The organism is Streptomyces sp. NRRL F-6676 (assembly GCF_000725625.1).
Taxonomy (GTDB): domain Bacteria; phylum Actinomycetota; class Actinomycetes; order Streptomycetales; family Streptomycetaceae; genus Streptomyces.
Genome location: NZ_JOHS01000023.1, coordinates 57,672 through 153,151 on the forward strand (window position 1 = coordinate 57,672; position 95,480 = coordinate 153,151).

Sequence of the window (95,480 nt, forward strand, 5' to 3'; positions counted from 1 at the left end):
GACACCGCCGACCCCGGTGTGAGCGACGCCCTCGCCGGCGCACTCGACCTGCGCGTCGAACGCCCCCTCGTACCGGACCCGTCCGACCCCGGGGGCCGCCGGGGCCTCGGCCGGATCTGCGCGCTCGACCACCCGCTCACCCTCCGCGAGTTCGCCGCGCACGCCGCCGCACGGCTGCCCGCGACCGCGCAGGGCATCCGCGTGGCCGGCGACCCGGAGGCGACGATCCGCACGGTCGCCGTCAGCGGCGGCGCGGGCGACAGCCTGTTCGACGACGTCCGGGCGGCCGGCGTCGACGCGTTCCTCACCGCGGACCTGCGCCACCACCCGGCGAGCGAGGCCCGCGCCCACAGTCCTCTCGCGCTGCTCGACGCGGCGCACTGGGCCACCGAGTGGCCCTGGTGCGAGCTGGCCGCCGGCCAGCTCGACGAGATCTCCGACCGGCACGGCTGGGACCTCCGCGTCCACGTCTCCAAGACGGTCACCGACCCCTGGACCGCCCACGCGGCATCCACCCCGCCCACCTCTACCACCGCAGGAGCCCCCAACTGAACGCCGCGCCCGCCGACCAGATCCGTCTCCTCGACGTCCAGGCCCTGGACGTCCGCCTCCAGCAGCTGGCGCACAAGCGGAGGTCGCTGCCCGAACACGCCGAGATCGAGACGCTGACGAAGGACCTCGCCCAGCTGCGCGACCTGCTCGTCGCCGCGCAGACCGAGGAGAGCGACTGCGCCCGCGAGCAGACCAAGGCCGAGCAGGACGTGGACCAGGTGCGCAGCCGCGCCGCCCGCGACCAGCAGCGCCTGGACTCCGGCGCCGTCACCTCGCCCAAGGACCTGGAGAACCTCCAGCGCGAGATCGCCTCGCTCGCCAAGCGCCAGGGCGATCTGGAGGACGTCGTCCTGGAGGTCATGGAGCGCCGCGAGTCCGCGCAGGAGCGGGTCGGCGAGCTGACGGAGCGGGTCTCCTCCGTCCAGTCGAAGATCGACGACGCGACCGGGCGCCGGGACGCCGCGTTCGAGGAGCTCGACGGCGAGGCGGCCTCGGTGACGAAGGAGCGCGAGGTCGTCGCGGGCGCGGTCCCGGCGGACCTGCTCAAGCTGTACGACAAGCTGCGCGAGCAGCAGGGCGGCATCGGCGCGGCCAAGCTGTACCAGCGCTCCTGCCAGGGCTGCCGGCAGGAGCTGGCGATCACCGAGCTGAGCGAGATCCGCTCGGCGGCGCCCGACACGGTCGTACGCTGCGAGAACTGCCGCCGCATCCTGGTGCGGACGGCCGAGTCGGGACTGTAGGGGACGGCGGGGGCGTGGGGGAGGCGCTCAAGGCGGCCACCGGCGGAGCGGACGGTGGCCCACGGGGCAGTGGCCGTGACGCCGACGGTGGTCCGCGGGGCAGTGGCCGTGACGCCGACGCCGCCACCACGCCGCCCCCCGACCTCGGCACCCCCTGCGCCCTCCTCCTGCTCCGCCACGGCGAGACGCCGCTCACCCCGCTCAAACGGTTCTCCGGCAGCGGTGGCGACGACCCCGCGCTCTCCGCGACCGGCCGTCGGCAGGCCGGACTCGCCGCCGTCGCGCTCGCCGTCGCGCCCCGCACGGTGGACGCCGTGGTCTCCTCCCCGCTGGCCCGCTGCCGCGAGACCGCCGGCGCCGTGGCCGCCCGGCTCGGGCTCGACGTCACCGTCGAACCCGGCCTGCGCGAGACCGACTTCGGCGCCTGGGAGGGGCTCACGTTCGGCGAGGTGCGCGCGCGGCACCCCGAGGACATGGACGCCTGGCTGACCGACCCCGGGGCCCGGCCCTCCGGCGGCGGCGAGAGCTTCGCGCAGGTCGCCCGCCGGGTGGACGCGGCCCGGCAGCGGCTGGTCACGGCGTACGCGGGCCGCACGGTAGTGCTGGTCTCCCACGTGACGCCGATCAAGACCCTCGTACGGCTCGCCCTGGGCGCCCCGCCCGAGGCGCTGTTCCGCATGGAGCTGTCGGTGGCGTCGCTGTCGGAGGTGGCGTACTACGCGGACGGCAACGCGAGCGTCCGCGTCCTGAACGACACCTCACACCTGCGCTGATCCGAACGACGGGCCCCGGATCACCGCCGCAGCGCCGCCGCCTCCCGCGCCAGCCGTTCGACGCGGGCCCAGTCACCCGCGGCCACCGCGTCCGCTGGCACCATCCAACTGCCGCCGACACAACCGACGTTGGGCAGGGCGAGGTAGGCGGGCGCGGTGCCCGGGCCGATGCCGCCGGTGGGGCAGAAGCGGGCCGCGGCGAGCGGTCCGGCGAGCGACTTGAGGTAGGCGGTGCCGCCCGCGGCCTCGGCGGGGAAGAACTTCATCTCCGTCACCCCCCGCTCCAGCAGCGCCACGACCTCCGAGGCGGTCGACACCCCCGGCAGGAACGGCACCCCGGCGGCGGTCATGGCCGCCAGCAGGGTCTCCGTCCACCCCGGACTGACCAGGAACCGCGCCCCGGCCTCGACGCACCGCGTCACGTGCGCGGGAGTCAGTACGGTGCCGGCGCCGACCACCGCGTCCGGCACCGCGTCGGCCACCGCGCGGATCGCGTCGAGCGCGGCGGGGGTCCGCAGCGTCACCTCGATCGCGGGCAGCCCCCCGGCGACCAGCGCCCGCGCGAGCGGTACGGCGTCGGCGGCGTCGTCGACGACGACCACGGGCAGCACGGGCGCGAGGTCGAGGACGGAGGCGGGCAGGGCGGTGGGCGGCGGGGGCAGGGCGGAGGACATGCCCTCATCCTGCCGAGCGGACGCACCCTGCGCAAAGGTCATTGCACAGCATGCAACGCACCGGATCCGTCGAGCGTCCTCTCAGTGCACCTGCTCCACCAGCACGTCCAGTGACCAGCCCCGCCCCTTCTTCTCCGGAGCCGTCGCCTCGACGACGTACCCCAGGTCCCGCAGCGCCGTCACCAGCCCGGCGGGGTCCTTCGGCGCGGCCCCGTCGGTCAGCAGGCTCCGTACGATCCGGCCCTTGGTCGCCTTGTTGAAGTGGCTGACCACCTTCCGGGTGGGCGCGTGCAGCACCCGCACGGACGCCGTCCGCTCCGCCACCTCGCCCTTGGGCTTCCAGGCCGCCGCGTACGCGGCCGACCGCAGGTCGAGCACGAGCCCGTCCCCGGCGGCCTCCGGCAACGCCGACGCCATCGGCGCACGCCAGTGCGTGCCCAGCGCGCCGATCCCCGGCAGCCGTACGCCCATCGAACAGCGGTACGGCGGAATCCGGTCGGTCACCCGCACGGCACCCCACAGTCCCGAGAAGACCAGCAGCGACCGCGCCGCACGCCGCTTGGCGGCCGCGTCGAGGGAGGCGAGGCCGAGGGCGTCGTACAGCACGCCGGTGTAGATCTCCCCGGCGGGCCGCGCCCCCGCCGTGCGCAGTCCGGCGTTCTTGGCGACCTCGCCCCGCAGCCCCTCGCTCAGCCCGAGCACCTCGCGCGCCTTCTCTCCGTCCTCGGCGGCCCCGGCGCACAGGTCGACCAACGCGTCGAGCACGAGCGCCCGCGCCTCGGCGAGCCCCGGCAACGACAGCGACTCCGGCTTCAAGGGGGCACCGCGCCCCGCATCGGCCTTGCCCTCGGAGGGCGGCAACAGGACGAGCACGGCTTCTTTCTCCTTCACACCTGAGCACTTGAGCTCCGTGCCAGCGTACGGGGGCGGTACCGCTGCGCCACGATCGAGGGAACGGTTCCCGACCCCTTCGGCCCCGACCCGGACACCGCCGGCTTCCTCCGACCGTCCCGCGCCCCCACCCCGGGATGAACAGCGGCCCGCCCCGCGTTGCATCCTGGTGGACGACGAGGGGGCACGGGGCCGATGGGCGCACGGGAACAGGCACGGTGGACGCGGGCGCGGCTCGGGCGGGGCGGGCCCGCGCTCGATCTGCTGACCGCGCGGTTCGACCGGCACGTGTACGCGCCGCACGCGCACGCCGAGTTCACCATCGGCGTCAGCATCGGTGGCTCGGAGAGCATCGACTACCGGGGTGGCCGGCTCCGCACCGGTCCCGGTTCCGTCATCGTCCTCGGGCCCGGCGAGATGCACACCGGCGGCCCGTCCGCCCCGACCGGCGGCTACGCCTACCGCGCCCTGTACGCCGCGCCGGACCTGCTCTCCGACGGCACCGTCGGCGCCGGTCCGCCGCACTTCCGCGAGGGGCTGGTCGACGATCACGAGCTGGCCGACGCGCTGCGCGCCGCGCACGCCGAGCTGAGCGCCTGCCCCGACCCGCTGGAGGTCGAGTCGCGGCTGCCCTGGCTGCTGACCGCGCTGGCCCGCCGCCACTCCACGGCCCGCCCGGTCGACGGCACCGTCCCCGGCGCCGAGCGCATCGCCCGTGCCGTACGGGACCGGCTCGCCGACGAGCTCACCGCCCCGCCCTCCCTCGCCGGACTCGCCGCCGAGCTGGACCTCTCCCGCTACCAGCTCCTGCGCGCCTTCCGCACCGCCACCGGCATCCCGCCGTACGCCTGGCTCGCCCAGTACCGGGTGAGCAGGGCGCGCGGCCTGCTGGAGTCCGGGCTGCGCCCCGCCGACGTGGCCCCGCTGGTGGGCTTCGCCGACCAGGCGCATCTCACCCGCTGGTTCCGCCGGGTGCTCGGGGTGACCCCGGCGGCGTACCGCAACAGCGTTCAAGACGACGGGCGGCGGGCCGGGCCACAGTAGGCCGCATGACTGCACGCGGCTGGTTCCTGTTCTCCCTGATGGGAGTGGTCTGGGGCATCCCCTATCTGATGATCAAAGTGGCGGTGGACGTGCTGTCCCCGTCCGTCGTCGTGTTCACGCGCTGTGCGCTCGGCGCGGCGCTCCTGCTCCCCTTCGCGCTGCGCCAGGGCGGTCTGCCCCGGACCGTCCGCGCCCACTGGCGTCCGATGCTGGCCTTCGCGTGCATCGAGATCATCGGCCCCTGGTGGACCCTGACCGACGCCGAACGCCACCTCTCCAGTTCCACGGCCGGGCTGCTGATCGCGGGCGTGCCGATCGTCGGCGTCGTCCTGGCCAGGTTCTTCGGCAGCGCGGAGCACCTGGGCCCGCGACGGCTCACGGGACTGCTGCTGGGGCTGGCGGGCGTCACCGTCCTCACGCTCCCGCATCTGACCGGCGGCGACACCCGCTCGCTGGCGGAGGTGCTGCTGACGGTCCTCGGCTACGCGACGGCGCCGCTGATCGTCGCCCGCCACCTCAAGGACGTGCCGACGCTTCAGCTCACGGCCCCGTGCCTGGCGCTGGCCGCACTGGTGTACGCCCCGGCGGCGGCGGTGGGCATGCCCGAGACGATGCCGTCCGCGCAGGTCCTGACCGCCCTCGCCGGGCTCGGCGCGATCTGCACGGCGCTGGCGTTCGTCGCCTTCCTCGAACTGATCAAGGAGGCGGGCCCCACCCGCGCCACGGTCTTCACCTACGTCAACCCGGCGATCGCGGTCGCCGCGGGCGCCCTCTTCCTGGACGAACACCTCACGGCCGGCGTCCTGGCCGCGTTCGCCCTCATCCTCGCGGGCTCGGTCCTGGCGACGACGGGCCCCCGCGTCGTACCGCCGGCACCGGCACCGGAGCCGCTGCCCGTCGTTCCGCCCGGTACCATGGTCGACACGGCAGACGAGCCGGGCGGGCGGCCGCGTGAAGACCCTTCGGGGGCTTCCCGAGGAACGTCCGGGCTCCACAGGGCAGGGTGATGGCCAACAGCCACCCGGGGTGACCCGCGGGACAGTGCCACAGAAAACAGACCGCCCGGCGCTTCGGCGCCGGGTAAGGGTGAAACGGTGGTGTAAGAGACCACCAGTGCCCAGGGTGACCTGGGCAGCTAGGTAAACCCCACCCGGAGCAAGGTCAAAAGGAGCGCCGTGAAAAGCGCTCTGCGCGGACGTTCGAGGGCTGCCCGCCCGAGTCCGCGGGTGGACCGCACGAGGCCGGCGGCAACGCCGGCCCTAGATGGATGGCCGTCGCCCCGGGGTCCGCGAGGACCCCGGGGAACAGAACCCGGCGTACAGCCCGACTCGTCTGCCGCTTCGCGTTCTCGCGATTCGGGGCCGCCTCTGGTCCGTCGAACGCCGTCGGCTCAGACGGCCGTGATCGTGCCCGAGGCACGGTTGCGGCCGCGGCGGCGGTACAGGGCGAACGCCGTGGTCGTCCCGGCGGCCGTGAGGAGGCCGGCGCCCATGACGATCGGCAGGGACGGGCCGGCGTCGCTGCTGGCAGCGACGTTCTGGGCCCTGAGCTCCTGGACGTACGGCGGGTACGCGGCGGAGGAGGCCGTCGTGGCCGTCCGGCCGTAGTGCGGGAGCCGCTTCACCGAGCCGACCGAGCCGTCCGAGTTGAGCAGCACCTGCTTGTTGTTGGGGTGCCGGAAGTCGAACATGCCGGTGAGGCTGCCGGCCCGCTGGTCGAAGGAGGCGTCACCGATGCGGCCGGTCGACCAGTTGTCCTCGATGAACTTGGTGATCGAGGCCTGCTCGGTGGCGGCGTGGTCGACCTTGTTGACCTTGCTGTACGGGGAGATGACCAGCAGCGGCTGCCGGGTGCCGGGGCCGCAGCGGTCCGCGTAGCCGCCCTTGGCGGCCGGGCCGGACTGGCAGGCGGGGCTGTCGAGGGACTTGCCGTTGGACCCGACGGTGGAGTCCTTCGAGCCGTTCAGCACCTTCGAGGTGACGTGGTCGTACCAGCCGTCGGAGTCGTCGTAGGCGACCACGACCGCCGTGGACTTCCACTCCGGCGACTTCTGAAGCGCGTTGATCTCCTTGACGAGGAAGTGCTGCTCGTCGATCGGGTCGGAGTAGGCGGCGTGGCCGTCCTGGTACTCGGCGGCCTTGAGGAAGCTGACCGCGGGGAGATTGTTCGCCTTCAGCGCGGCGTCGAAGTCGGTCAGGTCGTAGTTGTGGTTGGCGCGGCCCGAGTGCCCGATCTCGGCGATGCTCTTCGGGGCCAGGTGGTGGGGGTTGGACGTCGACTTGTAGTACTGGAACGGCGAGTGGTGCGGGCTGTAGTCGACGACCGCGGCGCCGCCGACGTTGGTGTGGGTGGTGCCGCCGCACTTGGCGTAGTCGCCCTGCTTGCCGTCCCAGACGGTGCTGGGCCGGAAGCCGCCCTGGAACCAGCCCCAGCTCACGCCCTTGGCGTTGAGCAGGTCACCGATGTTCTTGCCCCGCATCGCGGCGAGCGCGTTGGTGCTGGTGTGGTCCTTGTCGGAGCAGTCGTCGTAGGCCGGGTCGGGGTCGTTGATGACCGTTCCCACACCCTTGGCGTCGGGGGAGAGGACCGTGTACGAGTCGGGCGTGGCCGTCTGCTTCGGGTTCTCCGTGCCGGAGGCCGGGTCGACCGAGACGACACCGTGCGTCTGGCCCGAGATCAGGTTGAGCGCGCCGGGCGTGGAGGGGCCGTAGACCGAGCTGAACGAGTTGTCGCTCATCGCGTACTGCTGGGCGTAGTTCCACAGGCCGGTGACGGTGTTGCCGTCGTAGTAGTCCATGGCCAGGCCGGGCTCGCCGAACAGCCCGGTGCACTTGCTGACCTCGGTGTTCTCGACGTATTTGTCGGCCTTGCCATTGTCGGCCGCGTACTGCTCGGGCCCGTAGGAGTGGTTCTGGTCGCAGGTCATGGCCTGCGACGGCGTGAGCCGCTTGGGCGTGTAGAGGTTCGGGTTGGTCTTCAGCAGACCGGCGTTGAGCAGGTTGTCGGCCTTGGGGGTGTGCCTGTCCGCCTTGAAGGCCGTGCCGTCGGTGTTCGCGGCCTTGGGGTAGGTCGCGAAGTAGTGGTCGAACGAGACGTTCTCCTGGTAGATCACCACCACGTGCTTGATCGGTGTGGCGGTGCGCGTGCCGGAGTGGCCGTGGCCGTGGCCGCCGTGCCCGGAGCTCGCCGCCGCGGGGACGGCCCCGCCCGCCGCTGCCAGGGCGGCGGCGCCGAGGAGGGCGCCCACGCGCGCCAACCGGCGCCGCGCGCCAGGGGTTCTGCCTGTGCCGATCATGCTGTCTCGCCTTCCGGGAGCGCTGAGTTCCGCTGCCACGTCATCCGTGGCCTGAATGTCTATGGCCGGATCCTGGTCCATGCCGGCGGCGGAGCGGGGGAGCGGCAATGACCGGCGAGCGAACGTACGGTCAGGAAGTTCTCATGGACTTTTAGTCATATCTTGACCCGCGTGGGTCGGCTCCCGTCCCACGTGGGTCGGTTCTTGACCCATGTGAGTCGGCTCCGGGTCGGTTCTCGGCCCGTCTGGGTCGGCCGTATCAGGCCAACAGGGTGCGCCCCAGCCAGTCCGAGTCGTCCCGGGCGCCCGGCAGGGCGAAGAAGTAGCCGCCGCCGAACGGGGAGATGTAGTCGACCAACGGCTCCCCGGCCAGCCGCTTCTGCACGGTCGCGAACTGCCGGGCCAGGTCCTGCTGGTAGCAGCAGAACAGCAGGCCCATGTCGAGGTTGCCGTTGTCGTCCACACCCCGGTCGTAGTTGTAGGCGCGACGCAGGATGCGCTGGTCCGCGGTGGCGGCGGTACGGGGATTGGCCAGGCGGATGTGGCTGTCCAGCGGGATGATGTCGCCCTTGGGATCCTGGGCGTACCGGGGTGTGTCCGTCTCGTGCCGGCCGTCCAGGGGAGCGCCGGTGTCCCGGGCGCGGCCGAACATCCGCTCCTGCTCGGTGAGCGAGACCCGGTCCCAGAACTCCACCAGCATCCGGATGAGCCGCACGACCTGGTAGCTTCCGCCGGTCGCCCAGTCCGGCTCCCCGCCGCCCGCGCCCACCCACACCAACTGGTCCATCTCCCGGGAGCTGGTGACGTCCGGATTGGCGGTGCCGTCCTTGAAGCCCAGGTGGTTGCGCGGGGTACCGGAGGGACGGGGCGGGCTGACGAAGCCGTCCATGCGCCAGCGCACCTGCATGCCGCCGCGGGTGTGCCGGGTGACGTCGCGCAGGGCGTGCAGCACGGTGTCCGTGTTGTCGGCGCTGAACTGCACGCTCAGATCGCCGTGGCACCAGGCGGCGTTCAGGTCGTCGTCGGGGAAGGACGGCATGGCGGTGAGCCGGCGGGGCCTGCGGTCCGTGAGGCCGTACCGCTCGTCGAAGAGCGAGGCGCCCACGCCGACCGTGACCGTCAGCGCATCGGCCGGGAGAGTGGGGCCGAGGGTGCCGGAGTCGGCCGGCGGGGCGGTGATCCCCGACTCCCGAGGGTTGCCGCCGGCGGTGAGGAAACGGGCCCGGTCGGTCAACGTCCGCAGCAGTTCCGTCAGTTCGGCGCGGTTCTCGGCGGTGGCGTCGAAGGACACGAACGCCGTGGCGCGCCGGGGCGGGGTGAGGATGCCGGCCTGGTGCCGACCGTGAAAGGCCACGCTCGCGCCCGTGACGGACGGCGCGGCGGACGGCGACGTGGACGGCGCGGCGGACGCGGCACCGTGGTCGGCGGCCACGAGCCCGGCACCGGCGACGGCCGCGGCGCTCGCCAGGAAACCCCGGCGCCCGACCTCGTCTCTCCGCTTCACGCGGTCCTCCGTACGTCCGTGAGGGCGGCCACGTCGGCCAGCCGCTCGGCCAGTTCACCCATGTCCGCGTCGACCTTCTCCCGTTGTCTGCGGGTGAGTCGGTCCAGCGGCGTCCAGCGTCCGTCGTGGCCGAAGGCGTCCAGTGTGTGCCGGGCCCGGTCCATCGAGGCGTCGAGGCCGGCCAGCCGGGAGTCGCGGCCCTTGAGCAGCGGACGCAGACGGGTGAGCAGTTCCCGGCTGCCGTCGAGGTTGGCGCGGGCGGTGGCCAGGTTGGTGCCGCTGCCGTAGTCGGTGCGGCCGGTCAGCTCGAACTGCACGGTGTTCTCCACGATCTCGTGCGCGCGCAGCCCGACGTCGGCCGGGTCGATCCGCTGGTCGGGCCAGCCGTCGCGCAAGGCGTGCACGGCCTTGGCGAGCCGGTCGGCCGGGCCGCGCAGACTGCTCACCGGTTCCCCGTGCCACAACCCGTACTCGACCCGGTGGAACCCGGCGAAGTCCGCGTCGTGGACCCCGCCGGACAGCCCCGCCGTGGTGCCGTTGATCTCGCCGTCGGCGTCGCCGAAGGTGCCGTAGGCGGCGCCCATCCGCTCGTACACCAGATGCGCCGGCAGCCAGGCGGCGCGGGCGGCCGAGAGGTCCCCGCGGTCGATCGCGTCGCGCAGTGCGTCGGTCTTCGTCGCCAGCTCGACCGTACGGGTCCGGATCCACTTCTGGTAGCCGAGGGTGGGCGGGATGAGGTCCTGCTGGGACACGGGAACGGCGGCGGGGCCGCTCTTCACCGTGCCGCCTCCGGTGATCCGCACGGTCGGGCCGGTCACGGCGTCCGCGTCGTCGGGCAGGCACTTGAAGGCATACGAGCCGCTGCCGAGCGTCACCCGCAGCGGGCGGACGGTCCCCGGGGCGAGCCCCTCGACCTCGCCGTAGACGGCGCCCGTCCTCGGGTCGGTCAGATACACCTCGGCCGCCGTGCCGGAGGTGTTGTTCAGCTCGAAGACCTGTTGGCCGGGTGCCGGGTGGGTCCAGCCGCGTCCGCATCCGGCGGGTGTCACCTCGACGACGGTGTGCCGCAGACCGTCGGACGCGCGTGCCTGACGGTCGCCCCCGCCGGAACTGCCGGCCGCCAGCAGCCCGGCCCCGACGGCTGCCCCTGCCACCAGGGTGCCGGCCACGACCAGTACCAGCACTGTCCGTCGACGGGCAGCCCGGCCGGGCGGCGCCGGTAGGGGACCGGGCGCGGCGTCGGCGCCGGCGTCGGTATCGGCATCCGCGTCGGCGTCGGCGTCGGCGTCGGTGGGGATTTCGGGCACGCCGGTCCTCCAGGGGAAGTCGTACGAACGAGGCGGCACCGATGATCCTAGGCAGGCCACAGGGACGAAACGGCCTCCTCCGTCACCTTCTGACCAGAGGAAAAGCCAGAATTCGTCCGCAGTTCACCCACGTGTCGCGCCGCACCGCGCCGTACCGCGCCGCGACGGACTCGCGGGTCTTGGAGGACCGGCCGTCGCGGCTGCTACGCGGACCGTGTCACCGCGGCGTGGAGTGCGCGCACGCCGCTGGTACGGGGCGAGCGGGGAAGGTCTGGTCGCCGTCGCGCAGCGCGACGAGTTCGTTCCCCTCGGTGGCGGCGACGCCGATCAGCCGCTCCGGGTCGCCGTCGGGGCTTTCGACGGCCGGTCGGTGTCGGCCGACATGCGACCAGAGGTTGCCTGGCGGTGGGCCCCGTCCTGTACGAAGCTGGAGACGACGGGGACGGGCCGGTGGCAGCGGTGCCGTTCCGCCGATCACGAGAGAGGGTGACGACCATGCGAGCTCAGGTCGGCGACCAGCTCGTCGTCGAAAGTACCAAGTCGGGCGCGACCCGCCGGGACGGGGAGATCGTGGGGCTCCACCACGGGGACGGCACCCCGCCGTACGACGTGCGCTGGTCGGGCACGGACGAGGTGTCGGTCGTGTTCCCCGGGCCCGACGCGCACGTCCACCATGCCCGTCACATGGAGCACGAGGCGTACGGAATCCCGCGCGGGGACGGCGGGATCTAGACCCCCTCACGTCTGTGGCCCGCTCCCCGGCTCCGGACGACGTAGTCGCCCTGTTCCGCCACCTCGCCCCGCACTCACCGCGCACGCCGTTCGCCGCGTGGGGCCGGTGGGGCGGACGCGGGCCGGTCCGGGCCGACAGGCTTCGGTCTCGGCCCTCGGGCGGGCACACAGCGTAAGGTCCTGCGGTTAGACTTCGACGAACCGAACAAGCCCTGTCCTACGTGTAGTTGGGGAGGCGGGCGCACGCTTCGGCGGGCGGTGGGGGTGGAAGGGGACCTCCCGGCACGGTGAACCCGCCCACGCCCGACAGACGAGGGAGAGTCGCCCCATGCAGGACCAGGACGCGGTGTCTCCGGACCTCGCCCCCGAGCGGGTGGTGGCCGGCCGTTACCGTCTGCTGTCCCCGCTCGGCGAGGGCGGCATGGGGACCGTGTGGCGCGCCCGCGACGAGATGCTGCGCCGCGAGGTCGCGATCAAGGAGGTGCGCGCGCCCGCCGGGATGCCCGCCGCCAAGGTCGAGCGCATGTACACGCGGCTGGAGCGGGAGGCGTGGGCCGCCGCCCGCATCGCCGCGCGCAACGTGATCACCGTGCACGACGTGGTCACCGAAGCCGGCCGTCCATGGGTCGTGATGGAACTGGTCCGCGGCCGGTCGCTCGGCGAACTCATCGCCGCACAGGGTGCGTTGGCGCCTCGGGAGGCCGCCCGTATCGGCGCGGAGGTGCTCGCCGCGCTGCGCGCCGCGCACGACGCGGGGGTGCTGCACCGCGACGTCAAGCCCGCCAACGTCCTCCTCAGCGACGACGACCGGGTGATCCTCACCGACTTCGGCATCGCCATGGTCCAGGGCGACACCGCGCTGACGCTCACCGGGGAGGTCGTCGGCTCGCCCGAATACCTCGCACCGGAACAGGCGTTGGGCCGTACGCCGGGGCCCGCGACCGACCTGTGGTCCCTCGGCGTGCTGCTGCACACCGCCGTACAGGGGCGCTCGCCCTTCCGGCGCGAGAACACGCTGAGCACGCTGCGGGCCGTCGTCGACGAGGAGCCGCCCGCTCCGCACCGGGCCGGGCCGCTCGGCCCCGTCATCGAGGGCCTGCTGCGCAAGGACCCCGAGCAGCGCACCTCCGCCGAACGGACCGCCGAGCAACTGCGGCTCGTGGCGGCCGGGGGGACGGCGGACGGGGACCTGGGATCGACGGCGGAGGGGGCGGTCGGGGGACCGGTCGAGAGGGCGGTGGACACGGCGGCCCCGACCGATGCCGTGACGATGGATGCGGCGACGACGGACGCGGTGACGGCGGATGCGGTGACGGCGGACGCGGTGACGACGGACGCCGCGACGACGGATGCGGTGACGGCGGACGCGGCGACGGTGGATGCCGAGCCGACCGCCGTCGCGACGGATGCCGGGACGGCCGCCACGGTGACGGACCCCGAGCCGGCCGTCACCGCGACGCATGCCGGTTCGACCGCCGCCGCCGTCGACCCCCGCACCGCCCTCGCCCGCGTCGTCACCACCCACGCCGCCGAAGCGACCCCCGGGCCGCGCCAGACCCCGGCGCCCGCCGTCGAAGCGACCCCCGGGCCGCCCCAGAACCCGTCGCCCGCCACCGGAGCGACCCCCGCGCCGCCGTCGGACCCGTCACCGTCCGCTGCCGCGACCGTCACCGCCGGCTCGCTGCCCGCGCCCCACCTCGCGCCCCCGCAGGACCCCCCGACACCCCCCGCCACCGTCATCGGCAACCCCGCGCCGCAGCCCGCCGAGCGGCGGCGCGGGGTGTACGTGTGGGGCGCGGCCGCGGCCGCGTTCGCCGTGCTCGCGGGCGGGCTCGGGTACGCCCTGGCGAACAGCGGCGGCGACGACGGCGACAAGGGCGGCACGGACGCCAAGTCCGCCACCGCCACCGCCTCCGGTCAGGCACAGGACGGGGCGACCGTCGAGAACGACGGCGCGGCGGCCGCGGGGCCGCCGGTCACCGTCTCCGTCACCGGCACCCACACCACGTACGCGGGCACCTGCCCGCCCCCGCAGGGCGAGGCGCCCACCTTCACGGCCACCTTCGCGGTGAGCGAGCTGCCGACGACGTTCACCTACCGCTGGGTGTCCTCGGGCGGCTCGGTGGTCGACCGGACCTGGCGGAAGCTGTCCTTCGCCGCGGACGGCCCCCGCACCCACGAGGAGTCGGTGAGCGTGACGACGTGGGCCGAGTCGGGGTCGCTGTCCAGCGCGATGGGCGTGGAGATCAAGTCGTCGCAGCAGACGGTGTCCGACACGGTGCCGTTCACGCTGACGTGTCAGTAGGCACCCCCAGCGCCCTCACGCTTGCCCCCACGCCCCACGCCCCCCAAGCCCCCACGTTCCCCACAACCCCCTGCCTTCATAGGAGAATCGCGTGTCGTCGGTCATCGTGGGACAGAGCGGTCCCTTCAGTGGTCAGAGTGTGCTGCTCGGCACCGCTCCGCTGCGGTTCGGGCGCAAGAGCGACAACGACGTGATCATCGTCAGCACCAGCGCCTCCCGGCTGCACGCCGAGATCGTCGAGGAGAACGGCGCGTACGTCCTGCACGACCGGGACAGCAGGAACGGCACCCACGTCAACGGCCGGCGCGTCACCCGGCACGTACTGGAGTCCGGCGACGTCATCCGGATCGGCGACGAGACCTTCCTGTACGAGACGCAGGAGGCGATGGAGACGGTCATGGACCTCTCCCAGGCCGACCTCCCGCCCGCCGTCGCCCACCCCGGTGAGCTGCGGGTCACGGTCGTCGGCGGCGGCCCGGTCGGGCTCGCCTTCGCGCTGCTGCTGGAGGACGCGCTGCCGGGGAACGTCGCCGTCACCGTCTACGACGGGCGGTGGACGCGCGCCGGGTCCGACGTGGTGTGGAAGGACGAGACGCAGGGCAACGTCCGCCGCCAGCAGGTGGTGACGGTCCAGAGCCGGCAGTACCTCGCGCTGACCGAGGAGATGCGCCAGGCGCTGTTCGGCGCGGGCGAGTTCTCCGAGATGTGGCCCGTCGGACCGGACTCCGTGGCAGGCCGGCCGCCCCGCAACATCCGTATCGCCTACATCGAGGACCGGCTCCTCGAACTGGCCGCGCGCAAACCGGCGATCCGGCTCGTGCCCCGGCGGTTCGACGTGGCCGAGCACGAGCACCGGCTCGCCCAGGAGCACGTCCTGGTGATCAGCGACGGCGGCCGCTCCCGCACCCGCGAGCACTACGCCGACCGCTTCGGCCGGGCCGACGCCTCCGTCTACTCGCTCGACGGCGAACACCTGCACGACCTGGTGCTCGGGCTGCGGGTCAAGTCGCCGCTGCCGGACCCGATGAGCGTCCTGCTGACCGTGTCGCAGAACAGGTTCCTGCTCAACTCGCTGCGCGGCGAGGGCTTCCTGAACATGCGGCTCACCCGCGAGGAGGCCAAGGCGGTCGTCGGCATCGACCCCGTCCGTCAGGTCTTCGAGGACTGCGTCGCCGCCCGCCCCTGCGTGATGAGCCGCCAGGACGGCAACGAGTTCGTCTGCCCCACGCACGGCACCCTCTTCCTGCCCGCCCTGCTGCGCGGCTCCGCCCTGTGGAAGCGGATCCTGGAGGGGCTGAAGCTGTTCGGGGTGCCGGAGGAGGACCTGAGCGCCGTCACCTCGTTCCGCCTCGACATGGTGCAGCGTCCCCGGTTCACCGCGCAGCTCAGCCGCGCCACCGCGAACGGCCCGGGGACGTACGGCTTCCTGCTGGGCGACGCGGCCAACGCGATCCACTTCTGGCCGGGGCGGGGCCTCAACAGCGGGCTGGCCTCCGCCACTTCGCTGGCCCGTTCGCTCGGCCGGGTCTGGCGGGGCCGGCCGCTGCGGGACGCCGACTTCATCCGGCACGAGGCGGCGATGTCGATGCTGCAATACCGGCACAAGAGCCGGGCGTGGAACGCGATGGTCGCCACCGACGACAGGGGGGTCACCCGCGCCATCAAGGACATCATCGCCCGCAGCACCGAGCCGCTCCCGGACACCGGCGCGTCCGCCGGGGACGCGGACCTGGACGCGCTCCTGGAACGCGTCCGCGCCATCCGCGAACGCCTCGCCCCCCGGCTGCCCGGCATGCCCGGCGACGAGGAACTGCGCGCCCACCTCGCCGCGCTCACCCCCGGGACACTGCGCACGCTGCGGGAGAGCGGCGCGTGGGACACGCTGATCGTCGGCGGCGAGGAGGTCGACATCGACCTCTTCTACCAGTCCGACGCCCCCGTCTACGTCGCCCGCCCCACACCCCCGCGGGACCCCCGCACCCCCCTCGACCCCGACCCCGGCCCCCCGGAACCGGTCGCGGGCCCCCACGCCTGACGGCCTGTGGAGGGGGCGCGCGGTCGGTGCGGCACCCGTCCGCACGCGGTATCGGCGTGCGCGACGGGGGGACCGTTCGCTCCCCTCTCCGCGCGCCGACCTTCCTCGGCCACCAGCGTTCGGCAACGCGCACCGCGGCGGGCGCCCGCGGCGCGGTACTGCGGGAACACCGCGAAGAAGGGCCCGAGTTCGGCCAGCAACGTCTCGGGCGGTGGGGTGGGTGACTCCCGCATACGGGCTCTCCCCAGGCCGCTTCCGCGATAACACACAAGCCTCCGGACATCCACAAGACGACGCCCCTTCCACACGCGTGTTGCGATTCGTCTATACCGTTCTGCTGGGACGTCGGCCGTGGGCTGATGCTGGGTGACGATTCAGGGGGAATGATGATCGACTACCGCAAGGCAACTGTTCCGGTTTGGACGCTGGCGACCGGCGACGTCCAGGTACCGGCGGGGATCGGGGACGGGCCGATGACGGCCGAGCGCCTGGCCGAACTGCGCGGTGTGCTGGCCGCGTTGGCCGACCGGCCGATTGCCACGCTCGAGAGGTATCCGCTGCCGGACAAGTCCGACCGCAGCCGGGGCATTCCGCTCGATGCAGCCAGCCCGTTGGCGCAGCACCTCTCACAGCTGATTACGCAGTCGGCGCGCGGCTCCGCGGCGGCGGCCCAGACGACGGCCGCCGGAGAGGGCCTGTACCGCATGGTGATCCCGGCGAAGGTCGCTGCCGAGTTCGGGAAGGGCCTGGTTCGCCCGATGGTGCCGAAGGGCGCGACCGGCGAGATCTTCGGTGATCTCGTGCGGTCGAGTGGCCAGATCGCTGCCAAGGCGAAGTTTGTGCCGGTCGGAGGAGCCGCAGCGGCGGGCACCGTAGGTGGAGCCGGTGCGACCGCCGGCGCTGCGGCTGCCGGAGGGACGCTGCTCACCGTGGCCGCGCCGCTCGTGCTCATGGCGGTGGCGGTGGGCGTGAGCGCGCACGCCGACCGCAAGCGGCAGCAGGCCATCGCCCACATCACGGAACTGCTGGAGCAGCTTCAGGCGGACAAGCTCGACGACGAGCAGAGCGCGCTCAACGGCTGCCGTCCCGCCATCGACAAGGCTACGGCCGTCCTGCTCGACCAGGGCAAGCTCGGTGTTTCGCTGGGACTCGACTCGGCGGTGCACGCCATCGACACGGCGCTGAGCAAGGCCGACATCCGGTTGGCCCGGTGGCAGAGCGCGCTCGACAAGCTTCCGGGCGACGAGCCCGTCGAGATCGCCACACTGAACGAGTCGTTTCCCGGTGTGGACGACGAGGGCGGCGGCACTTTCCGTACCCATCTGGAACTGGCCTCCCTCGCCCTCGCGTTGAAGCGGCGGGTCAACGTCCTCCAGGCGGTCGAGGCGGCCCAGAGCGACCCCGGCAACCTCTTCGAGAACTTCACCCGTACGCTCCGGGACGACGAGCAGCGCCTCGACGAGCTGGAGTCGGGCCTCGCCAGTGTCCTGGTGCGCCTGTCGACGCTGGAGCTGGCACGTCCGAACGGCAAGCGCCCCGTTTTCACGGCCGGTGAGGTCGACCGGCTGATGCGCGCGGCCCACCGCATCCGCCACCTCGGCGACGGCATCGCGGCCGACGGCCGCCCGGCGGACGTGGCGATCGATATCGCCCGCGACACGGACGGCTCGGTGGTGGTGTACCCCGCGCTGTCCGTGGTGGCGTAGGCGCCCGCCTCTGCCCTGCCCGGCCGACGCCCTCATATGAGGAGGGGGTGCCCTCGGTGTCAGCGGGCCGAGGCTTCGGGGTCCCTCGGTCCTTGGCCGGGGGCTGCGGTGTGCTCTGGGCTCCGGGCGGGGGTGGGGACGCGGTCCGCGGTGGTGGGGTCGACGAAGATCTCGTCCAGTGCGGTGGCGTCGATGGCGCGGTCGAACCAGAGGTCCAGTAGCGGCATGTCCGCGCAGGTGGTGACGCGCTGCCGGATCTCGTCCGTCACCGAGAAGCCGCGACGCTCCATCAGGCGCAGCAGTTGCTCGGTCTTCGCGGCTACGCGCCCTTCCTTGAGTCCTTCTTGCTGTCCTGCGAGGCGGGCGTCGCCCACGATGGTGCCTCGCCTGGGGGTGAAGAGGGTTTCCATCAGGTTTCTCCAGATCTTCCGGGCGTGCTCGCTGCTCAAGCCGTCCTCGATCAGTCCCGCCAGATCGTCCCGGGCTTCGCGGTCAGTGTCTTGGGCCAGTGCCTCGCCCACCACCGTCAGTATGCCCTCGATGTCCGGGTCATTGCTGTGGATCCACAGGCAGAACGCGGCGAAGTCCAGGTCGGCCGAGGCGTCCTGGACGCGGCTCATACGGGGCACGTTGGACGGGCCCAGCACGTGCGGAACCGTCACCTGGGTGGGGCGTCCCAGACCGGTACGCAGAGGTCTGGCCGCCCATGCCGCCGTCGCCGTGTCCACGCACAGGACAAGCAGGACGACCTCGAGTTTGTACCGGTCACGCAAGTAGGCGATGTAGTACGGCCACGAGGTCTCCTTCTTCGTCTCGATGCCGGTCTGCGCCTCGACCAACAGGATGAACGGGTCATGCCCGTCGGGGCGAGCCACCCGCAGCACGGAGTCCATCTGCCGGGTGAACATCTTCGGGGCGCTGGACGCGTCCGTCGGGAGTGTCTCGGTGGTGACACCGGGCGGGATCCCGAGATCCAGGAGTTCCAGCGCACGGTTCAGCGCCTTCGGACGCCCCGGCAGGAAGCCGTGCAAGGTGTCGTGACTGACGTTGGGCATGACGTGAAACTACGAGCGACGCAAGAACTTTCGTGGGTTTATGGGGCGTGATCACCCGTTCGAAGGGGCTCCCTGAACTGGCTGACGCCGGAGCAGGCAGTGCCGCCGGCAGTACAAAGCGCGCTGCGCGCCGTCCGGCGTTGCCATGGTCACGATGGAGGCGGTGGGCCCAGGGAGCGTCGGGTCACCTTTGTCACATGGGACTCGAACGTTTCGCGGGCGTCCGGGGTCAGGGTGCGCAGGGCGATCAGGGCCGTGAGGGCGACGTCGCAGAGTTCCGCGTGGACGTCCTCCCAGGTGTGGGTGGTGCCCTTGCGGGGGTTCTGGCCGAGGGCGCCGATCACTGCCTCGGCGACCTCGCCGACCTCCTCCGAGAGTTTCAGCATCCGCAGCAGCAGGCCCTCGCGGCCGCCGACCGGGCTCTCGGCCTCCAGCCACGTCCACAGGTCGTCGACGGACCGCCACAGGCGGTCCGCCGCGGCCTCGTCGCTCACCGCTTGATGCCGACCCCGGTCCACAGGCTGACCTGGGCGTCCGTGGGGGGCTCGGAGTCCGGTTCGGTGTCCGCGCCGGTGTCGGGGCCGGCGTCGGGGCGCCAGTGGTGGCCGACGGTGATGCCCGGGTCGAGCAGGTCGAGCCCGTCGAAGAAGCGGGCGACGTCCTTCTGCGCCCGGAACTGCACCGGCGTCCCGGCGTTGGTGTAGATCGCGGTGACCTTCTCCCACGTCTCCGGGTCGAAGTCGGGCGTGCAGTGGCTCAGGGCCAGTGCGCTGCCCGCCGGCAGTATCGCGAGCAGTCCCTCCACGATGCCGTACGGGTCCTGCGCGTCGGTGACGAAGTGCATCAGCGCGTTGAGGGAGAGCGCCACCGGCTGGTTCAGGTCGAGGACCGCGGCCAGCTCGGGGGAGTTGATCAGCGTCTCGGGGCTGTTGACGTCCGCCTCGATGTACGTCGTGCGGCCCTGCGGGCTGCTGCGCATCAACCGCTCGGCGTACTTCAGCACCAGGGGGTCGTTGTCGGCGTAGACGACCCGGGCCTCCGGCACCACCGACTGCGCCACCTGGTGCAGGTTCGGCTCGGTGGGGATGCCGGTGCCGATGTCCAGCCACTGGCGGATGCCGTGTTCCCGGGCGAGTACGCGGGTCGCGCGGTGCATGAAGGCACGGTTCTCACGGGCGCACACGAAGATGCCGGGGTAGGCCTCCGCGACGGCCTCGGCGGCCTGCTTGTCGACCTCGAAGTGGTCCTTGCCGCCGAGGTAGTAGTCGTACATCCGGGCGGAGTGGGGCCGGCTGGTGTCTATCTCCCGGGCCGTGTGCGAGGTGTTCATCCTGTCCCTTCCCTCTGTCCCTTTCGGTGTCGGTGGTGGTCGGTCCGGCGGTCAGCCGGCCGCCAGATGGTCGGCGAGCCCCCGCTTGACGCCCGCGACGAACGCGGCCATCTCCTGCGGGGTGTAGATCAGGGCGGGCCCGGCCGGGTCGGTCGACTGCCGCACCGCGACCCTGCCGTCGGAGAGCTGCTTGGTCTGCACGCACTGACCGCCGTTGGGGCCGCTCCACGGAGACTCCCAGCCCTGCTCGCCGAGGTCGAGGGCGGGCATGCCGTTGTAGACGCGGCCGTGGGCGCCGGGGGTGCCATGGGTGCCGTGGGTCGTGTGTGTGCTGCGGGCACTGCTCTTGCTGGTGCTCATGAGTATTCCTTGCGCATCTTGTTCAGGAGCGCTCTGCTCTCCGCGGACGAGGTCAGAAGGGACATCCGGTTGTGCGCCTCGAGGTGTGTCACCACGTCGGAGCGCTGGTCCAGGTACACGCCGGCGGACAGGATCTCGCTGTAGACGATGTCGGGGAGTTCGGGTTCCTGGAAGCGGAAGTAGGTGAAGGGCGCGCACGCGCCCGTGTGGGCGCCCGCCGCGAACGGCACGACGTCGATGCTGACGTGCTCCAGCTCCGACACCTCGAGGAGCCGCTCGATCTGCTCCCGCATCACCTCCGGACCGCCCACCGCCCGGTGCAGCACGGCCTCCTCCAGGACCACCCACAGCGTGGGCGCGTCCGGCCGCTCGAGCAGGCTCTGCCGGCGCAGCCGCAGATGTATGCGCCGGTCCAGGTCCTCCTCGCTGTCGTTGGGGAAGCCGCCGCGCAGGATGGCCTTGGCGTACGCGTGGGTCTGGAGCAGCCCCGTGACGTACTGCGGCTCGTAGGTGCGCAGGGTCCGCGCCCCGGTCTCCAGGCTGACGTAGGCGCTGAACCAGTTCGGCAGCACATCGCGGTACGGGTGCCACCAGCCCGGTTCGTTGGCCTTGTCGGCCATGCCGACGAACTCGTCGATCTCCTGCCGGTCGGCCCCGTACGTCTCGAGCAGCTTCTCCACGTAGAGCGGTTTGAGCGCGACCTCCGCCTTCTCCAGCCGGCGGATCGTCAGGGACGTCACACGCAGCGCCTTGGCCGCCGCCTCCAGCGAGACGTTCGCGTCCTGTCGTCGCTCCTGCAACCGTCGGCCGAGGATCATCCGGAGAACGGTGGGCGCACTCGTGCCCGAACCGCTCGCACCCGAACGGGAATCACTCACGACCAACCTCCTGAACAACCGTCACCGGTACGAGCATGACAGTGACTTGGCTGATTGCGCCAGACCGAAAACAACTGTCCGACATCTACCGGGTGAAATTATCAGCGAGTCGGTTGCAGGGTGAACTGCCCCGCGAGCATAGTTACTTGAGTGACGCCGCCCGACGGACACCGCCTGTCCGGCGTGCTCCGTCGCGCACCCGCTCATGCCCCGACGCTTGTCCCGCGCATCCGGACCACCGGCTCCGACCGCGTCCGCCGGCCCGACGGAAGGCGACCACCGTGTCCCCCCACGCGATTACCTCCCCCATGACCACGTCCTTCGAGCTGTTAGACGTCGTCAACCCGGACCGCACCCACTGGCTGGAGCTTCCGGCGTACCGCTCCAGCGTCAGAGTCGCCCGCCGCACCATGGGCACGCGGCTGGCCGGGTGGCGGCTGCCGGAGGAACTCTGCGACGACGCCGTGCTGCTCGTCTCCGAGCTGGCCACCAACGCCGTACGGCACACGCTGAGCGCGCGGATCCTGTGCGGGGTCGGGCTCGTCGGGGACGGCCGCGTCCGGCTCGAGGTGCACGACCACGACTACGGGGGCGGCAGCGGCGACATGACGGGGTCCCGGCCGGGCGGCGACGCCGAGAGCGGCCGGGGGCTGTTCCTCGTCGAGCAGCTCGCCGACACGTGGGGGGTCTGCCGGTCACGGCTGACCGGCGGCAACGCGGTGTGGGCGAACCTCAGCGTGTGAGGACGGGGCGCGGACGACCCCGCGCAGCTCCGTCGGAAGGGCCCTGGGTTCCCCTCACTCCTCGAACAACGGCGCCTGATCCCCCAGACGTTCCGCCCGCTCCCGCTCGCGCACGCGCCTGGTGCGGGCGCCGACCACCGCCGCGGTGACCGCCGCCGTCGCGCCGAGCGCGGCCGGAACCATCCAGTTCCGGTTCACCGCGTGGCGCAGCACATGGTCCAGGGAGAGCCGGCCCGGGCCCGCCACCGCGAGCCCCGCCGCCGTCAGCCCGAGGGAGGCCGCGTACTCGTAGCCGCCGCCCTGGGCGAAGAAGCCGTTGGGCGCGTGCACGGCCGCCGCGCCCGCCATGGCCCCGGCCGCCGCGGCACCCGCCGCCGGGGTCGCCAGGCCCAGCGCCAGCAGCGCGCCGCCGCCCGTCTCGGCCACCCCCGCCGCCGTCGCGCTGGCCCGGCCGGGCGCGTAGCCGACGGACTCCATGAACTGTCCGGTGCCCTCGAGCCCGTGGCCGCCGAACCAGCCGAACAGCTTCTGCGCCCCGTGTGCCGCGAGCACCCCTCCGGTGCCCAGGCGGAGCAGCAGCAGTCCCACATCACGTCGGTCGCACAGCGTCACGATCACTCCCGGAACGGCAACGGTCCCTCTTGTGCCTCCACCGTTCCACGCCCCCGCCCCCCGGGGCCCGCCCCGCGCGGCCGTACGGGTGAACAGCGGGACGGCGCGGCCGCTTGCCCTCGCGCGCACTTCAACTCCTAGCGTCCCGGAACATGCGAGACACGCGAGACATGCGAGACACGCGAAACGCGCGAACCGACGCGCACGGCAACGCCACCACCGCACCCCTGGAGAGCCGCACCCTCGGCCGCAGCGGCATCGAGGTCAGCGCCCTCGGCTTCGGCTGCTGGGCCATCGGCGGCGAGTGGTCCGCCGCCGACGGACAGCCGCTCGGCTGGGGCCGGGTCGACGACGAGGAGTCCGTACGGGCCGTCCGCCGCGCCCTCGACCTCGGCGTCACCTTCTTCGACACCGCCGACAACTACGGGACCGGACACAGCGAACGCGTGCTCGGCCGCGCCCTCGCCGGCCACCGGGACGAGGTCGTCGTCGCCACCAAGTGGGGCAACCTCTTCGACGAGCGCGCCCGCACCGCCGACGGCCAGGACGACTCCCCGGCCTACGTCCGCCGCGCCCTGACCGCCTCCCTCACCCGCCTCGGCACCGACCACGTCGACCTCTACCAGCTGCACCTGAACGACGCCGCCCCCGAGCGCGCCGCCGCACTGCGGGAGGCGTGCGAGGAGCTGGTGGCGGAAGGGCTGATCCGGGCGTACGGCTGGTCCACCGACGACCCGGCCCGCGCCGCCGTCTTCGCCGAGGGGCCGCACTGCGCCGCCGCGCAGTTCCAGCTCAATGTCCTCCAGGACGCCCCGGAGATGGTCGCCCTGTGCGAACGGCTGGGCCTCGCCGGCATCGCCCGGGGCCCGCTCGCAATGGGGCTGCTGACCGGCCGGCACGGCGCCGGGCGCGTCCTGGAGCCCGGCGACATCCGCAGCCGCCCGCCCGTCTGGCTCCAGGGCTTCGGCGACGGCACCGGCGCCGACCCCGCGTGGCTCGCCCGCGTCGACGCGCTCCGCGAGATCGTCACCAGTGACGGCCGGACGCCCGCCCAGGGCGCCCTCGCCTGGCTGTGGGCGCGCAGCCCGCACACCGTTCCGATCCCCGGCTTCCGCTCCGTCGCACAGGCGGAGGAGAACGCGGCGGCCATGGCGAAGGGGCCGCTCACCCCCGCCCAACTGGCCGAGATCGACGAGTTGCTGGGGAGGTGAACGGCCCCGTGGGGCGGCGTCGGCTCAGTGGGCCGACTGCGGTTCGGCGTGCCGGGTGGGGTTGCCGTCGCGCTGGTCCTTCAGCGTGATCCGGCCCGAGCGGATCGTGGCGAGGCGGGGGGCGCGGCGGGCGATGGAGGAGTCGTGGGTGACCATGACGAACGTCAGCCCGTACTCGTGCCACAGCCCTTCGAGCAGGGCCATGATGTCGTCCCGGGTGCCCTCGTCGAGGTTGCCGGTCGGCTCGTCGGCGAGCAGCACCTTCGGCCGCTTCACCAGCGCGCGGGCGATCGCCACACGCTGCTGCTGACCGCCGGACAGCTCCGAGGGCACATGGCCGAGCCGTTCGCCGAGGCCGACCGAGCGCAGTGCTTCGGCCGCCCGCTCGCGCCGCTCGGCGGCCCTGACGCCGAGCGGTACGAGCGCGGTCTCGACGTTCTCCTGCGCGGTCAGCGTCGGGATGAGGTTGAACGACTGGAAGATGATGCCGATCTTCTCCGCGCGCAGCCGGGTCAGCTTCGCCTCGCCGATCGTGCCGAGGTCGACGCCGTCCAGCTCGACGCTGCCGGACGTGGGGCGGTCCAGGCCGCCGATCATTTGCAGCAGCGTCGATTTGCCGCCGCCGGTGGGGCCCTGGATGACGAGCTGGTCGCCGTCCTCGATGGTGAGGTCGATGCCGCGCAGCGCCTCCACCGTCTCCTTGCCGCGCGTGTAGCGCTTGGTGACGCCGGTGAGTCTGTACATCGGGTGCTCCGTGGGGTTCGGACGGGAGAGTGGGAAGGGGGCGCCGCCTCCCGGGGGAGTGGAGGCGGCGCCCCTGTTCAGGGGGACGGGGCGGCTACGAGACGCTGCGCAGCGCGTCCGCCGGGCGCATCCGGGAGGCGCGCCAGCCGCCCATCGCACCGGCGATCAGACCGCCGGCCACGGCCAGGCCCACCGCCAGCGCGATGGTGGTCGCCGACACCGGCGCCGACAGCGCGATCTCCAGCGTGTTCTGCGCGCTCTGCCCGCCGGGGCCGCCGCCCGGGCCGCCGCCCGTCCCGCCCCCGCCGCCGGCCCCGCCGCCGAGCTGCGCGGTCAGGGTCGGGCTGATCGCCGTCACCGCGTACGCCGCCGCCAGGCCGAGCGCGATGCCGAGGACGCCGCCGAGCAGACCGTTGACGACCGACTCGCCGACCACCTGCCGGGTCACCCGGCGGCTGGGCCAGCCCAGTGCCTTCAGCGTGCCGAACTCACGCACCCGGCGGGAGACGGCGGAGGAGGTCAGCAGCGCGGCCACCAGGAACGCGGCCACCAGCACCACCAGGGAGAGCCACTTGCCGACACCGGCCGCCAGATCGGAGGCGGTGGACAGCGAACCGGAGACCGTGTCGGCGAGGTCGGCGGAGGTGGTGACCGTGGTGCCCGAGATGTTCTTCTGGATGGTCGACTTGACGGCGTCGATCCGCTGGGAGTCCGTCGCCTTGACGTAGATCGTGGTGACCTTGTTCTTGGCGTCGCCCAGCGTCTGCGCCTGCTTCAGCGGCAGATAGACGTCGGTGGTGGAGTCGCTGCTGTCGGGGGTGGCGATGCCGATGATCTCGTACTTGGTGCCGGAGATCTTCAGCGTCGAGCCGACCTTGTACGTGTTCTCCTTGGCGTACGACTTGCTGACGACCGCGACCTTCGCGTCGGTCTGCGCGGCGGTGAACGTCCTGCCGGAAGTGATCTTCGACGCGGCGAGCGGGCCGAGGTCCTGGTCGGTGACGTCGACACCCGCGACCGCGTACGAGTTCACGTCGAACGAGGCCCCGCCGCCCTGCACCTGCGGCTGGCCCTGCCCCTGCTGCTGGCTCTGGCCGCCGGGCCCGCCCTGCTGCGAGCCGGACGACCCTGAGGTGGAGCTCTGCGCCTCGCCCTGGGTGAACGAGCCGTCGACCTTGGTGACGTTCAGGGACAGCGCGCCCACCGCGCTCGCCACGCCCTGCTGCGCGGCGACCTTCGCCACCAGCGAGGACTTCAGGGCCTGGCCGCCCTGCGTCATCACCCGGTCGGAACTCTGCGTGTCGCTGTCGTCCGACTTGGCGTCGAACTCGAACTTCGGTCTCTCCGTACTGTTCCCGGAGGGGGCGGTCCTGGCCTTGGTGACCGTCATGTCCGTGCCGAGGCCGTAGAGGGACTCCAGGACCTTGTCCTGAGCCCGCTGCATTCCGGCCGACACCGAGTTGACGGTGATCACCAGCGCGATACCGAGCGCCAGACCCATCGCGATGACCAGGGCCGCCTTCTTGCGGCGGCTCAGTTCGCGCCTGAGATAGATGCCAAACATCTCGTTCCTCGTAGGTTCATGGCGCCCTGGTCCTGGTGGGGTGGGCGCGGCCACAACGTAGGGAGGAACCTTTGACAGGAGCTGGGTGCGAGGTGTGCGTGAGCTGAGAAGTATGGGGAGTTGGGGGGAAATCGGTGCTTTGCGGGGCGGGGCGACGGGTGGACTTTGCCAGGGCTTGGGGACCCCGATGTGGGCGTGGTGTGCGGGACTTTGTACGGTCCCGGGATGCGTGACTCTTCTCCGCTCTCCCGTCGTGCGCTGCTCGGCCTCACCGCCGCCGCGCCCCTGGCCGCCGCCGTTCCCGCGGCCACCGCCACCTCCGCGTACGCCGCGACCGCCATCGGCGGTGAGCTGCTGGGCCGTTCCGGGTTGCAGGTGCGGGGCGGGGTCGACGTGCCCGCCAAGCTCACCGCCCGCGCCTGGCTGGTCGCCGACCACGAGAGCGGCGAGGTCCTGGCGGCCTTCAACGCGCACCGGCGCCTGGCCCCCGCGTCCACCCTGAAGATGCTGTTCGCGGACACCGTGCTGGGCAAGTTCGACCGCACCGAGCGGCACAAGGTCGCCCCGGAGGAGATCGCGGACGTCCCGGCGGGCTCCAGCCTCGTCGGCGTCAAGGAGAACTACACCTACACCGTCGAGCAGCTGTGGCTCGGCGTCTTCCTGCGCTCGGGCAACGACGCGGTGCACGTGCTGTCCCACATGAACGGCGGCATCGACAAGACGGTGGCCGAGATGCAGGCCAAGGCGGTCGACCTCCAGGCGCTGGACACGCAGGTGCGCAGCCCCGACGGGTTCGACCACAAGGGGCAGGTCTCCTCGGCGTACGACCTGACGCTGTTCGCCCGGCACGGCCTGAAGAACGACGACTTCCGCGCCTACTGCGGGACGAGGACCGCCGACTTCCCGGCCGGCGGCAAGAAGACCTTCCAGATCCAGAACACCGACCGCCTGCTGACCGGGGCGTGGGGGATGGAGACGTACGACGGCCTCATCGGCGTCAAGAACGGCTACACCAGCCACGCGGGCAACACGTTCACGGGCGCGGCCACGCGGAACGGCCGCACCCTGCTGGTGAGCGTGCTGCACCCCCAGTCCGGCGGCAACGGCGTCTACAAGGAGACCGCCAAGCTGCTCGACTGGGGCTTCGCCAACGCGGACAAGGTGAAGCCGGTGGGCGTGCTCGTCGACCCGCTGAGCGAGGGTGGAGCGAAGCGGACGCCCGCGGACAAGGCGGCCGGCGCCAAGGGCGCCGCCGGCTCACAGGCGGCCTCGGCCTCCGGCGACGGCGGCCCGTCCTGGGGCCTGATCGGCGGCGCCGGCGCGGCAGTGGCCCTCCTGGCGGGCGGCACACTGGCCCTACGGGGAAGGCGCAGGCGGGCGGTCGCCGGGGGGACGACGGAGTCCGACGCCCCCGAAAGCGGCCGATCCGGGCGCTGACGGGCAGGGCGCAGACCTGTCTCGTGCGCCAGTCGCGGTGGGTTTCGCTGTCGGTCGGGCAGCGGATCGCCAACCGCCTGTCCGAGGCGACTCCCCAGGCCAAGGAATCCACGCCACGACTTCCTGCTCTGCTTCAGCTACCCATATATGGTGAACGCGACCAAGATCGGGAACATCGCGAGAACAGTGCAGCTCAAAGGGAATACGATGCTCTTCCTGCCCGCTCTTTCCGCATCCCAGGCCAACGCCAAAGCTGCCGACAATCCCAATATAAGGCCGTAGAGGAAGGAGTTCACAGATGCCTCGATGTATTGAAGTTGAAGCGGCGCCGACGACAGGGGCCCCCGAACGCCGACGCCATGACGGGCGAGCAGCTGCTGGACGCCACTCATGCCAGCCGTAATATGCCGTAATATCCTTCGATCGTTCTCAGCTTATTAGGGACTTGACGTGCCGCTGTCCTCGACCTGACGGTTGCGACTACATTCGCAATAAATCCGGCGATTGTCGTCTTGTGGTTCTTTTCCGATCCCAGGCGCGATCCGAACGGCAGGCCCTCGTGTCACGTCGCGAGGTCCGCACCCGTGGTGGCCGGTGTCGGGCGGTCGGTGGCGGTGACGACCGGAACTCATCCGTCCGCCATGTGGCTGTTGTGTACGTGACAGGTGGGAGTCGATCCGGGTCGTTCGAATGGCGGGGTCCGCAACCGCCAGGGGAGGCCCCGGATGACACCCGCGTCCCATCAGCCGTCGCAGCACGCTCCCGAACTCCGCGCCGCCGCCCGCCACTTGGGGCGCCGTCGCTTCCTCACCGTGACGGGCGCGGCCGCCGCGCTCGCCTTCGCGGTCAATCTGCCCGCCGCCGGTGCCGCGAGCGCCGCCGAGCTCGACGCCCGGAAGATCACCGCCGACCCGTTCACCCTCGGCATCGCCTCCGGCGACCCGCAGCCCACCTCCGTCCTGCTGTGGACCCGGCTCGCCCCGCGGCCGTACGAGGCCGACGGCGGACTGCCCGCCTCCCGCGTCACCGTGCACTGGGAGCTCGCCCACGACGCCCGCTTCCGCCGCATCGCCAGACGCGGCACCGCCACCGCGCACCCCGAGTTCCGGCACAGCGTGCACGTCGAGGTGCCCCACCTCGCCCCGGGCCGTGAGTACTACTACCGCTTCCGCACCGGCACCTGGACCAGCGACACCGGCCGCACCCGCACCGCCCCCGCCACCGGCGCGCACACCTCCCGGCTCAAGCTCGCCGCCGTCTCCTGCCAGGCGTACCACGACGGCTACTACACCGCGTACGGCCACCTCGCCGAGGACGACGTCGACGTGGTCTTCCACCTCGGGGACTACCTCTACGAGTACGCCGTCACCTCCGTCGGCGGCGCCCGCCAGTACACCGACCGCGTGCTGCCCGACCTCTTCAACCACGAGACGGTCACCCTGGAGGACTACCGGCTGCGCTACGCCCTCTACAAGACCGACCCCGACCTGCGCGCCGCCCACGCCGCGCACCCCTTCGTCGTCACCTGGGACGACCACGAGACCGAGAACAACTACGCCGACGACGTCTCCGAGAACGAGGACCCGCCGGAGGAGTTCCTGCTGCGCCGGGCCGCCGCCTACCGCGCGTACTGGGAGCACCAGCCGCTGCGCCGGACCCAGCTCCCGCACGGCCCCGACGCCCAGCTCTACCGCCGTCTGTACTGGGGCCGGCTCGCCCAGTTCGACGTGCTGGACACCCGCCAGTACCGCTCCAACCAGGCGTACGGCGACGGCGCGCACGTACCCGGTCCGGAGTCGGACGACCCGGCGCGCACGATCACCGGCGCCACCCAGGAACGCTGGCTGATCGACGGCTGGCGCACCTCCCGGGCGCTGTGGAACGTCGTCCCGCAGCAGGTCACGTTCTCCCAGCGCAAGCTGGACCTCAACCCCGCCGCCAAGCTGTCCATGGACGCGTGGGACGGCTACCGGGCGTCCCGGCAGCGGGTGCTCGCCGGGGCCAAGTCCGCCGGCGTCGACAACCTCATGGTGCTCACCGGCGACGTCCACGTGGGGTACGCCTTCGACATCAAGGACGACTTCGACGACCCGTCGTCCAGGACACTCGGCACGGAGATCGTCGCGACCTCCATCACCAGCGGCAAGGACGGCTCCGAGAAGCCGTCCAACTGGGCGACGTACACCAAGGCCAACCCGCACCTGAAGTTCTACAACGGGCAGCGGGGCTATGTGACGGTGGAGCTCGGGCGGTCGCAGGCGCGGGCCGACTTCAAGACGGTCGCCGCGGTGACCACCCCCGGAGCGGCGATCAGGACCGCCGGCTCCTTCGTCACGGAGGTGGGGGAGCAGGGGCTGCGGGAGGTGTGACCCTCAGCTCTCTTCCCCCGGGTACCGCACGCCGATCTGCGCCCTGATCGTGTCCAGCGTGCGCATGATCGCCAGGGTGCCCTCCAGGGGGACCAGCGGGGACTCCTTCTCTCCCGCGCGCAGGGCACGCATGACCTCCCGCGCCTCGTGGCGGAAGCTGGTGCGGGGGCCGTCCGCCGGGTCGGCCGTGAACTCCTCGGGGTCGCGGCCGTCCCGGTGCAGCACGAAACGCTCGGGGTGGAAGAAGCCGCTCGGGATGTCGATGCGGCCCTTCGAACCGGTCACCGACGCCACCACCGCCGTACCGCCGTTGATCGAGCAGTGCAGCGAGGCCAGCGCGCCGCTGTCCCAGGTGAACAGGGAGCCCGTCTGGAGGTCGACGCCCTCCTCGGAGAGCACCGCACGCGAGGTGATCCCCGTCGGCTCGCCGAGCAGCAGCTGCGCGAACGACACCGGGTACACCCCGAGGTCGAGCAGCGCGCCGCCGCCCTGCGCGGGGTCCCGCAGCCGGTGCGCGGGCGGGAAGGGGCCCGCCAGCCCGAAGTCGGCCTGTACCGTGCGGACTTCGCCGATCGCGCCGTCGTCGACCAGCGCCTTCAGCCGCCGTACCAGCGGGTTGCAGTACATCCACATGGCCTCCATCAGGAAGCCGCCGTGCTCCTTGGCCAGCGCGACCAGTTCCTCGGCCTCGCGCAGGTTCAGCGTGAACGCCTTCTCGCACAGCACGTTCCGCCCGGCCTCCAGACAGAGCCCGGCCGCCGCCCGGTGCGCCGCGTGCGGGGTGGCGACGTAGACCACGTCCACGTCCTCGTCCCGCGCCAGGGACTCCCAGTCGCCGTACGCCCGCCCGATGCCGAACCGGTCCGCGAACGCCTTCGCCGACTCCGTGCTGCGCGAGGCCACCGCGACCACCTCGGCATCGGGCAGATCCACCAGATCCGCCGTGAACGCCGCGGCGATCCCGCCGGTCGCCAGAATGCCCCACCGCACGCGTCCGTCCGCCATGTCCGTCCCTCGTTCCGTCCAGCCAGTGGATTGCCCACTCGGCGTGCCGACCACCCAATGGTCCAACCAATGGGCAGCATCCTCGATCAGTCGTTCGAGCTGAGAGCATAGGCGGGGGGACGGAAGAACCGCAGAACAGGGAGGGGACCCATGTCGGAGCGTGGCGGCACCACGCAGGTACCGGACGGCCTGGAGGAGCACGGGGGGAGCGGCGGTGTCACCAGGACACCCCCGGCACCCGCCCCCGCCGCCCGCGCCGGACTGTTCGTCACCTTCCTGCTCGGCGGGCTCACCGCGACCGCCCCGCTGGCGATGGACATGTACCTCCCGTCGCTGCCCGAGGTCACCCGGTCCCTGCACGCCCCCGCCGCCACCGTCCAGCTCACGCTCACCGCCTGCCTGGTCGGCATGGCCGTCGGCCAGCTCGTGGTCGGCCCGATGAGCGACCGGTGGGGCCGGCGCCGGCCGCTGCTCGCCGGGCTCGTCGTCAACGTCGTGGCCACCGCGCTGTGCGCGCTCGCGCCCACCGTCGGAACGCTCGTCGCCTTCCGGCTGGTGCAGGGGCTCGCGGGCGCGGCGGGCATCGTGATCGCGCGGGCCGTCGTGCGCGACATGTACGAGGGCGTGGCCATGGCCCGCTTCTTCTCCACGCTCATGCTGATCTCCGGGGTCGCCCCCGTCGTCGCCCCGGTGATCGGCGGCCAACTGCTGCGGTTCACCGGCTGGCGCGGGGTGTTCGTCCTGCTCACGGTGGTCGGACTGGTGCTCGGGGCGCTGGTGTGGGCGCGGCTGCCCGAGACGCTGCCGCCCGCCCGCCGGCACGAGGGCGGCATCGGCGACACCCTGCGGGCCATGCGCGGGCTGCTCGCCGACCGGGTCTTCGTCGGCCACACCCTCACCGGCGGCTTCGCCTTCGCCGCGCTGTTCGCGTACATCTCCGCCTCCCCGTTCGTCGTGCAGGACATCTACGGCGCCTCCCCGGGGACCTTCAGCCTGCTGTTCGCGCTGAACTCCGTCGGACTGATCACCGTCGGCCAGATCAACGGCAAGCTGCTGGTGGGCCGGGTCCGGCTGGAGAAGGTGCTGGCGGTCGGCCTCGCCCTCGTCACCGCCGCCGCGCTCGCGCTCCTGCTGCTCACCACCGGCGTCTTCGGCGAGGTGGGGCTCGCCCCGGTCGCCGCCGGGCTGTTCGTCCTGATGTCCGCGCTCGGTCTGACCATGCCCAACGCCCAGGCGCTCGCCCTGATGCGGACGAAGAGGGCCGCCGGGGCCGCCTCCGCGCTGCTCGGCACCTCCTCCTTCCTCATCGGCGCCCTCGCCTCGCCGCTCGTCGGACTGGCCGGCGAGCACACCGCCGTCCCCATGGCCGTCGTACAGGTGGGCGCGGCGCTGGTGTCGGTGGTCTGCTTCATGGCACTGTGCCGTCCCTGGAACGGACCGGCCGGCACGGAGGGAACAGAGCACTGAGCGCGCCGAGACTGCGTGTCGACAGCCCCGAACGGGCCGGACTCGACCCCGGCGAACTGCGCCTGCTGGTGCGCGACGTGCGCGCGGCGGTGGAGCGGGGCTGGGCCGCCGGGGCGGTGGTCGTCGCGGGGCGCGGGCCCGTCGTCGCGGTCGAGGAGGCCGTGGGATGGGCGGTCCGTTATGCCCGCTACGACGAGAAGACGGACACCGGCGTCGAACTCCCGCCGGAGATACGGGTCCCGATGACCGTCGACACGCCCTTCGACCTCGCCTCCCTCACCAAGCTGTTCACGGCCGTCGTCGCCGTGCAGCAGTTGGAGCGCGGCACGCTCGGCATCGACGCGCGCGTCGGGGCGTATCTGCCGGACTTCACCGGCGCCGCCGCGCACGGGCTGACCGTACGGCAGCTGCTCACCCACACCTCCGGCCTGCGCCCCGAACTCCCGCTGTACGACGCCTCCGACGGGGCCTCGCGGCTGGCGCTGCTGCGGGCGGAGGAGCCGGTCGGCGCGCCCGGCACGTACCGCTACTCCGACCTCAACATGCTGTTGTTGCAGCACGTGCTCCAACGCCTGACCGGGCGGCCGCTGGATGTCCTGATCCGGGACGGCGTCACCCGGCCGCTGGGCATGAACGCCACCGGCTTCGGACCGTGCCCGGGGGCGGCGGCGACGGAGGACCAGCGGCGGCCGTGGGCCAAGGCGGAGCGGGGGATGCTGCGGGGGACCGTCCACGACGAGAACGCGTGGGCGCTCGGGGGCGTGGCCGGGCACGCGGGGCTGTTCTCGACGGGGCGGGACCTCGCGGTGTTCTGCCGGGCGCTGCTGAGCGGGGGGTCGTACGGGCCGGCCCGCGTCCTCGGGCCGGACTTCGTGGAGCTGATGCTGACGGCACCGGGGCTGGGGTTCGCGGTGGACCAGCCGTGGTTCATGGGGGAGCTGGCCGGGCGGGGGGCGGCGGGGCACACGGGGTTCACGGGCACGTCGCTGGTACTGGACCCGGCGACGGGTTCGTTCCTGGTGCTGCTCTCCAACGCGGTGCATCCGCGGCGACGGCCCGCGGACAACACGGTGCGGGCGACGGCCGGTACCCGTCTGTACCGGGCGGTACGACCCCTTTGACCGGGGGGCGGGTTCACGCCCCCCGGCAGACGGGAATTGAGAGACGGGCCCTAACCCCGTGCGACCTCGGCGGTGTGCGCGGGGGTGTAGCGCTCGCCCCTCACCTGGTCGCTCAGCGGGTCCAGCGCGGCCAGTGCCTCGGCGTCCAGGGTGAGTTCCAGCGCGGCCGCGTTCTGCTCCAGCCGGGCCGGGCTGCGGGTGCCCGGGATGGCCGCCACCGTCACCCCGAGCCGCTCGGCCTGGGCGTACACCCAGGCCAGCGCCACCTGGGCCGGAGTGGCGCCCAGCCGGCCGGCCACCTCGCGCACGGTTGCCGCGATCTTCTCGTTGGCCTCGCCCGCCTCGCCGGCGAAGCGGGGGTTGGTGCGCCGGAAGTCCTTCTCGCCCAGCGTGGAGCGGTCCAGGGCGCCGGTCAGGAACCCCCGCCCCAGCGGCGAGTACGGCACCAGCCCGACCCCCAGCTCGGCCATCACCGGGGTGAGCGCCTCGACGTCGCGGGTCCACAGCGAGTACTCGCTCTGCACCGCGGTGATCGGGTGCACCGCGTGCGCCCGGCGCAGCAGTTCGCCGTCGACCTCGGACAGGCCCAGATGGCGGACCTTGCCCGCCTCGACCAGCTCGGCCATCGCCCCGACGGTCTCCTCGATCTCCACGTCCTGGGGCGGACGGTGGGCGTAGTACAGGTCGATCACCTCGACGCCCAGCCGCAGCAGCGAGGCGTCGCAGGAGCGCAGCACGAAGTCCCGGGCGCCGCGGATGCGGCGTGCCCGGTCGCCGGCGCTGCGGTCGATGCCGAACTTGGTGGCCAGCCGCACCTGGTCCCGGCGGCCGTGGACGGCCCGGCCGACCAGGACCTCGTTGTGCCCGGCGCCGTAGGCGTCGGCGGTGTCCAGGAACGTGACGCCCAGCTCCAGGGCCCGGCCGATGGTGGCCAGGCCGCCGTCCCAGTCGGCGGCGCCGTAGCTCTCGCTCATTCCCATGCACCCCAGGCCCATCGCGCTGACGGTGAGACCGGACGAGCCGAGCGGGGTTCGGGTGATCATGCGCGGACACTCCTCCTGCCCGGTGGACCGGGCGGTACGGTGAGCACTGACGAACGCCTTCGACGCTAGGACTTCGCGCGCGCTCGAAGTCAAGTGGAGCCGCCGCCCGTTCAGGGCAGGAGTCCCCGGGGGCGGGGAGGGCGGGGGCGGCTCCCTACAATTCCGCAGGTGAACCCCGCCGCCCCCGCCGCCGCCGAGGACACCCTCCGCGCCACCCTCGCCCGTCTCCTCGACGGTCTCCCGCCCCGCCAGGCCGCCACCGCCGTCGACCGGCTCATCGCCAGCTACCGGGGCCGTACCCCCACCCACACCCCCGTCCTGCGCGACCGCGCGGACGTCGTCGCGTACGCCGCCTATCGCATGCCCGCCACCTTCGAGGCCGTCCGCTCCGCCCTCGGCGCCCTCGCCGCGGCCGCGCCGGACTGGGCCCCCGACAGCCACACCGACATCGGCGGCGGCACCGGCGCCGCCACCTGGGCCACCGCCGTCACCTGGCCGCGGGAACGCCCGGTCACCGTCCTGGACTGGGCCGAGCCCGCCCTCGCGCTCGGCCGGGAGATCGCCGCCGCGCACCCCGCGCTCAAGGCCGCCGAGTGGCGGCGCACCCGCATCGGGCAGACGCTCGCCGTCGACCCCACCGACCTCGTCACCGTCTCGTACGTCCTCGGCGAGCTGACCGACGCCGACCGCGCCCACGTCGTCGACGCCGCGGCGGCCGCCGGGCGGACCGTGGTGATCGTCGAGCCCGGCACCCCGGACGGCTACGCCCGGATCATCGAGGCCCGCGACCGGCTGATCGCCGCCGGGCTGCGCGTCGCCGCGCCCTGCCCGCACAGCGCCCGCTGCCCGATCGTCCCCGGCGAGGACTGGTGCCACTTCGCCGCCCGGGTCAGCCGCTCCTCGCTGCACCGCCAGGTCAAGGGCGGCTCACTGCCGTACGAGGACGAGAAGTTCAGCTACGTCGCCGCCACGCGCGAGCCGGCGGCTCCGGCACCCCACCGCATCGTCCGCCGCCCGCAGATCCGCAAGGGCCAGGTGCTCCTCGACCTGTGCGCCCCGGACGAGGCGCTGCGCCGCGAGACGGTCACCAAGCGGCACGGCCCCCTGTACCGGGCGGCCCGCGACGCGGACTGGGGCGACGCCTGGCCGCCCCCGCACTCGGACGAGTGAAGCGCGCCCGGCGGACCCCCGCAAAGCCCACCGGATACGGACTCCGGCCACCGAAGGCGGAGGATGGTGGGACCATGGAGCATGTCTGAGCATGCCGAGGCATTCCGCACCGAGGTGAGGAGATCGATGAGCGCAGGGTTCGGCCGCCGCACGGGCGGGCAGGGCAGGTTCGCCCGGATCTCCCGGTGGCTGCGCGGGCGCCGCACCGAGGAAACCGCCGTCGGCGACGGCGGCCGGGAGGACCTGCTGCTCGCCACGGCCGCCGCCGGACTCCCGCTGGCCCCCGCCGCACACCCCGTCGGCTACCGCTGTTCCTGCGACCGCGTCGGCTGTCCCACCCCCGCCCGGCACCCCGTCTCCTGGGCCTGGCAGACCCAGTCGACCACCGACCGGGCCCAGGTCGAGCGCTGGGCCCGGCACCAGCCGGACGCCAACTTCATCACCGCCACCGGCATGACGCACGACGTGCTCGACGTGCCGCGCGAGGCCGGCCAGGAGGCCCTGGACCGGCTGCTGGCGGGCGGCGTCGAGGTCGGCCCGGTCGCGGTCACCGGCGGCGGCGCCGGGACGGGGGAGGGGCGGATGATGTTCTTCACCCTCACCCGCGGCACCCCGGAGGACGAGGACGAGTGGTGGCCGTGCGCCCTGGACTGCCACCCCGAGACGATGGACGAGCACCCCGGACTGCGCTGGCACTGCCGGGGCTCCTACGTCCTCGTACCGCCGGCCGCGCTGCCGGGCGAGGAGCGCGTCGCGTGGGTACGCGGCCCCGAACACCCGCTGCCGGACCCGCTGAGCCTGCTGGAGGCGCTCACCGACGCCTGCGCCCGCCACCACCTCGGAGCCGAGGACGCCGACGCGTTGCCGGCCCGGAACCACCACGGCTGACCGCCGCCGGGACCGGTCAGCCGCCCTTCGCCGCCGTCAGCCCCGCCACCCGTCCCAGGAACCGGACCTTCCCCTTGTCGCCCGCGCCCTTCGCCGGGTCGAGGACCGCCTGGTTCGAGACGTACCCCAGCGTCAGCGACTGCTTCGGCTCGCCCTTCATCAGTGCCTTGATGCTGGGGTCGGTCACCGTGAGGCTGACCCCTTTCGCGGCCGTCTGCTTCTCGTAGTGCCGGGTGGCGAAGAACACCAGCGCCCCCCCGTCCTTCGTCCGTAGCCCCAGCGGGGTGTACGCGCCGCCGGTCAGCGCCTCGTCCTGGTACTGGCGGGCGAGCCCGGGCCGGGCGGCGTTCTTCTTGCGGGCGTCCCGCAGCGCGCTCGTGAAGGGGCCGGGGGCGAACGTGTCGCCGCCGTCCCGCAGTTGGTCCGCGTACCGCGCCGGGAGCTTCCCCGGCGCCACCGCGAGCGCCGGGTCACCGGCCGGTACGGGCTCCGCGAAACCGTCGGCGTCCTTCTTGAAGACGGGTACGTCGTCGGCGGCGGCGACCGTCAGATACGTCACCCGCCAGGCGTCGTCCGCGCCGGTGCGGGTGAAGACGAGCAGCCAGCGGCTGCTGCCGCGGTTGGAGGCCGAGTCGGCGACGAACCAGCGCGGCCAGCCCGCCTTCTTGGGGATCGTGTACGTCGTGTCGGTCAGCTCCAGCGCCTTGTACGAGGAGTTGCCGTCCGGGGCCGTCGTGTGCCCGGCCTTCAGCTTGGCGTCGTCGATGTCGGCGAGCGCGCCGGAGACATGACCGGCGTCCAGGGCACGGTCGTTGGCCCGCTGGGCCTTGTTGTAGGAGGTCAGGAAGGCCTTCAGCGCCTTCGCCGCCTCGCCCTTCGTGGCGGCCGGGAGCAACTCGCGCTCCCCGTGCACCACCACGCACCCGCTCGCCGTCAACGACAGCACGGTCACCGACGCCGCGAGCAGCGCGCTCCGGTCAAGCCTGCGAAGCCTTCGAGGTCCGCGATCCCTGGTCATCAGGCGCCTTCACCTTCCCCTTCCCGGAGGCGAACCCTACCGGGGCCAGGAACAGCGCGAGCGCCGGGACCAGGTACAGCACCCACACCACCGACTGGAGCACCGTCGGGTCGGGCTGGAAGTTGAACACGCCCTTGAGCAGGGTGCCGTACCAGCTGTCCGGCGGGATCGTGCCGCTGATGTCGAAGGCGAGGCTGGTCAGCCCGGGGATGATGTCGGCCTCCTGGAGGTCGTGGACGCCGTACGCGAGCACGCCCGCGGCGACCACGACGAGCATGCCGCCGGTCCAGGTGAAGAACTTGGCGAGGTTGATCCGCACCGCGCCCCGGTAGAACAGCCAGCCCAGCAGCACCGCGCTGGCGAGGCCCAGGGCGACGCCGATCAGCGGGCGCGGGGTGCCGTCACCGGCCGCGTGCACCGACGCCCACACGAACAGCGCGGTCTCCAGGCCCTCCCGGCCCACCGCGAGGAACGCGGTGGCGACCAGCGCGCCGGTGCCCATCGCCAGGGCGGCGTCCAGCTTGCCGTGCAGTTCGGACTTGAGGTGACGGGCGGTACGCCGCATCCAGAAGACCATCCACGTCACCAGGCCCACCGCGACGATCGACAGCGAACCGCCGAGCGCCTCCTGCGCCTGGAACGTCAGTTCCTGGGAGCCGAACTCCAGCACGCAGCCGAAGCCGAGCGCGAGGGCGATCGCGATGGCGATGCCGGTCCAGATGGGCCGCAGGGCGTCCCGGCGGCCGGTCTTGACCAGGTAGGCGATCAGGATGCAGACGACGAGGCTGGCCTCCAGCCCTTCGCGCAGACCGATCAGATAGTTGGAGAACACGGTGCTACGCCTCCTCGGAGAACAGCGCCCGGCCCCACCAGTCGTCCGCGTCGCGGACGCCGGGCGGGATCGCGAAGACCGCCGAACCCACGTGCTGGATGTACTCGTTGAGCGCGTCGGACGCGGACAGCTTGCGCTGGAGCGGGATGAAACCCTTGCGGGGGTCGCGCTGGTAGGCCAGGAAGAACAGCCCGGCGTCGAGCCGGCCGAGGCCGTCGGTGCCGTCGGTGAAGGAGTAGCCCCGGCGCAGGATGGTGATGCCGTCGTTGGCGTCGGGGTGCGCGAGCCGCACGTGCGCGTCGGGCTTCATCGCCTTCAGGAACGGCGGATCGTGCTCCTTGGCCTTGCCGACCGGGGCGCCCTCGCCCTTGTCGCGGCCGAAGACGTCCTCCTGCTCCTGGAGCGAGGTGCGGTCCCACACCTCGATGTTCATCCGGATGCGCCGGGCGACGAGGTACGAGCCGCCCTCCATCCAGGCGTCCTTCTCACCGCCGTCGCCGTCCCCGACCCATACGTACTTCTTCAGCCGGCCGGTCTCGTCCCCCGCGATGTTGCGGGTGCCGTCCTTGAAGCCGAAGAGGTTGCGGGGGGTCTGGGCGCCCGGGGTGGTGGAGGAGGTCTTGCCGAAGCCGAGCTGGGACCAGCGGATGGCGACCTTGCCGAAGCCGATGCGGGCGAGGTTGCGGATCGCGTGCACGGCGACCTGGGGGTCGTCCGCGCAGGCCTGGACGCACAGGTCGCCGCCGGTGCGGGACTTCTCCAGGTTGTCGCCGGGGAACTTCGGCAGGTCGACGAGGGCCTCCGGCCGCCGGCCGGCGAGGTCGAACTTCTCGAAGAGGGAGGGGCCGAAGCCGATGGTCAGCGTCAGCCGGGAGGGCTGGAGGCCGAGCGCCTCGCCGGTGTCGTCCGGCGGGGCCTCGGCGAGCCCGCCGTAGGCGCCGTCGCCGACGGTCCTGCCGGCGGTCATCCGCCGCGCGGCGGCCGTCCAGTCCTTCAGGAGCTGGACGAACGCGGCCCGGTCCTCGGTCTTCACGTCGAACGCGGCGAAGTGCAGCCGGTCCTGGACGGCGGTGGCGATGCCCGCCTGGTGCGTGCCGTGGAAGGCGACGGCGCCGCCGGTGTCGGCACCGGCCGGGTCCATGTCGTCCCCCGCCTCGGCCAACGCCACGGCACCCCCGGCCACGGCGGCCCCGAGCGCGAGCCCGGCCCCGCCCCAGCCGAGCAGGGCCCGCCGAGAGGGTGCGGAAGCGGCGGGGCCGGACCCCGCACCGCTGTCCGTGTCCGGTCCCGGCTCCCCGGAGATCTCCGCCATCCCGCTCTCTCCCACTTCTGTGTCGCTGCTTCTTCGTGCCCTACTTGACGACGGCGGCGGCGAGCTTGGAGAGCGGCTCCGCGAGCGCGTTGACCGCGTCCGACAGCTCCTTGCGGTCGCTCTTGCCGACCTTGTCGTAGGAGGTGAAGTCGTAGGAGTCCGTGTTCGGGCGGTACTTGTCGAGCAGCTTGTTCAGCGCGGCGAACTGCTTGTCCAGTTCGGCGGTGAGCGCGGAGTCGTTCTTCTCGGCGACCGGCTTGAGCAGCTCGTACGACTTCTGCGCGCCCTCGACGTTGGCCTTGAAGTCGACGAGGTCGGTGTGCGAGTACCGCTCCTCCTCACCGGTGACCTTGCCGGTGGCGACCTCGTCGAGGAGTTCCTTGGCGCCGTTGGCCATCGAGGTGGGGGTGATCTCGGCCTTGCCGACCCGCTTCTGCCAGTCGGTGAGGTCGGTGACGAGCTGATCGGCGAGGCTCTTCTCGGTCGCGCCGATCTTCTTGTCCTGCCAGAGGGCCTTCTCCAGCCGGTGCCAGCCGGTCCACTTCTGGCCCTCTTCGAGGCCGTCGGCGCGGACGTCGACCTTGGGGTCGATGTCGCCGAAGGACTCGGCCACGGGCTCGGTGCGCTCCCAGCCGATGCGGGAGGGCGCGTACGCCTTCCTGGCCGCCGCGAGGTCGCCGTCCTTGACCGCCTTCACGAAGGTCTCGACCTTGGGCAGGGTGGCGTCGGCCTGCTCCTGCGCGTACTCGCGGTAGGCGGCGACGGCCTTGTCCAGCTTCGGGTCGCGGGTGGCGGTCCTGCCGCCGCCGGTGACGGTGAGCTTCTGCCGGACGCCGTGGCCCTTCATGCCGGGCCGGCAGGCGATCTCGTACGAGCCCGCCTTGACCTCGGCGGTCAGCGTGTACTTCGTCCCGGGCCCGATGTTCTCCTTCTCGGACACGATCCGGTCGTCCGGGAAGAGGATCTCGACCTCGGTCGCCTTGGACCCCTTGTTCTCGATCCGCAGCGTGACCTGCCCGGCGGGCACGGACGTGGCGGAGGTGTCGCAGGTGGAGTCGGCGGCCGTCACCTGGATCGCGTCACCGTCCTTGGCGTCGCTCTTCTCGGTGCAACCCGTGACGGCGGTCAGGGCCGCCGTGGTGGCGACGGCGGTGACGACGGAGAGACGGACGGCTCGCATCAGGGCTCCAGGCTCCAGGACAACGGATCGGCGACACGACAAGTGAGGCTGACCTAACTTAACTGAGGATTACCTCAGTCATACCCGCAGGAGTCGTGATTCACCTCTCACGGAAGGATCACAGCCACGGCTTGATCTCACTGGCGAAAAGTCGCCCCCAAGCCCAGGTCAAGCAGAGGTCAAGTCCCCTGGTGGCGCGTCATCTCGGGTGACACACATCACAGAGGGCGCGTGCACCCCCGTAAGGGGCGCGGAACTGTGTTGTCCGCGCGGCTCCGCCGCGGGGGCGAACCTCCCTCACCCGGACCCGCGATGGTTGAATCCCCCCGTGACCGACTACGACGTCCTCCGCGTCTTCTGCGGACCGACCGGCGGCTACGGCAACGAACTCGCCGTCGTCCGCGACGGCTCGCTGCTCCCCGGCCGCGAGGACCGCCAGGCCCTCGCCGCGAAACTCGGCTTCAGCGAGACCGTGTTCGTCGACGACCCCGAGCGCGGCGTCCTCGACATCTACACCCCCACCCTGCGCCTCCCCTTCGCCGGCCACCCCTGCGTCGGCACGGCCTGGCTCCTGGACGTCCCCGAACTGGTCACCCCCGCGGGAACGGTCGGCACCCGCCTGGACGGCGAGTTCACGTGGATCGAGGCCCGCCCGGAATGGGCCCCGCCCCGCACACTGCGCCAGTACGCGACGGCGGCGGAGATCGACGCCCTGCCCGTCCCGCCCTCCGGGGAGTGGATCTACGCCTGGGCCTGGCAGGACGAGCCGGCCGGCCGCGTCCGCGCCCGCGCGTTCCCCGGCCGCGACGACGGGATCGAGGAGGACGAGGCGACGGGCGCCGCCGCCCTCCTCCTCACCGCCCGACTGGGCCGAGCCCTCAACATCACCCAGGGCAAGGGCTCCCAACTCCTCACGGCCCCCCAGCCGGAGGGGTGGGTCGAGGTGGGCGGCCGGGTGGTCCTGGAACGCTGACCCGGCGTCAGCCGATGCCACCGCCGACGAAGGCGTTCCGGGCGTCCCGCCCGAACGGCAGCGCGTCACCGGCGCGCGGCGGCGCGGCCGTCACGGCAGCGTCAGGATGTCCGCGCCCGTCTCCGTGACCACCAGCGTGTGCTCGAACTGGGCCGTCCGCTTGCGGTCCGCCGTGACGACCGTCCAGCCGTCGTCCCACATCTCGTACTCGTGCGTGCCCAGCGTCAGCATCGGCTCGATCGTGAACGTCATCCCCGGCCGCATCACCGTCGTCGCCTGCGGGCTGTCGTAGTGCGGGACGATCAGGCCGGAGTGGAACGAGGTGTTGATGCCGTGGCCCGTGAAGTCCCGTACGACTCCGTAGCCGAAGCGCTTGGCGTACGACTCGATGACCCGCCCGATGATGTTGAGCTGCCGGCCCGGCCGGACCGCCTTGATCGCGCGGTTCAGGCACTCCCGGGTGCGCTCCACCAGCAGCCGCGACTGCTCGTCGACGTCCCCGACGAGATACGTGGCGTTGTTGTCGCCGTGCACCCCGCCGATGTACGCCGTCACGTCCAGGTTGACGATGTCGCCGTCCCGCAGCACCGTCGAGTCGGGGATGCCGTGGCAGATGACCTCGTTGACGGACGTGCACAGCGACTTGGGGAAACCGCGGTAGCCGAGGGTGGACGGGTACGCCCCGTGGTCGCACATGTACGCGTGCGCCACCTCGTCGAGCCGGTCCGTGGTCACCCCGGGGGCGATGTGCTTGGCCGCCTCCTCCATCGCGCGCGCCGCGATGCGGCCGGCGAGACGCATCGCCTCGACGGTCTCCGGGGTCTGCACCTCCGGGCCCGTGTACGGCGTCGGCGCGGGCTTGCCGACGTACTCGGGGCGGCGGATGTTGCCGGGGACGGAGCGGGCGGGGGAGAGCTCTCCGGGGGCGAGCAGCGACTGACCAGACATGTCGGCGAGTGTATCCAGCGGGGTTGGGGGGACGATGGCGGTGGTGAAGTGGTGAAAGGAGCTGTGACCATGGCCCTGTTCAAGAAGCGGACCGCCGGGAAGCCCGGAGAGTGGTTCTACTGCTTGCAGCACAAGAAGGTGGAGGAGGGGCCGGAGTGTCCGGCGAAGGACCGCTTCGGGCCGTACGCGTCGCCCGAGGAGGCGCGGCACGCGATGGAGACGGCGCGGGAGCGGGATCTGGAGTGGGAGACCGATCCTCGGTGGCATGACGGAGGCGAGGGAACCGACGGGGGTGCTTCGGGGCGGGGGTGAGTGAGGGTCGGCACGGCCCCGCACTCCTTAATCAGGGCGAGCCTGCCGCCCGGCGGCTCAGCGCGTGTTCGTTTGTGCGGGCGTCGTAGTGCATCAGGGCCGGGAGGAACACGGCCAGCGCCCCCACCGCCGCCACGCATGCCGCGCCGCCCGTCCAGACCGAGGCGCGGACGCCCAGCAGTGCCGCCGCGCCGCCCGCCCGTACCTGGCCCAGCTGCGGGCCCGCCGAGTACGACAGGAGTTCGATGCCGGCGAGGCGGCCGCGCAGGGCGTCGGGAATCGTCTGGTTCCAGATGGCGCCGCGGAAGATGCCGCTGACCATGTCGCAGCCCCCGGCCACGGTGAGGAACAGCAGCACCAGCCACACCTCGCGCACCGTGCCCGCCGCCACCACCGCGAGGCCCCAGCCGGCCGCCGCGACAACCACCATCCGGCCGTGCCGGTGCACCCGCGAGGTCCAGCCGCTGGTCAGCGACACCAGCAGCGAACCGGCCGGCAGGCTCGCGTACATCAGGCCCAGCGACCACGCGGCGTCCAGCTCGTCCGCGAGGAACGGCAGCACCGCCAGCGGCATCGCGAAGAACATGGCCGCGAGGTCGACGGCGTACGTGCCCAGCAGCTCCTTGCGGCCCCACGCGTACCGCGCGCCCTCCGCGATCGTCCGCAGCGACGGCCGGGCCGCCTCCCGCGCGGCGGGCGCGGCGGCCAGCCGCCACCCCAGCGCCACGGACACCGCGAACGTCAGCGCGTCGGCGGCGTACGCCCAGCCCAGCCCCGCGTACGCCACGACGATCCCGGCCACCGCCGGGCCGGCCACCCCGCCGACCGTCCACCGCAGACTGTTCAGCGAGACCGCCGCCGTGAGGTGCTCGTGCGCCACGACCCGAGGCAGCAGCGCGTCCAGCGCCGGCCGCTGCACCGCGGCGAGCGCGGAGGACAGCGCGGCGACGGCGTACAGCGGCCACACCAGCGGCCGGGGCAGCACCGCGTTCACCAGCAGGACGGCGCTCAGCAGGCCCAGGCCCGCCTCGGTGCCGAGGATCAGCCGCCGCTTGTCCAGCGCGTCCGCGAGCGCGCCGCCGTAGAGTCCGCACACGATCAGCGGAACGAGTTCGACGGCGCCGATCGCGCCGACGGCCGCCGCGGAGCCGGTGAGCTCCTTGAGCTGCACGGGGAGTGCGACAAGGGTCAGGAAGCTGCCGAAGTTGGTGACAAGCCCGGCCAGCCACATCCGGCGGAAGTCCGCGGAGGCGCGCCAGGGCGCCAGGTCCGGCAGCAGCGCCCGCCGGCGCGATCCGGGGCGCGTCGGCGGCGTGACGGGAGACGCCGGTGGGTCCTCGGCCCCGGCCGGGACCGGCGGCGCGGTGGCGGGCGCGGGGGTGGCGGTGTCGTCGGTCACGACGGGCCATGTTCGGGCCCCGGCGGGCGGGGGACAACCGAATTACCGCCTGCCCCGGACCCGTGGGGCCGAGCACGTAGAGTCGGCGCATGACCTCCAGCGACAGCGCACCCCCCGCTTCCGACGCGTCCGGGAAGGCCCCCGAGCAGACCCCCGCCAAAGCCCCCGCCAAGGACCCCTGGGACCTGCCCGACGTCTCCGGGCTGGTCGTCGGCGTCCTGGGCGGCACCGGGCCCCAGGGCCGCGGCCTGGCCTACCGGCTCGCCCGGGCCGGCCAGCAGGTGATCGTCGGCTCCCGCGCCGCCGACCGGGCCCGGGCCGCCGCCGCGGAACTCGGCCACGGCGTCGAGGGCGCCGACAACGCCGAGTGCGCGCGGCGCAGCGACATCGTCATCGTCGCCGTGCCGTGGGAGGGCCACGGCGACACCCTCGCCTCGCTGCGGGAGGAACTCACCGGCAAGCTCGTCGTCGACTGCGTCAACCCGCTCGGCTTCGACAAGAAGGGCGCCTACGCGCTGAAGCCGGAGGAGGGCAGCGCCGCCGAGCAGGCCGCCGCGCTGCTGCCGGACGCGCGCGTCACCGCCGCCTTCCACCATCTCTCGGCCGTCCTGCTCCAGGACCCGGACGTCGAGGAGATCGACACCGACGTGATGGTGCTCGGCGAGGTGCGCGCGGACGTGGAGCTCGTCCAGGCGCTGGCCTGCCGCATCCCCGGCATGCGGGGCATCTTCGCCGGGCGGCTGCGCAACGCGCACCAGGTCGAGTCCCTGGTCGCCAACCTGATCTCGGTCAACCGCCGGTACAAGGCGCATGCGGGGGTCCGGCTGACGGACGTGTGAGGGGGGCGGGGGACACCCGGGGGCATGGGGGACACTGGAGACCGCAGCAGCAATACCCGCGGTCCCCGCCTTTTCGGTACCGCAGTGTCGTCACGTCCCCGACAGGAGACCCCGTGCCCCCCTTGCTCCCACCCGACCCGTCCCGGCGACTGGCCCTCTACGCCCTCGTCGTCTGCGTCCTCTCCGTGGCCGCCGCCGTCGTCTCGTTCGTCCGGGGCAGCTGGCTGGGGATCGTATGGGTGCTGCTCGCGGGCCTGTCGTCGAACATGACGTGGTACTACGTCCGCCGCGACCGGGCCGCCGCGCGCGAGCAGCGGTCCGTCACCGGCTGAGTCCGCCACCGGGCGGCCGCCAGCCACGGCCGCCTCACTGACCGACCGCGCAGTACGGGTCGCTGTCGCGCCAGAAGCGGAACAGGTCGTAGCCGCAGTACGTCGAGAAGTCGTCGATGCCGAGGCCGCGCAGCAACGCGTTGATCCCGTCGAAGAACGTGTCGTTCACGGACGGGATCCACAGCACCACGAACACGAACAGCAGTCCGAACGGGGCGAACGGCTCCATCTGGCGCCGGGCGTTGTGCGACAGCCACGGCTCGATCACGCCGTAGCCGTCGAGCCCCGGCACCGGCAGCAGGTTCAGGATCGCCGCGGTGACCTGGAGCAGCGCGAGGAACGCCAGCGCGTAGCGGAAGGCGCGCGGCACGCCGTCCAGCGCGTCCAGCCAGAACGGGACCGTGCACAGGACGGCGAACAGGACGTTGGCCAGCGGGCCCGCCGCCGAGATCGCGCTGTGCTTCCAGCGGCCGCGTATGTGCCCGCGCTCGACGAAGACGGCACCGCCCGGCAGGCCGATGCCGCCCATGATCATGAAGAGCACCGGCAGCACGATGCTGAGCAGGGCGTGCGTGTACTTCAGCGGGTTGAGCGTGAGGTAGCCCTTGGCGCCGATGGTGAAGTCGCCGCTGTGCAGGGCGGTGCGGGCGTGCGCGTACTCGTGCAGACAGAGGGAGACGATCCAGGCGGCCGTCACGAACAGGAAGACGGCCACGCCCGGCTGCTCGGCGAACCCGGTCCAGGTGGCCCACCCGGTGACCGCGGTGACGGCCAGGATGCCCAGGAAGACGGGGCTGATCCTCCGGTCGCTGCGGCGGGCGGCGGCGGTGCTCATGGGGAAGGGGCTCCTGGGGTGCGTCGTCGGGACGTCCGTGGGTGCGGAACGTGCGTGGGCGGAACGACCGTACAGGTGATGCGGCGATGTGGGGAGAACGATCCGGGAGGCGGTGGGGGTTCCCCGCGGTGGCCGCGGCCCGGCGGGGCGGACCCTTGGTGAAACCCGGGGGCGGAGGGAACGCGTCCCCAGGGACAATGGACCCCGTGCGCTACCGCATCCTCGGCACCACCCAGGCACTCCGCCCCGACGGCACGCCCGTCCCGGTCGGCGGGGCGCGGCTGCGTGCCCTGCTGACCGTGCTCGCCCTGCGGCCCGGGCGGGCCGTGCCGGCCGGGCTCCTCGTCGAGGAGGTGTGGACCGGCGCCCCGCCCGCCGACGCGCCGGGCGCGCTCCAGGCGCTGGTGGGGCGGCTGCGGCGGGCGCTGGGCGCGGGCGCGGTGGAGTCGGCGGACGGGGGCTACCGGCTCGCGGCGGTCGCCGACGACGTCGACCTGCACCGCTTCGAACGGCTCACCGGGGAGGGGCTGCGGGCGCTGGCCGACGGCGACGCCACGAAGGCCGCCGCCGTCCTGGACGACGCGCTCGCCCTGTGGCAGGGGCCGCCGCTGGCCGACCTGCCGGACCGCACGGGGGAGTCGGCCCGCTGGGAGACCCGCCGGCTCGACGCCCGCCGCGCGCGGCTGACGGCCGCGGTGGCGCTGGGCGAGGCGGAGCAGCACCTGCCGGAACTGACCGCGCTGTGCGATCTGCACCCGCTGGACGAACCGTTGCAGGCCCTGCGCCTGCGCGCGCTGCGGGCGGTCGGCCGCCCGGCGCAGGCCCTGGCCGCGTACGAGGCCGTACGCCGTCTGCTCGCCGACCGCCTGGGCTCGGACCCGGGCCCGGAACTCCGCACCCTGCACGCCGAACTGCTGGCCGTCGCCGACGACGGCGCTCCGGCCCGTGCCCCGGGCGCCGTCCACCCCGATGACGCCGGATCCGGGACAGCGGAAACCGCCGCGGGCACCGCTCCCGGGTCCGCGAGCGCTGCCCCCGCCGAGAGCCCCCGTACGCCCCCGCCGGGCAACCTCCGGGCCCGGCTCACCTCCTTCGTGGGGCGGGACGGGGACATCGCCGCGTTGCGGCGGGATCTCGGGGCGGCGCGGCTCGTGACGCTGCTCGGGCCCGGCGGGGCCGGGAAGACGCGGCTGTCGCAGGAGGCGGGGGAGGCCGTCGCCGGAGAGCTGCCCGGCGGGGTGTGGCTCGCCGAACTCGCCCCCGTGCGCGACCCCGACGCCGTGCCCGAGGCCGTGCTCACCGCGCTCGGCGCACGCGAGACCGTGCTGCGCGGGGCCGGCGCCGAGGAGATGCGCGCCGCCACCGACGCCCACCGCGACGACCCCGTCACCCGGCTCGTCGAGCACTGCGCCCGCCGCCGCATGCTGCTCATCCTCGACAACTGCGAGCACGTCGTGGACGCCGCCGCCCGCCTCGCCGAGGAACTCCTCGCCCGCTGCCCCGGCCTGACCGTCCTCGCCACCAGCCGCGAACCCCTCGGCATCGCGGGGGAGTCGCTGCGCCCCGTGGAGCCCCTGCCGCAGCCGTACGCCCTCGAACTGCTCGCCGACCGCGGCGCCGCCGCCCGCCCCGGCTTCCGGCCCGAGGACGACCCGGAGGCCGCCGCCGAGATCTGCCGGCGCCTCGACGGACTGCCGCTCGCCATCGAACTGGCCGCCGCCCGGCTGCGCATGCTGACGCTCCGTCAGATCGCCGACCGGCTCGACGACCGCTTCCGGCTGCTCACCTCCGGCAGCCGCACCGTACTGCCCCGCCAGCAGACCCTGCGTGCCGTCGTCGACTGGTCCTGGGAACTGCTCGACGACGAGGAGCGCGGCGTCCTGCGCCGGCTGTCGGTGTTCGCCGGCGGCTGCGACCTCGCCGCCGCCGAGGCCGTCTGCGGCCCCGCCGCCCTGGACGCGCTCGGCTCCCTCGTCGACAAGTCCCTCGTCGTCGCCGCCCCCGCCGAGACAGGCGACGGCGCCGAGATGCGCTACCGGCTCCTGGAGACCGTCGCCGAGTACGCGGGCGCACGGCTCGACGAGTCCGGGGAGCGCCCGGACACCGAGCGCGCCCACCTCGTCCACTACCGCGAACTCGCCCGCACCACCGACCCGTTGCTGCGCGGCGCCGGCCAGCACACCGCGATGGGACGGCTCCAGCAGGAGTACGAGAACATCCGCACCGCACTGCGCCGCGCGGTCGCCGCCCGCGCCGAGCAGGACGCCCTCTGCCTGGTGCTGTCCCTGATCTGGTACTGGCAGATACGCGACCTGCGGATCGAGGGGCGGACCTGGACCTCCGCCGTGATGGAGCTCTTCCCCGACCCCTTCGCGGGGCCCGTGCGGCCCGTCCCCGACGTCCTGGAGAGCCCCGTCGGCGCCCGCCCGCCGTTCGCCCCCGGCCTCCTCGACGAGGCCCGGCGCGGCGTCCACCTGGCCCATCTCGCCTACATGGACATCGAGCTGGGCTCCTGGCAGACCGAAGAGGCCCAGCGCAAGCTGCGGACCATCGCCGGCACCTACCGGCCGGGCCAGCCGCAGGTCTGCCGCATGCCCGGCAGTCTGTGGTTCTTCGCCGTGCTGCTCACTGGCGAGCTGGACGACATCCGCGGGGTCGTCGACGCGACCGTGGACACCTGCCGCGCGCTGGGCGACGACTGGGACCTGGCCCAGGCGCTGGAGACCCGGGCCAACATCCTCGCCAACCGCTCCGACTGGGCGGGCGACGCGACCCGTGACGCGGAGGAGGCGCTGGAGATCTTCACCCGCATCGGGGACGCCTGGGGCGCCGCCGAGGCGCTCTCCGCCCGCGGCGAGTCCCTGGAGCACACGGGCGCCTATCTGCGCGCCGCCGCCGACTACGAGACGGCGATCGAGCACGCCGACCGGCTCGGTGCCCACGCCCAGGTCGGCGTCCTGCGGTCCCGGCTCGGCGCCGCGCTGATCGAGGCCGGCCAGGGCGAGCGGGGCGAGCGGCTGCTGCGGCAGGTGATCGAGGAGAACGCGGGGTCGGTGTCCGAGGGCATGCCCACCGCCCGGCTGTTCCTGGCGCTGTGGCTCGGGCACACCGGCCGGACCGGCGAGGCCCGCGCACAACTGGCCCTGCTCCGCGTGGAGTTCAAGGCGGCGGGCTTCCCGGTGTTCGACGGGCTCGTGCTCACCCTCGAAGCCTGGCTGGACGCCCTGGACGAGCGGTACGACGACGCACTGGAACGCGTGTGCGAGGCGCTCGACCGCGCCGGCGACCGGCTCACCCATCTGATGGCGCCCCAGCTGGGCTCGACGGGCCTGATCATCGCCGCCCTCGTCCTGACCGGCCTCGACGGCCGTGACCGCGCGGACGCCGTCCGCTGCCTGGGCGCCGCCGACGCCCTGCTCCCGCCCCGCCAGCTGCTCAACATCGCGGAACGCGCGAACCGGGAGACCGCCGAGCGGCAGCTCCGCGAGCTGCTCGACGCACCCGCGTACGAGACCGCGTACGCCGAGGGCGGCGGCCTCACCCTGGAGGAGGCCACCGCCCTCGTACGACGCGGACCGCGGGCCCCCGGCGAGGGGCCCTGACGACGGGCGGACCCGCCGCCTCACGCCTTGGTGGAGAACTTGCGGACCGCGATCGGCATCATGACCGCCGTCAGCACCGCCGACCAGGCGACGGTGATCAGGATGTCGTGGGCCACGGGACCGCCGTTCATCAGCCCCCGCGCGGCGTCCGCCAGCGAGGACAGCGGGTTGTAGTCGGTGAACGCCTGGAGCCAGCCCGGCATGGTGCTGGTCGGGGCGAAGATGGACGAGCCGAACTGGAGCGGCATCAGCACGAGGAACCCCATCGCTTGGACGGCCTGGGCGCTCTTCATCACCACACCCAGGGTCAGGAAGATCCACATCACCCCGAAGCCGAACACCATCGACAGACCGATGGCCGCGAACAGGCCGGGGACGTCGGACACGGACAGACCGAGCAGGAAGCCGACCACCAGCAGGATCGCGGTGGCCACGAGCATCCGGCCGATCTCCACCACGATCTTGGCGATCAGCACCGAGGCCCGGCCGATCGGCAACGACCTGAAGCGGTCCATCACCCCGGTCTGGAAGTCCTGGTTGAAACCGGTGCCCACGCCCTGCGCGATGTTCATGCCCATCATCGCCATCAGGCCCGGCACCAGGTAGTTGACGTACTCCTGCCGGTTGTCGGCCCCGCTGATCGCGCCGCCGAAGACGAACACGAACAGCAGACAGAAGACGATCGGGAAGAGCACCGCGTCGAACATCGACTCGGGGTCCTGCCGGATCCACAGCAGATTGCGGCGGATCAGCGCGCCGGTGTGGCGCAGATGGCCGCGCAGCCCGATCCGGCCGTCGCCGGAGAGCGGGGCGGGCGCGGTGGGGCGCGGGGCGGCGGTGGCGGCGCTCATACGGCGACCTCCTCACGGGTGGGGACGCCGTCCTGCGCGGCGGCACTGGCCTTGTGGCCGGTGAGCGACAGGAACACCTCGTCCAGGCTGGGCAGTTCGGTGGTGATGGAGGACAGCGTGATGCCGCGCGCGGTGAGCGCGCCGACGACCGCGGTCAGCTGCTCGTCGCTGAGGATCGGCACCAGGACGCTGCCGGTCTCGGCGTCGACGGTGGCGCTCCCGGCGCCGGTGAGCCCGAACTCGTCGAGCGCGGTGGCCGTCGGGCGCAGCTCCAGCGGGTCCGCCGGGCGGATCCGCAGCGTACGGCCGCCGACGCGTGCCTTCAGCTCGTCGATCCGGCCGCCCGCCACGACCTTGCCGCGGTCCACGACCGTCAGCTCGGAGGCCAGGTACTCGGCCTCCTCCATGTACTGGGTGGTGAGCAGCACGGTGGCGCCCTCGGTGACCATCCGGCGCACCTCGGTCCACACCTCGTTGCGGGTGCGCGGGTCCAGACCGGTGGTCGGCTCGTCGAGGAACAGCACCGCCGGGCGGCCGATCATGGAGGCGGCCAGGTCGAGCCGGCGCCGCATACCGCCGGAGTAGGTGCCCGCCGGGCGCCGGGCGGCCTCGGTGAGCGAGAACCGCTCCAGCAGACCGTCGGCGCGGGCCCGGGCCTCCTTGCGGGGCAGATCGAGCAGCCGGCCGATCAGATAGAGGTTCTCGAAGCCGGACAGCTTCTCGTCCACGGAGGCGTACTGGCCGGTCAGCCCGATCACGCGGCGGGTCTGCCGGGGCTGGCGCAGCACGTCGTACCCGGCGACGGTGGCGCGGCCGGCGTCCGGCACGATCAGGGTGGACAGGCAGCGGACCAGGGTCGTCTTGCCGGCCCCGTTGGGGCCGAGCACACCGAGGACGGTGCCCTCGCGCACGTCGAGGTCGACGCCGTCGAGCGCCTTCGTCCGGCCGTAGTGCTTCACCAGCCCCCGCACGGTGACGGCCGCGTCCCGGGCGGCGTCGGGGTTCTTGTCGATTCGCGTCATGCCGATGACGGTGCCAGCCCCCACCGACAGACCGCCTACAGATCACCGACAGGAGAACCGACGGGAGAACCGACAGGGCACCGACACGGCGCCGATCCGACGTCGGTCCGGCGCCGGTACGACGTCGGTACGACACCGATCCGACGCCGGTCCGGCGGAGCCGCGCACGGGCACGGCCCCGCGTCCCTTCCGGGCGCGGGGCCGTACACCCGCACTCAGTGAACCGAGTGCTCCTCCGTCGGGAACGTGCCGCCCACGACCTCCTCCGCGAAGGACTTCGCCGCCTCGCCCATGGTGCGGCGTAGTTCGGCGTACTGCTTGACGAACTTGGGGACCCGGCCGGAGGTCAGGCCCATCATGTCCGTCCAGACCAGGACCTGGGCGTCGGTCTCGGGGCCGGCGCCGATACCGACGGTCGGGATGTGCAGCACCCGGGTCACCTCGGCCGCGAGCTGTGCCGGGACCAGTTCGAGGACGACCGCGAACGCGCCCGCGTCCTGCACCGCCTTCGCGTCCCGGAGCAGCTGCGCCGCGGCCTCCTCGCCGCGGCCCTGCACGCGGTAGCCCATCGCGTTGACGGACTGCGGGGTCAGGCCGATGTGCGCCATGACCGGGATGCCGGACTCCACCAGCAGTTCGATCTGGCGGTGCGAGCGTTCGCCGCCCTCCAGCTTCACCGCGCCGGCCCCGGCCTCCTTCACCAGCCGGGTCGCCGAGCGCAGCGCCTGCACCGGGCCCTCCTGGTACGAGCCGAACGGCAGGTCGGCCACGATCAGCGCACGCCGGGTGCCGCGCACGACGGCGGCGGAGAGCATGGTCATCTCGTCGAGGGTGACGGGGACGGTGGTGTCGTACCCCAGGTGGCAGTTGCCCGCCGAGTCGCCGACGAGCATCACCGGGATGCCGGCCTCGTCGAACACGGACGCGGTCATCGCGTCGTACGCGGTGAGCATCGGCCACTTCTCGCCGCGCTCCTTGGCGGCGGTGATGTCGCGGACGGTGATCCGCCGGGTGCCTTTGCCCCCGTACAGCGCCCTGCTGTCGCCGGACGGCTTCAGCGCGCCCGGCGCGGACTGCTCCTGGGCAGCCGAGAACTGCGTCATCGCAACGGCTCCTTCTGTCATCTCGAGGCGCCCTGACGGCGTCCCCGGACCGTTTTCCATGGTGGCACCTCGGGGTGCGGCTCACCAGAGTGGGGCGGGCGATCCTCGTCTCACGCGACGCGGCCCGGGCCGCTCGGAGCACGCGCCCGTACGCGGGGCCGCCCCGTCCGGCTCCGTAACGCCTCCGTAAAGAGTTCCGATACGAGACGGTGCCGTATCGAAATTCGTCCTACGCTCGTTCCATGACAACTCCCGCTGCCCCGGCCGAACGCCGGGTGCCGGAGGCGGTGCACCGGCGACGGTGGGCCATCCTCGGCGCCCTCATGCTGAGCCTGTTGATCGTGGTGCTCGACAACTCGATCCTCAACGTGGCCATCAAGACCATCTCCACCCCGGCCCCCACCGGCCTCGGCGCCACCCAGAGCGAGCTGGAGTGGGCGATCAACGCCTACACCCTCGTCTTCGCCGGGCTGCTCTTCACCGCCGGACTGCTCGGCGACCGGCTGGGCCGCAAGAAGACGCTGCTGGCCGGTCTCGCCGTCTTCGGCATCGGCTCCGCGCTCGCCGCCGAGTCCGGCTCACCCGTCCAGCTCATCGTCTTCCGGGCGATCATGGGCCTGGGTGCCGCGTTCGTCATGCCGGCCACCCTCGCCATCCTCATGAACGTCTTCGAGCGCGACGAGCAGCCCAAGGCCATCGGCATCTGGGCCGGCGGCGTCGGCCTCGCCATCGCGATAGGCCCGATCACCGGCGGCCTCCTGCTTGACCACTTCTGGTGGGGCTCGGTCTTCCTGGTCAACGTGCCCATCGTCGTCCTGGCGCTCGGCCTGATGATCTGGCTGGTCCCGGACTCCCGCGACCCGCGCCCCGGCCGCGTCGACCCGCTCGGCGTCGTCCTGTCCGTCATCGGCCTGGTCCTGCTCGTCTACGGCATCATCAAGGGCGGCCAGCTGGCCGACTTCACCGACCCCAAGGTGCTGGCCAGCAGCCTCGGCGGGCTCGCCGTGCTGGTCCTCTTCGTCCTCCACGAGAAGCGCAGCGACCACCCGTCCATCGACATCACCTACTTCAAGAACAAGGTCTTCTCCGCCGCCATCGTCGCGATCACCCTGGTCTTCTTCGCGCTGATGGGCGTGACCTTCTTCTCCGTCTTCTACACCCAGAGCGTGCGGGGCTTCTCGCCGCTGGAGACCGGTCTGCTGATGCTGCCGCTGGCCGCCGCACAGATGATCTTCGCCCCGCGGGCCCGGCTCCTCGTCGACCGGTTCGGCAACAGGGCGACGACCACCGTCGGACTGCTGCTGCTCGCCGCGATGCTCGCCGCGTTCGCCGCGCTCGACGCCGACACCCCCATCTGGATCCTCGAGGTGATCTTCTTCCTCATGGGCACCGGCATGGCGCACATCATGACCCCGACCAGCGTGGTCATCATGCAGGCCCTGCCGCGCGAGAAGGCCGGCTCCGCCTCCGCGCTCAGCAACACCTTCCGCCAGGTCGGCGGCGCGCTCGGCATCGCCGTCCTCGGCTCGGTGCTCTCCACGGCCTACCGCAACGGCATCGAGGGCAGCCTGACCCGCGTCCCGGCCGGCCTGCGGCACACCGCAGGCGAGTCCATCGAGGCCACCCTGGGCGTGGCGCACAAGCTCGGCCCGCGCGGCGACGCCCTGGTCGGCCCCGCCAACGACGCCTTCCTGCACGCCATGCACGTCACCGCCCTGTGGGGTGCGGGCGTCGCGGTGCTCGGCGCGGTCGTGGCGGGCGTCTTCCTGCCCGGGAAGGCACCCAAGGAACCCGAGGGCGAGACGGAACCGGAGCTCGTCACCAGCCGGGACTGACCGGCCCCGAGCGCGGGGGGCGGCGCGGATACACACGGGGGCAGTGGGGGATCCTGGCAGCACAGGAGACGAACGGAGCACCACGTGACCCTTGCCGACAGCACCGCCGGACAGCGGGGCACGCCCGCGCGCGGGCGGCCCCGCAGCGAGGCGCTGGAGCACGCCATCATCGAGGGGGTCCTCACCCTCCTGGAGGACGGCGTGCCGCTCGCCGAGCTCTCCATGGAGCGGATCGCCCGCACGGCCGGCGTCGGCAAGGCCACGATCTACCGGCGCTGGAGCGGCAAGGAGGAACTCTTCGTCGACGTCGTGCGCGCCGCCGAGCCCGCCGAGCCCGTCCTGCCCGGCACCTCGCTCCGCGACGACCTGGTGGTCATGCTGGAGTGGATGCGCCGGCGCGGGCTGGCCGGCCGGTCCTCGGCGGTGCTGCGCAACGTCCACGCGCAGATGAAGTCCAGCCCCCGGATCTGGACGGCCTACGAGACGTCCGTCGTCAGACCCCGCCGCAACGCCCTCGTCGAGGTGCTGCGGCAGGCGCAACTGCGCGGCGAGATCCGCGCCGACGTCGACGTGCGGCTCGCCTACGACCTCCTCACCGGTCCCATGCTCCTGCGGTCCGTCCTGCGGCCGGACGGCGACCTCCCCGAGGACCTCGCCGAGCGCATCGTCGACACGGTCATGGAAGGACTGTGCCCGCCCGCCGGAGAACCGCCCCGCTGACGGCCCGTCCGGGGCCGGCCGGCGGCCCGGCCGGTGCGTGGCGGGTGGCCCGGCCGACGGTCCCGTCCGGCCTTCCGGTTGTCCGGTGGCCGAGCCTCCCACATGCCGTCAGAAGGCAGTTCCCGACTGGGCCGTGTGCGCATTTCGTCACAAGAATCGCCCGTTCCGCTTCCGTTCGGAACGCGGGACGCCGACTTCGTCGTCCTTGTGCGGGTACGGCCGCCCCGGCGACTGCCGTACGGAAGCGATCATCCCCTAGGGTTTTCCTCCACGGGGACGACGACGTGCACGGGCAAGGTGTGAGGCGACGGTATGGCGCAGGCGCAAATGACGGAGACCGGCAACGACGACGGGAACGGGGACGGCCGTCGGGGAGCCCGGTTCCGGCGGCTGTGGCACCGCCTGCGCACCGACCGCGGCATCTGGCGCCGGGGCATCGTCCTCGCCGTCCTCGCGGTGCTCCTCGGACTGCTGATGGCCCTGCACGAGAGCGTGCCCAACCGGATCGGCAACTTCGGCAGCCTCCTGGAGACCTTCCTGCCCTGGCTGGGCGTCCTCGTGCCGGTGCTGCTGGTACTCGCGCTGGTGCGCCGTTCGGCGACCGCGCTGATCGCCCTGCTGGTGCCCGTCCTGGTCTGGACGGACCTCTTCGGCGGACTGCTCTCCGACAAGACCGCCGAGGGCGGCGGCGACCTGACCGTCGCCACGCACAACGTCAACGCGAACAACGCCGACCCCTCCGGCACCGCCCGCTCGATCGCCGCCGCGGGCGCCGACGTGCTCGCGTTGCAGGAACTCAAGGCCTCCGCGGTGCCCACGTACGAGAACCTGCTGGCGCCGACGTACAAGTACCACGCGGTGGTCGGCACGGTCGGGCTGTGGAGCAAGTACCCGATGAGCGGCGTCAAGGCGGTCGACATCAAGCTCGGCTGGAAGCGCGCGATGCGGGCGACGATCGCCACGCCCGAGGGGCGGCTCGCCGTCTACGTCGCCCACCTGCCCTCCGTACGGGTGAAGCTGCGGGCCGGGTTCACCGCCCGCGAGCGCGACCGCAGCGCGGACGCGCTGGGCGACGCCATCGCGCACGAGAAGCAGTCCCGGATCGTCCTGCTCGCCGACGCCAACGGCACGATGAACGACCGCGCGCTCACCGCGGTCACCTCGCAGCTGCGCTCCACGCAGGGTGCGGTGGGCAGCGGCTTCGGCTTCAGCTGGCCGGCGTCGTTCCCGATGGCCCGGATCGACCAGATCATGGTCAAGGGCGTGAAGCCGGTGTCGTCGTGGTCGCTGCCGGCAACCGGCAGCGACCACCTCCCCATCGCGGCGAGCCTTGAGCTCGCCGGGGACGGGGAGTAGGGCGCGACCTAACCTCGTTCGCGCCACGCGTTGGTGATGGGCAGGCGCCGGTCCTTGCCGAAGCCCTTCGCGGAGATCTTCGTGCCCGGCGGGTACTGGCGTCGCTTGTACTCCGCCGTGTCCACCATCCGCAGCGTTTTGACGACCAGTTCCCGCTCGAACCCGGCCGCGACGATCTCGTCGGCCCCCTGGTCGCGATCCACGTACCGGTCGAGGATCGCGTCCAGGACGGGGTAGTCCGGCAGCGAGTCCGTGTCGACCTGCCCCGGCCGCAGCTCCGCGCTCGGCGGCTTGGAGAGGGAGTTCTCCGGGATCGGCGGCGTCTCGCCCCGCTCCTGTGCCGCCCGGTTCCGCCACCGGGCCAGCGTGAAGACCGACGTCTTGTACACGTCCTTGATCGGCCCGTACGCGCCCACCGAGTCCCCGTACAGCGTCGAGTACCCCACCGCCAGCTCGGACTTGTTGCCCGGGGCCAGCACGATGTGGCCCTCCTGGTTGGAGATCGCCATGAGCAGTGTGCCGCGCAGCCGTGACTGGAGGTTCTCCTCGGCGAGCCCGGTCAGCTCCGTGGCCGACATATACGCGTCGAACATCGGCGCGATCGACACCGTACGGAAGTTGAGCCCCGTACGCCGGGCCAGCTCCGCCGCGTCGTCGCGGGAGTGCTCGGACGAGTACTTCGACGGCATGGAGACGCCGTACACGTTCTCCGGGCCCACCGCGTCGCACGCGAGCGCGGCCACCAGCGCGGAGTCGATGCCGCCGGACAGACCGATCAGCACCGAGCGGAAACCGTTCTTCCTCACATACGCGCGCAGGCCGACGACGAGCGCGGAGTAGACCTCCTCGTCGTCCTCCAGCCGGTCCGCGTAGCCGCCGGTCAGCTCGGGCTCGTAGGCCGGGAGGGGCTCCTCGGAGACGACCAGGCGTTCGATGCGCAGCCCGTCGTCGACGACGTCCCCGTCGGCCGGCGCGTCCGCGGAGACGCCGGGCAGGTCGAGGTCGAGCATCACCGCGCACTCCTGGAACTGCGGCGCCCGCGAGACGACCTCCCCCTCGCGGTCGACGACGATGGTGTCGCCGTCGAAGACCAGCTCGTCCTGCCCGCCCATCATGGCCAGGTAGGCGGTGGTGCAGCCGGCCTCCTGGGCGCGCTTGCGCACCAGCTCCAGGCGGGTGTCGTCCTTGTCGCGCTCGTACGGGGAGGCGTTGACGGAGAGCAGCAGCCCGGCCCCGGCCGAGCGGGCGGCGGGCACCCGGCCGCCGTCCTGCCACAGGTCCTCGCAGATGGCGAGGGCGATGTCGACGCCGTGCAGCCGCAGGACGGGCATGGTGTCGCCGGGCACGAAGTAGCGGAACTCGTCGAAGACGCCGTAGTTCGGCAGATGGTGCTTGGCGAAGCGGAGCGCGATCCTGCCGCGGTACAGCACGGCGGCGGCGTTGCGGGGGGTACCGGCCGGCTGGCCGTACTTCGGCTGCGCGGACTCCGAGCGGTCGAGGTAGCCGACGAGGACGGGCAGCTCGCCCAGGCCCTCGTCGGCCAGCCGCGCCGCGAGCTCGCGCACGGCGGCCCGGCTGGCCTCGACGAAGGAGGACCGCAGGGCGAGGTCCTCCACGGGATACCCGGTGAGCACCATCTCCGGGAACGCCACGAGATGCGCTCCCTGCCGGGCACACTCCCGGGCCCGCCGAAGCACGGCCTCCACGTTCCCGGAGAGGTCACCGACGGTCGAGTCGATCTGATTCAGGGCGAGACGTAGTTGAGGCACGCCCACCAGTGTAATCGTCACACCGACACGATGGGCTCCGCCGGTCCGCGGGGCGCCTGGTGGCTCGTGGCTCCCGTGGTTCGGCGGCTGCGGAGGCGTCGTGGCCGATCGCGCAGTTCCCCGCGCCCTGTCAGGGGCGCGGCCCCCGGGGACGGGAAGGGCAGGGGCGGCGGGGGCGAAGACACCCCCGCAGGCACCCCCCTCAGTACCGCAGCAACGTCATCATCCCCGCCTCCTGGTGGTACGCGTTGTGGCAGTGCAGCATCCACACCCCGGGGTTCGCCGCGTCGAAGTCCACCGCCACCGTCCTCCCCGGCAGCACGGCGACCGTGTCCTTCCGCGCCCCCGGCCCGTCCTGCGTCCCGGTGAGCGCGAACGCGTGCCCGTGCAGATGCACCGGATGCCACATCTTCGTCGCGTTCGTCAGCAGCACCCGCACCCGTTCCCCCGCCCGCACCTCGTGCGCCTTCTCCGGGTCGTAGCGCTCCCCGCCGAACGCCCAGTCGTACTTCTTCATGGTCCCGGTCAGCCGCAACCGCAGCGTCCGGTCCGGCCGCCGGTCGTCCATCGCCACCGCGTCGTCCGCCAGCAATTCGTCCGCCGACACCAGCCGCCCGTCCAGTTCCTTCGGCCGCACCGACGCCTTCGGCGCCGCCCCGCTCGCCGTGCGCAGCAGCGCCCGCGCCGCGCCGCCCTTGCCCTCGGCGAGCGCGGTCAGCGGGAAGACGCCGTCTCCTGCGGTGACCAGGACGTCGTACCGCTCGCCCATGCCGAGCAGCAGCGCGTCCGTGTCGGTGGGCCGCACCGGGTGGCCGTCGGTGTGCGTCACGGTCATCCGGTGGCCGCCGAGCGCGACCCGGAACGCGGTGTCGCCGCTCGCGTTGACCAGCCGGATCCGGACCCGCTGCCCGGGCCGCGCCGCGAAGACCCGGGGGGCGTTCGCCGTACGCCCATTGACCAGGTAGTACGGGTACTTGACGTCGCCGCCGACCCCGCCGAGCAGCGCACTCCTCCCACGCTGCGGCCGCCGGCCGGCCCGGTCGGAACCGTGCGGGGCGGAACCGTGCGCGTCGCCCTCCGCGCCGTCCCCGTCCTTGCCGCTGTCCCCGTCCCCGTCCTTGCCGTCGTCGTCGGCCATGCTCATGCCGCCGCCCCGGCCGCCGAGGAGCTTCTTCAGCTCCGCGTCGGGGGTGCGGCCGCCCACCCCGTCCAGCCAGTCGTCGAGCACGACGACCCACTCCGTGTCGTAGCCGAGCGGCTCGTGCGGGTCCTCGACGATCAGCGGCCCGTACAGGCCGCGGTCCGCCTGGACGCCGGCGTGCGAGTGGTACCAGTACGTGCCGGGGGAGTCGAGCGGGAACCGGTAGACGAAGTCGGCGCCCGGCCGGACCGCGCGCTGGGTGATGCCGGGGACGCCGTCCATCGCGTTGGGCACCCCGAGGCCGTGCCAGTGCAGGGTGGTCGACTGCGGCAGATGGTTGGCGAGCGTGACGGCGAGGGTCTCGCCCGCGGTGACCCGGATCTGCCGCCCGGGCAGCTCGTCGCCGTAGCTCCACGTTCTGACGGTGCGTCCGCCGAGGTCGGCCGTGCCGGAGACGGCGGTGAGCCGGACGGTGCGCACGGCACGGGCGCCGGACGCGGCCCCGCCGGACCTCGTGTCGTCGGCCGGCGCGGGAAGCGTGGAGGCCGCGGCGCCGCCGGGGGCGCCGGCCGGGGCGGAGCAGGACGGGTCGGGCAGCGGGCGGGCGGCGGCGAGGGCACCGGCCCCGGCGACCGCGAGGGCGCTGGTGCGGAGCAGAGCGCGGCGGGTCTGGACAGAAGTACGCATGCCCGAATTGCACTACTTGGGATGGTGTGCATGCGTGCACGAAACGCGTGTTGCTCCGGCCGGGTGAGCGGGCGGCCTCCCGCCCGCCCCCGCCGGCCGGACAGCGCGAACGGCCCCCGTGCACCCCGCCGGTGGGCAGGGGGCACGGGGGCCGTGCGGGTGGGACTCAGCGCCGCCGGTACGACGACACGTAGCCGTCCGCAGGCGAGCCGACGCCCGTCACCGGGTCGTAGCCGCGCACGGCCGTCAGCGAGCTGTCCTTGCCGAGGCTGCGCACCGAGGTGATCAGACCCTCGGAGGCGTCGTAGGAGTTGGCGAAGTCCACGCGGGCCACCGCGAGGTCCTTGCCGGTCGGCTTGTCCACCACGTCGTGGTAGACCTTCGAGCCGTAGCGGTCGTAGATCGCCGGGTTGGCGAAGCCGATCGCCCGGCCGCCGCGCTCCTGCTGCGCGAGCGCCTGGACGCCCGCGATCACCGGCGCGGCCAGCGAGGTGCCGCCGATCCGGTACTCGGAGTAGCGGTAGGAGCCGTCCGGGAAGGTCTGCGTCTGGCCGACCTTGAAGCCGGTGTTGGGGTCGGCGATCGCCGAGATGTCCGGAACCGTGCGCATCGGCGCGGCCGTTCCGTTCGCCTCGGCGAGCGAGGACGGGACCACCCCGCGCTGGTAGTACGGCTGCGCCACGGTACGGCTGGTGCCGCCGCCCGCGCCCGAGGTGAACTCACCGGGGAAGTCGGCCCAGCCGCGGCCGTCGTCCGACAGGGCGGCCCGCTCGGTGCCCCAGCCGGTCTCCCAGAGGTACTTGTCGTGCTTGCCGACGGCGAGCGAGGTGCCGCCGACCGCCGTCACCCAGGCGGAGTTGGCCGGGGTGTCGACCTGCTTCGTCCCGGTGTTGGCGACTTCGTCGCCGTTGTCGCCGGAGGAGAAGTAGAAGCCGATGCCCTCGATCGCGCCGAGCTGGAAGACCTGGTCGTAGGCGGCGGCCAGGTCCGGCGTCTGGTTGGCCTCGATGTCGCCCCAGGAGTTGGAGACGATGTCGGCCAGGTGCCCGTCGACTATCTTGCTCAGCGAGTCGAGCAGGTCGTTGTCGTAGCAGGAGGCGGCGCCGACGTAGACGATGTCCGCCTTCGGCGCGACCGCGTGCACGGCCTCGACGTCGAGGGTCTCCTCGCCGTACCAGCCGGCCGCCCCGCACTCCTCGGTCCGCGTGTAGTCGCTCGGCAGCACCTGGCTCAACTGGCCGCGCCGGTAGGAGGCGTCGCCGTGCTTGCCGGCGTAGGTGGCGGCGTCCGAGGCGATGGTCGGGGAGGCGTAGGCGTCGGTGATGGCGACGGTCACGCCCTGGCCGGTCGCGCCGCCGGCGCCGTAGGCCGCGCGCAGCTGCTTGCCGGTGTAGCCCTTGACCGCGTACGGGATCTTCTGGCCGTACGCCTTCGGCAGCGAGGAGGCCGTGTTGGAGCCGTAGTAGGAGGAGAACGGCCCGGAGTTGCGGAACACCGCGTCCGGCGGGGGCAGGGTGTCGCTGTGGCTCGCCTTGTGCGGGGCGTTGTCCAGGCCGGTGACGGTGAGGACGGCGCCGTCCAGCGCGGCGGGCACGGAGGCGTTCTTCGCCGGGGCGCGGTAGGTCTTCTTGCCCTTGGCGTAGTTGTGGAGCTGGGTGCCGAAGGCCTTCTCGGCGGCGGCCACGTCACCGGTGACGGAGACGTAGTGCCGGGTGGTGCCGGTGACCTCGAGACCGGCCGACTTCAGCCAGTCGGTGACGGCGTCGACCTGGGCCTTCGTGGCGCCGTAGCGGGCGTCGGCCTGTTTGGCCGACAGGTACTCGCCGTACGAGGCGGAGTCCGGGTCGGAGACGGCCTTCGCGTACGCCGCCAGGCCCGCGGCGTCGCGGCCGGCGAGGTAGACGCGGACGGAGACCTTGGTGCTGTCGCTGGTGGCGCCCTTGTCGGTCGAGCTCTTGGCCCAGACCGGTTTGGTGCCGGCGAGCGAGTCCCGGCCGTGGCCGTCCGCTGCGTGGGCCGCGGGCGTGCCGAGTGCCAGGGCCCCGGCGAGCAGCGGCAGTGTCGCTGCCAGGCTCAACCCGGCGCGCGCGGTGGCGCGAGTGGATCTCATAAAACCCCCTGCGATGCGGTTCTTCGCATGTTTCGTCGCATGTCGATCGCACGATCCCGGCCACTCTGTCGATGATCGGTTCATGTCAGGGTGATGGAATGGCCAAGAAGAGCCCAAGTGCCGGGGATTGGTGGGGGTTTGGGAGAGATGAGGAGGAGGACCGGCCAAAAAGTTGAATGCCCGATGCGCATTATCTACGCTGGTGGTATGCGGCTTCTGCGCTCCACCGACCTGGCGCTGCGCGTCCTGATGAGGCTCGCCGTCGCGGGCGAGTCCAGCCCCACGACCCGGGAGGTCGCGGCGGACATGGACGTGCCGTACACGCATGCCGCGAAGGTCGTCGCCGAACTCCAGCACCGGGGGCTGCTCGCGGCACGGCGGGGGAGGGGCGGGGGGCTGTCGGTCACGGAGGCGGGGCGGACGGCGTCGGTCGGGGCGATCGTGCGGGCCTTCGAGGGCGGAGGAGAGGGCGATGGCGCGGCCGACGTGGTCGACTGCGACGGCGCCGGGCCCGGGACCCCGCCGTGTCCGCTCCGCTCGGACTGCCGCCTGCGGGGCGCGCTGCGCCGTGCCCAGGAGGCGTTCTACGCGACGCTGGACCCTCTGACGGTGGAAGACATGATCGCCTCCCCCACGGGCCCCCTCCTCCTGGGCCTCCCGGGCGTCGGCGCACCGGCGTAGGGGGCGCCCCCGGGGTTTTCGCCCCCGCCGCCCCTACCCTCCCCCAAGCTCTCAACTTCGTTCGAGCAGGGGGGACCCCCATCGTCCCTTCAAGGGGCTCCGCCCCTTGGAGCATGGTGACACAGCCCCGCGCCCCTGTCGGGGGCGCGGGGGCTCGCCCCCGGGGACGGGAAGGGCAGGGGCGGCGGGGGCGGGGAGAACCGTCAGGCCGCGGCCGCCGCGTCCTTCGCCAGCCACAGGTCCGGCCCGAACACCTCGTAGTGGATGTCCGCCGCCGCGACCCCCGCCCGGAGCAACTGCTCCCGCACCACCCGCATGAACGGAAGCGGCCCGCACAGATAGGCGACCGTCCCCGGCGCCACATCGACCTCGCCGAGGTCGACGAGGCCCGGCCGCCCCGCCCCCTCCGCGTCCTCCTCGTAGAAGAACACCGCCTCCCCGTCCGCCAGCTTCGCCGCGTACGCCGCGTGGTCACCCCGCAGCGCGTGCGCCGCGGGCGACCGGTCCGCGTGCACCACGGTCACCCGCCCCGCGTGCTCCCCCTGCGAGAGCTGCTCCAGCATCGCGATCATCGGGGTCACCCCGATCCCCGCGGACGCGAGCAGCAACGGCGCGTCGGTGTCCTCGAGCACGAGGTCGCCGTACGGCGCCGACAGCTCCAGCACGTCACCCTCGCGCACCTGCGCGTGCAGGTGGTTGGAGACCTCGCCCTCCGGTGTCACGGCGTCCCCCGGCACCCGCTTGACCGCGAACTGCCGCACCGGCGAACCCGGCGCCGCCGTCAGGCTGTACTGCCGGATCTGCCGCGCCCCGTCCGCGAGCCGCACGCCGACCGAGACGTACTGCCCGGCCCGGTACGCCGGCACGGGTCCGTCGTCGGCGGGGCGCAGCCGGAAGGTGGCGACGTCGGCGGTCTCGTCGATCCGCTCGACGACCTTCCACTGCCGCAGCCCGCTCTCCTCGCTTGCGGCGTAGAGCGTCTTCTCGATGGCGATGAGGGCGTTGGCCATCAGCCAGTAGACCTCGGTCCAGGCCGCGGCGACCTCCTCGGTGACCGCGTCGCCGAGCACCTCGGCGATGGCGGCGAACAGGTGCTCGTGGACGACCGGGTACTGCTCCGGCCGGATGCCGAGCGAGGCGTGCTTGTGGGCGATCCGACGCAGCATCAGGTCGGGCCGCCGGTCGGGGTTGTTCACCAGGTGGGCGGCGAAGGCGGCGATCGACCCGGCCAGCGCCTGCTTCTGGGTGCCGGCCGCCTGGTTGCCGCGGTTGAACAGGTCGCGCAGCAGCTCCGGGTGGGCGGCGAAGAGCCGGCTGTAGAAGCGCTCGGTGATGTCGCCGATCGCCGCGCCGACGGCGGGAAGCGTGGCGCGGACGGTGGCTGCGGACTGCTCGGAGAGCATCGGGACTCCTCTGAGGAACGGAGTGACGGTCCTTCGGCCCCGGTGAGGACCGGCGGACCCGTGGGAGGGGCCGTACGGCCCGGGGGAGAGCCGTACGGCCCGGCCAGGGCCTTTCGGCCCTGGTGGGCGCCGGCGGAGGGAGTGGATCGTGGTGGCTCCGCCGGATTCCGTGGGCACCGTAATAAAACTTGCATCAGAGATGCAAATTAAGAACGGGGCGGAGGGCGAGGATCGGCCATTCACGAAAGCGCAGTTCAGCGGGCAAGATGGCCTCGGAGTGGGGCACCCGGGTGGACACCTGCCGTACGTGTGACGTTCGGAACAGGACCGCCGGGCCGCCGGGGGTCCGCAACGCGGATGAAATGCTGGTGTGGTGGGATGCTCAGGTGCCCGACCGCCCGCTCCACCATCACCGGGAACGGCGGCCTGACCAGCGAGGATGGGGAACGGAAGATGGACAAGCAGCAGGAGTTCGTGCTCCGGACCTTGGAGGAGCGCGACATCCGGTTCGTACGCCTGTGGTTCACGGACGTACTGGGCTTCCTCAAGTCCGTCGCCGTGGCCCCGGCCGAGCTCGAACAGGCATTCGATGAGGGGATCGGCTTCGACGGTTCCGCGATCGAGGGCTTCGCGCGGGTCTACGAGTCCGACATGATCGCCAAGCCGGACCCGTCCACGTTCCAGATCCTCCCCTGGCGCGCGGAGGCCCCCGGCACGGCCCGGATGTTCTGCGACATCCTGATGCCCGACGGCTCGCCGTCCTTCGCCGACCCCCGCTTCGTCCTCAAGCGCGCCCTGAACCGCGCCTCCGACCTGGGCTTCACCTTCTACACCCACCCGGAGATCGAGTTCTACCTGCTCAAGCACAAGCCGGTGGACGGCACCCGGCCCACCCCCGCCGACAACTCCGGCTACTTCGACCACACCCCGCAGGCCATCGGCATGGACTTCCGCCGCCAGGCGATCACCATGCTGGAGTCGATGGGCATCTCGGTGGAGTTCTCCCACCACGAGGGCGCCCCCGGCCAGCAGGAGATCGACCTGCGCTACGCCGACGCGCTCTCCACGGCCGACAACATCATGACGTTCCGCCTGGTCATGAAGCAGGTCGCGCTGGAGCAGGGGCTCCAGGCCACGTTCATGCCGAAGCCGTTCTCGGAGTACCCCGGCTCCGGGATGCACTCCCACCTCTCCCTCTTCGAGGGCGACCGGAACGCGTTCTACGAGTCCGGCGCGGAGTACCAGCTCTCCAAGGTGGGCCGCTCCTTCATCGCGGGCCTGCTGCGGCACGCGGCGGAGATCTCGGCCGTCTCCAACCAGTGGGTCAACAGCTACAAGCGCATCTGGGGCGGCGCCGCCCGCACGGCCGGCGCGGGCGGCGAGGCGCCCTCGTACATCTGCTGGGGCCACAACAACCGCTCGGCCCTGGTCCGCGTCCCCATGTACAAGCCCGGCAAGACCGGCTCGGCCCGCGTCGAGATCCGCTCGCTGGACTCCGGCGCGAACCCGTACCTCTCCTACGCCGTCCTCCTCGCCGCCGGCCTCAAGGGCATCGAGGAGGGCTACGAACTCCCGGCCGGCGCCGAGGACGACGTCTGGGCCCTCACCGACGGCGAACGCCGCGCCCTGGGCATCGAACCGCTCCCGCAGAACCTCGGCGAGGCGCTGGACCTGATGGAACGCAGCGACCTGGTCGCCGAGACCCTCGGCGAACACGTCTTCGACTTCTTCCTGCGCAACAAGAAGCAGGAGTGGGAGGAGTACCGCAGCGAGGTCACGGCGTTCGAGCTGAGGAAGAGTCTGCCGGTGCTGTAAGCGCTGGTCAGAGCAGGTTTCCCGCTGATCAGGTGTGTGGGGCCGACGGATGCGAGCCGTCGGCCCCACCTCGTGTCAGTGCCCGTGGGCCGTCTGTGGGCCGTCCGGCGCCGGATCGGTGGCCGTGTACAGGCCGTCTACGGCGCTCCGGGCCCGTGCGTCGCTACTCGGCATGAGGTGCGTGTACACCCGCAGCGTGAACCCCGGATCGTTGTGCCCAAGGTAGTGGCTCAGCGCTTTGATGTTCTCCCCGGCGTTCAACAGGACCGACGCGTAAAAGTGCCTCAGGGCGTGCATGCCGTGCTCACGAGCTGCCTGGTGACGCTCACCCGGCTCCGGCTCGGGGAGCACCCCCGCCTTGACGAGAGCGGGCTTCCAAGTGCGGTCGTTGAAGTCGGTCCGCCGGACCGCGCCCGCGCCATCGAGGCGGGTGAACAGCAGGTTGCGCGTCACCATGCGGCCGTCCTTCCGCAGCCACGGCAAGGTGATCGGGACCGGCGGGAACTCCTTCATGTGGCGCTTGAGGACGTCCGCGATGCGATCGGGCAGAGGAACGTCACGGAGCTTGTCCCGCTTCGGGGGGCCGAAGACGAGACCTCCGGTTGTCACCTTCACCTGGTTCACGATGTGCAGCCAGCCGGACTCGAAGTCGATTTCGTCGACGGGGAGTCCGAAGATCTCCCCTTGCCGTAGACCGCATCCCGCTCCGAGGTCGACCGCCGCGCGGAAGCGCTCCGGCAGCGCCTCCCGGACGCCGAAGACGCGCTCAGCCGTCCACGGCACTACGCGGCCGGTCCCTGGCGCGGGAGGGCGTACGGATTGCGCGCGGCACGGGTTCTTCGGCAGGTGGCCGTCGTCAACGGCCGCGTTGAGGATGGTCGACACGTTGTTGTAGATCACGCGTCGGTACGACGTCGCGGGTACGGCCCGCTCCAACTCGCTCAGCCAGTCGCGGATGTGCTCCGGCTTGAAGGAACCGAGGGGGCGCGACCCAAGGTAGGGGATCGCGTGACCGCGAACGGTAGAGGTAACCGTCTCTCGGGTCGTCAGGTCGGTGGTCTGAGTCTTCAGCCACTTTTCGGCGTACTGCCGGAACGTCGTTCGGCCGGCGGCCGGGTCGACGTAGTTGCCGCTGTCCATGTCGGCCTCAATCTTCGAGAGCCATTTCTCAGCGAGGCGCTTCTGTCCGTCGGGGTAGCTCTTGGACTTCTCGGTGCCGTCGGGGCCGATGTAGCGGGCCCGGTAGCGGAGGCCAGTGCCGTAGCGGTCGGAGCGGACGCGCACGGTCTTGCCGTTGGCGTCGGTCTCGGTCTTGTACCAGCGGTCTTGGATGTGGCCAGCCATGAGGGGCTGACTCCCTTCCGGTAGCAGGCGCCGGTGGGGCCCGGGTGGGTCCTGTCCGGCCGGTTTCGGGCAGTGCTGAACCGAGCCCGCTACTCGCTACGGGCCTGGTCATCGGGGGTTTGGGGTGCTAGTGGGGGTGCTACCGGTAGCGGGTGAGGGTGCTACCGGTAGCACCCGGTTGGAGCCCGTTTCATGGGCCGCCGGGGCGGTGCCTCTATCGGCTAACGGCCTGGTCAGTGCGGGTTGGGGCCGCTAGCGGGAGCTCTAGCGCTAGAGGGTTGAGCCTCTAGCGCTAGAGGCGCCGTGGCCGGTCTCAGGGAGGCTGCGACAGGGGGTGCCGGTGGCTTCGAGAGGGGGTTTTCGGGGGTGCCGGGGGTGTGCCTCCCTGCCTCCCTGTGAGGCCGTTTGCGCTGATCAGGTGGAGGGAGGTGGGCCAGGGAGGCGGTGAGGGAGTTCTCCCTGTCTCCCTGGGCCGGCGGGCGGTTTCTCCCTGCCGTTCGTGGGTGGGTGGGGGCGAGCCGTCCGGGCGCCATTCGCGCTCGGGTGGCGGGCCGGGGTGAGGGGCCGCTAGGTGCTAGGTGGCAGGTCGGTGGTGGTTTTGGTCGCTAGCGGGGTCGCTAGACCTAGCGGGGGAGGCCGCTAGGTCTAGCGGTCGTTCAGGCCGCGTCGTTGAGGGCGGTCCGCTCGGCCTCCCACGCTCGTACGGCGGCGGGGTTGAAGCGGAGGTAGCGGCCGACGCGGAAGCCGGGCGGTCCGATGCGCTTGCGGCGCCACTGGTAGACGGTTTCGACGCTGGGGAGGCTGAACATGGTGACCAGGTCTTCGGGGGTCAGGTAGCGGTCCGGGAGGCCGCCGCGCAGGGTGGCGCGCGGGTCGGCCGGCTCTTCGGTGGCCATGGCGGTGATGACTCCTCGTGTCCGTCGGGCGGTGCGTGGGAGTGGTGCCGGTAGCCGTCTTGGAGAGTTGCTGTATTCCAGCGTCCGCAGCGTCCCAGCGTCCGCGCGGCTGCATTGCCGCAGGCCGGTTGGGGTGAGGGGCGCGGACGCTGGGGCGGACGCTGCGGACGCCGGACGGCTGTAGCGTCCGCAGCCTTGGACGTGTCCGGGCCGCTGGTGTGCGGCCCGGCCCGGTGGGTGTTCCGGCTACGTCAGGGCTGGTCGGGCGGGGTCCGTCCCTGCCCGATGGGTGCCGTCTCCGGCCAGAGAGAGGCTTGGTCGGGTGCGGACGCTGCGTCCTCGTTGGCGGGGGCGCGGGAGAGGATCAGGAGCTTGTGCCGGTGCCGGTCGGGGCTACGCTGCGTGTCGTCCACCGTGATCCCGATGGACCGCAGGAGCGGGGCGAGCCGTTTGACCCTGCCACCGGCGCGGGTGGCGTCCTTGGGCCAGCCCTGCGGCCGGATGCCGCCCGGCACGGGCAGGACTTCGAGCAGTTGGGCGGCCGTGCCCTGCCAGGTGCCGCTCTGGTCTACCAGGGCCGCGAGGGCGGCGCCGAACGGGTCGCCCTCCAAGGCGTCCGTGGCGACGTTCGTCGAGGTGGCCAGGTAGTCATCCAGGGTGTGCCAGTCCATGACCTGGTCGACGGCCGCGAGCACGCGGGCGAAGTCGGCCATGCGCGGCATGGTGTCCAGGCGTACCGACGGCAGTACGGCGAGCACGCACGCCAGCAGGTCGAAGAGAGCTCCCAGGATGGCGGGGCGGACCGCTTCGAACGCGGCGTTGAGTTCTTCCTCGGTGCGGCGCCGGTCTGCCTCGATCAACTGGAGATCGAGCATGAGGAGCCGTTCGGCAAGGTCCCCGGCGAGAGCTCCGGCATCGATCGTGGTCATGGCCAGCACCCGGCGGAAGCTCAGCACGACCACGTCGTCATCGGTGTACAGGGCCCGGTCAACGATCCCGTCCCCGGTCACGGCCTTGCACAGTGTGTCGGAGAGCCACGGCGGGATGGTGGAGATGTTGTCCAGGCACAGGGCCCAGGAGTTGAACGCCTGCGCGGCCCACGCCTTGACGTCCCGCGGCTGGCTCCGCTTCGTGGCCGGAGACGGATCGATCAGGTTCACCACCATCTCGGCCGTCTTCGACTTGCCCGTGCCCTGCTCGCCCTTGAAGGTGAGCACCGGGTGCGGGATGTGCGGAATCCACGCCGCGACCAACCACGCTGCGAGCTGACGGAAGGTGGGTTCGTCCATGTTCAGCAGCGCGTGCAGCTTGGCCAGGCCGTCGCCGTCCAGGACCGGCGTGGGCATCGGTCCCATGGCGCCGGAGCGGCGGAAGAGCACCGGGGAGCGTTCCACCACGTTCCAGCCGGTCGGCGAGACGGTGACCGCGCGGCCGTCGGCGGTGCCGAGGTCGACCACGATCACGCCGGCCGCCTCGCTGCCCACCCGCAGGCTCACCGGGGCGGGGTCCCCGCCGTCCGCGATGCCTTCCAGCACGGTCATGGCGTCGGCGAGCGCGGACTGTGAGGCCACCTCCCCCTCGTAGGTGTCGGCGTACAGCCGGGCGAGCCGCTGACGTAGACCGGCCTTGCCGCGCAAGGGCAGCGCCAGGTTCGGGCCGTCCACAGCGACCGCGTAGGGGCGGCCGTCGGTGGACATCACGAACCGGTACCCCTGGCGGGCGAGCGCCACGAGTCGGGAGGCGGCCGACGGCTTCTTACCGCTTCCGTCGTCGCCGTGGTCGGGTCGGCGGCCGGTCGACCGGGTCGGGTCGACTGCCGCCCGACTCTTGCCGGGGCGGGTGTGGCCGTTGACGGGCCGGTCGGATCGGGTCGCGGTCACGCGGACACCGCCTCTCCAGTCGAGCCCGCGCACGGCCGCACCGGTCGGGGCGCGCGGAGACAGTCGGGCCGCACGGCCGTCTGCCGGTCGGGCCCGTGCGGGGGCGATTCGGGCAGGCTGCGGGTAGACCGTGAGCCGATCGAATCGGCCGACCCGGCGGCCGTCGGCCGGGGCGTGACGCCGGGCGTGACGCGGGCCGTCACGCTGGTCAGCGCCGCGCGGTGGGCGTGCGCGAGTCGGGCCAACAGCGGCCAGTCGACCGGCCGGACGATCGGCCGACCCGGGTCGGCCCACCCCAGCAACACCAGGGCGAGCGAGAGCGGGAAGCGGTCGGCCTTGGCCTGGTTGCAGTCCCAACACGCCAGCACGAGCGAGGTGACCGACCACGACCGCCACAGCGACTGAGGGGCGACGTGGTCCAAGGTGGCCTCCCGCAGACCGGCGAACGGCTGGCGGCAGTAGGCGCAGCGCTTCCCGTCGCGGCGGGCAAGCTGCTGTTTCCGCAGCCGACGCCGCCGCGAGTTCAGCGGGTGTCCCTGCCTCATGCCGCCTGCTCCAGCGCGCCCACGGTGGCCGGAAGGTCCATGACCACCACCGCGTTGGCCCGCATGCTCGCCAACGCCTTGGTCATGACGCGGCGGGCCGTGGTCTTGCTCAGCCCCATACGCTTCTCGACCTCGACCATGGGCAGGCCGTCCAGGAACCGCAGCACGATCAGCTCACGCTCGCGCTCGCTCAATCCGTTCACCAGGTCCAGAGCGCTCAGGTAGCCGGTCACGGTCTCCTCAGGGCGCGACAGCTCATCACTGGCTGCCCAATCCGGCAGACGCCCCTTGTCGTCCTCCTTCATGAGCAATTCGCTCTTGGAGTAGTTCACACGCTTGATCCGGTAGTAGTCGGACAGCACCCAACGGGCCTGCCGTCCGAGCCATCGGTACGCGTTGTCGATCTCGATGCTTTCGTCCACCGCCTCAGCGGCCTTGATGAACGTCTCGCTCGTCAGGTCTTCCGAAAGGTGCCAGTCCCCCGTACGCCTGTAGTGCCAGTTCCACACGAAGCTCCGATAGCGGGCGAAGAGCTCGGCCAGCACCTTGGAGTTCATGGAGAGCTGCGGCTTCAGCTCCGGCAGACCCAGCGCCGTCGGGGACGTGCCGTAGACCGCCGTCAGCAGCCGCACGTACACCTCACGCGGGGCGCGCCGCCCCAGCTCCCACGCGATGATCAGTGCCCGGACCGACGACGGATGCGTACCGATCCGCACTTCCTGACGGTTCGCTTCGGCCCAGAGCCGCTCAACCAGGTCCTTCAGGCTCCAACCCCGCTCCAAGCGCGCCGCACGCAGCGCCGTCACCTGCTTGTCCGTCCGTTCCGCGACAGTTCCAGGCATGATGGATGTGCCCCTTCGAGGGTCAGGGAGCGGCTATCTGCTTGGCGGTAGGGAGCCGCTCCTTGCTGTTGCCTGGCGTTCACCAGGACTTTCACGGTTCTGCGCACGCCGGACTGGTGGTCTCCGAGCGGCCGTCCGACCGGCGGGCACATCCCTAAGGTTCCCTAGGGCACCCTAGGGTGTCAAGCGGTACGCTAGGGAACGCAACCGCTGAGACGAGGGAGCTAACGAGATGTCGGATCAGGCCGACAATCGAGCGCCGTACGCGCAGATTGCCGCCCACTACACGGAGCGGATCACGTCCGGCGAACTACAGCCGGGCTCACTCCTGCCGAGTATCAAGAGCATTTCGCAGGAGTGGCAGGTCAGTACCGCGACTGCTGAGAAGGCGTTGCGGAAGCTCCGCAGCGAGGGACTGGTGAGGGGGATCCACGGGATTGGCACGGAGGTTCTGGACCGCCCCTCTCCCATGTCCTCGGGGTCCCAGCGTCAAGACCGAGGGCGTCGGAGCGGGTCAAGTTGGGGATCCGGCGAACGGTCCGACTCCCATGAGGCGGCAGTGGTGCCGGCGCCTACGGACGTGGCTCAGGCACTGGACATTGCGCCCGGCGCAGACGTGATCAGGCGCTGTCGCGTGTACCGCGACCGACACGGGATCGTCGCGCACTCCACATCATGGATCCCCGCCCGGTACGGGAAGCTGATCCCCCAGTTGGCGAAGAGCGAGCGTCTGACCGGCGGCACGTCGCTACAGCTCATCGCTCAGGCCACCGGTCGGCCGATCACGCATCGGATCGATACCGCGTCGGCCCGCTTGCTGACGCCGGCGCAAGCAGAGCTCTTGGAGCTGGACTCCGCCCAGCCGCCGACGGAACCGGTGGTCGTGATGACAGCCCAGTTCGTCGACAGCGAGAGCAACGTCGTGGAGTACGGCGTAGATCTCGGGAGCCCGGGCCGTACGTGGCGAACAGAGTCGGAAGTCACCGCATGACGGCCACTGGCGACGCCTCCCGGCCGTTCTGCGTCCTGATGGCCGGGCTCCCCGGTTCAGGCAAAACGACGCTATCCCGCGCGCTTACGGCCCGGGGGTTCGTCAGGCTGTGCCCGGACGAAGAGATGTACCGCAGACACGGCGTGTACGGCGTCGACTTCCCCCGGGGGGTCTTCCCCACCCTCGAACGCCCCGTTCTTGATGAGATCTCCGCAGAGCTCCGTGACCAACTTCGAGCCGGGCATGACGTGGTGGTGGACCACGGCTTTTGGACGCCGGAGGACCGTGCACGGTGGCGCTCGATCGCGACCGGCGCCGGCGCAACCACGGCACTCATCTACCTCGAAGCGAGCCACGAAAAACTCTGGGCCCGCGTGAGCAAGCGGAACGCGCGTCATGAGGCCGATCCGAACTCGATCTACTTCGCAGAAAGCGACCTGCTTCGCTATCGCACCCGGTTCGTACCCCCAGGGCCGGACGAACCTCACATCGTGTACAACAGCGATCCCGACTCGGTACTGAAGGCACTGGACGAAGCCAGCCATCAGAGCAGGGACTAGAAGGGGCGTCCTTCGGCCGCACGACCCTTGGCAGCTCGCTGCGCTCGCGCGCGACGGCCGCCGTACGTCGCTCGGAACCGTCGCGCACTTCCGGCCGGTCTGCCGGACAGACGCTGTAACACCCTGGGTGTTGCAGCCCCTCGTGCCCCGTCGGCGGCGTTGAAGAGACCACCCCGTCCGCGCGGGGTGGTCTCTTCGTCTTCCCCGGCGTCCGCCAGCGTCCGCACTTCGCTCCCTGCTAAGAGCTGCTCTGAGCTGCGGGAAGAGCGCTCTTAGCGGCGGAGTAGGTGTGGACGCTGCGGACACTAGCGGACGCTAATCACTGCGTTCAGCGTCCGGCAGAAAGAGTGCAGGTCGGATTGGGCGAGCGAAGCTCAGCGGACGCTGCGGACGCTGTTTTCCCTCAACTCTCTAGGGCGGCGGGGGACGGCTCTTCAGAGGGGGGCAGCGGGCACGAACGCCCCCTCTGAAGAGCCGTGGTGATCCGCCTAGACCGGGAGAGGCCGGGTGGCGCGCGCCGCGTCCTGCCGTCCGCCCCCTGGAAGGCTGCTGAGGTGGCCTTCCAAGAGGAGCACCCGGGCGGACGCGGGTGCTCCTCTTGGAAGCTGTCAGGGACCACTGGCAGAGGGTGTCAGGCAGCCGTCAGACCAGCGGCGGCCGACGCGAGCGCAGCGAGCCCAAAGACGCGCGGCCGTAGGCCGCCCCTTCTTGCTCTTCCCGCCGACGGGCCCCAACAGCCGGACGCGTTCCGGTCGGGCCGTATAGCAGCCCGCCGGCGCCCCTCCCGAGAGCGCGGAACTGGACGAATCCGGGGACCGCCGACACGGGCCGCTATCCACTAACGTGCTGGTCACCTACGGTTCGAGCCGCTAGCACAGCCGCTATCGTTAGCGACCTCTGCCGCTAGCGATAGCGGCTCAGCCGGGCCCAGGCCCGGGCCGTCTGTGGGCCGTCCGAGGGTGACCAACGACGACAGACGACGACAGTCAACGACTGCTCCCATGCTGGTCAGCGCGAGGTTCGCGTTAGCGGCCCTGGTGGATCTGTCGGTGCGTCACTTCCTGCGCAACAAGAAGCAGGAGTGGGAGGAGTACCGCAGCGAGGTCACGGCCTTCGAGCTGCGGAAGAGCCTGCCGGTGCTGTAACCGGACGGTGAGGGCCCGGGAACCGGACGGCGAGAGGCCGGGAAGGTGAGGGCCCGGGAACCGGACGGTGAGGGCCCGGGAACCGGACGGGTGAGGGCCGGGGGCGGTGGCGCACGGCCGCCGTCCCGGGCCCTCCGCTGTGTCTACTCCGCTTCAGCGTCGGCCCTCGGCGAAGCGGGCGAGGTCTTCCGCCGTCGGCCTCTCCAGCAGGGACTCCGCCGCGCCGTCGAGCATGCGGGCGATCTCCGTGGAACGGGGGAGCATCGTCTTCTCGTAGGCGTGTACGGCGTCGTCGACCGTGGCGGAGCGGGTGAGCGCGAGGGCGAGTTCGCAGGCGTCGAGCATGGCGAGGTTGACGCCGACGCCGAGCGGCGGCATGAGGTGGGCGGCGTCCCCGAGGAGCGCCACGGTGGGGGAGTGCTCCCAGGTGTGCGGGACGGGGAGGGCGAAGAGCGGGCGGTCGACGTAGGGGCCGTCGTTGTCGGTGAGCATCCGCAGCAGCTCCGGTGACCAGCCGGCGTACTCCCGCAGCAGGTGGGCGCGGACGGACTCGGTGTCTTCCGGGCGCAGCCCTTCCCGGGTGAGCCAGTCCACGGGGGTCTTCCGTATGACGTAGACGCGCATGTGGCCGCCGCTGTTGCGCTGCGCGAAGAGGCCGCGCTCGCCGTCGGCGATGTGCGCGTTGCCCTTGCCGACCAGGGCGGACAGTTCGGGGTGCGCGGTCTCCATGTCGTCGAACCACGCTTCGAGGAAGCCGACGCCGGTGTAGCCCGGTTTCGCGGACGAGACGGCCTCGCGGACGCGGGAGAACGCGCCGTCCGCGCCGATCACGAGGTCCGTCTCGACGGTCGTGCCGTCGGTGAACGTCAGCGTGCGCGGGCCGTCGGCCGGTCCGCCGACCGAGGCGAGCGCGCGGCCCCACTGGACGGTGCCGGGCGCGAGGGAGCGGAGCAGCAGGCCGCGGAGCTGGCCGCGGTCGATCTCGGGGGCGGCGGTCTCGCCCTCGGCGGGCAGGTGGTGGCCGATCAGTCGGCCCGCCGGGTCGAGGTGGCGCATCTCCTGGCTCTCGGGCCTGGCGAGCGCGAAGAACTCCTCCAGCAGGCCCGCCTCGCGCAGGGCGAGCTGGCCGTCGTCCTCGTGCAGGTCGAGGGAGCCGCCCTGGTTGCGGGAGCCGGCGTCCGGGTCGCGGTCGTACACGGTCACCGCGAGGCCGTGCCGTTGCAGGACGCGGGCGCAGGTCAGACCGCCGGGGCCGGCGCCGATGACGCTGATGCGGGCGTGGGCAGGGGTGGGTGAGGGCATGGCGGGCTCCTTGGGATCGGGATCCGGATGGGGATCGAGGTCGACGCGGTCGGGCGTCGAGCTGTGCCGTGCCACCACCAAAGCAGAAGTGAGTAAGAAAGTGCAACCAGTACAGTTTCTATGTCGGTCCAGCTATGGGGTACGGTGAGGCCATGCCCGACGCCACGTCCCCGGATCGCATCTCCGCCCGCCCCGCCGTCGGCCGTCGCGAACGCAAGAAGGCGGCGACGAGGCAGGCCATCGCCGACGCCGCGCTCGAACTGTTCCTGGAGCACGGCTTCGACCGCGTCAGCGTCCGCGACGTCGCCGAGAAGGCCGACGTCTCGACGACGACCCTCTTCGCGCACTTCCCGAGCAAGGAGTCCCTGGTCTTCGACCGCGAGGAGGACGTGGACGCGCGGCTGCGCGCCTGCGTGCGCGAGCGGCCCGAGGGCCAGGGCGTGGTGGAGGCGCTGCGCGCGCACGCGCTGACGGCGTGGATCCCGATCGCGACGGACCCGCGCCGGGAGAGGTTCGCCGCCCTGGTCGACGGCACGCCGGCGCTCCGCGAGTACGGCGAACGCATGTGGATGCGTCACGCGGACACCCTCGGCACGGCGATCGCCGAGGCGCTGCACCGCACCCCCGACGACCTCGCCTGCGCGGCCCTGGCGAGGTTCGTCCTGGAGATCCCCACCCTCACGAGGGACCGCGAGGACCCGGAGGCGAGCGTGGAGCAGATCTTCGACCTGCTCCTCAACGGCTGGCGGTCGGAGGCGGGGTGAGGGCGGCGACGGTGCCGGAGCCGCCACCGCCCGGCGATCCGGGGCCGGCGTCCGGATGCCCGTTGCCGCAACCCGCCCCCGCATCGCGACGTCCTACACGGCGGACGGCTGCCGAGCACCCGGGAGAGCACATGGCGAAGAAGGACCGGCCGACGGACGCGGTGAAGGACAAGGACGCCGAGAAGTGGCTGGCGCGGTTCCAGCTGAAGCTGGTCACGCAGCCGGGTGTGGACCGCGAGGTCATCCTGCGGGCCCTCAAGGAGGTCACGTTCCACTGCGACGAGACGGGGGAGGACCCCCGGACCGCCTTCGGTGACCCGGACGACTACGCCGTGAAGGCCGCCGCGCGGCTCGTGTCGCCGGAGCGGGCGGAGCGGGACCGGCGGCAGAACCGTCTGCTCAAGGCGATCAGGTCCGTGGGCCACAAGGCCGAGAACATCCCCGACTTCTGACCCGGCTTCTGAGCCGACTTCTGAGCCGACTTCTGAGTCGGCTTCTGACCCGGCTTCTGCGTCGAGGGCATCGCTGACACGTCCGACCCGCCTCGCCCCGGCCGGCCGGGGTGAAGGGCGTCATGGGCGTCACGGTCCGCCACGCGGATCGTGACGCCCTTCGCCGTTCGGCTCAACGCGGCTCCTCACCCCGCCCCGCCCCGTGCGCCAGGCCCTCCACGATCAGGGTCAGACCCGCCTCGAACGCCGCCTCGTGGTCGATCGGCGGGACGCCGGGCGGCCCCGCGGAGCCGTCCTCCGCCTGTTCCTCCAGGACGCTGCCCACCGTGAAGCGGCCGGCGGCCAGCATCGCCATCCCGGCCTCCCGTTCGGGCAGGCCGGACGCGACCAGGAACGCCATCTTGTGCGCGATCCGGTCCAGATCCCCCGCGCCGGGACTGCTCCCCGCGTGCAGCCGCGCACCGTCCCGGCGCAGCAGCAGCGTGCGCCGGAAGTTCCGCGTGTTCTCGCGGAACCACTCCCGCCAGTCCTCCTCCGGCGCCGGCAGCGCGGCCGTCGCGTGCGGGGCCATGGCGGCCTGGGCCATCGCGCCGAGCAACTCCTTCTTGTTCTTGAAGTGCCAGTAGAGCGAGGGCTGTTCGACGCCCAGCCGCTGGGCCAGCCGGCGCGTGCTGACGGCGTCGAGGCCCACCTCGTCGAGCAGGTCGAGCGCCTCGGCGACCACGGTTTCGCGGTTCATCTTTGCCACCTTGACAATCTATCGCCGATAGGTGGACTTTGGAAAGGCACCTATCACCGATAGAGATTTGGGGTTCCGGGATGAAGTCCTCCCTGCGCGTCCTCGTCTGCGGCGGCGGCATCGCCGGGCCGGCGCTCGCCCACTGGCTCGCCCGGGGCGGACACCGGGTGACCGTCGTCGAACGGTTCCCGGCGCTGCGCGCCACCGGCGCCCAGGTCGACCTGCGCGGCCAGGGCATCGAGGCGATCGCGCGCATGGGGCTGCTCGACGCCGTCCGGAGCCGCCTCGTCGACGAGCGCGGCGTCGCCTTCGTGGACGCGCGCGGCCGGACGCGGGCCACGATCATGGCCAACACCTCCGGCCGGGGCCGGCAGACGCTGACCTCCGAGTACGAGATCATGCGCGGCGACCTGGTGCGCATCCTGCACGAGGCGACGAAGGACGACGTGGAGTACGTCTTCGGCGTGAGCGTGGAGCGCTTCGAGCAGGGGGACACGGAGGTCGTCGCCCACCTCTCCGACGGCACCTCCCGCACCGTCGACCTCCTCGTCGGCGCCGACGGCCAGGGTTCCCGCGTCCGCCGCGCCCTCCTCCCGCCCGGCGCCCCCGACCCGTACCGGCGGGTGGGGATGCACATGGCCTACTGGTTCGTGCCGCGCATCGCCTCGGACGGCGCCGTCCGCGACACCTATCTCGCCCCCGGCGGCCGCATGATCATGCGCAGGAGCCACCACCCGGACGAGACGCAGGTCTACTTCGTGCTGCGGGAGGAGTCCGCGGCGGCCTCCGCCGTGCACCGGGAGCCCGTCGAGGAGCAGAAGCGGTTCTGGACGGACAGGTTCCGCGACGCCGGCTGGCAGACGGAGCGCTTCCTCGACGGCATGGCGACGACCGCGAGCTTCTACTCCCAGGAAGTCCTGCAAGTACGCACCGACACCTGGTCCCGCGGCCGCGTCGCCCTGGTCGGGGACGCCGCCCACTGCGCCTCCCCGTACAGCGGCATGGGCGTCTCCGGCGGCCTCGTCGGCGCCTACGTCCTGGCCGGCGAGATCAACCGGCACCCCGGCGACCTGCCCCGGGCGCTGGCGAACTACGACACCGTGCTGCGGCCCTTCGCCGAGGAGATCCAGGCCGCCGTCAAGCCGCGCCTGCTGCGCCTCGGGCTGCCGGCGAGCCGGCCGGCCATCGGCGCCTTCCACTCCGTCACCGCGCTGGCCTCCTTCCTGCGCGTCCCCGACCTCGTCGCCCGGTACGCCAAGGAGGACCGGGGCGGGGCCTGGCGGCTCCCGGAGAGCCCGGTTCCGGTGCCGGCCGCCGGATGACCCCGCCGGACGGGGCCCACGGGGGATCACCCGGGGCCGCCCCGGGCCGGTGCGGATAGGCTCGCCTCCGGACGGGCCTGATCAGGCCGCCGTACGGTCTGGGACAGGCCCTCGGCGGTGCCGTACGGCCCGTGCGGCGGCCGGGTGAGCGAGGGAGGCTGGGATGACGGTGCCGGGGCGCAGGAGCAGTACCTTCACACGGCTGCTGCGGCACGGGTTCACCGATCCGTCCGCCTCCGAACGGCTGCTCGACGCCCCCGAACTCGCCGCCGTGCGCGCCGACCCCGTCCTCCTGGAGGCCCTCGGCGCCACCGCCGATCCCGACCTCGCGCTGCTCGGCCTCGTCCGGCTCCTTGAGGCCCAGCCGGACGACACCGCACGGCACGAACTGCTGGACACCCTGATAGCGGCCAAGCCGCTGCGCGACCGGCTGCTCGGGGTGCTCGGCGCCTCCACCGCGCTCGCCGACCACCTCGCCCGCCACCCCGCCGACTGGCGGGCCCTGGTCACCTACGAGGCACGGGACCTGCACCCCGGCGTCCCCGAGTTCGAGCGGCGGCTCGCGGACGCCGGGGACCCGGTCGCGCTGCGCGTCGCCTACCGCCGCTGTCTGCTGTCGCTCGCCGCGCGCGACGTGTGCGGAACCACCGACCTCGCCCAGACCGCCGCCGAACTCGCCGACCTCGCCACCGCCACCCTGCGCGCCGCCCTCGCCCTCGCCGAGGCCGCCGCGCCCGAGGACGCCGCGCTCTGCCGGCTCGCCGTCATCGCGATGGGCAAGTGCGGCGGCCACGAGCTGAACTACGTCTCCGACGTGGACGTCATCTTCGTCGCGGAACCCGCCGAGTCCCCGGGCGGCGACGGCGACGGCGAGACCCGGGCGTTGCAGGCCGCCACCCGGCTCGCCTCGCACCTGATGCGGATCTGCTCCGAGACCACGATCGAGGGCAGCATCTGGCCCGTCGACGCCAATCTGCGCCCCGAGGGCCGCAACGGGCCCCTCGTCCGCACCCTCAGCAGCCACCTCGCCTACTACCAGCGGTGGGCCAAGACCTGGGAGTTCCAGGCGCTGCTCAAGGCCCGCCCGGTCGCCGGGGACGCCGAGCTCGGCGCGGCCTACGCCGACGCCCTCCAGCCGCTGGTCTGGGAGGCCGCCGAGCGCGAGAACTTCGTCGCCGACGTGCAGAAGATGCGCCGCCGGGTGATCGAGAACATCCCCGCCGCCGAGATCGACCGCGAACTCAAACTGGCCCCCGGCGGACTGCGGGACGTCGAGTTCGCCGTCCAGCTCCTCCAGCTCGTGCACGGCCGCTCCGACACCTCCCTGCGCAGCCGCACCACCCTCGACGCGCTGGCCGCCCTCGCCGCGGGCGGCTACGTCGGCCGCACCGACGCCGAACAGCTCGACGCGGCCTACCGCTTCCTGCGCACCATGGAGCACCGCATCCAGCTCCACCGGCTGCGCCGCACCCACCTCGTCCCCGAGGACGAGGCCGATCTGCGGCGCCTCGGCCGCTCGCTCGGGCTGCGCACCGACCCCGTCGCCGCGCTCACCCGCGAGTGGAAACGGCACGCCGGCGTCGTACGGCGGCTGCACGAGAAGCTGTTCTACCGGCCGCTGCTCGACGCCGTCGCCCAGCTCGCCCCCGGCGAGGCCCGGCTCAGCCCCGGCGCCGCCCGCGAACGCCTCGTCGCCCTCGGGTACGCCGACCCCGGCGCCGCCCTGCGCCATCTGGAGGCGCTCGCCTCCGGGGTCACCCGCAAGGCCGCCATCCAGCGCACCCTGCTGCCGGTGCTCCTCGGCTGGTTCGCCGACTCCGCCGACCCCGACGCCGGGCTGCTCAACTTCCGCAAGGTCTCCGACGCGCTCGGCAAGACCCCCTGGTACCTGCGGCTGCTGCGCGACGAGGGCGCCGCCGCCGAGAACCTCGCGCGTGTCCTGTCCGCCGGGCGGCTCGCGCCCGACCTGCTGATGCGCGCGCCCGAGGCGGTGGCGCTGCTCGGCGACGGGGACGGGCGGCGCGCGGGCGGCGGGCTCGCCCCGCGCTCCCGCGCCCAGCTCGAACAGGAGATCGTCGCCGCCGTGGGGCGGGCCGACGGCGCCGAGCAGGCGGTCACCGCCGCGCGCGGGGTACGCCGGCGGGAGCTGTTCCGCACCGCCGCCGCCGACATCGTCGGCTCCTACGGCACCGAGGAGACGCCCGTCGAGGCGGACCAGGGGGCCCTGGTCGACCTCGTCGGCGGCGCGATCTCCGACCTCACCGCCGCCACGCTCGCCGGAACGCTGCGGGCCGTGGTGCGCGAACGGTGGGGCGACACGCTGCCCACCCGGTTCGCCGTCATCGGCATGGGCCGCTTCGGCGGCCACGAACTCGGCTACGGCTCCGACGCCGACGTCCTCTTCGTGCACGAGCCGCGCGAGGGCGTCGACGAGACGGAGGCGGGGCGGGCCGCCAACGCCGTCGTCACCGAGATGCGGCGGCTGCTGCAACTGCCGAGCGCGGACCCGCCGCTGCTCGTCGACGCGGATCTGCGGCCCGAGGGGAAGTCCGGGCCGCTGGTACGGACGCTGACCTCCTACGCCGCGTACTACCGCCGGTGGTCGCTGGGGTGGGAGGCGCAGGCACTGCTGCGGGCGGAGCCGGTGGCGGGGGACGCGGAGCTGGGGGCGCGGTTCCTGGAGCTGGTCGACCCGCTGCGGTATCCGCGGGGCGGGCTGGGGGAGGACGCGGTACGCGAGATCCGGCGGCTGAAGGCGCGGATGGAGGCGGAGCGGATGCCGCGGGGCGCCGATCCGACGCTGCACACGAAGCTCGGGCGGGGCGGGCTGTCCGACGTGGAGTGGACGGTGCAGTTGATGCAGTTGCGGCACGGGTACGAGGTGCGGGAGCTGCGGACCACCCGGACGCGGGCCGCGCTGTCGGCGGCGCGGGACGCGGGGCTGCTGTCGGGGGAGGACGCGGCGACGTTGGACGAGGCGTGGGTGCTGGCCACGCGGGTGCGGAACGCGGTGATGCTGGTGCGGGGGAGGGCGGGGGACACGTTTCCCTCCGACGCGCGGGAGTTGGCGGCGGTGGGGCGGTACCTGGGGTACGGACCGGGGCATGTCGGGGACATGCTCGACGACTACCGCCGCACGACGCGGTTGGCGCGCGCGGTGGCGGAGACGCTGTTCTACGACGCGTGAGGGTGCGCCTCGGGATTCCCCCGCCCCCGCCGCCCCTTTCTCAGGGGCGCGGGGAAGCCTTCACCGCCGCCGCCGTCGAACCCCGTACCACCAGTTCCGGCATGAAGACGAACTCGCTGTGGGGGGCCGGGGTGCCGCCGATCTCCTCCAGGAGGGTGCGGACCGCGGCCTGGCCCATCGCCGGGACCGGTTTGCGGACCGTCGTGAGGGGCGGGTCGGTGAACGCGATCAGCGGGGAGTCGTCGAAGCCCACCACCGAGACGTCCGTCGGCACCCGCAGCCCCCGCTGCCGAGCCGCCCGTATCGCGCCGAGCGCCATCATGTCGCTCGCGCACACCACCGCCGTGCAGTTCCGGTCGATCAGCGCGGTGGTCGCCGCCTGGCCGCCCTCCAGCGTGTAGAGGGAGTGCTGGACCAGCTCCGCCTCGATCACGTCCGGGGCCAGTCCGAGCAGGTCCTGCACCGTCCGCACGAACCCCTCGATCTTGCGCTGCACCGGCACGAACCGCTTGGGCCCGAGCGCCAGCCCGATCCGGGTGTGGCCGAGGGAGACCAGGTGGGTCACGGCCAGGGCCATGGCCGCCCGGTCGTCGGGGGAGATGAACGGCGCCTGCACCTTCGGCGAGAACCCGTCCACCAGGACGAACGGCACGCCCTGCGCCCGCAGCCGCTCGTAGCGCTGCATGTCGGCGGTGGTGTCGGCGTGCAGCCCGGAGACGTAGATGATGCCGGAGACCCCGCGGTCCACCAGCATCTCGGTGAGCTCGTCCTCCGTGGAGCCGCCGGGGGTCTGCGTGGCGAGCACCGGCGTGTAGCCCTGCCGGGTCAGCGCCTGGCCGATGACCTGGGCGAGCGCCGGGAAGATGGGGTTCTCCAGCTCCGGGGTGATCAGCCCCACCAGGCCCTCGCTGCGCTGCCGCAGCCGGACCGGACGCTCGTAGCCGAGCACGTCGAGGGCGGCGAGGACGGACTGACGGGTCGTCGCGGCGACGCCCGGCTTGCCGTTCAGGACCCGGCTGACGGTCGCCTCGCTGACCCCCGCCTGCGCTGCGATGTCGGAAAGCCGTGTGGTCACGGGATGCGACTGTACCGGCCCCCTCGCCCCTCGCGCACCGGGCGCACGCCGGGTGCGGGCGGGCGACCGGCCCGCGGCGGGCTGCTGCGTCATCGCGCTCCCTCGTGAGTGTGCGTAGGTGTCCGCACGGGTGAGTGGGGTCGGGGTGGTGACCCTCTTTCAGCGGCCTTCACCCACCGCCTGCAACGGATGATCCCCCGCCCGACCCCCTTGCGGCAAGAGCTTGCAGAGACTTGCACAACCCGCCACGGCTCGTTCCACCCCCGGAAACCCCCTACCGCAAGGCGACCGCGCGCACATCACGGACCCGTAACTGTCACCGGTTCTTGCACTTTTTTGCTGCAAGGTCTTTCGCGCCGCTTACATCGCTGTTACGTTCACGTCGCCCGGCGGCCTTGCCGAGGTGCCGGCCCCGCGGGGCCGGCGGCAGGGACGGCGGGCGGGACCGTCCTCCCTGGCCCGCACGGGCACTTAAACCCTCAAGGAGAACTCATGCGGCGTGGCATAGCGGCCACCGCGCTGGTGGCGTCCCTCGCCCTCGCGGCGACGGCCTGCGGCGGAAGCGACAGCGACAGCGGCAAGGCCGACGGCCCGGTCACGATCACCTGGTGGGACACCTCCAACGCCACCAACGAGGCGCCGACGTACAAGGCCCTCGTCAAGGAGTTCGAGGCCGCCCACAAGGACATCAAGGTCAAGTACGTCAACGTCCCCTTCGACCAGGCGCAGAACAAGTTCGACACCGCCGCCGGCTCCAAGGGCGCCCCCGACGTGCTGCGCTCCGAGGTCGGCTGGACCCCCGCCTTCGCCAAGAAGAGCTACTTCCTGCCGCTGGACGGCACCGAGGCCCTCGCCGACCGGTCCAAGTTCCAGGCCAGCCTGATCAAGCAGGCCCAGTACCAGGGCAAGACCTACGGCGTCCCGCTGGTCACCGACACCCTCGCGCTCGTCTACAACAAGGCCCTGTTCAAGAAGGCCGGCATCACCGAGGCCCCCACCACCTGGGACGAGCTGAAGGCCGACGCCGCGAAGATCAAGGACAAGGCCGGCGTCGACGGCTACTGGGGCTCCACCGCCGGCTACTACGGCCAGCCGTTCCTCTACGGTGAGGGCACCGACACCGTCGACGCCGCCGCCAAGAAGATCACCGTCGACTCGCCCGCCGCCAAGAAGGCGTACGGCACCTGGCTGAGCCTCTTCTCCGGCAAGGGCCTGCACAAGGCCGACACCACCGCCGACGCCTATGCCCACATCCAGGACGCGTTCGTCAGCGGCAAGGTCGCCGCCATCATCCAGGGTCCCTGGGAGATCACCAACTTCTACAAGGGCAGCGCCTTCAAGGACAGGAGCAACCTGGGCATCGCCACCGTCCCGGCCGGCTCCACCGGCACGGCGGGCGCCCCGACCGGCGGCCACAACCTCTCCGTCTACGCCGGCTCCGACAAGGCGCACCAGGCGGCCGCGCTGAAGTTCGTCAACTTCATGACCTCGGCGAAGTCCCAGGAGACCATCGCCCTGAAGAACTCCACGCTGCCGACCCGTGCCGACGCCTACACCGACAAGGTCAAGGCCGACCCCGGCATCGCCGGCTACCAGCAGGTGCTGCCCGCCGCCCAGCCGCGCCCCGCGCTGCCCGAGTACAGCTCCCTGTGGACCCCGCTCGACACCGAACTGCCCAAGATCGCCGGCGGCAAGGAGTCCCTGGACAAGGGGCTGAGCAACGCCGAACTCGCCTTCACCAAGCTGGTCCCCGACTTCAGCAAGTGAGCCGCGCCGGCCGCCGGGCCCCCGCAGCGGGGGAGGGGCCCGGCGGCCGGGGCCCCTCCGCTCCGGCCGCACATTCCGTCGTACCGCAGAACTTTCCAGAAGGTGTCGAACCATGACAGTCGCCATCGACCGCGCGACCGGCAAGCGCCACGGTGACCGCGCGCCGCGGCCCGGCCGCACCGGGCGCCTGCGGCGGGCGTACCAGAAGCACTGGTACGCCTACGCGATGATCGCCCCCGTGGCGGTCGTCCTCGGCGTGCTCGTGCTGTACCCGCTGGTGTACGGCCTCTATCTCACCCTCACCGACGCCAACAGCCTCAACACCGCGCGCACGATCGGCGTCAACCACATCGACGCCACCTACACGTTCATCGGCCTCGACAACTACCAGGACATCCTGTTCGGCCCGACCGCCTACGACCGCTTCTGGTCGCACTTCCTGTGGACTGTCGTCTGGACGGCCGTCTGCGTCGTGCTGCACTACGGCATCGGTCTCGGCCTCGCGCTGCTGCTCAACCAGAAGCTGCGCGGCCGCACCTTCTACCGGCTCGTCCTGGTGCTGCCCTGGGCCGTGCCCACCTTCGTCACCGTCTTCGGCTGGCGGTTCATGCTCGCCGACGGCGGCATCGTCAACGCCGCCCTGGACGCCCTGCACCTGCCGAGCCCGCTGTGGCTGGAGGACACCTTCTGGCAGCGGTTCGCCGCCATCATGGTCAACACCTGGTGCGGCGTGCCGTTCATGATGCTCTCGCTGCTCGGCGGACTGCAATCCATCGACACCACCCTGTACGAGGCCGCCGAGATGGACGGCGCGAGCGCCTGGCAGCGGTTCCGGTACGTCACCCTGCCGGGGCTCAGGTCGGTCAGCTCCACCGTCGTCCTGCTCGGCATCATCTGGACGTTCAACCAGTTCGCGATCATCTTCCTGCTGTTCGGCAACACCGCGCCGGACGCGCAGATCCTCGTCACCTGGGCCTACCAATTGGGCTTCGGACAGCAGCCGCGTGACTTCGCGCAGTCCGCCTCCTACGGCATCCTGCTGCTGGCCATCCTCGTCGTCTTCACCTCCTTCTACCGCCGCTGGCTGAACCGCAACGACCAGCAGCTCGCGATCTGAGGCAGGAGCTCCCATGAGTACGACCACCGCAGAGACCTCCGCCCCGGTCACCGGCCGGCCCGCCGCCGACACCCCCCGACGACGGGTGCGCCGGCGCGGCGAACGCGGACCGCTCGCCTCCCTCGCCTCCCACGGCGTGCTGATCGTCGCCAGCCTGATCGCGTTCTTCCCGGTCGCCTGGCTGCTCTTCCTCTCGCTCGGCCCCGGAAAGGACGACTATCTGCACCCGGGCCGCATCTGGCACACGATGACGCTGGACAACTACACGTTCGTCCTGCAGCACACGAGCTTCTTCGACTGGCTCAAGAGCACGCTCGTCGTGGTGCTCGGCACCACCGTCATCGGAGTGGTGATCGCCGCCACCACCGGCTACGCGGTCTCCCGCATGCGCTTCCCCGGCTACAAGAAGTTCATGTGGCTGCTGCTGCTCACCCAGATGTTCCCGATCGCCGTCCTCATCGTGCCGATGTACCAGATCATGTCGGACCTGGGACTCATCGACACCTACCTCGGGCTCATCCTGATCAACAGCACGACGACCGTGCCGTACTGCGCCTGGCTGCTCAAGGGGTACTTCGACACGATCCCCTTCGAGATCGACGAGGCCGGCCGCGTCGACGGACTCACCCCGTTCGGCACGTTCCTGCGGCTGATCCTGCCGCTGGCCCGGCCCGGGCTCGCCGTCGCCGCGTTCTACTCCTTCCTCACCGCGTTCGGCGAGGTCGCCTTCGCCTCCACGTTCATGCTGAGCGACGACAAGTACACCTTCGCCGTCGGCCTGCAAAGCTTCGTCAGCGAACACGACGCCCAGCGCAACCTGATGGCCGCCACCGCGGTGCTGATCGCGATACCCGTCTCGGTCTTCTTCTACCTGGTCCAGAAGAACCTGGTCACCGGGCTCACGGCGGGCGGCACGAAGGGCTGACGCCCGCCTCGCGCCGGCGCGGGGTGCCCGGCCCATCCGCCGCCGGGCACCCCTCCCCGCGCCTCGCCCGCCCCGCACTTCGAACTCCACGACGCCCCAAGGACGCCATGACCCAGCACTCCGCCGAAACCGCCCCGGCCGCGCAGCCGGCCCCCCTCGCCCCGGCCACCGTCCCCGAAGCCGTCACCACCGTCCCCGCCGACCGCCCCGACTGGTGGCGGGACGCGGTGATCTACCAGGTGTACCCGCGCAGCTTCGCCGACAGCAACGGCGACGGCATGGGCGACCTGGAGGGCATCCGCACCCGGCTGCCGTATCTGCGGGACCTCGGTGTGGACGCCGTGTGGCTCAGCCCGTTCTACGCCTCCCCGCAGGCCGACGCCGGCTACGACGTGGCCGACTACCGTGCCGTCGACCCCATGTTCGGCAACCTCCTCGACGCCGACGCGCTGATCCGCGACGCCCACGGACTGGGGCTGCGGATCATCGTCGACATCGTCCCCAACCACTCCTCCGACCAGCACGAGTGGTTCAAGCGGGCGCTCGCCGAGGGCCCCGGCTCCGCGCTGCGCGACCGCTATCACTTCCGCCCCGGCAAGGGGGAGCACGGCGAACTCCCGCCCAACGACTGGGAGTCCATCTTCGGCGGCCCCGCCTGGACCCGGGTCACCGAACCCGACGGCCGCCCCGGCGAGTGGTACCTGCACCTGTTCGCGCCCGAGCAGCCCGACTTCAACTGGGAGCACCCGGCGGTCGCCGACGAGTTCCGCTCCGTCCTCCGCTTCTGGCTCGACATGGGCGTCGACGGCTTCCGCATCGACGTCGCCCACGGCCTGGTTAAGGCCGCCGGACTGCCCGACCTCGGCTCCCACGACCAGGTGAAGCTGCTGGGCAACGATGTCATGCCGTTCTTCGACCAGGACGGCGTGCACGCCATCTACCGGCAGTGGCGCACCATCCTCGACGAGTACGCGGGCCACCGCATCTTCGTCGCCGAGGCGTGGACGCCCACCATTGAGCGCACGGCGAACTACGTGCGCCCCGACGAGCTGCACCAGGCGTTCAACTTCCAGTATCTGAGCACTCATTGGGACGCCGCCGAGCTGCGCGAGGTCATCGACCGCACGCTCGACTCGATGCGCCCCGTCGGCGCCCCCGCCACCTGGGTGCTCTCCAACCACGACGTCACGCGGCACACCACCCGCTTCGGCAACCCGCCCGGCCTCGGCACGCAGATCCGCCTGCCCGGCGACCGCGCACTGGGCCTGCGTCGTGCCCGCGCCGCCACCCTGCTGATGCTGGCGCTGCCCGGCTCGGCCTACGTCTACCAGGGAGAGGAGCTGGGCCTGCCGGACGTCACCGACCTGCCCGACGAGGTGCGCCAGGACCCGGCGTACTTCCGCGGCGCCGGCCAGGACGGCTTCCGCGACGGCTGCCGGGTGCCGATCCCGTGGACCCGTACGGGCTCCTCGTACGGCTTCGGCGACGGCGGCAGCTGGCTGCCGCAGCCGGCGGACTGGGCCGAGCTGAGCGTCGAGGCCCAGACGGGCGCCCCCGACTCCACCCTCACCCTCTACCGCACGGCCCTGGCCGCCCGCCGCGCCCACCCGGACCTGGGCGCGGGCGATGCGGTGGAGTGGCTGACGTCCCCCGAGGGCGTCCTGTCCTTCCGCCGCGGCGACTTCGTGTGCGTGGCCAACACGACGGGGGAGCCGGTGAGGGTCCCGGCGTACGGCCGCGTCCTGCTCGCGAACGGCGAGGTACGGGCCACGGGCGAGACGGCCGAGGTACCCGCCGACACGACGGTGTGGTGGGCGGACTGACCGTCCGGTGACCAGCGGACCGGGGCCCGGTCACCGCTTCGGCGGTGGCCGGGCCCCGGTGCGTGAGGGCCGGGACGGCCGGGCCGTTCGACCCCATCAGCGAAACGTTTGCGTTTCGATGTCGAGGCGTCTAGCCTATCGGTACGAAACCGTTTCGTTCTTTGTGTCGTGCGAAGCGGTCCCGAGCAGCCTCGAACCGGAGTGAGTCCCATGCCCCAGACAGCCGCGTCGCCAGACTCGGTGTCGCTCAGCAAGAAGACCGGCACCCGGCCCGAACGGGCCGGGGCAAACCACCGGTGGTGGGTCCTCGCCCTGATCGGGCTCGCCCAGCTGATGGTCACGCTGGACGCGACGATCGTGAACATCGCCCTGCCGTCCGCTCAGGCCGACCTCGGCTTCTCCGACGGCGACCGGACCTGGATAGTCACCGCCTACTCACTGGCCTTCGGCAGCCTGCTGCTGCTCGGCGGCCGGATCGCCGACCTCTTCGGCCGCAAGCTCGCCTTCCTGACGGGCGTGGGGGGATTCGCGGCCGCCTCGGCCGTGGCCGGCGCGGCCACCAACTTCGAGGTCCTGGTCACGGGCCGCGCCCTCCAGGGCGTCTTCGGCGCGCTGCTCGCGCCCGCCGCGCTCTCCCTGCTGACCACCACGTTCACCGACGCCAAGGAGCGCGCCAAGGCGTTCGGCATCTTCGGCGCGATCGCCGGTTCCGGCGCGGCCGTCGGCCTGCTGCTGGGCGGTGTCCTCACCGAGTACGCCGACTGGCGCTGGACCCTCTACGTCAACGTCGCCCTGGCGGCCGTCCCGCTCGTCGGCGGCTGGCTGCTGCTCAGGCGCACCGGCCGTGAGCCCGGTGCCAAGCTCGACATCCCCGGCACGGTCCTGGTCACCACCGGCCTCTTCGCCCTCGTCTACGGCTTCTCCATGGCCGAGTCGCACGACTGGAGCTCCCCGCGCTCCTGGGGCTTCCTCGCCGCCGGTGCCGTACTGCTGACCGCCTTCACCTGGTGGCAGACGAGGGCCACGCACCCGCTGCTGCCGCTGCGCGTGCTGCTGGACCGCAACCGTGGCGCGAGCTTCGCGGCGATGCTCGTCTCCGCCGCCGGAATGTTCGGCGTGTTCCTCTTCCTCACCTATTACCTGCAGCTCTCCCTCGGTTTCTCCCCTGTCAAGACCGGACTGGCCTTCCTCCCGATGGTCGGCGCGCTGATGGTGGCCGCCACCCTTTCCACGAGCGTCCTGATCCCGCGCATCGGGCCGAAGGTCGTCGTCCCGCTCGGCATGGCCCTGGGAGCCGTCGGCCTGATCTGGCTGACCCGTCTCGGCCTGGACAGCACGTACGCCGCCGATGTCCTGCCCGCCGTACTGGTCACCGGTCTCGGTATCGGCCTGGTCATGGCGCCGGGCATGAGCCTGGCCACCAGCGGTGTGGCCGCCGAGGACGCCGGGGTCGCCTCCGCCTCCGTCAACACGATGCAGCAGGTCGGCGGCTCGATCGGCACGGCGCTGCTCAACACCCTCGCGGCGGGCGCCGCCACGTCCTACCTGAGCGGCAGGGACGCCACCAGCAAAATCGTCCAGGCCCACGCCGCGCTGGAGTCGTACTCCACGGCCTACTGGTGGTCGGCCGCCTTCTTCGCGGCCGGCGCGCTGATCACGGTCCTGCTCTACCGCCGCGGCACCCCGACGCCGGACGCCGAAGACGCCCCTGCGGTCCACATGTGACCAGCGTGGGACGACCACGCCTGCGACGGGGCCCGGTACGCCAAGTACCGGGCCCCGTCGCCGACTTCGTAACCTGGCTGTCCGACAAGCCTGCCGAGGAACGACAAGTGAGCGGACGCCGGGAGACCGTGACGATGAGAAGGCACTGGCGGGGCACGGCCTGCGCCCTCACCCTGTTGGCGACCCTGAGCGCCTGTGGCGGAACGAAGACCGAGGTGGTGCCCCTGCCCGACGCCCGGAAACCGCCCTGCGTGGCGGACGACGGGGTACTGGTGGGCTGGCTGGACGGCGACGCGTACCCGGACCGGGTGACGGACCGCGACCAGGGCAGGGCCACGACGGTGGAGTGGGGAACGTCGGAGGGCGGCTTCGAAAAGCCCGTCGGCATCCGCTCCCTCATCGGCGCACGGAACAAGGAAGACGCGGCCGGAGTCGCCGCCGACATCAACGGCGACGACGAACTCGACCTGGTTGTCGTCGCGTTGACCACTCCGCTCTATGACGACCCGGAACCCGCACGGATCAAGGAACTGCGGATCGGCCCGCTCCACCGCGACGGCAGGAGCGGCCACACCCTCGGCCTCGACCTCCGCGGCAACGGAGGACTCTCCCTCACCGACTTCAAACACGACCGCCGCCCCGACGTGGCCGCGTGGGACTACCAGGGCGACGGGGTGTACGGCGTCCTCCGCCTACTGAACACGGGCAAGGGCCTGTCCCGTGACGAGACGTACCACGAGAACGACGAGTGGGGCCAACACGACCCCGCGAACCTGCCCCGGACCCCGCTGGACGAGTTCTACGCGCACTGCGGTTCCGACGGCTCGACAACCCCGGCCCCGCCCACCTCGCGAACGCCTGCACGGACGCGGTCGTAGGGCCTGGAGCGGGAGTACCGGCTCCCGTGCTGCGTGGGTTGTCCCTATCCTGGCGTCATGAGCACCTTGCGCGAAGAGCTGCACGAGCTGATCGACAGATTGCCGGAGTCCCAGGTCGCGCCGATACTGGCTCTCGTGCGGGAGAGCACACCGGCCGAGGACGGTGGGGAGGACTGGCCGCTGCCCGACTTCGTCGGCGCGCTGTCGAGCGGCAAGGGTGACCTGGGCGCCCGTTCCGGCGAGATCCTTCGTGCCGAGATGGGGCGGGAGACCGAGTGATCATCTGGGACACCGGTGCGCTGGTCGCAGCCGCCGATGCCAACGACCAGGACCACGCCCGCTGCGTCGAGCTGATGCGTCGCACACCCCGCCCGCTGCTGGTGCCGTACCCGGTGCTCACTGAGGTCTGCTACCTCTTGGAGCGCGAACACGGCACCCGCGCGGAAGCCGCATTCCTGCGCTCCGTCCGCACAGGCTAGATCAGCCTTGTCCCCCTGGCTGCCCAGGACGTCGACCGTATGGTCGAATTGGTGGAAAAATATGCGGACTTCCCCCTCGGCGCGGTGGACGCCTCCGTCCTCGCCATCGCCGAACGGCTCGGCGCGGATGCCATCGCCACCCTCGATCGCCGTCACTTCAGCGTCGTCCGCCCCAAGGCACCTTTTTCCTTCACCTTGCTGCCGTAGCCGCGGCTGCGGTCGTGATCGGCAGGGCCCGTAGGGGACCGCACGGGCCGGAATCCCGGAGGGGACCGCTGCGTGGTCGTTCGACGCGGGGCATACCGGATCACCGTGCAGGCGGTCGGGCGGGTGAGCCAGCTGGACACGGTCCTGGAGGCCGACGGCGACCTCGTCGCCCTCTGGGGCCACATCAAACGGACCCCGATCCCGGACTGGGCGCGGAAGTTGATGCGGCGGTGCGAGGCGCACGCGACCAAGATGCTCCAGGCCAAGGCGCTGCCGCCCGACGAGTCCCTGGCCGTGATCCGTTCCGCGATGGAGGGATACAGCACATGCGCGCCACGCAACCGGACCTGAGACACGCCCACTGGCACAAGAGCACGCACAGCAACGGACAGGGCGGCGACTGCCTGGAAATAGCCACCAACATCCCCCACACCGTCCCCGTCCGCGACAGCAAACACCCCACCGGCCCGACGCTGCTCCTGGGCCCCTCGGCCTGGAGCGCGTTCGTCGCGGACATACAGCAGACCGCACACCACGGCTTGGGGTGATCCACCTGGCGATACTGGACATGGGCTCCGTTGCCCTCATCATTCCCGGCCGGCCCGACGTGATGGGGCGCGCCGACGCCGTCCAGTCCGGCTGCACCACGCGCATCGGCATGAGCGGGTTCTGGTGGGATCCGCCGGCGTCCGTCGTTGGCAGGTCCGGTGGCCGGCTACTTCAGGTGCGCTTCGAGATCGTCGACGGTCCAGTTGGCCTGGCGGAGGATGGAGCGGAGGGTGCCGGGTGCGAGGCTGCGGTGGAGGGGGACGATGACGGTCCGTTCTCCCCTGCGGTACTTGGCGTGACTGCCACGTGCGGAGACGTACTCGAACCCGCCCCGTTCCAGGGCCTTGGCCACTGCGGCTCCGGAGAGACCCGTGGGGACGGCGGGACTCACGCGACGCGCCGCACTTCGACGGGGGCCGTGATCACTTCGGTGACCTCGGGAGCGGGGGCGTCCTCGAAGTAGAGCTCCAGCGCTTCGCGGAGGTTCTCCAGGGACTCTTCGATGGTCTCACCCTGGGAGGTGACCTCGACCTGAAGACAGCGCGCCACGTACCACTCGCCCTCGTGGGTGATCGCGGCGGTCAGGTGCAGTGCGTCAGTGGTCATGCTGCTCAGTCTGGCATGCACCGCCCCCGTCGGGCGGTGTTTGCCCTCGCTGTCACTCGCGTCTGTACCCATGTTGACCGGACGGAGCCGGCCGCACGGACACGCCCACGTCGGTGTCACCGCCGCCGTCTCCGCCCCCGTCCGCTCCAGGTCTTCAACCGGCCCGGTTGACGGTGCTCTGCCGGTTGGCCTCGTTCACCTTGGCGAGGAGCTCGGCCCGGCGGCCCCGTAGGACGGCTGCCAGTTTGCGTGCCGTCGCTGGGTTGCAGCGGCCGAGCTCCACGAGGGGTGGCAGGTAGTCGCTGGCGAGGCAGACCGCGTCCAGCCCGAGTGAGGGCAGCACGACCCCCGCCCCCGAGAGCGCCTTCTCCAACTCGTTCTTCGCCGCCTCCGTGTCGCGGATTCGGGCGATCCGGGTTTCCAGGGCGTCCTTCGGGCTGCCATCCATGTGCGCCGCACCTTCCTTCGTTGTGACCGATGTTCTGCTTGCTCCCACGAGCATCGGTGCGTGCCGCTACGATTACAAGGAGTAACTGTTTTCGCGGTACTTGAACGAAAACCGGGGTCAACGATGCCCGCGCCGAAGGAACTCGACCCTTCCACGTCCCTCACCGCGCTCTACGGCGCGAAGCTGCGCAAGCTCCGTGTGCGGTCCGGGCTCACCCAGCGCCGGCTGGGCGACCTGATCCCGATTGCCCACAGCCGGATCGCCCAGTACGAGTTGGGCAAGGAGATCCCACCCGAGGACGTCAACGCCAAGCTGGACACGGTCCTGGAGGCCGACGGCGACCTCGTCGCCCTGTGGGGCCACATCAAACGGACACCGATCCCGGACTGGGCGCGGAAGTTCATGGAGTACGAGGCCAAGGCGATCGCCATGCACAAGTACATGGCGCACAGCGTGCCCGGCCTGCTCCAGACCGCCGCGTACGCGCGCGAGCTGCTGCGCCTGGGGCAACCCTGGTGCACGGCAGAGGAGATCGACGCGAAGGTAGCGGCCCGGCTCGGTCGGCAGGGCCTGCTGCGCAGGCCGCAGCCGCCGCTGCTGTGGGTGGTACTGGACGAATCGGTGATCCGTCGGCCCGTGGGAGGGCCGACAGCCATGCGCGACCAGTTGAATCATGTGCTGGAGATGGCGAGGACGCCGCACGTCGAGGTGCAGGTGATCCCCTTCGCGACCGGCGGCCACTCGGCGATGGGCGGCTCACTCACTCTCCTGTCCTTCGAGAAGGCGTCGGACGTGGCGTACCTGGAAGCCGGGCACTCGGGCGAACTGGTGGAGGACAGGGCCATGGTGGCCCGTCACTCCTATCGTTACGATCTCGTGCACGCCCAAGCCCTGCCGCCCGAGCCGTCAGCGGCCCTGATCCAGCGGGCCATGGAGGAATACGAGACATGCGCAGCACACGAGCCGACCTGACGTCCGCCACCTGGCGCAAGAGCACGTACAGCGACGGCGGCGGCGGCGACTGCCTGGAAATCGCCACCAACATTCCCCACACCGTCCCCGTCCGCGACAGCAAACACCCCGCCGGGCCGGTGCTGCTCCTGGGGCCCGCTGCCTGGGGCGCGTTCGTCGCGCAGATACGACTAGGACTTGTCCGGCCGATCAAGTTCGCAGCCAGATGATTAGAGCTCGTAACACGATCATGGTGAGACGCGGTCTACCTTGTTGGGGTGTCGTCCCTCGCTGTTACTGCTTCTTCGCACTCATCGGCGTCTGCCGCCAT

General features: G+C 72.1%; 84 protein-coding genes, 1 other RNA gene and 3 pseudogenes (1 of these 88 only partly in view). 48 read left to right on the forward strand and 40 right to left on the reverse strand.

The window, feature by feature from the left end; all coding sequences use genetic code 11:
* The 3 genes and pseudogenes from IO29_RS16630 to IO29_RS16640 all read left to right on the forward strand — a co-directional run.
* Positions 1-552, forward strand: the 3' portion of a protein-coding gene (locus IO29_RS16630; RefSeq protein WP_033225734.1) for a Nif3-like dinuclear metal center hexameric protein. The gene continues 309 nt to the left of window position 1, outside the view; only the last 552 of its 861 coding nucleotides appear in the window; its start codon lies off the left edge, out of view; the stop codon is at positions 550-552.
* On the forward strand, positions 549-1,292 hold the full coding sequence (locus IO29_RS16635; RefSeq protein WP_078618270.1) for a zinc ribbon domain-containing protein: 744 nt from the start codon (positions 549-551) through the stop codon (positions 1,290-1,292). The genes IO29_RS16630 and IO29_RS16635 overlap by 4 nt, the downstream gene beginning before the upstream one ends.
* Positions 1,283-2,065: pseudogene (locus IO29_RS16640) on the forward strand (histidine phosphatase family protein); the annotation flags it as partial. The gene IO29_RS16635 and the pseudogene IO29_RS16640, both read left to right, overlap by 10 nt.
* 20 nt (positions 2,066-2,085) lie before the next feature.
* Here the strand turns inward: IO29_RS16640 and eda are convergent.
* Positions 2,086-2,739 carry a bifunctional 4-hydroxy-2-oxoglutarate aldolase/2-dehydro-3-deoxy-phosphogluconate aldolase gene (eda, locus tag IO29_RS16645; protein ID WP_030379639.1) on the reverse strand — a complete coding sequence of 218 codons (654 nt, stop codon included), beginning with the start codon at positions 2,737-2,739 and terminating at the stop codon, positions 2,086-2,088.
* Positions 2,740-2,820: 81 nt separating this feature from the next.
* On the reverse strand, positions 2,821-3,612 hold the full coding sequence (gene yaaA / locus IO29_RS16650) for a peroxide stress protein YaaA (protein ID WP_030379640.1): 792 nt from the start codon (positions 3,610-3,612) through the stop codon (positions 2,821-2,823).
* A 213-nt stretch (positions 3,613-3,825) separates the two neighbouring features.
* On the opposite strand from yaaA, the gene IO29_RS16655 reads away from it, so the two are divergent.
* From IO29_RS16655 to rnpB, 3 genes and pseudogenes are all read left to right on the forward strand, one after another.
* Positions 3,826-4,674, forward strand: a complete 849-nt coding sequence (locus tag IO29_RS16655; RefSeq protein ID WP_030379641.1) for a helix-turn-helix domain-containing protein — start codon at positions 3,826-3,828, stop codon at positions 4,672-4,674.
* A 68-nt stretch (positions 4,675-4,742) separates the two neighbouring features.
* Positions 4,743-5,462, forward strand: a pseudogene (locus IO29_RS36655) (DMT family transporter); the annotation flags it as partial.
* A 143-nt stretch (positions 5,463-5,605) separates the two neighbouring features.
* Positions 5,606-6,009, forward strand: an RNA gene (gene rnpB, locus IO29_RS35560) — RNase P RNA component class A.
* Positions 6,010-6,064: 55 nt separating this feature from the next.
* Here rnpB and IO29_RS16665 read toward each other — a convergent pair.
* From IO29_RS16665 to IO29_RS16675, 3 genes are all read right to left on the reverse strand, one after another.
* Positions 6,065-7,969 (reverse strand): phospholipase C, encoded by a 1,905-nt coding sequence (locus tag IO29_RS16665; protein WP_033225736.1) that lies wholly within the window; start codon positions 7,967-7,969, stop codon positions 6,065-6,067.
* 259 nt (positions 7,970-8,228) lie between these two features.
* Positions 8,229-9,473, reverse strand: coding sequence for an iron uptake transporter deferrochelatase/peroxidase subunit (efeB, locus tag IO29_RS16670; protein ID WP_030379643.1), 1,245 nt, complete (start codon positions 9,471-9,473; stop codon positions 8,229-8,231).
* The gene (locus IO29_RS16675) at positions 9,470-10,780 is read right to left on the reverse strand and encodes an EfeM/EfeO family lipoprotein (RefSeq protein ID WP_420705377.1); all 1,311 of its coding nucleotides are present in this window, start codon (positions 10,778-10,780) and stop codon (positions 9,470-9,472) included. The genes efeB (IO29_RS16670) and IO29_RS16675 overlap by 4 nt, the downstream gene beginning before the upstream one ends.
* 495 nt (positions 10,781-11,275) lie before the next feature.
* Between IO29_RS16675 and IO29_RS16685 the strand changes: the two genes are divergently transcribed.
* From IO29_RS16685 to IO29_RS16700, 4 genes are all read left to right on the forward strand, one after another.
* Positions 11,276-11,512 (forward strand): DUF1918 domain-containing protein, encoded by a 237-nt coding sequence (locus tag IO29_RS16685; RefSeq protein ID WP_051707677.1) that lies wholly within the window; start codon positions 11,276-11,278, stop codon positions 11,510-11,512.
* A 328-nt stretch (positions 11,513-11,840) separates the two neighbouring features.
* Positions 11,841-13,817, forward strand: a complete 1,977-nt coding sequence (locus IO29_RS16690; protein WP_030379646.1) for a serine/threonine-protein kinase — start codon at positions 11,841-11,843, stop codon at positions 13,815-13,817.
* Between the two features lie 91 nt (positions 13,818-13,908).
* The gene (locus tag IO29_RS16695) at positions 13,909-15,852 is read left to right on the forward strand and encodes an FHA domain-containing protein (RefSeq protein WP_030379647.1); all 1,944 of its coding nucleotides are present in this window, start codon (positions 13,909-13,911) and stop codon (positions 15,850-15,852) included.
* 386 nt (positions 15,853-16,238) lie between these two features.
* Entirely contained in the window at positions 16,239-17,558 is a 1,320-nt protein-coding gene (locus IO29_RS16700) for a hypothetical protein (protein WP_030379648.1), read from the forward strand.
* A gap of 59 nt (positions 17,559-17,617) precedes the next feature.
* Here IO29_RS16700 and IO29_RS16705 read toward each other — a convergent pair whose 3' ends face one another.
* The 5 genes from IO29_RS16705 to IO29_RS16725 all read right to left on the reverse strand — a co-directional run bounded on the left by IO29_RS16705 (position 17,618) and on the right by IO29_RS16725 (position 21,121).
* On the reverse strand, positions 17,618-18,613 hold the full coding sequence (locus IO29_RS16705) for an RpnC/YadD family protein (RefSeq protein WP_051707666.1): 996 nt from the start codon (positions 18,611-18,613) through the stop codon (positions 17,618-17,620).
* Between the two features lie 149 nt (positions 18,614-18,762).
* Complete coding sequence (locus IO29_RS16710) at positions 18,763-19,107, reverse strand: MazG-like family protein (RefSeq protein ID WP_030379650.1); 345 nt, start codon at positions 19,105-19,107, stop codon at positions 18,763-18,765.
* Positions 19,104-19,943 carry an SAM-dependent methyltransferase gene (locus IO29_RS16715; protein WP_030379651.1) on the reverse strand — a complete coding sequence of 280 codons (840 nt, stop codon included), beginning with the start codon at positions 19,941-19,943 and terminating at the stop codon, positions 19,104-19,106. Before IO29_RS16715 ends, IO29_RS16710 begins: the two co-directional genes overlap by 4 nt.
* A 51-nt stretch (positions 19,944-19,994) precedes the next feature.
* Positions 19,995-20,213, reverse strand: coding sequence for a DUF397 domain-containing protein (locus IO29_RS16720; protein ID WP_030379652.1), 219 nt, complete (start codon positions 20,211-20,213; stop codon positions 19,995-19,997).
* An 86-nt stretch (positions 20,214-20,299) separates the two neighbouring features.
* Complete coding sequence (locus tag IO29_RS16725; RefSeq protein WP_420705378.1) at positions 20,300-21,121, reverse strand: helix-turn-helix domain-containing protein; 822 nt, start codon at positions 21,119-21,121, stop codon at positions 20,300-20,302.
* A 368-nt stretch (positions 21,122-21,489) separates the two neighbouring features.
* Here IO29_RS16725 and IO29_RS16730 point away from each other — a divergent pair, with 368 nt between their 5' ends.
* Positions 21,490-21,924 (forward strand): ATP-binding protein, encoded by a 435-nt coding sequence (locus tag IO29_RS16730; protein ID WP_030379654.1) that lies wholly within the window; start codon positions 21,490-21,492, stop codon positions 21,922-21,924.
* 54 nt (positions 21,925-21,978) lie between these two features.
* Here IO29_RS16730 and IO29_RS16735 read toward each other — a convergent pair whose 3' ends face one another.
* Positions 21,979-22,536 (reverse strand): DoxX family protein, encoded by a 558-nt coding sequence (locus IO29_RS16735; RefSeq protein WP_030379655.1) that lies wholly within the window; start codon positions 22,534-22,536, stop codon positions 21,979-21,981.
* A 170-nt stretch (positions 22,537-22,706) separates the two neighbouring features.
* On the opposite strand from IO29_RS16735, the gene IO29_RS16740 reads away from it, so the two are divergent.
* Positions 22,707-23,747, forward strand: coding sequence for an aldo/keto reductase (locus IO29_RS16740; protein ID WP_078618263.1), 1,041 nt, complete (start codon positions 22,707-22,709; stop codon positions 23,745-23,747).
* 24 nt (positions 23,748-23,771) lie between these two features.
* Here IO29_RS16740 and IO29_RS16745 read toward each other — a convergent pair whose 3' ends face one another.
* Both IO29_RS16745 and IO29_RS16750 read right to left on the reverse strand, forming a co-directional pair.
* The gene (locus IO29_RS16745; RefSeq protein WP_030379657.1) at positions 23,772-24,491 is read right to left on the reverse strand and encodes an ABC transporter ATP-binding protein; all 720 of its coding nucleotides are present in this window, start codon (positions 24,489-24,491) and stop codon (positions 23,772-23,774) included.
* Between the two features lie 94 nt (positions 24,492-24,585).
* The gene (locus tag IO29_RS16750; protein ID WP_030379658.1) at positions 24,586-26,055 is read right to left on the reverse strand and encodes an ABC transporter permease; all 1,470 of its coding nucleotides are present in this window, start codon (positions 26,053-26,055) and stop codon (positions 24,586-24,588) included.
* Positions 26,056-26,280: 225 nt separating this feature from the next.
* Here IO29_RS16750 and IO29_RS16755 point away from each other — a divergent pair, with 225 nt between their 5' ends.
* Positions 26,281-27,492: a D-alanyl-D-alanine carboxypeptidase family protein gene (locus tag IO29_RS16755; protein ID WP_051707667.1), complete on the forward strand. Its 1,212-nt coding sequence runs from the start codon at positions 26,281-26,283 to the stop codon at positions 27,490-27,492.
* A 725-nt stretch (positions 27,493-28,217) separates the two neighbouring features.
* Positions 28,218-29,861, forward strand: coding sequence for an alkaline phosphatase D family protein (locus IO29_RS16765; protein WP_030379661.1), 1,644 nt, complete (start codon positions 28,218-28,220; stop codon positions 29,859-29,861).
* A gap of 3 nt (positions 29,862-29,864) precedes the next feature.
* Here IO29_RS16765 and IO29_RS16770 read toward each other — a convergent pair whose 3' ends face one another.
* Positions 29,865-30,866, reverse strand: coding sequence for a Gfo/Idh/MocA family protein (locus IO29_RS16770; protein ID WP_030379662.1), 1,002 nt, complete (start codon positions 30,864-30,866; stop codon positions 29,865-29,867).
* A gap of 150 nt (positions 30,867-31,016) precedes the next feature.
* On the opposite strand from IO29_RS16770, the gene IO29_RS16775 reads away from it, so the two are divergent.
* Together IO29_RS16775 and IO29_RS16780 are read left to right on the forward strand one after the other, a co-directional pair.
* Complete coding sequence (locus tag IO29_RS16775; RefSeq protein ID WP_078618264.1) at positions 31,017-32,333, forward strand: multidrug effflux MFS transporter; 1,317 nt, start codon at positions 31,017-31,019, stop codon at positions 32,331-32,333.
* Positions 32,285-33,454, forward strand: coding sequence for a serine hydrolase domain-containing protein (locus tag IO29_RS16780; RefSeq protein WP_030379664.1), 1,170 nt, complete (start codon positions 32,285-32,287; stop codon positions 33,452-33,454). The genes IO29_RS16775 and IO29_RS16780 overlap by 49 nt, the downstream gene beginning before the upstream one ends.
* 50 nt (positions 33,455-33,504) lie before the next feature.
* Here IO29_RS16780 and IO29_RS16785 read toward each other — a convergent pair whose 3' ends face one another.
* Positions 33,505-34,497 (reverse strand): aldo/keto reductase, encoded by a 993-nt coding sequence (locus tag IO29_RS16785; protein ID WP_030379665.1) that lies wholly within the window; start codon positions 34,495-34,497, stop codon positions 33,505-33,507.
* Between the two features lie 168 nt (positions 34,498-34,665).
* Between IO29_RS16785 and IO29_RS16790 the strand changes: the two genes are divergently transcribed.
* Together IO29_RS16790 and IO29_RS16795 are read left to right on the forward strand one after the other, a co-directional pair.
* Positions 34,666-35,667 carry a small ribosomal subunit Rsm22 family protein gene (locus tag IO29_RS16790; protein ID WP_030379666.1) on the forward strand — a complete coding sequence of 334 codons (1,002 nt, stop codon included), beginning with the start codon at positions 34,666-34,668 and terminating at the stop codon, positions 35,665-35,667.
* A gap of 126 nt (positions 35,668-35,793) precedes the next feature.
* The gene (locus IO29_RS16795; protein ID WP_030379667.1) at positions 35,794-36,555 is read left to right on the forward strand and encodes a bifunctional DNA primase/polymerase; all 762 of its coding nucleotides are present in this window, start codon (positions 35,794-35,796) and stop codon (positions 36,553-36,555) included.
* A gap of 16 nt (positions 36,556-36,571) precedes the next feature.
* On the opposite strand, the gene IO29_RS16800 is transcribed toward IO29_RS16795, so the two are convergent.
* From IO29_RS16800 to efeO, 4 genes are read right to left on the reverse strand one after another with little or no spacing between them, the layout of a single operon-like run.
* The gene (locus tag IO29_RS16800; RefSeq protein ID WP_030379668.1) at positions 36,572-37,573 is read right to left on the reverse strand and encodes an SCO2278 family lipoprotein; all 1,002 of its coding nucleotides are present in this window, start codon (positions 37,571-37,573) and stop codon (positions 36,572-36,574) included.
* Positions 37,533-38,405, reverse strand: a complete 873-nt coding sequence (gene efeU, locus IO29_RS16805) for an iron uptake transporter permease EfeU (RefSeq protein WP_030379669.1) — start codon at positions 38,403-38,405, stop codon at positions 37,533-37,535. Before efeU ends, IO29_RS16800 begins: the two co-directional genes overlap by 41 nt.
* Positions 38,406-38,409: 4 nt before the next feature.
* The gene (gene efeB / locus IO29_RS16810) at positions 38,410-39,717 is read right to left on the reverse strand and encodes an iron uptake transporter deferrochelatase/peroxidase subunit (RefSeq protein WP_234307501.1); all 1,308 of its coding nucleotides are present in this window, start codon (positions 39,715-39,717) and stop codon (positions 38,410-38,412) included.
* A gap of 40 nt (positions 39,718-39,757) precedes the next feature.
* On the reverse strand, positions 39,758-40,897 hold the full coding sequence (gene efeO, locus IO29_RS16815) for an iron uptake system protein EfeO (protein ID WP_030379671.1): 1,140 nt from the start codon (positions 40,895-40,897) through the stop codon (positions 39,758-39,760).
* A 328-nt stretch (positions 40,898-41,225) separates the two neighbouring features.
* Here efeO and IO29_RS16820 point away from each other — a divergent pair, with 328 nt between their 5' ends.
* Positions 41,226-41,870, forward strand: a complete 645-nt coding sequence (locus IO29_RS16820) for a PhzF family phenazine biosynthesis protein (protein ID WP_030379672.1) — start codon at positions 41,226-41,228, stop codon at positions 41,868-41,870.
* 90 nt (positions 41,871-41,960) lie between these two features.
* Here IO29_RS16820 and map read toward each other — a convergent pair whose 3' ends face one another.
* Positions 41,961-42,818: a type I methionyl aminopeptidase gene (gene map, locus IO29_RS16825; protein WP_030379673.1), complete on the reverse strand. Its 858-nt coding sequence runs from the start codon at positions 42,816-42,818 to the stop codon at positions 41,961-41,963.
* Between the two features lie 69 nt (positions 42,819-42,887).
* On the opposite strand from map, the gene IO29_RS16830 reads away from it, so the two are divergent.
* Positions 42,888-43,130 (forward strand): hypothetical protein, encoded by a 243-nt coding sequence (locus tag IO29_RS16830; RefSeq protein WP_030379674.1) that lies wholly within the window; start codon positions 42,888-42,890, stop codon positions 43,128-43,130.
* Between the two features lie 31 nt (positions 43,131-43,161).
* Here IO29_RS16830 and IO29_RS16835 read toward each other — a convergent pair whose 3' ends face one another.
* Positions 43,162-44,409: an MFS transporter gene (locus IO29_RS16835; protein ID WP_030379675.1), complete on the reverse strand. Its 1,248-nt coding sequence runs from the start codon at positions 44,407-44,409 to the stop codon at positions 43,162-43,164.
* Between the two features lie 209 nt (positions 44,410-44,618).
* On the opposite strand from IO29_RS16835, the gene npdG reads away from it, so the two are divergent.
* Positions 44,619-45,368 carry an NADPH-dependent F420 reductase gene (gene npdG / locus IO29_RS16840; RefSeq protein WP_030379676.1) on the forward strand — a complete coding sequence of 250 codons (750 nt, stop codon included), beginning with the start codon at positions 44,619-44,621 and terminating at the stop codon, positions 45,366-45,368.
* Positions 45,369-45,481: 113 nt separating this feature from the next.
* Positions 45,482-45,700, forward strand: a complete 219-nt coding sequence (locus tag IO29_RS16845; RefSeq protein WP_030379677.1) for a hypothetical protein — start codon at positions 45,482-45,484, stop codon at positions 45,698-45,700.
* A 34-nt stretch (positions 45,701-45,734) separates the two neighbouring features.
* Here the strand turns inward: IO29_RS16845 and IO29_RS16850 are convergent, their stop codons facing one another.
* Positions 45,735-46,535, reverse strand: a complete 801-nt coding sequence (locus IO29_RS16850) for a site-2 protease family protein (RefSeq protein ID WP_030379678.1) — start codon at positions 46,533-46,535, stop codon at positions 45,735-45,737.
* A 197-nt stretch (positions 46,536-46,732) separates the two neighbouring features.
* Here IO29_RS16850 and IO29_RS16855 point away from each other — a divergent pair, with 197 nt between their 5' ends.
* Positions 46,733-50,137, forward strand: coding sequence for an AfsR/SARP family transcriptional regulator (locus tag IO29_RS16855; RefSeq protein WP_030379679.1), 3,405 nt, complete (start codon positions 46,733-46,735; stop codon positions 50,135-50,137).
* Positions 50,138-50,157: 20 nt separating this feature from the next.
* Here the strand turns inward: IO29_RS16855 and IO29_RS16860 are convergent, their stop codons facing one another.
* From IO29_RS16860 to panB, 3 genes are all read right to left on the reverse strand, one after another.
* Positions 50,158-50,988, reverse strand: coding sequence for an ABC transporter permease (locus IO29_RS16860; RefSeq protein ID WP_030379680.1), 831 nt, complete (start codon positions 50,986-50,988; stop codon positions 50,158-50,160).
* On the reverse strand, positions 50,985-52,010 hold the full coding sequence (locus IO29_RS16865; RefSeq protein WP_030379681.1) for an ATP-binding cassette domain-containing protein: 1,026 nt from the start codon (positions 52,008-52,010) through the stop codon (positions 50,985-50,987). Before IO29_RS16865 ends, IO29_RS16860 begins: the two co-directional genes overlap by 4 nt.
* 215 nt (positions 52,011-52,225) lie before the next feature.
* A complete protein-coding gene (panB, locus tag IO29_RS16870; RefSeq protein WP_030379682.1) occupies positions 52,226-53,113 on the reverse strand; it encodes a 3-methyl-2-oxobutanoate hydroxymethyltransferase in 888 nt (295 codons plus the stop codon).
* Positions 53,114-53,355: 242 nt separating this feature from the next.
* Between panB and IO29_RS16875 the strand changes: the two genes are divergently transcribed.
* From IO29_RS16875 to IO29_RS16885, 3 genes are all read left to right on the forward strand, one after another.
* Positions 53,356-54,948 (forward strand): MFS transporter, encoded by a 1,593-nt coding sequence (locus IO29_RS16875; protein WP_030379683.1) that lies wholly within the window; start codon positions 53,356-53,358, stop codon positions 54,946-54,948.
* Between the two features lie 84 nt (positions 54,949-55,032).
* On the forward strand, positions 55,033-55,668 hold the full coding sequence (locus tag IO29_RS16880; protein ID WP_030379684.1) for a TetR/AcrR family transcriptional regulator: 636 nt from the start codon (positions 55,033-55,035) through the stop codon (positions 55,666-55,668).
* Positions 55,669-55,980: 312 nt separating this feature from the next.
* Positions 55,981-57,024 (forward strand): endonuclease/exonuclease/phosphatase family protein, encoded by a 1,044-nt coding sequence (locus IO29_RS16885; protein ID WP_030379685.1) that lies wholly within the window; start codon positions 55,981-55,983, stop codon positions 57,022-57,024.
* Between the two features lie 8 nt (positions 57,025-57,032).
* On the opposite strand, the gene IO29_RS16890 is transcribed toward IO29_RS16885, so the two are convergent.
* From IO29_RS16890 to IO29_RS16900, 3 genes are all read right to left on the reverse strand, one after another.
* Positions 57,033-58,793, reverse strand: coding sequence for an NAD+ synthase (locus IO29_RS16890; protein WP_030379686.1), 1,761 nt, complete (start codon positions 58,791-58,793; stop codon positions 57,033-57,035).
* 202 nt (positions 58,794-58,995) lie between these two features.
* Positions 58,996-60,621, reverse strand: coding sequence for a multicopper oxidase family protein (locus tag IO29_RS16895; protein WP_030379687.1), 1,626 nt, complete (start codon positions 60,619-60,621; stop codon positions 58,996-58,998).
* Between the two features lie 166 nt (positions 60,622-60,787).
* Positions 60,788-62,731: a S53 family peptidase gene (locus IO29_RS16900; protein ID WP_030379688.1), complete on the reverse strand. Its 1,944-nt coding sequence runs from the start codon at positions 62,729-62,731 to the stop codon at positions 60,788-60,790.
* A gap of 207 nt (positions 62,732-62,938) precedes the next feature.
* Here IO29_RS16900 and IO29_RS16905 point away from each other — a divergent pair, with 207 nt between their 5' ends.
* Entirely contained in the window at positions 62,939-63,412 is a 474-nt protein-coding gene (locus IO29_RS16905; RefSeq protein WP_030379689.1) for an RrF2 family transcriptional regulator, read from the forward strand.
* Between the two features lie 203 nt (positions 63,413-63,615).
* Here IO29_RS16905 and IO29_RS16910 read toward each other — a convergent pair whose 3' ends face one another.
* On the reverse strand, positions 63,616-64,815 hold the full coding sequence (locus tag IO29_RS16910) for a globin domain-containing protein (protein WP_030994005.1): 1,200 nt from the start codon (positions 64,813-64,815) through the stop codon (positions 63,616-63,618).
* 453 nt (positions 64,816-65,268) lie between these two features.
* Between IO29_RS16910 and glnA the strand changes: the two genes are divergently transcribed.
* Positions 65,269-66,630, forward strand: coding sequence for a type I glutamate--ammonia ligase (gene glnA, locus IO29_RS16915; protein WP_030379691.1), 1,362 nt, complete (start codon positions 65,269-65,271; stop codon positions 66,628-66,630).
* Positions 66,631-66,705: 75 nt separating this feature from the next.
* On the opposite strand, the gene IO29_RS16920 is transcribed toward glnA, so the two are convergent.
* The 5 genes from IO29_RS16920 to IO29_RS35550 all read right to left on the reverse strand — a co-directional run bounded on the left by IO29_RS16920 (position 66,706) and on the right by IO29_RS35550 (position 72,137).
* The gene (locus tag IO29_RS16920) at positions 66,706-67,974 is read right to left on the reverse strand and encodes a tyrosine-type recombinase/integrase (protein ID WP_030379692.1); all 1,269 of its coding nucleotides are present in this window, start codon (positions 67,972-67,974) and stop codon (positions 66,706-66,708) included.
* A gap of 656 nt (positions 67,975-68,630) precedes the next feature.
* Entirely contained in the window at positions 68,631-68,870 is a 240-nt protein-coding gene (locus IO29_RS16925; RefSeq protein ID WP_030379693.1) for a helix-turn-helix transcriptional regulator, read from the reverse strand.
* A 251-nt stretch (positions 68,871-69,121) separates the two neighbouring features.
* Positions 69,122-70,750 carry a hypothetical protein gene (locus IO29_RS16930; RefSeq protein ID WP_030379694.1) on the reverse strand — a complete coding sequence of 543 codons (1,629 nt, stop codon included), beginning with the start codon at positions 70,748-70,750 and terminating at the stop codon, positions 69,122-69,124.
* Entirely contained in the window at positions 70,747-71,295 is a 549-nt protein-coding gene (locus IO29_RS16935) for an HNH endonuclease (protein ID WP_030379695.1), read from the reverse strand. The genes IO29_RS16930 and IO29_RS16935 overlap by 4 nt, the downstream gene beginning before the upstream one ends.
* Entirely contained in the window at positions 71,292-72,137 is an 846-nt protein-coding gene (locus IO29_RS35550) for a sigma-70 family RNA polymerase sigma factor (protein ID WP_078618267.1), read from the reverse strand. The genes IO29_RS16935 and IO29_RS35550 overlap by 4 nt, the downstream gene beginning before the upstream one ends.
* Positions 72,138-72,369: 232 nt before the next feature.
* Between IO29_RS35550 and IO29_RS16945 the strand changes: the two genes are divergently transcribed.
* The 3 genes and pseudogenes from IO29_RS16945 to IO29_RS40360 all read left to right on the forward strand — a co-directional run.
* A complete protein-coding gene (locus IO29_RS16945) occupies positions 72,370-73,128 on the forward strand; it encodes a GntR family transcriptional regulator (RefSeq protein ID WP_030379697.1) in 759 nt (252 codons plus the stop codon).
* Entirely contained in the window at positions 73,125-73,688 is a 564-nt protein-coding gene (locus IO29_RS16950) for a P-loop nucleotide/nucleoside kinase family protein (RefSeq protein ID WP_030379698.1), read from the forward strand. Before IO29_RS16945 ends, IO29_RS16950 begins: the two co-directional genes overlap by 4 nt.
* Before the next feature lie 1,058 nt (positions 73,689-74,746).
* Positions 74,747-74,833 (forward strand): annotated as a pseudogene (locus IO29_RS40360) (glutamine synthetase); the annotation flags it as partial.
* A gap of 153 nt (positions 74,834-74,986) precedes the next feature.
* On the opposite strand, the gene IO29_RS16960 reads toward IO29_RS40360, so the two are convergent.
* The gene (locus tag IO29_RS16960; RefSeq protein WP_030379700.1) at positions 74,987-76,135 is read right to left on the reverse strand and encodes an FAD-dependent oxidoreductase; all 1,149 of its coding nucleotides are present in this window, start codon (positions 76,133-76,135) and stop codon (positions 74,987-74,989) included.
* A 152-nt stretch (positions 76,136-76,287) separates the two neighbouring features.
* Between IO29_RS16960 and IO29_RS16965 the strand changes: the two genes are divergently transcribed.
* On the forward strand, positions 76,288-76,899 hold the full coding sequence (locus IO29_RS16965; RefSeq protein ID WP_033225792.1) for a TetR/AcrR family transcriptional regulator: 612 nt from the start codon (positions 76,288-76,290) through the stop codon (positions 76,897-76,899).
* A 131-nt stretch (positions 76,900-77,030) separates the two neighbouring features.
* Positions 77,031-77,351, forward strand: coding sequence for a hypothetical protein (locus tag IO29_RS16970; RefSeq protein ID WP_030379702.1), 321 nt, complete (start codon positions 77,031-77,033; stop codon positions 77,349-77,351).
* Positions 77,352-77,523: 172 nt separating this feature from the next.
* On the opposite strand, the gene IO29_RS16975 is transcribed toward IO29_RS16970, so the two are convergent.
* Entirely contained in the window at positions 77,524-78,090 is a 567-nt protein-coding gene (locus IO29_RS16975) for a TetR/AcrR family transcriptional regulator C-terminal domain-containing protein (protein ID WP_030379703.1), read from the reverse strand.
* An 80-nt stretch (positions 78,091-78,170) separates the two neighbouring features.
* Here IO29_RS16975 and IO29_RS16980 point away from each other — a divergent pair, with 80 nt between their 5' ends.
* Both IO29_RS16980 and IO29_RS16985 read left to right on the forward strand, forming a co-directional pair.
* The gene (locus IO29_RS16980) at positions 78,171-79,412 is read left to right on the forward strand and encodes an FAD-dependent oxidoreductase (protein WP_030379704.1); all 1,242 of its coding nucleotides are present in this window, start codon (positions 78,171-78,173) and stop codon (positions 79,410-79,412) included.
* 163 nt (positions 79,413-79,575) lie between these two features.
* The gene (locus tag IO29_RS16985) at positions 79,576-82,599 is read left to right on the forward strand and encodes a bifunctional [glutamine synthetase] adenylyltransferase/[glutamine synthetase]-adenylyl-L-tyrosine phosphorylase (RefSeq protein WP_030379705.1); all 3,024 of its coding nucleotides are present in this window, start codon (positions 79,576-79,578) and stop codon (positions 82,597-82,599) included.
* Between the two features lie 40 nt (positions 82,600-82,639).
* Here the strand turns inward: IO29_RS16985 and IO29_RS16990 are convergent, their stop codons facing one another.
* The gene (locus IO29_RS16990; protein WP_030379706.1) at positions 82,640-83,674 is read right to left on the reverse strand and encodes a LacI family DNA-binding transcriptional regulator; all 1,035 of its coding nucleotides are present in this window, start codon (positions 83,672-83,674) and stop codon (positions 82,640-82,642) included.
* A 492-nt stretch (positions 83,675-84,166) separates the two neighbouring features.
* On the opposite strand from IO29_RS16990, the gene IO29_RS16995 reads away from it, so the two are divergent.
* The 11 genes from IO29_RS16995 to IO29_RS17040 all read left to right on the forward strand — a co-directional run bounded on the left by IO29_RS16995 (position 84,167) and on the right by IO29_RS17040 (position 93,143).
* Positions 84,167-85,441, forward strand: a complete 1,275-nt coding sequence (locus IO29_RS16995; RefSeq protein WP_030379707.1) for an extracellular solute-binding protein — start codon at positions 84,167-84,169, stop codon at positions 85,439-85,441.
* Positions 85,442-85,553: 112 nt separating this feature from the next.
* Positions 85,554-86,558, forward strand: a complete 1,005-nt coding sequence (locus IO29_RS17000) for a carbohydrate ABC transporter permease (RefSeq protein ID WP_030379708.1) — start codon at positions 85,554-85,556, stop codon at positions 86,556-86,558.
* 13 nt (positions 86,559-86,571) lie between these two features.
* Complete coding sequence (locus IO29_RS17005; protein ID WP_030379709.1) at positions 86,572-87,483, forward strand: sugar ABC transporter permease; 912 nt, start codon at positions 86,572-86,574, stop codon at positions 87,481-87,483.
* A gap of 107 nt (positions 87,484-87,590) precedes the next feature.
* Complete coding sequence (locus IO29_RS17010) at positions 87,591-89,306, forward strand: glycoside hydrolase family 13 protein (protein ID WP_030379710.1); 1,716 nt, start codon at positions 87,591-87,593, stop codon at positions 89,304-89,306.
* A gap of 210 nt (positions 89,307-89,516) precedes the next feature.
* On the forward strand, positions 89,517-91,031 hold the full coding sequence (locus IO29_RS17015; protein WP_030379711.1) for an MFS transporter: 1,515 nt from the start codon (positions 89,517-89,519) through the stop codon (positions 91,029-91,031).
* A 107-nt stretch (positions 91,032-91,138) separates the two neighbouring features.
* A complete protein-coding gene (locus IO29_RS35555; RefSeq protein WP_030379712.1) occupies positions 91,139-91,909 on the forward strand; it encodes a hypothetical protein in 771 nt (256 codons plus the stop codon).
* A gap of 57 nt (positions 91,910-91,966) precedes the next feature.
* Positions 91,967-92,188: a hypothetical protein gene (locus IO29_RS17025; RefSeq protein WP_030379713.1), complete on the forward strand. Its 222-nt coding sequence runs from the start codon at positions 91,967-91,969 to the stop codon at positions 92,186-92,188.
* The gene (locus IO29_RS38960; protein WP_199806923.1) at positions 92,185-92,388 is read left to right on the forward strand and encodes a type II toxin-antitoxin system VapC family toxin; all 204 of its coding nucleotides are present in this window, start codon (positions 92,185-92,187) and stop codon (positions 92,386-92,388) included. Before IO29_RS17025 ends, IO29_RS38960 begins: the two co-directional genes overlap by 4 nt.
* A gap of 15 nt (positions 92,389-92,403) precedes the next feature.
* The gene (locus IO29_RS38965; protein WP_267881988.1) at positions 92,404-92,595 is read left to right on the forward strand and encodes a PIN domain-containing protein; all 192 of its coding nucleotides are present in this window, start codon (positions 92,404-92,406) and stop codon (positions 92,593-92,595) included.
* Positions 92,596-92,667: 72 nt separating this feature from the next.
* Positions 92,668-92,946 (forward strand): hypothetical protein, encoded by a 279-nt coding sequence (locus tag IO29_RS17035; protein WP_158709340.1) that lies wholly within the window; start codon positions 92,668-92,670, stop codon positions 92,944-92,946.
* Positions 92,922-93,143 carry a DUF397 domain-containing protein gene (locus IO29_RS17040; protein WP_030379715.1) on the forward strand — a complete coding sequence of 74 codons (222 nt, stop codon included), beginning with the start codon at positions 92,922-92,924 and terminating at the stop codon, positions 93,141-93,143. Before IO29_RS17035 ends, IO29_RS17040 begins: the two co-directional genes overlap by 25 nt.
* A gap of 167 nt (positions 93,144-93,310) precedes the next feature.
* On the opposite strand, the gene IO29_RS17045 is transcribed toward IO29_RS17040, so the two are convergent.
* The 3 genes from IO29_RS17045 to IO29_RS17055 form a co-directional block, all read right to left on the reverse strand.
* The gene (locus IO29_RS17045; protein WP_234307502.1) at positions 93,311-93,496 is read right to left on the reverse strand and encodes a type II toxin-antitoxin system HicA family toxin; all 186 of its coding nucleotides are present in this window, start codon (positions 93,494-93,496) and stop codon (positions 93,311-93,313) included.
* Positions 93,497-93,531: 35 nt separating this feature from the next.
* Positions 93,532-93,750: a type II toxin-antitoxin system HicB family antitoxin gene (locus IO29_RS17050; protein WP_030379717.1), complete on the reverse strand. Its 219-nt coding sequence runs from the start codon at positions 93,748-93,750 to the stop codon at positions 93,532-93,534.
* Positions 93,751-93,904: 154 nt separating this feature from the next.
* The gene (locus IO29_RS17055; RefSeq protein WP_051707670.1) at positions 93,905-94,198 is read right to left on the reverse strand and encodes a hypothetical protein; all 294 of its coding nucleotides are present in this window, start codon (positions 94,196-94,198) and stop codon (positions 93,905-93,907) included.
* 123 nt (positions 94,199-94,321) lie between these two features.
* Between IO29_RS17055 and IO29_RS17060 the strand changes: the two genes are divergently transcribed.
* Complete coding sequence (locus IO29_RS17060; RefSeq protein ID WP_051707671.1) at positions 94,322-95,170, forward strand: helix-turn-helix domain-containing protein; 849 nt, start codon at positions 94,322-94,324, stop codon at positions 95,168-95,170.
* Positions 95,146-95,379, forward strand: coding sequence for a DUF397 domain-containing protein (locus IO29_RS17065; protein WP_030379719.1), 234 nt, complete (start codon positions 95,146-95,148; stop codon positions 95,377-95,379). The genes IO29_RS17060 and IO29_RS17065 overlap by 25 nt, the downstream gene beginning before the upstream one ends.
* The last annotated feature ends 101 nt before the right edge of the window (positions 95,380-95,480 follow it).

Bases quoted from the DNA above. Each gene is read 5' to 3' on its own strand.
- IO29_RS16755 (WP_051707667.1), top strand. From the start codon at position 26,281: ATGCGTGACTCTTCTCCGCTCTCCCGTCGTGCGCTGCTCGGCCTCACC.
- IO29_RS16995 (WP_030379707.1), top strand. From the start codon at position 84,167: ATGCGGCGTGGCATAGCGGCCACCGCGCTGGTGGCGTCCCTCGCCCTC.
- eda (WP_030379639.1), bottom strand. From the start codon at position 2,739: ATGTCCTCCGCCCTGCCCCCGCCGCCCACCGCCCTGCCCGCCTCCGTC.
- IO29_RS16980 (WP_030379704.1), top strand. From the start codon at position 78,171: ATGAAGTCCTCCCTGCGCGTCCTCGTCTGCGGCGGCGGCATCGCCGGG.
- efeB (WP_234307501.1), bottom strand. From the start codon at position 39,717: ATGGCGGAGATCTCCGGGGAGCCGGGACCGGACACGGACAGCGGTGCG.
- IO29_RS17055 (WP_051707670.1), bottom strand. From the start codon at position 94,198: ATGGATGGCAGCCCGAAGGACGCCCTGGAAACCCGGATCGCCCGAATC.
- IO29_RS16685 (WP_051707677.1), top strand. From the start codon at position 11,276: ATGCGAGCTCAGGTCGGCGACCAGCTCGTCGTCGAAAGTACCAAGTCG.
- IO29_RS16770 (WP_030379662.1), bottom strand. From the start codon at position 30,866: ATGGCGGACGGACGCGTGCGGTGGGGCATTCTGGCGACCGGCGGGATC.
- IO29_RS17025 (WP_030379713.1), top strand. From the start codon at position 91,967: ATGAGCACCTTGCGCGAAGAGCTGCACGAGCTGATCGACAGATTGCCG.
- IO29_RS16830 (WP_030379674.1), top strand. From the start codon at position 42,888: ATGGCCCTGTTCAAGAAGCGGACCGCCGGGAAGCCCGGAGAGTGGTTC.
- IO29_RS16655 (WP_030379641.1), top strand. From the start codon at position 3,826: ATGGGCGCACGGGAACAGGCACGGTGGACGCGGGCGCGGCTCGGGCGG.
- IO29_RS16665 (WP_033225736.1), bottom strand. From the start codon at position 7,969: ATGATCGGCACAGGCAGAACCCCTGGCGCGCGGCGCCGGTTGGCGCGC.
- IO29_RS35550 (WP_078618267.1), bottom strand. From the start codon at position 72,137: ATGCCTGGAACTGTCGCGGAACGGACGGACAAGCAGGTGACGGCGCTG.
- IO29_RS16700 (WP_030379648.1), top strand. From the start codon at position 16,239: ATGATCGACTACCGCAAGGCAACTGTTCCGGTTTGGACGCTGGCGACC.
- IO29_RS16935 (WP_030379695.1), bottom strand. From the start codon at position 71,295: ATGAGGCAGGGACACCCGCTGAACTCGCGGCGGCGTCGGCTGCGGAAA.
- IO29_RS16745 (WP_030379657.1), bottom strand. From the start codon at position 24,491: ATGTACAGACTCACCGGCGTCACCAAGCGCTACACGCGCGGCAAGGAG.
- IO29_RS16800 (WP_030379668.1), bottom strand. From the start codon at position 37,573: ATGACCAGGGATCGCGGACCTCGAAGGCTTCGCAGGCTTGACCGGAGC.
- IO29_RS16785 (WP_030379665.1), bottom strand. From the start codon at position 34,497: ATGATCACCCGAACCCCGCTCGGCTCGTCCGGTCTCACCGTCAGCGCG.
- IO29_RS16850 (WP_030379678.1), bottom strand. From the start codon at position 46,535: ATGAGCACCGCCGCCGCCCGCCGCAGCGACCGGAGGATCAGCCCCGTC.
- IO29_RS16765 (WP_030379661.1), top strand. From the start codon at position 28,218: ATGACACCCGCGTCCCATCAGCCGTCGCAGCACGCTCCCGAACTCCGC.
- IO29_RS16740 (WP_078618263.1), top strand. From the start codon at position 22,707: ATGCGAGACACGCGAAACGCGCGAACCGACGCGCACGGCAACGCCACC.
- IO29_RS16960 (WP_030379700.1), bottom strand. From the start codon at position 76,135: ATGCCCTCACCCACCCCTGCCCACGCCCGCATCAGCGTCATCGGCGCC.
- IO29_RS16905 (WP_030379689.1), top strand. From the start codon at position 62,939: ATGCGGCTTCTGCGCTCCACCGACCTGGCGCTGCGCGTCCTGATGAGG.
- IO29_RS17065 (WP_030379719.1), top strand. From the start codon at position 95,146: ATGCGCAGCACACGAGCCGACCTGACGTCCGCCACCTGGCGCAAGAGC.
- IO29_RS17060 (WP_051707671.1), top strand. From the start codon at position 94,322: ATGCCCGCGCCGAAGGAACTCGACCCTTCCACGTCCCTCACCGCGCTC.
- IO29_RS16965 (WP_033225792.1), top strand. From the start codon at position 76,288: ATGCCCGACGCCACGTCCCCGGATCGCATCTCCGCCCGCCCCGCCGTC.
- IO29_RS17005 (WP_030379709.1), top strand. From the start codon at position 86,572: ATGAGTACGACCACCGCAGAGACCTCCGCCCCGGTCACCGGCCGGCCC.
- IO29_RS16795 (WP_030379667.1), top strand. From the start codon at position 35,794: ATGAGCGCAGGGTTCGGCCGCCGCACGGGCGGGCAGGGCAGGTTCGCC.
- IO29_RS16720 (WP_030379652.1), bottom strand. From the start codon at position 20,213: ATGCCCGCCCTCGACCTCGGCGAGCAGGGCTGGGAGTCTCCGTGGAGC.
- IO29_RS16950 (WP_030379698.1), top strand. From the start codon at position 73,125: ATGACGGCCACTGGCGACGCCTCCCGGCCGTTCTGCGTCCTGATGGCC.
- IO29_RS16925 (WP_030379693.1), bottom strand. From the start codon at position 68,870: ATGGCCACCGAAGAGCCGGCCGACCCGCGCGCCACCCTGCGCGGCGGC.
- npdG (WP_030379676.1), top strand. From the start codon at position 44,619: ATGACCTCCAGCGACAGCGCACCCCCCGCTTCCGACGCGTCCGGGAAG.
- IO29_RS16875 (WP_030379683.1), top strand. From the start codon at position 53,356: ATGACAACTCCCGCTGCCCCGGCCGAACGCCGGGTGCCGGAGGCGGTG.
- IO29_RS16855 (WP_030379679.1), top strand. From the start codon at position 46,733: ATGGACCCCGTGCGCTACCGCATCCTCGGCACCACCCAGGCACTCCGC.
- IO29_RS16885 (WP_030379685.1), top strand. From the start codon at position 55,981: ATGGCGCAGGCGCAAATGACGGAGACCGGCAACGACGACGGGAACGGG.
- IO29_RS17000 (WP_030379708.1), top strand. From the start codon at position 85,554: ATGACAGTCGCCATCGACCGCGCGACCGGCAAGCGCCACGGTGACCGC.
- IO29_RS16750 (WP_030379658.1), bottom strand. From the start codon at position 26,055: ATGTTTGGCATCTATCTCAGGCGCGAACTGAGCCGCCGCAAGAAGGCG.
- IO29_RS16895 (WP_030379687.1), bottom strand. From the start codon at position 60,621: ATGCGTACTTCTGTCCAGACCCGCCGCGCTCTGCTCCGCACCAGCGCC.
- IO29_RS17010 (WP_030379710.1), top strand. From the start codon at position 87,591: ATGACCCAGCACTCCGCCGAAACCGCCCCGGCCGCGCAGCCGGCCCCC.
- IO29_RS16975 (WP_030379703.1), bottom strand. From the start codon at position 78,090: ATGAACCGCGAAACCGTGGTCGCCGAGGCGCTCGACCTGCTCGACGAG.
- efeO (WP_030379671.1), bottom strand. From the start codon at position 40,897: ATGCGAGCCGTCCGTCTCTCCGTCGTCACCGCCGTCGCCACCACGGCG.
- IO29_RS16705 (WP_051707666.1), bottom strand. From the start codon at position 18,613: ATGCCCAACGTCAGTCACGACACCTTGCACGGCTTCCTGCCGGGGCGT.
- panB (WP_030379682.1), bottom strand. From the start codon at position 53,113: ATGACGCAGTTCTCGGCTGCCCAGGAGCAGTCCGCGCCGGGCGCGCTG.
- IO29_RS17015 (WP_030379711.1), top strand. From the start codon at position 89,517: ATGCCCCAGACAGCCGCGTCGCCAGACTCGGTGTCGCTCAGCAAGAAG.
- IO29_RS16900 (WP_030379688.1), bottom strand. From the start codon at position 62,731: ATGAGATCCACTCGCGCCACCGCGCGCGCCGGGTTGAGCCTGGCAGCG.
- IO29_RS16910 (WP_030994005.1), bottom strand. From the start codon at position 64,815: ATGCTCTCCGAGCAGTCCGCAGCCACCGTCCGCGCCACGCTTCCCGCC.
- IO29_RS16945 (WP_030379697.1), top strand. From the start codon at position 72,370: ATGTCGGATCAGGCCGACAATCGAGCGCCGTACGCGCAGATTGCCGCC.
- IO29_RS16725 (WP_420705378.1), bottom strand. From the start codon at position 21,121: ATGATCCTCGGCCGACGGTTGCAGGAGCGACGACAGGACGCGAACGTC.
- IO29_RS16690 (WP_030379646.1), top strand. From the start codon at position 11,841: ATGCAGGACCAGGACGCGGTGTCTCCGGACCTCGCCCCCGAGCGGGTG.
- IO29_RS16985 (WP_030379705.1), top strand. From the start codon at position 79,576: ATGACGGTGCCGGGGCGCAGGAGCAGTACCTTCACACGGCTGCTGCGG.
- glnA (WP_030379691.1), top strand. From the start codon at position 65,269: ATGGACAAGCAGCAGGAGTTCGTGCTCCGGACCTTGGAGGAGCGCGAC.
- IO29_RS17040 (WP_030379715.1), top strand. From the start codon at position 92,922: ATGCGCGCCACGCAACCGGACCTGAGACACGCCCACTGGCACAAGAGC.
- IO29_RS16920 (WP_030379692.1), bottom strand. From the start codon at position 67,974: ATGGCTGGCCACATCCAAGACCGCTGGTACAAGACCGAGACCGACGCC.
- IO29_RS16715 (WP_030379651.1), bottom strand. From the start codon at position 19,943: ATGAACACCTCGCACACGGCCCGGGAGATAGACACCAGCCGGCCCCAC.
- IO29_RS16860 (WP_030379680.1), bottom strand. From the start codon at position 50,988: ATGAGCGCCGCCACCGCCGCCCCGCGCCCCACCGCGCCCGCCCCGCTC.
- map (WP_030379673.1), bottom strand. From the start codon at position 42,818: ATGTCTGGTCAGTCGCTGCTCGCCCCCGGAGAGCTCTCCCCCGCCCGC.
- IO29_RS16775 (WP_078618264.1), top strand. From the start codon at position 31,017: ATGTCGGAGCGTGGCGGCACCACGCAGGTACCGGACGGCCTGGAGGAG.
- IO29_RS16970 (WP_030379702.1), top strand. From the start codon at position 77,031: ATGGCGAAGAAGGACCGGCCGACGGACGCGGTGAAGGACAAGGACGCC.
- IO29_RS16865 (WP_030379681.1), bottom strand. From the start codon at position 52,010: ATGACGCGAATCGACAAGAACCCCGACGCCGCCCGGGACGCGGCCGTC.
- IO29_RS17050 (WP_030379717.1), bottom strand. From the start codon at position 93,750: ATGACCACTGACGCACTGCACCTGACCGCCGCGATCACCCACGAGGGC.
- IO29_RS16730 (WP_030379654.1), top strand. From the start codon at position 21,490: ATGACCACGTCCTTCGAGCTGTTAGACGTCGTCAACCCGGACCGCACC.